This is a genomic window from Streptomyces thermocarboxydovorans, assembly GCF_039524635.1.
Taxonomy (GTDB): Bacteria; Actinomycetota; Actinomycetes; order Streptomycetales; family Streptomycetaceae; genus Streptomyces; species Streptomyces thermocarboxydovorans.
In genome coordinates this window covers 1-92,600 of sequence record NZ_BAAAGU010000020.1, presented here as the reverse complement: position 1 = coordinate 92,600, position 92,600 = coordinate 1, and the positions used below count along the sequence as shown (strand labels likewise).

Genomic DNA, 92,600 nt, shown 5'->3' with positions numbered 1-92,600 from the left:
CTGGTGCCGTCCTGCGCGGGCGGCGCGTCCGCGTGGGTGTGGCCGCCGGCGGGGGGCCGCCCGTCCTCGCCCTGCTGCTGTGCCGCGCCGGGCCGCGCGGGGCCGGTGCCGCGGTCGCGGGGGGCGTCGTTGTCGTCCTGCGGGACTCCGGGCACGCCGGGGCCCCAGGGGCGGCCGATGGACTGGGTGTTGGCCCAGGGCGCGGGGGCGCCGCCGGGAAGGGTGGCCGGAGGGTTGCCGCCCCACTGCTCGACCAGCGAGGACCGGGTGAACTCGCCCGATTCGTCGGGGATGTCGTTCGCCACGGGGATGGACCACTGCCCGGTCACGTCGTGGCCCGGCGCGCCGCCCTCGGGGTTGCCCTCGGGGGTGTTCGCGTTCGCGTCGCCGTAGGACCAGTGACCGGTGGCTCCGGGGTCGTAGCCGTATCCGCCCTGGCCACCGTGGCCGGACGCGCCGGGCTGACCACCCTGGCCGGAAGCGCCGGAAGCGCCGCCCTGCCCGTCCTGGCCGGCCTGCTGCTGACCGCCGTTCGGCTGGTTCACCGCGTTCGACGCGTCGGGGCTGCTCCAATGGGCGCCGTCCACGGGGGCGCCCGCGCCCGGCACGGACCAGGTGCCGGTGGCCGCCGGGTCGGTGCCCGCGGTGATGGCGGGGGCGACCGTTATCGGCGGCGGCACATAGCCGTGGCCCGGCGCGGCGAGCGGGCTGCCGGCGCCGGACAGCAGGGCGTCGATGCCGCCCTCGGGAAGCTGCACGAAGGCCGTGGCACCGTCGTCGTAGTCGCCCTGCGGCAGCGGGTCCCAGCGGCCGCCGCTGCCGGGCGCGCCCTCGCGGTGCCGGTCTCCGTGCTGGTCGTCGGTCACGACAGCGCCCTCCCCAGTGCTCGTCGGGCCAGCGCGGCGACGGTGCGCCGCAGGTGCAGTACGGCGGGCGGAAGCGGCGGGACCGTGCCGTCCTCGCCGGGGGCGGCGTCCGGGATACAGGCCGCGGCGACGTACTCCCCGAACGCGCTCAGCGCCTCCGGCACGATGGCGCGGTTGTTGTCCCAGTCGATCAGCTGGGCCACCCACTGCTCGGCCTCCAGGGGGCGCAGCGGCATGGGGGCGATGGCGCCCACCGCGCAGCGCACCCCGCGCCGGGCCGGGTCGAGGACGAGGGCGACGGAGGCGACCGCGCGGCCGGGTCCGGTGCGGCCGGTGGCCTTGAGGAAGACCTGGGGCGCGTGCAGCAGCGGCACGCGCACGAAGCCGATGAGTTCACCGGCGCGCAGCATGTCCACCCCGGCCAGCAGGTGCGACACCGGGATCTCGCGGCGGGCGCCGCCCGGGCCCGCGATGATCAGGGTGGCCTCCAGGGCGGCCAGCACGGGCAGCGCGTCGCCGGTGGGCGCGGCGGAGGCGATGTTGCCGCCGAGGGTGCCCGCGTTGCGGATGTGCGGCGGGCCCGCGGCGCGGGCGGCGGCGGCGAGCGCGGGGATGAGGGCGGCGAAGTCGGGGCGGCCCATCCGGGCGTGGGTGAGTCCGGCGCCGAGCAGCGCGTGGCCGTCGAGGTACTGCCAGCCGCGGATCTCGCTGATCTTGTTGAGGCCGACCAGCGCGGCGGGCCTGAGCTGCCCGGAGTTGACGGCGGCCATCAGATCGGTGCCGCCCGCGACGGGCACGGCGGCGGGCATGGCCGCGAGCGCCGCCACGGCCTCGTCCAGAGTCGTGGGCAGGGTGACGGCCTGCGCCGCCTGCGGTGCGTGCGTGCTCAAAGCCGGCTGCCCCTTCCCGCTTCCCACCTGGTGTCGCCTGGACCCGCCTGTGTTGCCGTACGGTACGTGCTGACAGGGCGGACGTGGCAACTCTGGCACATCTTGGCAAGCGCCGAAGACGGGGGTCCGCTAGGAGGCGTTCGCCCATCTCGCCACGGACATGGGAGCATTCCGGCAAGAGGGCACAGAAGTGCGAAGAGTGCCCGAATTGACACTCTTTGGCGATGTGCGGGGCGTTTCGCCACCGCAAGGGGTTCCTACCCAAGGGGTTCCTACCGCAAGGGGCGCCTAGCGCAGGGGCGGTGGCCCGTCGACGGGGCGGCCCAGCACTCCGGGGCGCCGCTGCCAGGGCCGGGGGCCGGTGGGCGGGCGGTAGGCGACGCCGAGGGCGTCGAGCCGCCGGTAGTGGGCGGTCATCCGCCGCTCGAAGCCGGCGAAGTCCCGCTCCTCCGGGGCGGGCAGGCTGCTCCAGGCGACCTCCGCGAAGGCGACGAGCCGGGGAAAGACCTGGTAGTCGACGCGCTGCTGGTCCTCCATCACCTCCGTCCACACATTGGCCTGGGTGCCCAGCACATGCCGGGCCTCCTCCGGCGTGAGCTCCGGCGGAACCGGTTCAAACCGGTAGACGTCCTCCAGGGTGCGCACGTACCCGATGGGCACGGGCTCGTCGGGGCCCGCGTCCTGACGGTGGTCCAGATACACCTGCTGCTCGGGGCACATCACCACGTCGTGCCCGGCACGCGCGGCGGCGATCCCGCCCCGGTATCCCCGCCAGGACGACACCGCGGCGCCTTTCGCAAGGCCGCCCTCGAGGATCTCGTCCCAGCCGATGAGCCGGCGCCCGCGCGCGGAGAGCCACTCGTCGAAGTGACCGATGAACCACGCCTGGAGTTCGTCCTCACCGGCGAGTCCCAGTTCCCGGATACGGGCCTGCGCGGCCGGAGAGCGGCGCCACTGGTCCTTGGGGCATTCGTCGCCGCCGACATGAATGAACTCGGAGGGGAACAGCTCCAGCACTTCCTCGAACACGCCCTCGTAGAACCGCAGGGTGTGGTCGGTGGGGGCGAGGACGTTCGGATTGACGCCCCAGGTGTCCCAGACCTTCAGGGCGGCGGTGTCGACGACATCGGTGTTGCCGAGTTCCGGATATGCGGCGATGGCGGCCTGCGAGTGCCCCGGTACGTCGATCTCGGGGACCACCTCGATATGCCGTTCGGCGGCGTAGGCGACGATCTCCCGGATGTCGTCCTGGGTGTAGTAGCCGCCGTGCGGCCGTTCGTCCCACAGGGGTGAGGCCCGGTGCCCGATTTTCGTACGGGCACGCCAGGAACCCACCTCGGTGAGTCTCGGGTGGCGCCGGATCTCGATGCGCCAGCCCTGGTCGTCCGTCAGATGCAGATGCAGCACATTGAGTTTGTGGGCGGCCATCAGATCGAGCTGGCGCAGCACTCCGTCCTTGGGCATGAAGTGCCGGGCCACGTCGAGCATCAGACCGCGCCAGCGGAAGCGGGGCGCGTCCTCGATCCTGACGTGCGGTACGGTCCACTGCCGGTCACGCCGGAGCGGCGCCCTGCGGAAGGCGTCGGGGCCGAGGAGCTGCCGCAGCGTCTGGGCGCCGCGGAAGACCCCGGCCGCGGTGCCGCCCTCGATCAGCACGCCGTGCGGGTCGCTGACGAGGCGGTACTCCTCGTCACCGAGCGCCCCGTCGAGCCGCAGGGCGATGCCGTCGCCCGAGGCACCGGCGGCCTCCCGCTCCTGTGGCAGCGGCAGTCCGGTGGCCTGGCGGAGCACGCCCGTCAGCCAGCGTCCGACGGCCTCGGCGCCGGGGGCGGCGTACAGTCCCGAGCGCTCGGTCAGCCGCACGTCACCCCGGGAAGGGACAACGGTGCGGGGAGCGGGAACGAGTTCCATGGGAGAACTCTGGGACATCGGGGAAGTCGGTGAGGTCACATCAGTCCTTTACCGCGCCGCCGAGTCCGGAGACCAGCCGCCGCTGTACGAGTACGAAGAAGACGAGCACCGGAATGGTCATCACCGTCGACGCCGCCATCACTCCGCCCCAGTCGGGCTCGTCCGGCTTGTAGAAGACCAGCAGCGCCATCGGCAGCGTCGACTGGGAGATGTCACTGATGATGAACGACTTGGCGAACAGGAAGTCGTTCCAGGTGGAGATGAAGGAGAACACGCTCGTGGCGACCAGCCCCGGCAGGACGAGCGGGAAGAGAATCTGCCAGAGAAATCTGGCCCGGCTCGCCCCGTCGATGCGGGCGGCCTCTTCCAGCGCCGTCGGAACGGCCTTCACGAACCCCCGCAGCATCCAGATCGCGAACGGCAGCGAGAAGGCGATGTGCGGCAGGATCAGCGACCACAGCGTGTTCAGCTGCCCGAGATCCCGCATCACGAAGAACAGCGGGATGGTCAGCGCCTCCACGGGCACCATCTGGGCCACCAGAAACATGATCAGCAACGTGGTGCGCATCCGGAACCGGAAACGCGTCACGGCGGTCGCGGCGAGAAAGGCGATCAGCGCGGAGGCGATCACCACGGCCACCGCCACGACGACACTGTTGAGGAAGTAGCGGCCGAATTCCTGCTGTCCGAACACCCGCCGGAACGAGTCCAGGGTGGGCGACACCGTCCACGGCCGCGGCTCGGCCGACTCGATCTCCCCGGCCGGTTTGAAGGCGCCGAGCACCATCCAGTACAGCGGGAAGGCCACCACCGCGGCGATCACCAGCGCCGAGGCCTCCGCCGCGAGCCGCCACGGACGGCGCACCCGCGCACTCGGAAGATTCACAGTTCCTCCCCCTGGCGGCGCAGCAGCCGCAGATAGACCAGCGTCACGGCGAGCAGGATCAGCAGCATCACCACGCCGATCGCCGCGCCCAGGCTGTACTGCGAGGACGCGAACGCCAAGAGGTGGACCAGAGGTCTCAACCACTCTGTGACCGGCCGAGGCATCCTGTGCAACGCAGGACCGGCGCCCACCAAGCCCCCGGACCGGGGCCGTCACGAAGAGCACCCGCACAGCACACGCCGGCCTGCAGAGCCCCGGACGCACGAAGGCCCCCGGGGGCGCGCATCAGCGCACCCTCGGGGGGCCTCGAAGGCCTGAACGGCCCGGCGGCGCGGCGGCTACTTGTCGCCCTTGCCGCCTTTGCCGCCCTTGCCGCCCTTGCCGTTGTCGTCCCCGGAACCCATGGAGTCGTAGATCTCCTTGCACATGGGACAGACGGGGTACTTCTTCGGATCGCGGCCGGGCACCCAGACCTTGCCGCACAGCGCCACGACGGGCGTGCCGTCGAGGGCGCTCGCCATGATCTTGTCCTTCTGGACGTAGTGGGCGAAGCGCTCGTGGTCACCGTCGCCGTGGGAGGTCTGCGGCGTCGGCTCGACGAGGGTCCCCGTACCAGTCCCGCGCTCGGGCTCAAGAGTGCTCATAGAGCCCAGGGTACTGAAGCGCACCCGCTTCAGTTGAGCGTCGGGTCGTCCGGATAGGTCGCGACCATGGCGAGTTCGCTGCGCTGGCGGCGCAGCACCTCGCGCCACAGCCGCTCCGGGGACGGGGAGGACACGTCGCCGGGCTCCGACTCGACGACGTACCAGGCGCCGTCGGCCAGTTCCTCCTCCAGCTGACCGGGGCCCCATCCGGCGTACCCGGCGAAGATGCGCAGGGAGCCGAGCGCGGAGGCGAACAGCTCCGGCGGGGCCTCCAGGTCGACCAGTCCGATCGCGCCGTGCACCCGGCGCCAGCCGAGCGGTGCCGCCTCGGCGTCCGCGTCGCCGGGTACCACGGCGACGCCGAGGGCCGAGTCGAGGGACACCGGCCCGCCCTGGAAGACGACTCCGGGTTCGCCCGTCAGGTCGGCCCAGCCCTCCAGGATGTCCCCCACGTCGACGGGGGTCGGGCGGTTGAGGACGACACCGAGCGAGCCCTCCTCGTCGTGGTCGAGGAGAAGCACCACCGCGCGGTCGAAGTTCGGGTCCGCCAGGGCGGGGGTGGCCACGAGCAGCCGCCCTGTGAGCGAGGACACCTCGGTCATGCCAGACATGATCCCGCATCTTCGCCGCGAGTGGGGAGGCAATGCGGGTACGGGAGTGAACGCAGCTCAGGGGGGACGGAAGCACCCCCGGCGCACGAGGCCGGCCGGTGACCGCTCGCACACGCCGGAGAACGGTTCGTGTTGTGACAGATCCATGACGTGGCTGGTCCGTACTCGGGCTTACAGAAGGGGGGTGGAGGGCGATTAGTCTTTCCCTCCTGGCCCCCCGACCTACTCCACGGAACGCGAGATTCATGACCGTCAACGGCGCTGATGACGTACTGCTTGTCCACGGCGGAACCCCGCTGGAGGGCGAGCTCCGTGTCCGCGGTGCGAAGAACCTCGTACCGAAGGCCATGGTGGCCGCGCTGCTCGGCAGCGCTCCGAGCCGGCTGCGCAATGTTCCGGACATTCGTGATGTCCGCGTCGTACGGGGGCTGCTGCAGCTGCACGGGGTGACGGTCCGTCCCGGGGACGAGCCGGGCGAGCTGGTGATGGACCCGACGTCCGTGGAGAGCGCGAACGTCGCCGACATCGATGCCCACGCCGGCTCCTCGCGCATCCCGATCCTCTTCTGCGGCCCGCTGCTGCACCGGCTGGGGCACGCCTTCATCCCGGGTCTGGGCGGCTGCGACATCGGCGGCCGGCCGATCGACTTCCACTTCGACGTGCTGCGCCAGTTCGGCGCCACCATCGAGAAGCGCGCCGACGGCCAGTACCTGGAGGCCCCGCAGCGGCTGCGCGGCACGAAGATCCGGCTGCCGTACCCGTCCGTCGGCGCCACCGAGCAGGTGCTGCTGACGGCCGTCCTCGCCGAGGGCGTCACCGAGCTGTCCAACGCGGCGGTGGAGCCGGAGATCGAGGACCTGATCTGCGTGCTGCAGAAGATGGGCGCCATCATCGCGATGGACACCGACCGCACCATCCGGGTCACCGGTGTGGAGAAGCTCGGCGGCTACACCCACCGCGCCATTCCCGACCGCCTGGAGGCCGCCTCCTGGGCGTCCGCGGCGCTGGCGACCGAGGGCAACATCTACGTCCGCGGCGCCCAGCAGCGCTCGATGATGACGTTCCTGAACACCTACCGGAAGGTCGGCGGCGCCTTCGAGATCGACGACGAGGGCATCCGCTTCTGGCACCCGGGCGGCCGGCTGAAGTCCATCGCGCTGGAGACGGACGTGCACCCCGGCTTCCAGACCGACTGGCAGCAGCCGCTGGTGGTCGCCCTGACCCAGGCCACGGGCCTGTCCATCATCCACGAGACGGTCTACGAGTCCCGGCTGGGCTTCACCAGCGCGCTCAACCAGATGGGCGCCCACATCCAGCTCTACCGCGAGTGCCTGGGCGGCTCGGACTGCCGCTTCGGCCAGCGCAACTTCCTGCACTCGGCGGTGGTCTCGGGCCCGACCCCGCTGCAGGCCGCCGACCTCGTCATCCCGGACCTGCGGGGCGGCTTCTCGTATCTCATCGCCGCCCTCGCCGCCCAGGGCTCCAGCCGGGTGCACGGCATCGGGCTGATCAACCGGGGCTACGAGAACTTCATGGAGAAGCTGGTGGAGCTCGGCGCGAAGGTGGAGCTGCCGGGCAAGGCGCTCGGCTGACACCCGCGTACACGAACGCCGATGGGGCGGTCACCCGGACTCGGGTGACCGCCCCATCGGCGTTTGCTGAAGCACCCTGACGGGGCGCCGGATGCGCGCCGCCGGTCACGTGGACCGGCGGCCGCCCGGGGCGCCCGGGGCGCCCGGCCAGACTCTGCTCGGGTGCCCTTACTTGCCCTTGGCCGCGTCCTTCAGCTTGGAGCCCGCCGAAACCTTCACGCTGTACCCGGCCGGGATCTGGATCGGCTCACCCGTCTGCGGGTTGCGAGCCGTACGAGCGGCGCGGTGGGTCCGCTCGAAGGTCAGAAAGCCGGGGATGGTGACCTTCTCGTCGCCCTTGGAGACGACATCGCCGACGATGTCGGCGAACGCGGCCAGCACAGCGTCGGCGTCCTTGCGGGTCACCTCGGCGCGGTCGGCCAGCGCGGCCACCAGCTCACTGCGGTTCATGTTGTTACTCCCGTGTTCTTCTTGCCGTTGAGGCGTGCCACGCGGCGGGGCCGCATGTCGGGCACGGCCAAGCCGATGCTGCCAGGGTTCTCGGTGAGTCCCCGGACCCGGGTCCGACGTCGAACCCTCGCGCCCAGGGAGGCATCCTGCCTCCACCTGCGGCGGGAAAGCCAATCCGGCACCCGCAGGAGTCGTGAGAACACTCGTGAGTGTCACACGCAGGCCCAGGTCCCCGCCGCCGGGATCAGCCCGCTGACGCGGGGTCACCACCGCCGGTGAGGTGCCGCAGACCTCCTGCGACCTGATCCGAACGGCAGGCCCTGGTCGCCACCCTAGAGGGCGGCCAGGACGCTGAGGTTCCACGACGCGCCGTTTCCGCACGCCGTGGCGCTCCTCACAGCCGGTCAGCACCCCTTTCCGCGCTTTCCCGCGCTTTCCCGCGCTTTCCCGCGCTTTTCCCGCGGTCCGGCACCGTGTTCCCGCGATCCGGCGGGGTACACCCGCGGGTCCGGGCCGGGCGCCGGTGGTCCGCGGTGCTCGTCAGAGGTGGGCGGCGGCGCCGGCCGCCTTGGCGGCGTCCCGCACCGCTCCGGCGACCGCGCCCGCGACCTTGTCGTTGAAGACGCTGGGGATGATGTAGTTCGGGTTCAGCTCGTCCTCGGTGACGACGTCCGCCAGCGCCTTGGCGGCGGCCAGCATCATCTCCGTGTTGACGGTGCGGGACTGCGCGTCCAGCAGGCCGCGGAACACACCCGGGAACACCAGCACGTTGTTGATCTGGTTCGGGAAGTCCGAGCGTCCGGTGGCCACAACGGCCGCCGTCTGACGGGCGATTGCCGGGTCGACCTCGGGGTCCGGGTTCGCGAGCGCGAACACGATGGCGTCGTCGGCCATGGCGGCGACGTCGGAGGCGTCCAGGAGGTTCGGGGCGGAGACCCCGATGAAGACGTCCGCGCCGCGCACGGCCTCCTTCAGAGAGCCGCTGAGGTTCTCGGGGTTGGTGTTGTCGGCGATCCAGCTCAGCGCCGAGCCGGGGGCGGCGTCGACGAGGTCCTCGCGGCCGGCGTGCACCACGCCCTGGATGTCGGCCACCACGGCGTTCTTGACGCCGGCGGCGAGCAGCAGCTTGAGGATGGCGGTGCCGGCCGCGCCGGCGCCGGACATCACCACGCGGATGCTCTCGATGGACTTCTGAGTGACCCGCAGGGCGTTGGTGAGGGCGGCGAGCACGACGATGGCGGTGCCGTGCTGGTCGTCGTGGAATACGGGGATGTCCAGGGCCTCGCGCAGCCGCGCCTCGATCTCGAAGCAGCGCGGGGCGGAGATGTCCTCGAGGTTGATGCCGGCGAAGCCGGGGGCGATGGCCTTGACGATCTCGACGATCGCGTCGGTGTCCTGGGTGTCCAGGCAGATCGGCCAGGCGTCGATGCCGGCGAAGCGCTTGAACAGGGCGGCCTTGCCCTCCATCACGGGCAGCGCGGCCCTGGGGCCGATGTTGCCCAGGCCCAGCACCGCGGAGCCGTCCGTCACCACCGCGACGGAGTTGCGCTTGATGGTGAGCCGGCGGGCGTCCTCGGGGTTCTCGGCGATCGCCATGCAGACCCGGGCCACGCCGGGCGTGTAGATCATGGAGAGGTCGTCACGGTTGCGGATGGGGTGCTTGGACGCCATCTCGATCTTGCCACCGAGATGCATCAGGAACGTACGGTCGGAGACCTTGCCGAGCGTGACGCCCTCGATCCGGCGGAGCTGCTCGACGATCTGCTCGGCGTGCGCGGTCGAGGTGGCGGCGATGGTGACGTCGATGCGGAGCTTCTCGTGTCCGGACGCGGTGACGTCGAGGCCGGTGACCGAGCCTCCGGAGGACTCCACGGCCGTGGTGAGCTGCGAGACGGCCGTTCCGCTCGCGGGCACCTCCAGCCGAATGGTCATCGAGTAGGAGACGCTGGGCGCCGTTGCCATGGCCGACTTCCTCTGCTTTCACCGTGTCGCTCTGTTGTGCCGTCCGATCGTCGCACCTACCGCTGAGTACGCGGTAACCACCTCGGATTGCGGACGTTTTGTTCACAGGCGTGTGCGACCGCACTTCCTGCTACCGGAAACAGAATTTCACCATACGAGAGGCGCTGGGCCGACGAAAGAGGCCCCCGTCACTCTCGCGACGTGGGCCTCTCGGACGTTCACGACACCGACCCGCCATGCTCGCCTCGCGGCAAGTGGTCGCTCGAAGCGACGAAGGTTGGGCCCGGGGGCTTGGATCGAGCCGGTGTCACACCCAGGCTAACAAACGGATCGCGCCGGGCCATTCCCGCGCGGGGCGGCGGTCCCCCAGTTGCTTCCGTGCGCCCCCGCTGCGGCCCCGGAACTGATCCCCGGTTCAGTCCCGCGGCGGAGCCCCCGGGTCAAGTCCCGCGGCAGATCCTCTGTTCAGTCCCGCAGCAGGTCGGGCACGCCCGCCGCGTCCGGCTCGTCGCGCCCGTCCGACACCACCGTCAGCTGCTGCGTGGCACGGGTCAGCGCGACGTACAGCACGCGCAGGCCGGCCGGGGACTCGTCGGCGATCTCGGCCGGGGAGACGACGACCGTGGCGTCGTACTCCAGGCCCTTGGCCTCCAGGCTGCCGAGCGCCACCACCCGGTCGCCGAGTCCCTCGAGCCAGCGCCGGGCCTCGGCGCGGCGCTGCATGGCGACGACCACGCCGACCGTGCCGTCCACCCGCTCCAGCAGCCGGGCGGCCTCCGCGCGCACGGTGGCGCCCAGATCGCCGGCCGTCACGGTGAACCGCGGCTGCACGCCGGTGGAGCGCACCGCGCGCGGTGCCTGTGAGCCGGGCATGGCGAGGGCGAGCACCTTCGACGCCAGATCGGCGATCTCGGCCGGGTTGCGGTAGTTCACCGTGAGCTCGAAGCGGCGGCGCGGGCGGCTGCCGAGCGCCTCGTCGCGGGCGTGCGCGGCCTCGTCCGGGTCGGACCAGGAGGACTGGGCCGGGTCCCCGACGATCGTCCAGGTGGCGTGCCGGCCGCGGCGGCCGACCATCCGCCACTGCATGGGCGTGAGGTCCTGCGCCTCGTCGACGATGACATGGGCGTACTCGACGCGCTCCTGGGCCAGCCGTTCGGCCCGCTCGCGCTGGGTCTCCTCGCGCACCGGCATCAGCTCCTCCAGGCCGGTGAGCTGGTCCAGCGGGTCGATCTCCCGCTTCTTGCGGGGCCGGGGCGGGGTGCCGAGGATCGCCTGCAGCTCGTCCAGCAGGGCGATGTCGTGCACCGACCAGCCGTCCCGGCGCAGCGAGCGGGCCACCCTGCGGGCCTCGCCCTGGTCGAGGATGCGCCGCGACCAGCGGACCAGGCGCCGCTCGTCCGCCATGGCGTCCAGCACGGCCGCCGGGGTCAGCTCGGGCCACCAGGCGTCGAGGAAGGCGATGAACTCGTCCTCCGAGGTGACGTCCTCGTCGAAGGAGGAGCGCAGTTCGGCGGTGAGCTCGGGGTCGGTGTGCCGGTTCGCGGCGCCGGAGCGCTCCCACAGGGCGTCCAGGAGCAGCCTGCGGGCGCGCGGGCGCAGCAGGTTCACCGGTGCGGTGCCGCCGAGTGCGGTACGCCGGATCCGCTCCAGCTCCCCGGCCTGAAGCTCCAGGCGGCGGCCGAAGGCGACGACCCGCAGCCGCGCCGGCGAATCGTTCAGCTCCAGCGCTCCGCGGGCGGCCTTCCGCAGCACCTTCAGCATGCGGTACGAGCCCTTGACCCGGGCCACCGACGGGGAGTCGTAGACAGTGGCCTCGGCGCCGTCGACGAGGGAGCCGAGGGCCCGGATCGCCACCTGGCCCTCCTCGCCCAGGGAGGGCAGCACGCCCTCGGTGTAGGCGACGAGCAGGGGCGTGGGCGAGACGATCAGGATGCCGCCCGCGTACCGGCGCCGGTCCTGGTAGAGCAGGTAGGCGGCCCGGTGCAGGGCGACGGCGGTCTTGCCGGTGCCGGGGCCGCCCTCGACGTAGGTGACCGAGGCGGCGGGGGCGCGGATCACCTGGTCCTGCTCGGCCTGGATGGACGCCACGATGTCCCGCATGGTGTGGGTGCGGGCCTGGCCGAGCGCGGCCATCAGGGCGCCGTCGCCGATGACGGGCAGCTCCCGGCCGTCCAGGGACGCCTTCAGCTCGGGGCGCATCAGGTCGTCCTCGACCCCGAGGACGCGGCGGCCCTTGGAGCGGATGACCCGGCGGCGCACCACCCGGCCGGGGTCGACCGGGGTGGAGCGGTAGAAGGGCGCGGCGGCCGGGGCGCGCCAGTCGATGACCAGCGGGGCGTAGTTCTCGTCGAGGACGCCGATGCGGCCGATGTGCAGGGTCTCGGCGATGTCGGCGGTGTTGTCGGGGCGGACGGCGCCCTCGGCGGGCTCCACGGCGGTGTAGGCGCCGTCCGGGCCCTTCTTGCCGTCCTTGCCGCGCAGCAGGTCGATCCGGCCGAAGAGGAAGTCCTCGTACTCGTTGTTCAGCCGGTTCAGGTGGAGGCCCGCGCGGAAGACCTGGGCGTCACGCTCGGCGAGCGCGCCGGGCGTGCCGACCTGGCCGCGCTGGGCGGCGTCGCGCATGAGGAACTCGGCCTCGTGGATCTTCTCCTCGAGGCGTCGGTACACCCGGTCCAGGTGTTCCTGTTCGACGCGGATCTCGCGGTCGCGTACGGAGTCGTGAACGACCGCGGTTTCCTGCTGAGCCTGAGCGGCCACCGGGCCCCCTTCTGACGTGCTGGGCAGCCGTCAACCGTACGCGAAGGGGGCCACGCGAGGCTACGGCGGCTACGCGTCGATCTCCACGATCTTCTCCCCGCCGAAGGTCATGATCTCGAAGTGGTCGATCTGGTTCGGATCGAAGGAGGCGCCGCCCTGGACGTACAGCGGCTGCTTGGCCTTGTCGGTCTTGGCGTCGGGCAGGCCGTAGCCCCAGTCCGGGACGGACCAGGAGGTGACGGTCTCCCGCTCGCCGTTCTTGCCGACGGCGATCAGCGAGCACTTCTCCGGACCCTTGACGTTCTTGATCTCCACGACCGCGGCGGTGCCCCAGTCCTTCTTCTGCAGGGCGACGGTCGCGGCGACCTTGGTGGAGGGGTCGGTGGCCGTGATCTTGTCGGGGATCAGGTCGAAGGCTTCCTTGGCCGGGTTCGCCGAGAGCGTGGTGCTGGTGCCCCCGCCGCCCGGGCCGGAGTCGCCGCCGTTGCTGGTGGCGACGGCCACGAACGGGCCGCTGACGATCAGGGCGCCCGCGGCGGCGACCATGTAGAAGTTGCGGCGGCGCTTCTTGGCGCGGCGCTCGGCGACCTCGTCGATCAGCTTCTCCACCACGCGCGGGGACGGCTTGGCGGAGAGCGACTCGCCGATGGAGGGGGTGCCCGCCCCGGGCAGGTCCCCGAGCGCGGCCAGCATCGGTTCCATACCGGCGAGTTCGTCGAGCTGCTGGGCGCACCATTCGCAGCCCGCGAGATGCATCTCGAAAGCGCTTGCTTCGGCGTCGTCGAGGATACCGAGGGCGTAGGCGCCGACGGTCTCATGCTCGTTCGGCACCGGTGTCCCCTTCACGGGACCAGACATACCCGCACCACCCGCGCCGAATCCCTGGTTTCCCCCGTACACACTCATCACGCCGTCACCCCCCGCTCCTCCAGTGCCAGCTTCATCGAACGCAGGGCGTAGAACACCCTGAAGCGGACGGTGCCGCTGGGTATGCCGAGCGTCTCTGCCGCCTCGTTGACGGTACGCCCTTTGAAGTACGTCTCGACGAGCACCTCCCGGTGAGCCGGGGTCAGGTCGTCGAGCGCGTCCGACAGCGTCATCAGCCACAGCGCCTTGTCGATCTCGTCCTCCGCGGGGATGACCTCCAGCGGCGACGGATCGACCTCCTGCGGCCGGGCCTGCCGGCTGCGGTGGCCGTCGATGACGATGCGCCGGGCGACCGTCACCAGCCAGGGGCGTACCGAACCGGTCGCCCGATTGAGCTGACCGGCGTTCTTCCAGGCACGGATGAGCGTTTCCTGCACGACGTCCTCGGCGCGTTGCCGGTCTCCGGCGACCAGCCGCAGCACATAGGCGAGCAGGGGGCCGGCGTGCTCACGGTACAGAGCACGCATCAGCTCCTCGTCAGGTTCCGAGGGCTGTGAGGACATGCGATGTCGGGCCCTCGATCCACGTTCATTGGCCACGGCCGCATCCTTGCGCACGCCCACCTCCGGTGTCCGGGGGATCCCCCAGTCGGTCGCTCGACAAGCGGTACGTGCGCGGGGCGTTGGATGTTCAACGCGAGGTGACAGTTTTCTCAGGGGTGACGTGACGAGCAGGACATGCGGCCACATTCCCCCCGTTCTCTCTTTACATTTCCGGCACAACAGGGGGATGGGCGGGCTTACCCGTATCCCAAGGCAACCAAACTTCGTGTAACCGAAATCACCTGCGGAATTTGCCGGAAGGCCTGCTGCAGAAGGAACATAACGGCCATTCAGGTCCGGGTGAGCGCCGCGCGGCGCCGGTGCCGGGCCACGCGTTCCCGGTTCCCGCAGACCTCACTGGAGCACCAGCGCCTCCTGCGTCCCCGTGAGGTGTCGACGTACACGATGGGGCAGTTGTCGCCCTCGCACTGCCGCAGACTCGCCCGCGCCACGGGGTCGGTGAGCAGGTCTACCGCGTCTCTCGCGACCGCCGCCAGCAGTGCGGCCAGCCCCGGCGGTGCGTCCAGGCACCGCACCAGGGCGCCGTCGTCGCCGGGCACCGCGCACGGGGCGGGCGGCGCCGCACGGGCCAGGTCGTTGACGCGGGAGAGCGCACGGTCCCACGAGGGGCTGCCGGGCGCCGGCCGGCTGCGGACCAACGGGCCAAGGCAGCCGCGCAGTTCACGGAAGGCGGCCGGCCAGGAGAGATCGGCGTGCGCCAGCGAGGTACCCGGCGGCACCAGACCGGACCCGGTGATCCAGGCGCGCAGCACCTCCAGCGAGCCCAGCCGCTCCACCGGATGCGTGGTGGCGAGGAGGTCCAGACAGATCCGCCCGGTGTCGAACCGCAACTCGTACGCCTGCGCCGCCGTGGAGGTTCCCAGCGCCATGTTCCCGTCACCGCCTAGGTGCACCCCGGTCGTGTGAGGGCCGGTGGGATGCGAGGAGGAGCCCAGAGCAACCGTTCTCCCTACAGTGCCCGCCCGCCGCCGCGCCCGGAACCCCTCCGGCCGCTTCGCCTGCACGCGACCCGCTCCCCCGGGCGGCCGCGTACTTGGCCCAGCGCCCGCGTAGTACGCCTGGACGTCCGCGTACTTGGCCTGGCCGTCCGCGTACTTGGCCTGGCCGTCCGCGTACTTGGCCTAGCCGTCCGCGTACTTGGCCTAGCCGTCCGCGTACTTGGCCTCCGCGTGCGGGTCCAGGGCCAGGCGGTAGCCGCGCTTGACGACCGTCTGGATGAGTTTGGGGGTGCCGAGGGCGTTGCGCAGCCGGGCCATGGCGGTCTCCACGGCGTGCTCGTCGCGGCCCGCGCCGGGCAGGGTGCGCAGCAGGTCCGCGCGGGAGACGACCCAGCCGGGGCGGCGGGCCAGGGCGCGCAGCAGCGACATCCCGGCCGGCGGCACGGGCCGCAGATCGCCGTCCACCAGGGCCGCGTGGCCGCGGATCTCCAGCCGGTGCCCGGCGACCGGCAACGAGCGGGCGCGGGCGGGGAGTTCCTGGCAGAGCAGCTGCACCAGAGGGCCGAGCCGGAAGCGGTCCGGCTGCACGGTGTCCAGGCCGCGCGCCTGCAGCGGCAGCGCGGTGACCGGGCCGACGCAGGCGGGCAGCACGTCGTGGGAGAGCGCGGCGAGCACCTCGTCCAGCAGGCCGCGGTGCTCCGCCCGGGACAGCAGGGACGCGGCGGCGGGTGCGCTGGTGAACGTCACCGCGTCCAGGGTGCGGGCCACGGTCGCGTCCAGCAGGCGGTCGACCGGCCCGAGGTCCTCCGGCGGCAGCCAGCGGTAGACCGGCACGCCCACCACCTCCGCTCCCCCGGCCCGCAGCGCCTCCACGAAGCCGGGCAGGGGCTCGCCGTGCAGCTGGACCGCGACCCGCAGCCCGTCGACGCCCTCCTCGTGCAGCCGGTCGAGCACCTCGGCCATCGACTCGGAGGCCGGCGACCACTCCTCGGTCAGCCCGGCCGCCCGGATCGCGCCCTTCACCTTCGGGCCGCGGGCGAGGATCCGCACCCCGCGCAGCCGCGCCAGCAGATCCTCGCCGAGCCCCCAGCCGTCGGCGGCCGCCACCCAGCCGCGGAAGCCGATCGCCGTGGTGGCCACGGCGATGTCCGGCGCCTGCTGGATGATCTCCTTGGTGGCGGCCAGCAGTTCGCTGTCGTCGGCCAGCGGCACGATGCGCAGGGCGGGGGCGTGCAGCACCGCGGCCCCGCGGCGCTGCAGCAGCGCCCCGAGCTCGTCGGCGCGGCGCGCGGCGGTCACGCCCACGGTGAAGCCCGCGAGGGGCCCGTGGTCCGGTCGCTGTGGTTCGTCGTACATGGCTCTCGTCCCGCACTCGAGTCGGCGTGCTGCGTGAGGCGCGGCTCCGCCTCCATGCCGAACGAGCCTGTCAATGATCCGTGACAGGCTCGGTTCGGCTCGATGTCACCCGTGTTACGTCACACCTCGGCGTAGCTGAGCTGCGGCTTCTCCTCGGTGGCCGGGCTGGTGGTGATCGTCCGGGCCGGTCGGCGGCGAAGGTATACGGACCAGGTGACCACGAAGCAGACCGCGTAACAGGCGAGGAAGACGACGAAGGCACCGGTGCCGGAGCCGTAGGAGAGGAAGGACTGGCGGAAGGCCAGGTTGATGCCGACCCCGCCGAGCGCGCCCACCGCTCCGATCAGGCCCATGGACGCCCCCGACAGCCGCCGCCCGTAGGCCGCGGCCTCCTCGCCGCGCAGGCCCTTGGCCGGTGCCTTGGCCTGGAAGATGCCGGGGATCATCTTGTACGTCGAGCCGTTGCCGAGGCCGGTCAGCACGAACAGCACCACGAAGGCGACGGTGAACAGCGCCAGTGACTTCTGCATGGACGCCGCGATCAGCACCGCGGTGGCCGTGCCCATGGCGACGAAGGTGTACAGGGTGATCCGGGCGCCGCCGTACCGGTCGGCGAGCCGCCCGCCGACGGGGCGGATCAGCGAGCCGAGGAGCGGGCCGATAAAAGTGACGTACGCGGCCTGCAGCGGGGTGCGGCCGAACTGGGTGGTCAGCACCTGCCCGAAGGCGAAGCTGTAGCCGATGAACGAGCCGAAGGTGCCGATGTAGAGGAAGGACATGATCCAGGTGTGCGCGTCCTTCGAGGCCTCCTTGGCGGCCCCGGTGTCGTTCCTCACCGAGGCGATGTTGTCCATGTGGCGCGCGGCGAGCACGGCGGCGACGACGATCAGCGGGATGTAGATGCCGAGCAGCACCCGCGGTCCGCCGCTCGCCCCGATGATGGCCAGCGCGGCGATCTGGATGACCGGGACGCCGATGTTGCCGCCGCCCGCGTTCAGACCGAGCGCCCAGCCCTTCTTCCGCAGCGGGAAGAAGGCGTTGATGTTGGTCATGGAGGAGGCGAAGTTGCCGCCGCCGATGCCGGCCAGCAGGCCGACCAGCATGAAGGTGGAGAAGGAGGTGCCCGGCTCCATCACGGCGAACGCGGCGACGGTGGGCACCAGCAGCGCGGCGGCGGAGACGACGGTCCAGTTCCGGCCGCCGAAGACCGCCACGGCGAAGGTGTAGGGGATGCGGACCACCGCGCCGACCAGCGTCACCATCGACGTCAGCAGGAACTTGTCGGCCGGGCTCAGTCCGTACTCGGGGCCCATGAAGAGCACCAGCACGGACCACATGGTCCACACCGAGAAGCCGATGTGCTCGGACAGCACGGAGAAGCAGAGGTTGCGGCGGGCCACCTTCTCGCCGGTGGTCCTCCAGAAGGTCTCGTCCTCCGGATCCCAGTGCTGGATCCAGCGGCCTGGTGCTGTCATGACGCCTCCACGTTCTCCGGGGTGCGGACGATGCCGCTCGGGGCTGGTCCCGCGTCCCGAAGGTAGGGAGGTGGCGTTTCCGGTCTGTGGCACCCGGTGACCGGGAGGGAACTTTGCTCTCACCCTGGTAAGGGGCGGGATGAGAGGTTTCCGCCACCGGGCGCCGGCGCCCGGTGAAGGCCGGCCGGTGCGTCAGCCCTGCGGGGGCTGCCAGTGGGGGTTCTGCTGGGGCGGCTGGGGCTGCGGCTGCCCGCCGTACCGGGGCTGGGCGTACGGCTGCGGCGGCGGAGCCTGCTGCGGGTACTGGGGGTACGCGGGAGCGGCGGCCGGCGCGGGCATCTGCGGCTGCTGGGGCCGGGGGTACGGAGGCTGCTGGCCGTACGGGGTCTGCTGCCCGTACGAGGGCTGCGGCGCCTGGCCGTACTGCGGCTGCTGCTGGGGGAACGGGGGCTGCTGCCCGCCGTACTGCGGCTGCTGCTGGGGGAACGGGGGCTGCTGCCCGCCGTACTGCGGCTGCTGCTGGCCGTACTGCTGCTGCGGGTACGGCTGCTGCTGGGCGAACGGGTTGCCGTGACCCGGCTGCTGCTGGGCGAACGGGTTGCCGTGGCCGGGGAGTTGTCCGCCCGGCGGCAGATAGCGCAGGCGCCCGGTCTCGTCGGTGACCTGGACGAACCCGGCGGCCTGGAGCCGGGCCGCGAACCTCGCGTTGCGGCGCCGGTTCACCACGAACCCGACGGCGAGGATGCTCATGAGGAAGGCCCAGAACAGAGCGCCCCAGAACAGCCCGTCACCCCCGGTCTTGAGGGCGACGGCCACCGCACCGGCGGTGGTGCCGATCGCCCCGAAGAGCATCCGCTTCTCGGCGCTCTTGCCGGTGAGGTCGAAGTTGATGCGGGCCTTGAGCAGCTCCAGCGCGTCCGGCACGACGGGCGGCAGCGACACCCCGTCGCCGGCGTTCGGGTACTGCGCCCAGTTCTGCGCGGCCCGTGCCCGCGCCTGCGGCGAGGGGTCCGGCACGATCAGCATCACCAGCGAGGAGTTGTTGTACCCGCCCTGGCGGACATCGGCGTACTCGTACCCGAACTGCTGGGCGATGAAGGCGAGCCTGGCCAGCGTCTTCACGGAGGCCATGGGGCTGGTGACCTCCACCGGCTCCCCGCTCGCCATCAGGCGCAGCATGTTCTGCGTCCGCCGCTTGCTCATCTCCACCCGCCCCCGTTTCATCTTGAGCCGCTCGCGCCGCTTCCACAGCGCGGTGCAGTGTTCCACACGCCCCGCACCGGGGACACCTCGGCCCTACGGGGTGTCCGGGTTGCCGTAGTCGGGCAGCGGCTGCGCCAGGTGCTCGGCCACCTGGGCCAGCCAGGCGGCGGGGGTGTACGGCTCCGGCGGGTCGACCTCCATGCCCAGTTCGGCGACGGCCAGGGCGTAGTCGGACTCGTCGAGGCCGAGGGCGAGCAGTTCGTGCAGCTCGCCGACGAGCCGGGCGACGAGCCGCGGGTCCGTGGTGGCGCGGTAGTCGGCGACGGCCGCCTCGTGGTCCGCGAACTCGTCCGGCATGTCCTGCGAGAACCAGCCGCCGAGGAACTGGCCCAGCTCGGGGAAGCGGGCGTGCCACTCCCAGTGGGTGGCCGGTGTGGCGGGCGGCGGCACCTCGCCGTTGTCGATGCTGTGCCTGATGTGGTCGGCCAGATGGAACAGCCACTGCTGCACCTGCCCCTCTGGCAGGCCCACGTCGGGGATGGCGTAGAACTCCCCCAGTCGCAGGCGGAGCCGTCCCGGCGGGTTCTCGGCGTACTCCCGCAGCTGCCGTTCCGCCACGGCCAGCGCCCAGGGCCGGGTGTGCCAGGTGTGCCTCAGGTACGCCGTGAGGGCCTGGCCGGGTGCGTCCGCGGTGTCGTCCGCGGTCTGCCCGGTGTAGGCACGCATCACTTGGTCCAGTTCGCCGTAGCGGCGGTCGTGTTCGAGGGGGCTCAGGGGCACTGCGATCGGCCTTACAGGTAGACGGGGAAGGTGGCGTGGACGACGAAGCCGTGCGGGGCGGAGGGCTCCCGCCGGAGCACGACCCGCGAGGCACGCACGTCGACCGGGTCCCGGCCCGCCAGCATCATCCCCTTCAGCAGCACCCGGCCCACCGGTTCGGTCCGCGAGGGCCAGGACGCCTCGATGGTCAGGCGCTGCCGGGTGCCCTGAGCGAGCCAGCGGTGGATGAGCTGCTCATTGGCGGTGACGACCTGCTGGGTGGCCCACTGGGCGGTCTCACGGTCGGGGTAGGTGGCGGACCGGTTCACGGATGGCATGACGGAAGGACCTCGGGGGGCTGGCGGGTCAGGGCTGGGGGACGTGTTCTCGCCGCATGTGCTCGTTCACGGCGTCGAGGAATTCACGAAGGGTTTGCGGGGTCGCCCAGAAAACGACGGAGGAAAGATTCTTCTTCATTTCCTGCTCCCCCGGGAAGAGCACGAGCGCCGTCTGCGCCTCGGCGGCCACGGGGGACAGGAATTCGGCACAGTAGGGGTGCTCGGTGGCGATGCACGCCTCGACGGCGTCGCGGAGGTTTTCGTATTCCCCCTCGTAGAGCCAGTTGTAGCCGAAGCCGTAGAGCTGCGGAAAACGGACCTGGATCTCCCAGCGCGACAGGGGGAGCACGTCATAGTCCTCCCACGGGTCCTGCTCCAGCGCGCGGAGCCTGCTCGCCAGCGCGTGCAGGAACTCCGTGGCGTCCGCTCCGCCTGCGGCCCGCTGCAGAAGCTGCTCGAACTCGCGCGGGATCTCCTCGCCGCCCTCGGCGCAGAGACGTGCCACGTGGTCGAGCATCGCGTTCACCGTGGCGATCGGGCAGATCCAGTCCGTCGCCATGGTCGCGCGCGTGAGCCGGAGGAAGCGCCGCAGCTCCATATCCAGGTCCAGCGCCCCGTCGGACTCACGTACCGAAGCGGCGAGGTCCAGGACCCTTTTGACCGGGCCGTCGACAAAAAGCCGCGCGGTATGCAGAATCAAGCCGTCACCGTCCTCGCCGTCACATCAATGCACCTGGACACCGTCGAAGCCCCAAGCTCTAAGGGCTGACAGGGTACGCGGTCACGACGACGAAGGGCGGATCGAGCCCCCTCTTGTACTTCAGCGCGACCTGCACGGTGTGCACGTTCTGCGCGGTGGCATTCATGCCGTGTGCGTCGTACTGGTCGCGGGTCACGGTACGTCCGACCACGTCGTTCACCGTGAGCTGCAGCGGCGGTTGAATGCTGGAGGCATCGGGGTTGTAGTTGGGCCTCGCCGCCATTCTTCTTTCCACGCCCTGGATCCACTCGTCGACCCGGATCGCGTTGGCGTCGTTGTCGAGCACCTGCTGGGTCAGGCGCTGTGCGGTGGCGAGGTCCTTGAAGGCGGAGGCGGACGGCGCGTTCGGCTGGTCCCTCAGCCGCTGCGTCAACTGCTCGTCGGTGAGTCCGACGTGCTTGTCCACGACATGGCTTCCGTGGATGCCCTCCTGGCCGGCCAGGTCCAGCGGGAAGTAGTGGTCCCTGGGGTCCTCCCCGGGAACCATGTACGTGTGCTCGGCCTTGAACTCGTTGAGCGCCCGCGCGCCGAAGGCCTGGGCCCGCGCCTCCTCCGCGTGGAAGCTCGGCGCGCTGCGGTGGGCCTCGTCCAGCGGACCCATCAGCGCGTCGAGCTTCGGCACCAGCGCGTTGACGCGCCGGTTGTACTCGGTGACGATCGCGTTGAGCCTGGCGGTGTCCATGTTGAGGACGATGCCGGCTCCGAGCTGGCTGGCCCCCTTGGCGACTCCCTTGGCCACGCCCTTGATGAGGCCCTTGACGTCGTCCATGCCGACGCCGTCCTTGAGGTTCACCTCGACCTTGGGGATCGCGTCCTTGACGGCCTCGACGTAGACGTCCCACACCTCGCCGTTGAGGTAGACGGCCGCCTCGGCGAAGTCGTACAGCAGATCGCTGATCTTCTGCGCGGTGTCGAACAGCACCGTCATCACCGGGTGGCTGGCCGTCCCCGACGATCCGGAGTCGTGCCTCCACTCGTAGCCCTCCTGCTGCGTCCCCCACGCCGTGGTCCCCCACAGCGAGCTGCAGAACTTCCGCATGGCGTCGTGCCATTCGCTGTTGCTCTGCTGGGTGATGCTGCTGACGTTGCCGGTCAGCGCGCCTTCGACCGTGGAGAGCGTGACGGTCATCCCCATCCACGCCTTGGACAGCGAGTTGAGGTAGTGCTGCTGCGGATAGGGGTAGACCTCGGCGACCTTCCCCATCCGGAAGGCGTGCTTCACGACGGGGCGCAGCGCCTCCCTGATGGGTTCCGGCACCCACTCCAGCAGACGCCTGATGAAGTCGTCGCCCCCGTCGTCGTCACCCCATTTGAGGTTGGGCACCGGACCGTACGCCGGCGCCTTGTCGATGACCTGCGGGGGCGGCTGGGTGACCGCGCGGGTGTTGCCGGAGGGATCGTTGGCGGCCTCCGCCTTGGCGTAGTTGTTGGCCGTGGTGGTGAAGCCGACCGCCGCGCCGCCGATGCTCACCACGCTGCGCGCCCACACCTCGAGGAAGCGGTTGGCCACCTTGACGTACGCGGCGGCGAACGCCTCGGGTGCGGTTCCGTAGCCGCCGGCGTCCGGGTACTTGCTGAGATCCTCGAGGAGGCTCTTGGCGCCCTTGTCCATGGGGGTCTGCTGGGCGGCGACCCCGGACGAGACCCGGTGCAGATCGGACGGCTTGACGTCGATCGTCCCGCTCTGCCCGCCCGGCCCGGCCGCCGGAGCTCCCGGTCCGGCCATCAGCGCGCTCCCCAGCCCCGCAGCACGGCCTGGTGCGCGGCTATGTAGTTGACGTGGCTGTTGGTGGCACATGCGTGCAGCCACTTCTGCGCGGCCTGCAGGTCCTGCGCCGAGCGGTCCCACTCGTCCAGCTTGTCGACGAAGACCTCCCGGGCCTCGCCCTCCCAGGAGAGCACGACCGGGACGACGCGGTCGTAGAGGTCGTCGAGCCGGTCGTTGAGCTGCTTGAGGATGTCCTCGAGATCGGTGGCGAGCTGGCTGAGCGTGCCGAAGGACACGGTTATGTGATCGTCGTCGGTGCCCCCGTTGGCCACGGTGGTTCCCCCGTTCGTGTCGTAGCCGGACGTGCGTCGGCAGGAGCTTCGGTCGGTGGCAGCCTCAGAAGGAGCTCAGGCTGCTGCGAGGGGTTTGCGGCGCCGCCGCGGTGTCCGTGTTCGGCGTGGACAGCCTGTCGACCTCGCTGTCGATGTCCACCTGGATCTGTCTCATCTGCCGCACCACGTCCAGCTCCTGCTCCGTGAAGCCGTCGCGGCTCATCCGCACGGCCTGCTCCAGGTGGCGCAGGATGTCGCGGATGCGCACGGCGTCCTCGGCGGCGGCCCGGTGGAAACCGCGGTACGCCTTTCCCGCCGGTCCGCGCCAGCCAGCCTCGATGCGGTCGACGATCGCGTCCATGCGCCGGAACTGCTTGTCCAAGTGCGCCTGCATGTCGTGCAGTTCCTTGGCGAGCTTGGTGAGGTTCTGGTCGGACGCCCTCAGATCTGCTCCGCTGTCTCCCCCGGAGGTTCTCTCACGTATGCCCACGCCGTCGTCGCCTCCGCCCCCGTCGCTTCGGCCTCGCCATCAGTGAGGTGATCATAGGGCGTTGGGCGGGGCGCCGCCGTTCCGGGGCCCGTTCACCGGGAGGCGGACGGCCACAGCCGCGGCCTTCGCCGGGCCGCCAGGTCCTCCACCCAGCCGAAGGCCACTACGCAGCCGGCCAGCAGGATCCAGACCAGGAGCAGGACCGGCCAGGAGCTCTCCAGGAGCCAGGGGACGTTCTGCTCCAGTGCGGGGAAGCCCCAGAGGCGGTCGTAGAGGGTGGCGGCGACCAGGATGCAGATGTTGTGCCACAAGTAGACCGTGACCGCACGGGAGTTGAGCAGAGTGATCAGCCAGTCCCAGCGGCGCAGGCGGTGCGGCCACTCGGACCAGGCCGGGCTGAGGTGCAGAAGCAGCAGGACGGTGCCGAAGGACCACAGCGCCTGGGCGAACGGGATGGAGTCCAGGTCGTGGCCGGTGCGGAAGTCCTGGTGAAAGGCGTACCAGAGGCCGGCGCAGGCGATGATCGGCGCGATCGACGGCGCCACGTACTGCGGGATGCGCTTGAGGACGCCCTGCTGGTGAGCCATGCCGAGGATCCAGCAGGCCCCGAAGGTGCTGAAGTCGGTGACCGCCGAGTCGATCCGCTCGAAGGGGATGGTGAGCCAGCCGAACTGCAGGACGGCGGAGGGGACCAGCGGCGCGGCGATGGCGGCCAGGGGCTGGATGCGCAGGGCCCGCAGCAGCAGCGGGGAGAGCAGGACGAACCAGAGGTAGGCGCGGATGTACCAGAGGGGGCCGGCGAGTTCGGCGGCCCAGTCCTCGCCGGCCCAGCCCTGGATCCCGGCGACGCCCTCGGCGTAGGGCGGGTCGCTCAGCGGCAGGATCCAGTAGGTGAGGTGGAGCCACCACCAGGCGGGGTGCTCCTCGTCGGGGCTCCAGCCCTGGGCGAACATGCCGGTGACGCCGATCACGCCGAGCAGCCACAGCGGCGGCAGCATGCGGCGCATCCGGCCGCGTACCACCTGGACGGCGGGCCGCTTCAGGGAGCGGGCCATGAGGTTGCCGGCCAGGGCGAACATCACGCCCATGGACGGGAAGACGACGGGCAGCCAGGCCCAGCCCATCAGGTGGTAGAGCACCACCCGGAACAGGGCGACGGCGCGCAGCAGATCGAAGTAGCGGTCCCGGGCGGGCGGCCGGGTGGCCGCCTCGGCGGTGGCCGGACCGGCGGGTGCTGCGCCGGCGGTGTCCTGGGGGCCTGCCGGGCGGGCGGGTGCGTTCACGTGCGGGTCTTTCTGGTGGTGCGGGGGCCGGGTGGTGTCCGGCCCCCACGGTTGGTGTGAGGTCCTCAGGCCACCGGGCGGCCGTCCACCAGGGGCTGCTGGGCGGCGGCGCCGGGCGGGGCCTGGACGCCGCCCTTGCGGCGCAGCTTCTGCCAGCGCAGCCGGCCGCCGGTGAGCGCGGTGATCCAGGACTGCAGCAGCACCACGTACATCAGCTGCCGGTAGAGGATCTGCTGCAGCGGCAGCGACAGCAGCGGGGTGAGCTTCTCGCGGTCGAGGCGGAACGCGTAGGCCGCGCAGGCCGCCTGGATGGCGAGGACGCCGAACCAGGCGAGGATCGTCTTCCCGGTCGGGCCGAAGACCAGGCCGTAGATGAGGAAGACGTCGATCAGCGGGGCCAGCAGCGGGGCGACGACCATGAACAGGGACACGAACGGCAGGCCGACGCGGCCGAAGCGGCCGGAGGGTCCCCTGTCGACCAGGGCGCGGCGGTGCTTCCAGATGGCCTGCATGGTGCCGTAGGACCAGCGGTAGCGCTGGGACCACAGCTGCTGCACGGTCTCGGGGGCCTCGGTCCAGGCGCGGGCGTTCTCGGCGTAGACCACCTTCCAGCCGTCGCGGTGGATGGCCATGGTGATGTCGGTGTCCTCGGCGAGCGTGTCGTCGCTCATGCCGCCGACCCGCTCCAGCGCCGAGCGGCGGAAGGCGCCCACGGCGCCGGGGATGGTCGGCATGCACTGCAGCACGTCGTACATCCGCCGGTCGAGGTTGAAGCCCATCACGTACTCGATGTGCTGCCAGGAGCCGATCAGCTTGTCCTTGTTGCCGACCTTGGCGTTGCCCGCGACCGCGCCGACGCGCGGGTCGGCGAAGGGCTGCACCAGCTCCCGGACGGTGGTGGGCTCGAAGACGGTGTCGCCGTCCATCATCACGATGATGTCGTAGCGGGCGTTGGCGACACCGCGGTTGAGGGCGGCTGGCTTGCCGGCGTTGAGCTGGCGCACCACGCGCACGTTGGGCAGGCCGAGGGACTCCACGATGCGGGCGGTGCCGTCGGTGGAGCCGTCGTCGATGACGATGACCTCGATGGGGTGGTCGCTCGCCATCAGGGAACGGACCGTGTTCTCGATGCACTTGGCCTCGTTGTAGGCCGGGACCAGCACCGACACCGGCTCGGTGACCGGCGGCCCCCAGGCGAAGCCGCGGCGGCGCACCTTGCGGGCGTGGACGGCGGACAGCACCAGCATCATCACGAACCGCGCGATGACCAGGAAGCCGACGATCGCGAGGCCGACCACCAGCACGCCGGTGATCTTGTCGGAGGCCTGCACCAGGAAGACCCAGGCCTTGCCCTTCCACAGCTCGATGCCGGTGACCGGGCTGTGCGCGCTGGGCGCGTCGAGGGCCTCGGTGAGGTTGTCGAACTCGTAGCCCTTTTCCTTCAGATCGGGCAGCATCCGGTCCAGGGCCTGGACCGTCTGGTGGCGGTCGCCGCCGGAGTCGTGCATCAGCACCACGGCGCCCTTGCCGTCCTTGGGCGTGGAGCGCCGGATGATCTCGGAGACGCCGGGCTTGCGCCAGTCCTCGCTGTCGGCGGTGTTGACGACGGTGATGTAGCCGCGGTCGCCGATGTACTCGGTGACCGGCCAGGACTTGTTGTCCATGGCGGCTGCCTGCGAGGAGTACGGCGGCCGGAACAGCGAGGTGCGCACGCCCGCGGCGCCGGTGAGGGCGAGCTGCGTCTGCGACAGCTCCCAGTCGATGCGGTCCCTGGACTGCAGCGACAGGTCGGGGTGGTTGAAGGTGTGCAGGCCGATCTCGTGCCCCTCCTCGACCATCCGCTCGACCAGGTCGGGGTAGCGGGAGGCCATGGTCCCGGTGACGAAGAAGACGGCGTGCGCGTCGTGCTTCTTCAGCACGTCCAGGACCTTGGGCGTCCACTCCGGGTCGGGGCCGTCGTCGAAGGTGAGCACCACGCGCCCGTCGGGGATGGTGAGGGACTGCGGCTCGTCACCGCGGGTGTCGATGACCGGACCGCCGTCCTTTATCTCGTCCGGCACCTTGTCGGCGGCCGCCTCGGGGCTGATGCGGTGGTCGGCGAGGATCTCGCTGTGCACATAGCCGCGCAGCAGCAGCATCGCCATCAGGGCGATCAGGAACAGCAGCGGCACCAGCAGACGCAGGGGCACGCGGCGACGCCGGGAGCCGCCTCGGGCGGGGGCTTGGGGCCCGGGGCGGGAAGTGCGGATGGCCATCAGAGGATGTGCTCCGGGGACTGTGCGGCGGGGGAGGCGGAATCCGGCTCAGCGGCGGTGCCGTCGGCGGCGACGGGGTCGGCGGCGGGCGCCCCGACGACGTTGTCGGTGCCCGTGCCGTCGCCTCCGCCGGTGGCCGGCGGGGTGGCCTCGTCGGCCGGTTCGTCCGTCGGCGTGGGGTCGGCCGGCGGCTCCACGGGGGTCTCGGCGGGCGGCGTCGAGACGGCACCGCCCCCGGCCGGGGCCTTCTGGGTGGGCTTCTTGCTCGGCGTGGTGTCGGCATCGCCGCCGGTCGCCGCGCCGGCCTGGCCCTCGCTGACGGTCGTACCGGGCGCGAGGACGCTGGTGCCGGGCGAGGGCAGACCCGACGCGCCGGCGGAGGGGACCGAGCCGGGGTCGAGGCTGCTGCCGGATCCGGGCGAGGCGTCGGTCTCGCCGGGCTCGGGCGTGGTCTCCACCTTGCCGGCCGGCTGCTCCTTCTCCTGCCCCTCCACGGGGAGCCAGGGGGCGTCGGAGTTGCCGGACAGCAGGGTGGCGCCGATGACGACGGCGTACCCGGCGCAGGCCAGCCCGACGGCCAGGCCGATGCGCCGGAAGCGCCGGCTGCGGCGACCGGACTCGTCGACGAAGACGGGCCCGTCGGAACCTTCCTGCCCGGGCCCGGTGATCCGCCGCAGCTCGCCGTTGACGAACTGCACGGCGTCCAGCTGCACGGTCACTTCGTGCGGGTCGTGCTGCGCGCCCTCGGCGGCGCCGTCGTCGGCACCCTCCTCCCAGGGGTCGCGCACGGGCAGGTCGAGGGGGGCGGTGGGGGCGGCGGGCGCGCCGGGGGAACGCCTGGCGGCGGGCGCGCCGAGGGCACGGGTGGCCTCGCCGTCCTCCGGCGAGGTGCGCGGCTTGATCAGCAGGGCCGTGGTCCGGTCCTGGTCGTCGGGGGCGGAGGTTGCGCGGGGCAGCATCGCGGTCGCGTCGTCGGCACCGGCCGGCTCGTCGTCGCGCCGCCCGCCCTTGGCGGCGGGCTTCTCCGGCACGGCGTCCGCCGGGGCACCGGCGGTCACGGGCGCCTTGCGGGACGTGGACGCCTGCAGGGCCGCACGCTCCTTGAGCGCACGTGCGGTCACGGCGTCCCAGGGGCTCCTGGGACCGGAGGAACGGTCCGCCGCGGCACCGGCAGCAGCACCGGCGCCCTGCACGGCCTTCGCCCCGGGCTCCTTGCGGATCCCGGACTCCCTGAGAGTCCTGGGCTCCTTGACGGTGATGTCCCGGTCACCGGGCCGCTTCCCGGTGAGGCCGGACGGGGTGCGCAGCACCTGCGTCGCGTCGGCCGGAGGAGCCGTGCCGGGGCGGGCGTCCTCGGGCTCGGCGGCACCGGTGTCCCGCTGCACGGTGGCCGGTTCCCGGTCCCGGTGTCTGCTGCTCTTCGGGAGTTCCTCGGTCGCTTCCGCGGCCTCAGGGCCTTCCGGTTGGGCGTCTTCTCGCCACTTCTCCACGCGTACGCACTTCCCCCCACGGGACATGTACGGGTGCGCATACGACTTGAGCACGCGTCGTCGGACCGGCCCCCACCAGGTCCGAGCGCCCCGTTTATCACACTGTGCTCGGACGTCGAATGTAGCGCACGCGGAGGTTCTGTGTTTGCAGCGTGCCCTTTCGTATCAATCGTGAGACATCATGGGGACGCCATCACGACACGGTCCACGGCCGGAAGCCACCCCTCGCCGGGCGCCTCCAACCAGCCCTCCGCGCAGGCCGGCTCGGCCGCCGCCCGCCGAAGGTCCGCCAGAGCGGGGTGAATCAGCCCCTTTCTCCACACAAGCGGCACAGGGGACAGCGGAACCGGGTCGACGAGCGGACGCAGCACGGTCCCGGGCAGCAGCGGGAAGTCCACCACCGCCAGGATCGGGCACCGCATTCCGGCCATGATCCGCTGAAACTCCTCGTCACCCAGCGCCGGCGGCGCGGGAGCCGGCCCCGCGAACCGTCCGAGGGACGCGGCCGGCCCGCGGGCAACTCCCCCGCCGCCCAGGTCAGCCCGCTCCCGTAGCGGGCCAGCAGCTCGCGCCCGGGGGCGAGTTCACGCGGACGGGATGGCCTGCGGCAGCGCGGTCGGGGGGTGGGCGGTGGAGCGCGCCTCGGCCGCGGCCGGGTACGGGGTCCCGGTGGTCGCGGCCGTGGCGGCCCTGCTCGTCTCCGTCGGGGGCTTCGTCAGGGGAGGTTCCAGGTGACCGCGAGGTGGTGGGCGGCGCACAGGTTCACGTCGAGGAAGTACGGGCCGGCGGTGCCGCACTGGCCGCTCGCCGTGCCCGGGTCGACGGGCTGGCCGTGGCCCATGCCGGTGAGGGCGACGGTCTCCACGACGGTGCGGCCGGAGGCGTCCCGGTACTGGTGACGGGGGTGACCGGCGACGGTGTCGGTGGCGTCCGGGCTCTGGTCGGTGCCGTGCACATCGGTCCACTGCTCGACCAGGTCGGTCATGTTGACCGGCCGCACGGTGTAGTCGGCGGTGCCGTGCAGGACGGAGAGCACCGGCCAGGGTCCGGTGTGCCCGGGGTGGGCGGCGCGCACCCGGTCGCCCCACTGCTTCGGGGTCTGGGTGGCGCCGACGTACATGCACACATACGCCGTTCCGGCGGCCTGGGCGCAGCCGTAGGGCAGCCCGGCGACGATGCCGCCGGCGGCGAATCTGTCGGGGTAGGCGGCCATCATCACGGCGGTCATGCCGCCGCCGGCGGACAGCCCGGTGACGTAGACGCGCCCGGGGTCGCCGGAGACGTCGGCGAGCTGGCGGTCCACCATCTGGGCGATGGAGGCCGCCTCGCCCTGGCCGCGGGCGATGTCGCCGGGCTGGAACCAGTTGAAGCAGTTCGAGGCGTTGTTGGCGGACCGCTGCTGCGGCAGGACCACGGAGAAGCCCCAGCGGTCGGCGAGCTGGGTCCAGCCGGAGCCGGCGGCGTAGCCGGAGGCGTTCTGGGTGCAGCCGTGCAGGGCGACGACGACGGGGCGGCCGGCGGGCAGGCCGTCGGGGACGTAGCGGTACATGGTCAGGGCTCCGGGGTTGGAGCCGAAGCCGGTGACCTCCTCCAGGGAGGCCGCGGCGGCGCGGGTGGGGGTGAGCAGCACGGACAGCAGCGCCACCACAGCGATGAGCACGGCGGTGAGCACGGCGGCCGCTCGGCCCCGGGCCGGTGTGATCTGCGTCATGGGGAGTGTGGGGAGTGTCATGCGCAGGGAAGGTAGGAGCGCGCGGCGCTCCCGGACATGGGGCGGGGCACCACAAACACGACGAGGCCCCGGTGGTGTGACACCACCGGGGCCTCGTCACATGGAGATTGTGGAGATGGCGGGAATCGAACCCGCGTCCAACGGTGCAGAAACAGGGCTTCTCCGTGTGCAGTCGGCTGTGCTTTTCTCGGCCCCGGAGATCACGCCGACAAGTCTCCGACGGGCCCAGTCACTGTTTGATTTCCCTCTTCGCCCCGTGACCGGGCTGGAGGTTTAGTTCCCTAGCTGATGCCAGACACCGGGTCGGGAACATCCCCGGGCTGACACTCCCTTTGAGTAGGGGAGCCGCAGCTCGCTACCTGAAGATCAGGCAGCGAGGGCGAGCTCGCCCTGGGAGATGGATCGCTTGGAATTGGCGATTATTTTTCTCGGCCTGTGGTTTACGAGATCATGGCCGCTTCCTCGACACGCTTCCCCTGTTTCGACAGCCGCTGTCGAAACCGATCATCCCCATGTTGACTTCTCAAACCCTCCGCAGAGGGGTCGCACGCACCCGCTGTGAGGTGCAGAGCCATCCTACGTGACCAACGGCCGACGATGCCAGCCTATTCCCGGCGGTCGCCCGGCCGTGGTACCCGGCGGGAACACACCGCGGTGCCGGTGTGTTCCCGCCAGGGCCCGTCTGCCGGCCTCAGGCCCGCTGCCTGCGGCGGACGGCCGCCATGGCACGCTCGGCCTCGCGCCGGTCCTGCTTCTCGCGCAGCGTCTGCCGCTTGTCGTACTCCTTCTTGCCCTTCGCCAGCGCGATCTCGATCTTGGCGCGGCCGTCCTTGAAGTACAGCGAGAGCGGCACGATGGTGTGGCCCGTCTCCTGGGCCTTGGCCTCCAGCTTGTCGATCTCCTCGCGGTGCAGCAGCAGCTTGCGCTTGCGGCGGGCGCTGTGATTGGTCCAGGTGCCCTGGCTGTATTCGGGCACGTGCACATTGTGCAGCCAGGCCTCGTGGTCGGTGAACTGGACGAAGCCGTCCACCAGCGACGCCCGGCCCTGGCGCAGCGACTTCACCTCGGTGCCGGTCAGCACCAGGCCGGCCTCGTAGGTGTCGATGACGTGGTAGTCGTGCCGCGCCTTCTTGTTCTGCGCGATCAGCTTGCGCCCTTTTTCCTTAGCCATAGTGTGGCCATTTTCGCACTACACGGGGGGTCGGCGGGAAGCCGTTTATCGCGGGGGCGGCGGCCGTGCCGGGGGCCCTGCGCGCCGGGTCCGGGGCGGGCTGCTCTACCTGCCGAGTCCGGTGAGGATCGTCTCGGCCCGCTCCAGGGCCCGCTCGCCGGCCTCCAGGTCGGGGGTGATGCCGTGGCCGTCGACGCCACGGCCGGAGGGGGTGCGGTAGTGGCCGACGGTCAGCTCGGCGACCGATCCGTCGGGCAGCCGGGTCGGCATCTGCACCGAGCCCTTGCCGAAGGTGCGGGAGCCGACGACCACCGCCCGGGAGCGGTCCTGCAGGGCGCCGGTGAGCAGCTCGGCCGCGCTCATCGTCCCGCCGTCGACGAGCGCGACCAGGGGTCTGGTGGTGTCGCCGCCGGCACGGGCGTGCAGGGCACGCTGCTCGCCCTCGACGTCGTAGGTGGCGACCAGGCCGCCGTCGAGGAAGGCGGAGGCGGCGGTGACGGCCTCGGCGACCAGCCCGCCGGAGTTGCCGCGCAGGTCGAGGACGATCCCGGTGCCGGCCGGGCTGTGGCGCACGGCCCGGCGGACCTCCGAGCCGGAGCCCTTGGTGAAGGCGGCCACCTTGATCAGGGTGACCGGTCCGGGCAGCTCGCGGACGGTGACGGAGTCCCGCGACAGCCGGACGCGGCGCAGGGTCTCGGTCCACACCCGGGAGCCGCGCTCCAGGCCGACGCGTACGGAGCTGCCCGCGGGCTCCTCGGTGGTGTCGCCGCGCAGTATGGCGACGACCTCGGTGACCGGGCGTCCGTCCACCTTCCGGCCGTCGACGCTGCGCAGCCGGTCGCCGGGGCGGATGCCGGCCTCCTCGGCGGGAGTGCCGCTGCCCACCCGGGTCACCTCGATGCGGCCGTCGCGCTCGCGGGCCCACAGGCCGACGCCGGTGTACTCGCCGTCGAGGGTCTCCTCGAACTCCTCGTACTCGCCCGGCGAGTAGACGGCGCCCCAGCGGTCCCCGCTGCGGCTGACGGCGCGCTGCGCGGCCTCCATGGGGGAGGTGCCGTCGGCCATCGCCTCCTCGGCCGCCCGTGCGACGTCCGCCCGGTGCGGGGCGCGGGCGCCCGAACGGCCCGCCTCCGCCGCGGTCCTGCGGTTCGCCTCGGGCAGCGAGCCGGTGGCGGCGCCCGCGACCAGCACGCTGGCGAACACCAATGTCAGGGCGGCCCCGCGGCGGATACGGCGGGGCTGACAGAACAGGTCACGGCCTGACATGCCGGTGAGTCTAGGACAACGCGAAGGGGCGTACGGCCGGTTGGCCGCACGCCCCTTCTTGGCACATGTCACACCTTCAGGTACTTGCGCAGCGCGAAGAACGCGGCCAACGCGGGCATCAGGAAGCTCGTGGCGAGGATGAGCGGCAGCTTCGCCAACACCACGTCCCAGCCGATGAAGTTGATCAGCTCCAGCTGGTCGGCCAGCGCGAGTCCGTGGTCGATGAGGAAGTACCGGCCGATCAGCAGGAAGGCACAGGCGAGGGTGCCGCCGATGAGCCCGGCGACCGCGGCCTCCATGATGAACGGCGCCTGGATGTAGAAGCCCGAGGCACCGACCAGGCGCATGATGCCGGTCTCCCGCCTGCGGCTGAACGCGGAGACGCGCACCGTGTTGACGATCAGCATCAGGGCGACCACCAGCATCAGCGCCATCACCGCGCGCGCCGCCCAGTTCATGCCGTTGAGCAGCTCGAAGAGGTTGTCCAGCAGGCCCTTCTGGTCCTGCACGGACTGCACCCCGTCACGCCCGTCGAAGGCGGTCGCGATGACCTGGTACTTCTCCGGGTCCTTGAGCTTGATGCGGTACGACTCCTGCATCTGGTCCGGGGTGAGGGAGCTGGCCAGCGGGGAGTCGCCGAACTGTTCCTTGTAGTGCTTGTACGCCTCGTCCTGCGACTCGTAGGTGACCGTGTCGACCACCGACATCTTCTCCAGATCGGCCTTGATCTGGCTCTTCTGGTCCTCGGTCACCGCGCCCTTGGCGCAGTTGGGGTCGGACTCGGCGTCGTTCTTGTTGCACAGGAAGATCGAGACGTTGACCTTGTCGTACCAGTAGCCCTTCATGGTGTTGACCTGGTCGCTCATCAGGAGCGACCCGCCGAACAGGGCGAGCGACAGGGCTACGGAGACGATGACGGCGAAGGTCATCGTCAGATTGCGGCGGAGACCCACACCGATCTCCGACAGAACGAACTGGGCGCGCATGGCGTCTGGTCAAGCCTTTCCGTGGAGCCGGTCGGTCAGTGCTGGTAGCCGTAGACGCCGCGTGCCTGGTCGCGCACGAGGCGGCCCTTCTCCAGCTCGATGACGCGTTTGCGCATCTGGTCCACGATGTTCTGGTCGTGCGTCGCCATCACCACGGTGGTGCCCGTCCGGTTGATGCGGTCGAGCAGCTTCATGATGCCGACGGACGTCTGCGGGTCGAGGTTGCCGGTGGGTTCATCACAGATGAGCAGTTTGGGCCGGTTGACGAAGGCTCGTGCGATCGCCACGCGCTGCTGCTCACCGCCGGAGAGCTCACCGGGCATGCGGTCCTCCTTGCCGCCGAGCCCGACCAGGTCGAGCACCTGCGGCACGGACTTGCGGATCTCGCCCCGGGACTTGCCGATGACCTCCTGCGCGAAGGCGACGTTCTCGGCGACCGTCTTGTTCGGCAGCAGGCGGAAGTCCTGGAAGACCGTCCCCAGCTGGCGCCTGATCTGCGGCACCTTCCAGTTGGAGATGCGGCCGAGATCCTTGCCCAGGACGTGCACCTGTCCGTGGCTGGCCCGCTCCTCGCGGAGGATCAGCCGCAGGAAGGTGGACTTTCCGGAGCCGGAGGATCCCACGAGAAACACGAACTCGCCCTTCTCCACTTCCAGGGACACATCCCTGAGTGCGGGGCGGGTCTGCTTTGGGTAGACCTTGGAGACATTGTCGAATCGGATCACGGATGCACCACGGGTCGCCGGGGGTAGATGAGCGTGACCATACGCGAAGCGGAACCCGGACCGCAGTCACCGACGGGGGTTGCGCGAGGCTTGTGTGTTTTGTGGGGACTGTCCGGTGTCCGATGCCGCCGCCGGACCTCTGTCAAGCCCCCCTTTGGTGGGCGTCCGGCGCATGCTCCGCGGGAACCTGGCACAGTGGAAGGGGAACGTTCGCACCGCCGCGGGCGTTGACTGCAGGGAACCGGTCTAAGGAGGGCGAGCGCATGACGTACGACCGGCTGGTGTGCGCGAACTGCGCAGCGCCCGTGAACGAGGGCCGGTGCCCGGTGTGCCGCGCCAACCGCGAGCGGCTGCAGCAGGAGAACTTCTTCGCGGGTCTGAACCCGATGACGCTGATCGCGCTCCTCGCGGTCCTGGTGGCGGCGCTGGCGCTGCTCGCCCACCAGACCGTGTGACGTAGCCGACAGCCGCCGCACCGACTCGAAGCAGGCACTCGAACGCCCGAGGGGCTCGGAGCGCCATCTGCGCTCCGAGCCCCTCTGTGCCGCCTGTGCGTACGCTCCGTACGCGGGCCGTCACCGTCAGGCGGCGGCACCGCCGCGGCCGGCCATCACGCGCGGCAGCACGCGGAAGCCGATGCCACCGGCGATCATCGTGGCGGCGCCGATGACCAGGAAGGTCGTCTCGGCGGCACCGGTCTCGGCGAGCTCCTTGCCGTTGCCCTGCGCCGAGGCGGCGGGCGCCTCCTCGCCGGTGTCGGTGAGGGAGGACGAGCCCTCCTCCTGGGCGGACGCGCCGCCGTCGGGGTCGACGCCGTTGCCGCCGGTGCCGTTGCCGTCATCCGGGGTGCCGGGGTCCTCGGTGGGCTCCTGCGGCTCGGTCGGGTCCTGAGTCGGCTCCTCCGGCTCGGTGGGCTCCTCGGTGGGATCCTCCGGCTCCGTCGGCTCCTCGGTGGGATCCTCGGGAATGGTGGTGGGCGGGTCCTCCGGCGCGGTGGGCTCCTCGGTGGGCTCCTCCTCGCCGAGGCCCACGCCGACGCCGACACCCTCCTCGTTGACACCGGCGCTCACGCCGATGTCGAGGGCGGAGGCCGCACCGGCGGCGGTCAGCGAGGCGCCGGCCGCGATCACGGCACCGGCCGCGATCCGTGCGACACGGATCCGCGTCTTCTTGGTCATGTGGTTGCTACCCCCAGTAGCTCATCGTCAGTGAGGCGGCGCTCGGGGGCCGTGATCGACGGAGGTGACAGTGCAGAAACTCCCCCCGGTTCACATGCGCCCCAGAGATACGCATGCCGCGTTTCACCCTTCCCAGTTTTCAAAAGGACGTCAAGGGCGTTGCGTGCGCGATGTCCTGGAACGGGCGCTTTGCCGAACGACGAAGCTGTGAGTGTGATGTAAAACCCAGACATCCGGGGTGCGGGAGCGGCAACGAGAAAGGCAACTGCCGCCCGTCGGGCGGCAGTTGCCTTGTCGACAAAGCGGCGTGCGCGGTGGTCCGCCCGCCGCGGAGCTTACTTGCTCTGCTGCTTGCGCCAGCGAATTCCGGCCTCGAGGAAGCCGTCGATCTCGCCGTTGAACACGGCCTCGGGGTTGCCGACTTCGTACTCCGTGCGCAGGTCCTTGACCATCTGGTACGGGTGCAGGACGTACGAACGCATCTGGTTGCCCCAGGAGTTGCCGCCGTCGCCCTTGAGCGCGTCCATCTTGGCCTGCTCCTCCTGGCGGCGCCGCTCGAGCAGCTTGGCCTGGAGGACGTTCATCGCGGTGGCGCGGTTCTGGATCTGCGAGCGCTCGTTCTGGCAGGAGACCACGATGCCGGTGGGGATGTGCGTGATGCGCACCGCCGAGTCGGTGGTGTTCACGCCCTGGCCGCCGGGGCCGGAGGAGCGGTAGACGTCGATGCGCAGGTCGGACTCGTCGATGTCGACGTGGTCGGACTGCTCGACGACGGGGAGCACCTCGACACCGGCGAAGGACGTCTGGCGGCGGCCCTGGTTGTCGAAGGGCGAGATGCGCACCAGGCGGTGGGTGCCCTGCTCGACGGAGAGGGTGCCGTAGGCGTAGGGGGCACGCACGGCGAAGGTGGTCGACTTGATGCCGGCCTCCTCCGCGTACGAGGTCTCGATGAGCTCCGTCTTGTAGCCGTGCTGCTCGGCCCAGCGCAGGTACATGCGCTGGAGCTTCTCGGCGAAGTCGGCGGCGTCGACGCCGCCGGCCTCGGCGCGGATGTTGACCAGCGCCTCGCGGGCGTCGTACTCGCCGCTGAGGAGGGTGCGGACCTCCATCTCGTCGAGGGCCTTCTTCACCTCGGCGAGCTCGGCCTCGGCCTCGGCGCGGGTGTCCGGGTCGTCCTCCTCCTCGGCCATCTCGAACAGCACGGCGAGGTCGTCGATCCGGCCTCGCAGTGCCTCAGCCTTCCTGACCTCGGACTGGAGGTGGGAGAGCTTGCTGGTGATCTTCTGCGCCTCTTCCGGGTTGTCCCAGAGGGACGGCGCGGCCGCCTGCTCCTCGAGCACGGCGATTTCTGCCCTCATCTTGTCGAGGTCCAGGACGGCCTCGATCGACTCCATGGTCGAGGAGAGGGACTTGAGCTCTTCGGATACGTCGACGACTGCCACACCTCCAGCGTAACGGCTCCCCGCACCCTGCCTCCGCCCACTGTGCACCCGCCCCCGGCTCCCGGTCACCTACTGGTCCCGCCCTTTTCCCACCCACCCGCCCGACTCGGCCCGCTGCACAGCGCACGCCTGAACGTGCACGGTGACCCGTTCCATGTGCACGCGAGCGCGGCGGGTCGCCACGTACTTCGGGTCGCGGGGAAGCCCATCGAGATACCGGGTCGGGCGGTGCGGGTGGGCAAAGGTGGCGGGAGGGCGAGGGGCGGTGCCCGTGCAGGTTACGGGGAGGTGGGGGCGGAGTTTTTGGTGTCCTGTGGGGGTGGGGCGTCCTCGTCGCTGGAGGTGGCCAGCCAGGTGCCTACGCCCACCGCGGTGACAAGGGCCACGGTGCAGGCTGCCAGGGTGAGGCGTCGGCGGCGGGTGGTGGTGCGGTTGCGGGCGGAGCCGGGGCGGGGGGCGCCGGCCGCTCGAGGGGCCCGGGCCGTGCCGTGGGCGCCGCCGGCGAGTTCGTCGGGAGCCGGGACCCGCATGGAGGTGTGGGTGTCCCGGTTGGAGTCGGAGGGCCTGGCACCCGGCACCAGCGGGACGGCTCCCCTGCGCACGGGCCCGGCCGACGGCACCGGTTCCTCCGGCTCGCCGTCCTCCTCCCGCACCGGCTCCACGTCCGGCTCGTCCACGTCCAGCGGCGGCATCCCCGCCAGCAGCGGCAGCAGCTCCCGCAGCCGCGCCGCCAGCTCCGAGGCCCGCAGCCGCGAGGCCGGCGCCTTCGCCAGGCACTGCACCAGCAGCTGCCACAGCTCGTCGGGGATCCCGGGCAGCGGCACCACCGTCTCCGTGACGTGCCGGCGCAGCACCGCCCCGGGGTGTCCGCCGCCGAACGGCGTGAAGCCCGCCAGCAGCTCGTACAGGACCGTGGCCAGCGCGTAGATGTCGACCGAGGCGCGCGGCGGCAGCCCCTCCACGATCTCCGGCGCCAGGTAGTCGGGCGTGCCGATGATCTTCGTCGCGCGGGTCCGGCGCGGGTTGTCGATGAGCTTCGCCACCCCGAAGTCGGTCAGCAGCGCCCGGTGCGAGCCGCCGGGGCCGAGCGGGCCCTGCATGTCCAGCAGGACGTTCTCCGGCTTGACGTCCCGGTGCACCACCCCCGCCGCGTGCGCCGCCGCCAGCCCGTCCGCGACGTCCGCCGCGATGGCCACCGCCGCCTCCGGGGCGAGCCTGCGCTCCCGGTCCAGGCGGGTGCGCAGGTCCGTGCCGCGGACCAGGTCCATCACCAGCGCGAGATCGTTGCCGTCGACCACCAGGTCGCGGACGGAGACGACGTTCGGATGCTCCAGACCGAGCAGCGCGGTGCGCTCCTGCACGAAGCGGCCGACCAGCTCCTGGTCGGAGGAGAGGTCCTCCCGCAGCAGCTTGATCGCGACGGGCCCCTCGGGGCCCTCGCCCAGCCACACCGTGCCGGCGCTGCCCCGCCCGAGGATCTGGTGGGCGGTGTACCGGCTGCCGATCTTCCGTGCCAAGACTGCTCCTACCGACGCGTGTTGTCGCTAAAACTACGCGTCCGGGAAGCCTGGCTTCACCGCAGAGACGGAAATCACCTGCTGGATGTCGACAAATCAGCAAACACGCCGTCGGCGCTCAGGCCGCCGGATCGTTCGTGCCGGAGCCGCCGAGGTCCTCGATCCAGCCGGTCACGGTGCCGACCCAGTCGGTGAGCTGGTCCCAGTAGCCCTTGGTGGTGCCGATCCACTCCTGCAGCGGGCTCAGCTCCCAGATCAGCCAGCCCGCGACGAACAGGATGACCAGCGTGAACAGGCAGCCCTTGAGGCAGCCGAGGCCGGGGATCCGCATCGGGTTGGCGCTGCGCTGCCGCGGCGGCCGGGGTTCGCGCCGGGGCCGCTGGGGCTCCGGCGCAGGCGGCGGCGCGTACCGCTGGGGCTGCGGCTGGGGCGGCGCGGGCGGCTGGGGGGTGGCGTAGCGCTGCGGCTGGGGCGGGTAGCCGTAGCCGGCCGGCGGCTGCTGGGGGCGCCGCTGCGGCGGCTGCTGAGGCCGGGCGACCTGCCGCTGGGGGCGGCGGCGCAGCGGGTCCTGGCTGGGGTCGAGGTACTGGACCTGGGTCTGCTCGTTGCGGTCGCGGGCCGCGCGCAGCTGGGTCTGCCAGGGGTGCGGTTCCTCGGGCCCGGGCGCCTGGCCGCCGGGCGGCCCCGGCGGCACCGGAGGCATGACGGCCGTCGGGTCGGCCGCGCCGGACGGACCGGAGGGGCCGGACGGGTCGCCGGTCTGCGGCAGCACGCTGGTCGCGGCGTTCGGGTCGTAGGAGCCGGCTCCCTGCGGCAGCACCTGCGTCGGATCGGCGTCCCCGGACGAGCCGGGCGTGCCGGGCACCGGCGCGGGGGCCGGGTCGGGCATGAGCAGCGCGCCGACGTTCTCGGCGGCGGCGATCTGCGCGGTGCTCGCGTGCACGCCGATGCCCTCGGCGACGACGCGCAGGCCGCGGGCGAGGTTCTCGGCGCTGGGGCGCTCGTCGGGGTTCTTGCGCAGGCAGCGCTCGATGACCGTCCACAGCGGGTCGGGGACGGTGGAGGGCCGGCGCGGTTCGGCGCTCAGGTGCTGGTGCAGCACCTCGAGCGCGGAGCCGCCGGAGAACGGCGGGCGGCCGGTGATCAGCTCGTACAGCAGGATGCCGGCGCCGTAGATGTCCACGGCGGAGGTCTGCGGGCGGCCCTCGGCCGACTCGGGCGCGACGTACGCGGGCGTGCCGACGAACTCCTGGGTGCGGGTGAGGCCGGGCGAGTCGGCGAGGCGGGCGATGCCGAAGTCGGTGAGCATCGGGTGCAGCCGGTCGCCCTCCTGCTTGAGCAGGACGTTGGCCGGCTTCAGGTCGCGGTGGACCACGCCGTCGGCGTGGCTGGCGGCGAGCGCGTCCGCGATCTGCGCGGTGAGCAGGGCGGCGGCGACCGGCGTGAAGGGGCCGTTCTCGCGCAGGTAGCGGTGCAGGTCGGGACCGTCGATGAGGTCCATGACCAGCGCCAGCAGGTCGCCCTCGACCACCAGGTCGCGGACCCGGACGATGTTGGGATGGGTCAGCCGGAGCAGCACGGAGCGCTCCCGCAGGAAGCGCATCACCACATCGGCGTCGTTCGCGAGCTCCTCCTTGAGGACCTTGATCGCGACGGTCTCGCCGGGCTGTCCGGGCACGGCCGCCTCGGCACCCGCGGTCTCCCGCTGGCGCGCACGCCATACGGTGCCCGTGGCGCCGCGACCGAGCGGCTCCTCGAGGAGGTACTTGCTGCCGACTGGCCGCACGTCACGCGCTCCCTGCTGCTTGCCTTGCCTTCTTGCCGTCCGACCCACTCTAGTGCCGAGGTGCGCGAGACCGGGCAGTCGTCATTCTGTGGGTCTTACGTACACGATCCCGCGTCTGTTCGAAAGAAAGACGCTCACCTCGGTCTCCCGGTTGCCGAAAACGGACGTGACCGATCTCAATCGGGCGCCCAGGCCGCCGTTGCCAGGCACTTTTGCGGGCAGAGCCGACCAATCAAGATCACTTGTTGCGGAGCGGCGGGCGCGTTGTCGGTGTCAGGTGCGAGGATGCGGGGCAGTACTGGCCGACGTGCTCGTGCGGGGTGGGGGGCTTTTCCGCGCCCGCGCAGAAGGGACCGCTGACGGCGATGCAGATCCGGCTGACCGTCGTAGACCCGCTGGGTCCGGCCGCCTCCGCGCGGGACCGGGTCACACGCCGCGACGTGCTGGTCACGGCGCCCGCGGGCACGGCGCTGGCCGCGGTCGCCTCGGCGCTGGCCTCCGCGGTCCCCGGCGGTGAGGGCTCCTCGGGCGCCCCCGTGCTGTACGCGGGCGAGCAGCGGCTGGACGCCCAGCGCTGCACCCTGGGCGAGCCGCCGCTGATCGACGGCGCGGTGCTGGCCGTGGGCGCCCCCGGGGTGCCCGAGCCGCATCCCGAGCTGGACGACGCCCCGACCCGGCTCCATGTGGTCGCCGGTCCCGACGCGGGCGGGGTGCATCTGCTGCACGGCGGCGAGATCCGCATCGGGCGCTCCGCCGATGCCGACGTGGCACTGGACGACCCGGACGTCTCCCGGCTGCACTGCGCGGTCACGGTCGCCCCGGACGGCCGGGTCTCGGTCGCCGACCTGGGCTCGACCAACGGCACCACGCTGGACGGACGGCGCGTGGGGCAGCGCCCGGTCCGTTTCCCTCCGGGCGCCCTGCTGCGCATAGGCGAGTCGGCGCTGCGCCTCACCCCGTCCGAGGGCCCGGCGGCCCGTACGCCCACGACCCCCGACAGCGAGGGCCATGTCCGCGTCGGCGGGCCGCACGGCCCGCACGGCCCGCACGGCCCGCACGGAACCGGGGCCCCCGAGGGCCCCACCCGCCACGCCACCGGCATCCCGGGCGTCCGGTCCGAGGTCCCGCCCCAGGGCGGCGCCCCGGACGTCGAGTCCCGCCCCGAGCCCCCGCGCCCGCCGAAGGGCCGCCGGGTCTCCGGGCGGACGGAGCAGGGCCCGGACGCCGGTACCCCGGTCCCCGGAGGCGCACGGCACGACCGGGCCCCGGAGGGGACGGCCCTGGGCGCCGAGGCTCCGCACGGCTTCGGCGGGCCCGCCGGTCACCCCGCCGACCCGCGGGAGGCCACCGGGAGCGGGACCGGCACGTACACGGGCCGGCCCCATGCCGTCGACGAACACACCGCGGATCCCGGACACCCGCCCGCAGGCGCCCCCGCCACCGGCACCCGGAACGACACCCACTCCGGCAGCCCCGCCGCCCGCACCACCGCGACGACGGGCACGGCCCCGGCCCCGGCCCCCGCCGCCCCGCGCAGGCGCGGCGGCATAACCGCCTGGGCCCGGCGGCTGGCCGGAGGGCGGGCGGCGGCCGGTGAGCCGCAGGCGCCCGAGGAGGCCACCGGCGCCGAGCACGCGCCCGAACCGGCCGGGGAACGAGAGACCTGGCCGGACCCGGCCGCGCTGCTGCTCACCGCGCTGGGCCCCGGACCCCGTCTGTGGGAGCGCGAGCCGGGGCACCCGGAGGCGCTGGCCGTGCGGCTCGGGACGGCGGACCGGGCGGCACCGGGCGGCTCGGGACGGCTGCTGCCCGCCGTGCCGGTGACGGCCGGTCTGCGCGAGGTGGGCGACCTGGGCCTGGCCGGTCCGCGCGAGCGGCTCGCCGGGCTGGCCCGCGCCGTGCTGGCGCAGCTGGCCGCGCTGCACTCCCCCGACACGCTCGAGATCGTGCTGATCGCCGCCGACCGCTCCCGCCCCCTGGCCGAGCGCACCGCCGAGTGGTCCTGGCTGGGCTGGCTGCCGCATCTGCGCCCCGGGCACGGCCAGGACTGCCGGCTGCTCCTCGCGCACGACCGGGAGCAGGCCACGGCCCGCACCGAGGAGCTGCTGCGCCGCCTGGACGACCCCGCGCACGTCCCGCCGCCCTCGGGCACCCCCCGGCGCCCCTCCTGGGCCCGGGACGAGGAAGACGGCCCTCAGGGCTTCTACAGCGTGCTGGTGGTCGACGGCGACCCCGGCGGCGCCGATGTGCGCGAGGCGGTCGCGCGGCTCGCCGTGGAGGGGCCGCGGGCCGGGATCCATGTGGTGTGTCTCGCCGAGACACCTCCCGCCTCCCCCGCCTCGCCGGTGGCCAGGACGTACGAGGCGGCCTGCGCGGTGGCGCCGGCGTTCCGGGAGTGCGGTGCCGTCGCGCTGCTCAGCGGGGACGTGGCGACCGCCCTGCGGCTGCTGCGGGTGGCCCGCACCGGTCCGGGCACGGATCCGGGTCCGGTCGGGCACGGCACGCTCGCCACGGTCGACGCGGTCTCCGCCGCCTGGGCCGAGCGGTTCGCGCGCGCCCTCGCCCCGCTGCGCACCGAGGCCGCGCCCGGCGACCGGCAGCCGCGGGTGACCGCGCCGCTGCCCAGGTCCGCCCGCCTGCTGGACGAGCTGGGCCTGGCCCGCGCCACCCCGGCCTCCCTGATGGCGCGCTGGGCCGACGCCGCCGACGACACCAAGGCACTGGGCGGCCGGGTGACCGCCGTGCTGGGCGCCGGGGAGCGCGGCCCGGTCGCCGCCGACCTGGCCGCCGACGGGCCGCATCTGCTGATCGAGGGCCCGCCCGGCAGCGGCCGTACCGAGCTGCTGCGCGCGGTGGTCGCCTCGCTGGCCGCCGCCGAACGCCCCGACCGGCTCGGCCTGGTGCTGATCGACGGCCGGGGCGCCGGCACCCCGGACGCCGCCGGGCACGGCGAGGGCCTGCGGGTGTGCACGGACGTACCGCACGTCACCACCCACCTCGCCGCCAACGACCCGGTGCGGATGCGGGAGTTCGCCCAGTCGCTGACCGCCGAGCTGAAGCGGCGCGCGGAACTGCTCGGCCGCTCCGACTTCACGGAGTGGCACACCGGACGGGAGCTGTCGGACCGCATGGTCGCCCAGCGCGAGGGCGATCTGGACACCCCGCCGAGCTCCACCCTGCGGCTGCGGCCGGGCGCGGCCCGGCGCAGGGCCGAGGGGGCGCCGCCGCTGCCCCGGCTGGTCGTGGTGGTGGACGACCTGGACGCGCTGGTCTCCCCCGCGCTCGGCTCACCGGGGCGGCCCGCCGCCGGGTCGGTGATGCGGGCGCTGGAGGCCGTGGCGCGCGACGGCGAACGGCTCGGGGTGCACCTGGTGGCGGCCACGGCCCCCTGCCCCCGTACGGCGCAGACGGAGCCGGCGCGGCGGGCCCGGCTGCGGATCACGCTCGAGGCGCCCGCCACCGGCCCGGACGAACCGGCACCGGGACGCGGCCGACTGGCGTGCGCGGACGGCCGGGTGACGGTGTTCCAGGGCGGCCGGGTGACCGGACGCATCCCGCGCACCGCGACGCTGCGCCCCACCGTCGTCCCGCTGGAGTGGCACCGCATGGGCGACCCGCCCACCCGGCGCCCGGTCCGCGAGCTCGGCAACGGGCCGACCGATCTGGCCCTGCTCGCCAGCGCGTTGGAGCGTGCCGCCCGCGAGGTCTCGGCAGCCGAAGTCCCGTCACTTCTGTAACTCCCGTACTGGCCCGCCGCATTGCTGTCACGACACAATCACGATCGCGGACTTGACACCTGACGCACTCTTGCCGACCCGACCCGCCGGGCGTAGACCAGAGCGCACGGGACAGCGCTCGACGTTCGACGAGGAACGAAGAACGGGGCAGTCATGCGCAAGGCGAGCAGGATCATCCGGATACGCAGGTCGCCTGAGAACCCCACGGCGGCCCCCCGCACGCGCAGAGCCACACGGACGGCCGCCGCCCTCGCGGCGGGTGTGCTGGCGGTCTCGCTCACCGCGTGCGGAGGCGGCGACGACGGCGGCGGCAAGAACGAGGGCGGCGACAAGGCCCGGACCAACGTCACCCTCCCCAAGCTGGACGGCGAGACCCTCGAGGTGGCCGCCGTGTGGACCGGCGCCGAGCAGGACAACTTCAAGAAGGTCCTGGCGGAGTTCGAGAAGCGCACCGGCGCCAAGGTGTCCTTCGTGCCGGCGCAGGACCCGATCATCAACTTCCTCGGTTCGAAGGTGGCCGGCGGCGCCCCGCCGGACGTCGCGATGCTGCCGCAGCCCGGCGCCATCAAGCAGGCCGTGGACAAGGGCTGGGCCAAGCCGCTGGGCGACGCGGCGATGAAGGAGCTGGGCGAGAACTACTCGCAGGGCTGGCAGGACATCGGCAAGGTCGGCGGCAAGCAGTACGGCGTCTACTACAAGGCCGCCAACAAGTCGCTGATCTGGTACAACGCCAAGGTCTTCGAGAACGCGGGCGCTTCGGAGCCCAAGACCTGGGACGAGCTGCTCACCGCCGCGCAGACGGTGTACGACTCGGGTGTCACCCCGTTCTCCGTCGGCGGCGCCGAGGGCTGGACGCTGACCGACTGGTTCGAGAACGTCTACCTCTCCCAGGCCGGCCCGGAGAAGTACGACCAGCTGGCCAAGCACGAGATCAAGTGGACCGACCCCTCGGTGAAGCAGGCCCTGACCACGCTGGCCGAGATCTGGGGCAAGAAGGACTACGTGGCGCGCGGCGCCCTGCAGACCGACTTCCCGAACTCGGTCACCCAGACCTTCACCGGCGGCGACCAGCCCAAGGCGGCCATGGTCTACGAGGGCGACTTCGCCCAGGTCAACATCACCGAGGCGGGCGCGAAGATCGGCACGGACGCGAAGGTGTTCCCCTTCCCGGCGGTCGGCGACACCCCGCCGGTGGTGTCCGGCGGTGACGCCGCGGTGATCCTGAAGGACTCCAAGGCGGCGCAGGCGCTGGTGACGTTCCTCGCCTCGCCGGACGCGGCCCAGATCCAGGCGAAGCTCGGCGGCTACCTGTCGCCGAACAAGAACGTGCCCAACTCGGCGTATCCCAACGAGGTCCAGCAGAAGATGGCCAAGGCGCTCGTCGACGCGGGCGACGACTTCCGCTTCGACATGTCCGACCAGGCCCCGCAGGCCTTCGGCGGCACGCCCGGCAAGGGCGAGTGGAAGGCGCTGCAGGACTTCCTGAAGAACCCGAAGGACGTCGCGGGCACCCAGCAGCGGCTGGAGGCCGACGCGGCGGCGGCGTACGGGAACTGATCCGGCGATGGCGTCGGACACGGCGGCAGGGGTCAAGGCACCGGCCCCTGCCTCTCCCAAGTCGCGCAAGAGCGTCACCGGCACCCGCAGAACGGTCGCGGCGCTGTTCCTGCTGCCCGCCCTGGTGCTGCTCGGTGCGCTCGTGGTCTACCCGATCGGGTACTCCGTCATCCGCAGCTTCTACGACCAGTCCGGCGACGGTTTCGCCGGGTTCGACAACTACCAGCAGCTGTTCACCGACGACGGCATCCGCACGGCGCTGAAGAACAACGTCATCTGGGTGGTGTTCGCGCCGACGATCGCGACCGCGCTCGGTCTGATCTTCGCGGTGCTGACCGAGAAGGTGCGCTGGGGCACGGCGTTCAAGCTGGTCGTCTTCATGCCGATGGCGATCTCCATGCTGGCCGCGGGCATCATCTTCCGGCTGGTGTACGACCAGGATCCGGACAAGGGCGTGGCGAACGCGGTGTGGGTGGGGGTGCACGACACCTTCGCCCAGTCCTCCGCGTTCCCGAAGGCGCATCCGGGTCGTGAGTCGCCGCTGCAGCCGGCGGGCGGCGGCGCCTTCATCACCAAAGGCACGGTCAGCGTGGGCGAGACGGTGTCGCTGCCGATGGTCGGGGTGGCCCCCGATCTGATGCCGGACGACGCCGAGCGGGCGGCGGCGCCGGAGCCGGAGGAGGGCCGGATCACCGGCACGACCTGGCAGGACTTCACCCGCGGCAAGGGCGTCGGCACGCTCAACGGCATCGACGCCTCCGAGCTGGGCTACGCCGGGATGAAGATCGAGGCCGTGAAGGACGGCAAGGTGGTGGAGACGGCCACCGCCGGCGACGACGGCACCTTCTCCCTGTCCGCGAAGGCCGACGGGGCGCAACTCAGGCTGCCCGCCGAGAACTTCAAGGAGCCGTACAACGGCCTCGACTGGCTCGGCCCGTCGCTGGTCACACCGGCCATCATCGGCTCCTACATCTGGATGTGGGCCGGATTCGCGATGGTGCTGATCGCGGCCGGACTGGCGGGCATGCCGCGGGACCTGCTGGAGGCCGCGCGGGTGGACGGCGCCAACGAGTGGCAGGTGTTCCGGCGGATCACCGTGCCGCTGCTGGCACCGGTCCTCGCGGTGGTCACCGTCACCCTGATGATCAATGTGCTGAAGGTGTTCGACCTGGTCTTCATCATCGCGCCCGGCTCCTCGCAGGACGACGCCAACGTCCTCGCGCTGGAGCTGTACCGGCAGGGCTTCGCCGCCGACCAGCCGGGCATCGCCAGCGCCATCGCGGTGTTCCTGCTGCTGCTGGTGATCCCGGTGATGTGGTTCAACATCCGACGGCTGAGGCGGGAGGTGCGGCGATGAGTGCCGGCGCCGGGAGTGTCACCAAGGCGGCCGCGCCGCCCGTGCAGGCGGTCAGGGCCGAGCAGTCGCTGGGGTCCCGGATCGCCGGCTGGGTCAGCGGCGGGTTCGTCCGGGTGTTCCTGATCGTGGTCGGGCTGTTCTGGCTGGTCCCGACGATCGGCCTGCTGCTGGCGAGTCTGCGCGCGCCCGAGGAGATGGCCGCCAGCGGCTGGTGGAACGTGTTCACCGAGCCCTCGCAGCTCACCTTCGGCGCCTATGAGGCCCTGCTGAGGAACGACGACATCACCGACTCGCTGCTCAACACGGTGTACATCACCGTGCCGGCGACCGTCCTGGTGGTGGTGATCGGCGCCCTCGCCGGGTACGCCTTCGCCTGGATGGAGTTCCCCGGCCGGGACTGGTGGTTCCTGGGCGTGGTGGCGCTGCTGGTCGTCCCCGTGCAGGTGGCCCTGCTGCCGGTCGCCGAACTCTTCGGCAATCTTGGCATCTTCGGCTCGCTGACCGGCGTGATCCTCTTCCACGTCGGCTTCGGTCTGCCGTTCGCGGTGTTCCTGCTGCGGAACTTCTTCGCGGAGATCCCGCGGGAGCTGCTGGAGGCGGCCCGTCTGGACGGCGCCGGTGAACTGCGGCTGTTCGTACGGGTCGTGATGCCGCTCGCGGGGCCGGCGATCGCCGCGCTCGGCATCTTCCAGTTCCTGTGGGTGTGGAACGACATGCTGGTCGCGCTGATCTTCACCGACTCGGACAGCCAGCCGATCACGGTGGCGCTGACCTCGCAGGTGCGGCAGTTCGGCAGCAACATCGAGGTGCTGGCGCCGGGCGCGTTCATCTCGATGGTGATCCCGCTGATCGTGTTCTTCGGGTTCCAGCGGCAGTTCGTCTCCGGCGTGATGGCGGGCGCCGTGAAGTGAGCCGGGGGACCGGCAGAGCCGAACGAGGCATCAACAGGGCGGAAGGGGCGGACGATCCTCCAAGTCCGCCCCTTCCGGGTGACCGAATTCCCCCGGATGCCGCAGCCGGCGTAACCAGGACGGCCCAGTGAGCGTTCCGACAGCGCCGAACGCCCGCGCCGACCCATGGATGCCCGTTGCCCAGGTTCAGTGTCATCGTCCCCGCGTACCAGGTTCAGGCGTATCTGCCCGCATGCCTGGAATCGGTGCTGTCCCAGTCCTGCCCCGACCTCGAACTGATCGCCGTCGACGACGGATCACCGGACGCCTGCGGCGCGCTGATCGAGGAGTTCGCCGCCCGCGACCCCCGCGTACGGCCCGTGCACCTGCCGGAGAACACCGGCCCCGGCCCGGCCCGCAACGCCGGCCTGGACCGGGCGGCCGGCGACTATGTGCTGTTCCTGGACGGCGACGACACCCTCGCCCCCGACGCCCTCCTGGCGATCGCCGACCGGCTGAAGGAGACCGACGAGCCGGACGTGCTGGTCTTCGACCACGCCCGCGTCCACTGGTCCGGCCGGGCCGTGCGCAACCGGGCCCTGTCCGCCCCGCTCACCGAGCACGGCCCGGCCCCGTTCCGGGCCGAGGACCGGCCGGGCCTGCTGACCCTGCCCGCGGTGGCCTGGAACAAGGCCTGCCGGCGGGAGTTCCTCGAGGGCGAGGGCTTCCGCTTCCCGCCCGGCTGCCACGAGGACGTGCCCTGGGCGTACTCCGTGCCGATGGCCGCGCGGACGGTGGCGACCCTGGACCGGGTGTGCGTGCACATCCGGCACCGGCGGGTGGGCAGCTTGCTGTGCACCGCCGGCGAGCGGCACTTCGACGTGTTCGGCCAGTACGACCGGGTCTTCGCGTACGTGGAGCAGCGGCCGGAGCTGGCGCACTGGCGGCCGCTGCTGTTCCGCCGCATGGTGGGCCATCTGACGGCGGTGTACTCCCGGCGTGAGCGGCTGCCGCACGGCTCGCGCGCCCTGTTCCTGCGCCGGGCTCGCGCCCACTACCGCCGCTACCGCGCCCCCGGTGTGCCCCTGCCGCCGCGTGAGCGGATCGACCACGCCGTGGTCCGCTTCGGCCTGCACCGCACCCACCGGATGCTGCGCCTGGCCCGCGCCCTCGGCCGCGGCACGGCCCGGCTCACCGGCCGGCTGCTCGGCGCCCTGCGCTCCGCCGCCCTCCGGCTGCACTACCACGTCCAGCGCCTGCTCCCGCTGCGCGCCGACCGGGCGGTGTTCGCCTCCCGCGAGGGCCACGGCGGCGACCCGGGGGCGCTGGAGTGCGCGTTCCGCGAGTACGCCCCGCACATCCGCACCGCCTGGGTGGTCGAGCCCGAAAGCCCGCACGCCGTCCCGCCCGGCCCGCGCCGTCTGGCCCCCGGCACCGCCGCCTACTGGACCGCGCTCGCCCGCTCCGCGTACCTGGTGAGCGACACCCGCTTCGAGCCCGGTCTGCGCAAGCGCCGGGGCCAGGTGCTGGTGCAGACCGGGACCGGCACCCCGCTGCTGCACCGGGGCCTGGACCTCCTCGACCGCCCGGCCGTCTCCCCCGGCGCCGACGCCGCGCGCATCCTGAAGGACGCCGGCCGCTGGGACTTCGTCGTCTCCGCCAACCGCCACTCCACGCTGACCTGGGAACGGGTCCACCCCGGCCGCTACACCGTGCTGGAGTACGGCCGCCCGTGCACCGACCGGCTGTACACCGCGACCGAGGCGGACGTGGCCCGGCTGCGCGAGTCGCTGGGCATCCCCGCGGGCGCGGTGGCGATCCTCTACGCGCCGGCCCGCCGCGAGCACCGCCGCACCCAGCCCCGCCTGCTGGACCTGGAGCGCGTGGTGCACCGCCTGGGCCCGCGCTTCGTGATCCTGGCCCGGATCCCCGGCCCGGCCGGCCCGCCGCGCCCGGCGGCCTCGGGCCGGGTCCTGGACGTCAGCACACACCCGAACGTGGCCTCCCTCTGCCTCGCCTCGGACGCGCTGATCACCGACTACTCCTCGCTGATGGCCGACTATGCGGGTCTGGACCGGCCGATCGTGCTGCACACCCCCGACCGGGAGGCGTACGAGGAGATCCACGGCAGCTACCTGGACGTGACCGCGTTCCCGCCGGGGGCGGTCACGCACAGCGAGGACGAGCTGATCGACGTCTTCACCAGCGGCCACTGGCGCGGCTCGCGCTCGGCGCAGCTGCGGGCGGCGTTCCGCGCCCGGTTCTGCCCGCACGACGACGGCCGGGTCGCCGAACGCGTGGTGCGCCGGGTGGTGTTCGGCGAGAGCGAGCAGCCGCCCGCGATCCCGCTGCCGGAGCGCCGGCCGGCGCCCTCGGCGGCCGCCGCGCACGACCGTCCGCGCCTGACCACGGTGCCGCCGCAGCACGCCGCCGCCCCGCGGCCCGTCGCCGAGCACGTCTGACCCTCCACTCCGCCCCCCTGTTCCCCCGTTCCCCCGTTCCCCCACCGATCACCCTCGATCGCCTTGTCCTGTCCGGGAGTTCTCATGCCCTCCGGCTCGTCGCGGCCCACCCCGTCCCGGCCGTCCACCTGGCGTCCGGCGGGGCGGCCGGGTGCCCGTCCCGGCACAGGGCGCCCCGGTCGAGCCGGCCCGCTGAGCGGGGCACCTCCAGCGCCGGTCCCTCTCGCCCTGCGACGCACCACCACCCATCACCCGATCAGGTGAGCCGACGTCATCGCTGTTGACCTGCGCGGGAACATACGGCAAATGCCCCGCACACCCCGACTCCCCACCGCCCGATGAGCTCCGGCACCCAGCTCCGGCGGCGTACCGCGAGCGGCGCCACGGCGCTGCGCGGCGGCGGTTCCTGGCGGCCCACCCCCTACCAGGCCGCCGGGTTCGTCTTCTGGCTCGTGGTGTCGCTGGCGTCCTGGCGGGTGCCGCTGTGCTGCGACGCCGGACTGCAGGCGGCGGCCGTCGAGCGGCTGAGGGCGGATCTGCTGCATCCGCGGCATCCGTCGGCGGACCTGCCGGGCGCGGGCAGCCTCGCCTACTCGCCGTTGGCGCTGGCGCAGGGTGCCGGCGCACGGCTGACGGGCCTGGGCGGCTGGGAGCTGGTCCGGCTCACCGGGCCGCTGAACCTGCTGGTGCTGCTCACCGGAACCGGCCGCCTGATGCGGGTGCTGAGCCCCCGTCCGTGGGCGCCTGTGCTGGCGCTGGCCGCGCTGACCCTGCTGTGGGGCACCGGGCCGGCCCCGGGGTCCGCCGGGCTCGGCCTGCTGCAGCTGACGGCGGACCTCTCGCACCCGGCGGTGTGCGCGGCCGGGCTCACCCTCTGGGCCTGGGCGCTCACCGGCGAACGGGCCCGTGACGACGCGGCGGTGCGCTATGTGGGGCCGAGCGGGCTGCGCGGACTGCCGGGGTACGCGGCCCTCGGCGTGCTGTACGGGCTGATCGCGCTGGTCCACCCAATCACGGGCGCGGCGGCGGCGCTGGGCGCGGTCGCGTTCGTCGCCGGATGGCAGCGGGGCCGGTCCGGCGCGGTCGTGGGGCGGTGGCTGCTCGCAGGCGTGACGGGGGCGCTGGTCGCGGTGTCCTGGCCGTACTTCGACATCCTGTCGGCGGCGCCCTCCGGCGGGCCGTACGAGACTCCGCGCGCGGAGCTGTGGGGCCGGTTCTGGCCGGGGCTGCTGCTCGGGCTGCCCGCGCTGTGGCTGCGGGCCCGGCGCGGCTCCTGGCGCGATCCGCTGGTGCTGCTCCTCGGGTCGGCCTGTGCACTGGCGGCGTACGGCTGGTTCAGCGGTGCCGACGTCCCGGCCGGCGTGCTCGGGCTGCTGCTGGTGGCGCTGCCGTGCGCGCTCGCGGCGGAGCTGGCGGCCGCCCGGCCGTGGCCGGTGTGGCGGCGGGTGCTCGGCGGTGCCGCGGTGGCGGGGGCCTGTGCGGGGTTCCTGACCGTGCAGGGCGGGGCGGTGGTGCCGCGGGCCCTGGACCCGGTGGGATCCGACCGGCCGCCGGGCTGGCCCGACTACGCGTGGGCCGCACGGCACATCGGGCCCGGCGAGGTGGTGCTCACCGACGGCCGTGACGCCGGGCGGATCATCGCCGGGTACGGAGCCGATCTGGCCGCCCCCGTCGTGCCGGACGCGGCCCTGGACGAACGGGAGCGGCAGCGGCGGCTGTCCGACGTCCGCGCGTATCTCTCGGCCGGCTCGACCCGCGCCGGGCGCGCGGCCGTCGTCCGCCGCTACCGGGTGCGCTGGCTGCTGCTGACGCCCCGGCAGCCGGTGCCGGAGGAGGCCGTGGTGGTGGCCTGGAGCGAACGCACCGGGGAGGTGCTGGCCCGGCTGGGGTGACCCTCGCCTGTGGAGTGCACCGGCCGCCGGTTCCGGGCCGGACCCGAGGAGTGTTTGGATACCGGGGCGGACGCCGTCAGGAAGGAAGCCCCCATCGTGATCCTCCCGAAGGTCAGGGACCCCCGCTTCGTGACGATCCGCCGTGGCGGGACCCTCACCGACGAGGACCACCATCTGCTCGCCCTCTGGGCGGCGGACTGCGCGGAGCACGTGCTCGGCCTGTTCGAGGCCGCCCGGCCCGAGGACCCGCGGCCGCGCGAGGCGATCGAGGCCGCCCGCGCCTGGGTGCGCGGCGAGGTCAGGATGATGCAGGCGCGCGCCGCGGGCGGTCATGCCATGGGCGCCGCCCGGGATCTGCGGGGCGCGCCCCGGTTCGCCGCGTACGCCGCCGGCCAGGCAGCGGTGGTGGCGCATGTCGCCGCGCACGAGCTGGGCGCGGCCGCCTATGCGATCAAGGCGGTGCGGGCCTCGGTGCCGAAGGAGGAGAGCGAGGCCGCGGGGCGGCGCGAGTGCCGGTGGCAGCGCGACCGACTCCCGGAGGCGATCCGCGAGCTGGTGCTCGACGACCAGCGGCTGCGCAACGACATCTGCTGGTCGGTGTTCGACTGCTGAGCCCTTTCCCGCAGCGCTCGGCGGCACACGGCGGCGCCCCGCCCGGTCGGTGACCGGCGGGGCGCCGTCGTCGTGCGCGTCCGTACGTCCGTGGCTCCGTGGCGGCCGCCCGACCGCCCGTACGCCGCCGGCGACTACTCGATGACGAGGTCGACCGGGATGTTGCCGCGGGTGGCGTTGGAGTAGGGGCAGACCTGGTGGGCCTGCTCGACGAGCTTGCGGCCGGTCGCCTCGTCCACGCTCTCCGGCAGCTCCACGCGCAGCGTCACCGCGAGCCCGAAGCCCTCGCCCTGCTTGCCGATGCCGACCTCGGCGGTCACCGCGGCGTCGCTGACGTCGATCTTCGCGGCCCGGCCGACCAGGCCGAGGGCGCTGGCGAAACAGGCGGAGTACCCGGCGGCGAACAGCTGCTCGGGGTTGGTGCCCTCACCGGAGCCGCCCATCTCCTTCGGGATGCCCAGCTGGAGGTCGAGCCTGCCGTCGGAGGAGACGGCGCGGCCCTCGCGGCCGTGGGTGGCGGTGGCGACGGCGGTGTAGAGCGCGTCCATGGGTGAACCCATCCTCTCGTCGGGGCGCGTCGCATCGGCGACAGCAGGTGGCCTTCGTCGTGCCGCTTCCGGCGCGACGTCCTCGAGTAGAGCACACAATTAAGTTTGGTGCAATTGGATTGCGCACAACTGAATAGCCCGCAGGGAGCTACCCTGGAGGCATGACACCGAGCTCCGCCGACGACTGGCTCCGTCTGGACCAGCAGATCTGCTTCTCCCTGAACGCGGCCTCCCGCGCCTTCAACGGCGTCTACCGCGTGATCCTGAAGGATCTCGGGCTCACCTACCCGCAGTACCTGGTGATGCTGGTGCTCTGGGAGCACGGCACCCTGCCGGTGAAGAAGCTCGGGGAGCATCTGCGGCTGGACTCCGGCACGCTCTCGCCGCTGCTCAAGCGGCTGGAGGGGGCCGGCCTGGTATGCCGGGAGCGCAGCGCGCACGACGAGCGGTCGGTGGAGGTGCGGCCCACCGAGGAGGGGCTCGCGCTGCGCGAGCGCGCCCGTGAGGTGCCCCGCCGGATCGCCGCCGCGACCGGTTTCGACCCGGCCAGGATCCAGTCGCTGCGCGCCGACCTCGACCGGCTCACCGAGGCCCTGGACGCGGCGGCGGCTACGGCCGTGACCGCCGAAGCGTGATGAAACATCCCGGAAGGGGCAAAAGTCCCATGACCGGCCCGCCACCCCCAGGGACGCCAGGGACGCCATGGAAGACCACCACGCCGCCCAGGTGGCCGTCGTCGTCATCGGGTACGACGACGCCGCCCATGTGACCGACGCCGTGCGCTCGGCGCTCGGCCAGGGACCGGCCGTGCGCGAGGTGATCGCCGTGGACGACTGCTCCTCGGACGGCAGCGCCGGCCTGCTCGCCCGGCTCGCCGAGCACGAGCCGCGTCTGCGGATGATCCGGCTCCCGGTCAACAGCGGCGGCTGCGGCACGCCCCGCAACACCGGCCTGGACGCAGTCACCGCGCCCTACGTCATGTTCCTGGACAGCGACGACGTCCTCCCGCCCGGCGCGGTGGACGCCCTGCTGGCGGCGGCGGCCCGGGCGGGCGCGGACGTCGCGGCCGGGCTGTGCGTGCGGCGGGAGCTGCCGTCGGGCCGCGAGGTGCCCTGGGAGCCGGAGCTGTACGCCACCCCCTCCGTCGTCGAACGCCCGGCGCAGCTCCAGCGGCTGGTCCGCGACACCCTCTGCGTCAACAAGCTCTGCTCCACCGCGTTCCTGCGCGAGCACGCCGTCCGCTTCCCCGAGGGCCGCTTCCCCTACGAGGACATCGTCTTCACCGCCCGCCTGTGGGCCGCCGCCCCGCGCGTCGCCCTCGTCCCCGACCGGGTCTACATCTGGCACGTACGCCGCGCCGCACGCCGGCTGTCCATCTCGCTGGACCGCGCCGGCCTCGCCAACTGGCAGGCCCGCACCCGCGCCTGCCGCATGGCCTACGACATCCTGCTGGGCGCCGGCCACAAGCGGCTCGCCCGGGAGGCGCGGGCCAAGTTCCTCGACCACGAGCTGCGCATGTACGTACGCGAGCTGGGGCTGCACGAGGAGGAGTACCGCCGGCAGTGGTGGGCGCACACGCGTGACGTCCTCGCCGAGTACGACGCGGCCGACTGGGCCCGGGACCCGGTCGCGCCCGGCCGTCTGATCGGACGGGTGATCCTGATGTCGCCCGAGCCGCGCGACCTGCCCCGGCTGGCGGAGCTGGCCGCCCGCCCGGCCCGCCTGTGCCCGCCGTACGCGCGCGCCGCGGACGGCTCGCCCTGCTGGTCGCCGGATCTGCCCGCGGTCGGTCTGGAGGGGCTGCTGACCCGCCCGGTGCGGCTGCTCCCGGTGGCCGTCGACGCGGAGCTCCGGCCCACCGTGCGCGGCACCCGGATGCGGCTGCGCCTGCACGAGCTGTACGGGCGGGTGGCGCGTGCGGAGCCGGAGGAGGTGGAGGTGGAGTGGCGCCACCGGGAGGTGGCCGGCGCGGTGGTGCGCCGCACCGTCCCGCTGCGGCCGTCCGGCCGGGGCACCTGGGTCGCCCAGACGGCCCTGCGCCCGGCCCGGCTGGCCCGCCTCGGCACCGGCACCTGGGACCTGCATCTGCGGCTGCGCTTCCGTGACGGGGCGGCCCGCGCCACCACGGCCCACGCCCTCACCGGCCCCGGCCTGCTGCGGCGGGGCGCGGTGCCGAGCCTCCGGCACGGCCTGGTCCTGCTCCGCCCCTACGCCACCACCTCGGGCTCCCTGGCCCTGCGGGCGGCGCCCGGACTGTCCGGCGCCGCCTCGGTGCTGCGCACCCGGCTGCGGCGGCTGACCGGTTCTGCCTGACGGGTTCCCGCCTGGCCGGTTCCCGCGTGACCGGCTCCCGCCTGGCCGGTCCCGCATGACCGGCTCCGCTCGACCCGTCCCGCCTGACCGCCTCTGCTCGACCCGTCCCGCCTGACCGGCTCCGCCCGACCCGTCCCGCCTGACCGGCTCCGCTCGACCCGTCCCGCCTGACCGGTTGTTCCGCTACAGCGCCTTGAGCGCCGCGGTGGTGGCGCGGGCCAGGGACGCCAGGTAGTCCTTCGGCAGCTCGGGGGCGCGGATGACCACCGAACGCCAGTAGAGGGGGCCGGAGATCAGATCCAGGGCGAGGTCCTCGTCGAGGCCGGGGCGCAGATCGCCGCGGGCGGCCGCCGCGGTGACGATGCCCCGGGCCACCGAGTTCTGGCCCTCGCGCAGCGCCTTCTGCAGGGCCTGCGCGATGTCGGGATTGCGGGCCGCCTCGGCCTGGAGGTCGGGGATGATCTGCGAGGCCAGCGGGTGGCGCAGGGCACGGGCGGAGACCTCGTAGAGCAGGCGCAGATCCTCCTCCAGGGAGCCCGTGTCGGGCACGGGCAGGCCCTGGACGGCGAGGGCGGAGACCAGGTCGAGGACCAGGTGCAGCTTGGAGCGCCAGCGGCGGTAGACCGCCGTCTTGCCGACGCCCGCGCGGCGCGCGATCCCCTCGATGGACATGCGGGCGTAGCCGACCGCCGCGAGTTCCTCGAAGACGGCCGCGCGGATCGCCTGGGTCACGTCCTCGCGCAGCACCGCCGCCCCCGCTGGTGCCCGGCGGCGCGGACGGGGGCGCGGCTGCGGCTCGTCGGCGTTGGTCGTCATGCGCGCCAAGCATAGGGCCGGGGGCGTTACGACGATACGGTTGCGTTCCGACGCTTACCAGACTTACGCTCGCGTTGCGACGATACGGTCCCGTCCCGACGTGGCGTGACCGTCACCTCATGCCCCTCCTCCAGCGAAGCCCAGCGAGAAGCCCCCAGCGAAAGCAGCGGACGTGAGTCAGGTCCTCCACACACCACCCCCCGCACCGGCCGCCCCCGCGCCGGCCCCCGCCGCCGAGCACGACCTCGCGGCGCTCGCCGCCCGTCACGGCCTGAGCGTCAGCGGCGCCCGCCCCTCGCTGCCCGGCTATGTCCGCCAGTTGTGGGCGCGCCGGCACTTCATCACCGCGTTCGCCACGGCCAAGCTCACCGCCCAGTACAGCCAGGCCAAGCTGGGCCAGCTCTGGCAGGTGATGACCCCGCTGCTGAACGCGGCGGTCTACTACTTCATCTTCGGCGTGCTGATGCAGACCCGGGACGGCGTCCCGGATTACGTGCCGTTCCTGGTCACCGGCGTGTTCGTGTGGACGTTCACGCAGAGCTCGCTGCTGGCCGGCACCCGCGCCATATCCGGCAACCTGGGCCTGGTCCGCGCCCTGCACTTCCCGCGCGCCGCGCTGCCGCTGTCGTTCTGCCTCCAGCAGCTGCAGCAGCTGCTGTTCTCGATGGCGGCGCTGGCGGTGATCCTGCTGGCCTTCGGCGTGCCGCCAGCCGCCTCCTGGCTGCTGGCGATCCCGGCGCTGGTGCTGCAGTTCACCTTCAACGCGGGCGTGTCCATGATCCTCGCCCGGATCGGCGCCAAGACCCCCGACATCGCCCAGCTGATGCCGTTCGTGCTGCGCACCTGGATGTACGCCTCCGGCGTGATGTTCAGCATCGACCACATCATCGCCAAGCACGGCGACGGACTGCCGTCCTGGGTGGGCCCGGTGCTGCAGGCCAACCCGGCCGCCGTCTACATCGACCTGATGCGCTTCGCCCTGATCGACAGCTTCCGGGCGCACCAGCTCCCCGACCACGTCTGGCTGATCGCGACCGGCTGGGCGCTGCTCGCCGGCATCGGCGGCTTCATCTACTTCTGGAAGGCTGAGGAGACCTACGGCCGTGGCTGACACCGCACCGGACACCGTACGCGAGCGGATCCCCACCGTCATCGCCGACGGCGTCGACATCGTCTACCGGGTCAACGGCACCGGCGCGGGGCGCGGCTCCGCCACCGCCGCCCTCAACCGCATCCTGCGCCGCAAGCAGGCCGAGAAGGCGGCCGGGGTGCGCCGGGTGCACGCTGTGCGCAATGTGTCCTTCGTGGCGTACCGGGGCGAGGCGATCGGGCTGATCGGCACCAACGGCTCCGGCAAGTCCACCCTGCTCAAGGCCGTCGCCGGTCTGCTCCCGGTGGAGCGGGGCCGCATCTACACCGACGGCCAGCCCTCCCTGCTCGGCGTCAACGCCGCCCTGATGAAGGACCTCACCGGCGAGCGCAATGTCATCCTCGGCGGGCTCGCCATGGGCATGTCCCGCGAGGAGATCAAGGCGCGCTACCAGGAGATCGTCGACTTCTCCGGCATCAACGAGAAGGGCGACTTCATCACCCTGCCGATGCGCACCTACTCCTCCGGCATGGCGGCCCGCCTGCGCTTCTCCATCGCCGCCGCCAAGGACCACGACGTGCTGCTCATCGACGAGGCGCTGGCCACCGGCGACCGCAAGTTCCAGAAGCGGTCCGAGGCCCGCATCCGCGAGCTGCGCAAGCAGGCCGGCACGGTGTTCCTGGTCAGCCACAACAACAAGTCCATCCGGGACACCTGCGACCGGGTGCTGTGGCTGGAGCGCGGCGAGCTGCGCATGGACGGGCCGACCGACGAGGTGCTCCGGGAGTACGAGAAGTTCACCGGCGACGGCGTCACCAAGAAGCCCGCGAAGGCCCCCAAGCCCTCGGCGGCCTCCGGGAGTGCGGGAACCTCGGGCACGGCCAAACCCGCGCAGGCCGCCGTTCCCTCCTGAGGCCCACCCGCGTTCCCCCGCGGGGCGCCCACCGGGCAGCCCATTCGTCGCATTGATGCCAATATGACCCGTATCACCCAAAGGGGGAGTCCCCCGCAGTGTGGCGGCGAGACGGAGGAGCGCCCGATGCCCGAGCTCAGCGTCATCGTCCACGGCCCGAACACCCAGGACCACCTCACCGGTCTGCTGGACACCCTCGCCGCCCAGCCCCTCGCCGGCGTCGAGGTCGTCGTGGCCGCCGTCGGCGACTGGGCACAGGAGACCGCCGCGCGGCACGCGCCCGAGCTGCGGGTGCTGCCCCTGCCCGACGGCACTGGTGACGCGGCCTCCCGGGCGGCCGGGGCCCGGCTCGCCACCGGCCGCCGGCTGCTCTTCGTGCACTCCAAGGACGGGCTGCCGCCCGGCAGCGTCCGCACCATCGCCGAACGCGCCGCCGAGCTGCCGGACACCGTGGACGTGCTGCTCCTGGACCATGTCCGCAGCTCCTGGCGCACCTCGTCGCTGCCCTCCCCGGACGGGCCGCTGCTGGTCCGCGGGGGCCGTGCCGGTCTCGCCCTCGACGACAACGCCTTCCTGCTCCGGCTCACCCCGCTGCTCGGCACCCGTGTGCTGCGCACCGACTTCTGGCGCACCCACGAGACACGGCTCAACACCGACGACGAGGCCTACGCCGCGCTCGCCGCGCTGCTGCTCGCCGACCGCCTGGCCTGCCTGCCGCACCCCGCCTACGAGGACCGCAGGCTCCGCCCGGCCAGCCTCCCGCCGCCCACCCCCGAGCAGCGCTACGCCCTGATCCGGCGCTACGAGTCGCTGCACGGCCTCGCCCGCGAGCGCCCGGCCGCCCGGTCCGTGCTCTACGAGGTGATGGTCCGGGACCTGCTGCGCACCTTCGCCCGCGGCGGCATGCCCGAGGAGGTGGCCCGCGAGTTCTTCCGGCGCGCCTCCCGCGCCGCCGTCCGGCTGCGCCCCGGGGACTACCACCGCCCCGCCGGGCCGGAGGGCGTGCGCCGCGCCCTGCTGGAGGAGGGCGCCTACCGCCGGTACCGCGCCTTCCAGGCCGCCAACCGGGCCCGGCGCACCGTCCGCTCCGCGGTGCGCACCCGCGGCCGGCGCCTGGGCACCCGGCTGCGCGAGGAGCAGTACCGCCGCGCCCTGCACCGCCCCGTCGACGAGCACCTGGCGGTGTTCGCCGCCTACTGGAACCGCGGGGTCGCCTGCAATCCGGCCGCCATCGCGGCCAGGCTCGCCGACCTCGCCCCGCACATCCACCCGGTGTGGGTGGTCACCGCCGAGAACGCGGCGCTGCTGCCGCCCGGCACCGACCACGTCGTCCCCGGCACCCGCCGCTACTGGGAGACCCTGGCCACCGCCAAGTACCTGGTCAACAACGTCAACTTCCCCAACGCGGTGGTCAAACGCCCCGACGCGGTCCACGTCCAGACCCATCACGGCACCCCGCTCAAACGCATGGGCCTGGACCAGATGCCCTACCCGGCCGCCGCGCAGGGCCTGGACTTCCAGGCGCTGCTGGAGCGCGTCGACAAGTGGGACTACAGCATCTCCAGCAACAGCCACACCACCCGGATGTGGGAGCGCGCCTACCCGTCCCGGTACGTCTCCCTGGACTGCGGCTATCCGCGCAACGACGTCTACTACACCGCAGGCGCCGACGAGATCCGCGCGGTGCGCGAACGGCTCGGCATCGCACCGGGCCGCCGCGCCGTCCTCTACGCGCCCACCCACCGCGACTACGAGGCCGGCTGGACCCCCCGCCTGGACCTCGCCGCGCTCGCCGACCGGCTCGGCGAGGACACCGTGCTGCTGGTGCGCGCCCACTACTTCTACGCCGGCACCGCCTCCCCGCTGACCGGCCTGCGCCGCTCGGGCCGCATCATCGACGTCTCCTCCTACGACCCGGTCGAGGAGCTGTGCCTGGCGGCCGACGCGCTGGTCACGGACTACTCGTCGATCATGTTCGACTACGCCAACCTGGACCGCCCCATCGTCATCCACGCCGACGACTGGGAGACCTACCGCACCACCCGCGGCGTCTACTTCGACCTGATGGCCGACGCGCCGGGCCCGGTCGCCCGCACGCAGGGGCAGCTCGCCGAGATCCTCACCACGGACGCCTGGCGGGACGAGAGCGCCGCCAAGGCACGCGCGGTCTTCCGGCGCAGATTCTGCGAGTACGACGACGGCCGCGCCGCCGAACGCGTGGTGCGCCGGGTCTTCCTCGGCCAGGACGGCAGCGAGCTGCCGCCGGTGCTGCCCCTGGAGGAACGCACCCCCGCGCCGGCCCCCGAGGAGGTGGACGCGTGACGCCCCCGCCCGATGTGACGGTGACGGTCATCGTGCACAACGACGCCGAGCGCCTGCCCCGCGCCGTGGCGTCCGTGCGCCGCCAGAGCCACCGCGATCTGGAGATCGTGATCAGCGACGACCACTCCACCGACGCCACCCCCGAGGTCGCCCGGCGACTGGCCGCCCAGGACCCCCGCATCCGCTATCTGCGCCTGCCGGAGAACAGCGGCGGCTGCAGCGCCCCGCGCAACCGTGCCCTGGAGATCGCCCGGGCGCCGTATCTGATGTTCCTCGACAGCGACGACGAGCTCCCGCCGGACGCCGTCGCCTCCCTGCTCGCCGCGCACCGCGAACGGGACATCGACTTCGCGATGGGCGCGGTGCAGCGGATCCGCGTCGACACCGGGCGCCGCTCCACCTGGATGCCGCACCTGGTGCAGGAGCGCCGCACCCTGGACGGCATCGAGGCCGACCCGCGGCTGTTCTTCGAGCACCTGGCCACAGGCAAGATGTACGCCCGCGCCTTCCTGGACCGGCACCGGCTGCGCTTCCCGGAGGGCATCCACTACGAGGACCAGCTGTTCTCGGCGCAGGCCTACTGCCTGGCGAAACGGTTCACGATCATCCCCGAGCCGGTCTACGTCTGGTACGTCGCCCCGTACGCGTCCTCCGGCACGGCGTCCATCTCCAACCAGCGCCACCGCATCGCCAACGTCCGGGACCGTATCCACGTCCAGCGGCTCATCGACGCCTTCCTCGCCGACAGCGGGCACGAGGCGCTGCGCGAGGACAAGGACCACAAGTTCCTCAAGCACGACTTCCGCATGTACGCCGGTGACCTGCCCTACCGGGACGACGCCTGGCTGGAGGCCTTCGCCGACGTGATGAACCCGTACCTGGACACCCTCTCCCCCGGCGCCTGTGCCCGGCTGCCGCGCGCCGAGCGGGTGGTGCTCCAGCTGGTGCGCGACCGCCGGCTGGACGAGGCCCGGCTCGCCGCCCGGGGCCTGGGCCGCGGGGTCGCCCCGCGCCGGGTGGTCACCGACGCGGACGGCCGCACCTACTGGGGCGAGCGCATCCCCGAGACCGACGAGGCCCGCCCCGAGCTGGACCTCACCGACCTGGACCTGGACACCCGCCCGTTCTTCAGCGCCCAGTTCCGCCACGAGATCACCGAGATCGTCCGGGGCCCCGGCGCCTCCGTCGACCTGACGGTGCGCACCTACGACCCCGCACTGCGGCTCCCGGTCGGCCCCCAGCGCGCGGCCCTGCTCATCGCCCCCGGCCCGCGCCGCCTGACGGTGCCCTTCCGGATGGACCCGGTCCGCCCGGGCATCTTCGAGGGCCAGGTCCACTTCGACGTGGCGGCCGCCCCCGTCTCCCCCGCCGGCTTCGCCGGCACCCGCCACCCCCTCCTCCGCCTCACCCACCAGGGCCAGGTCAACACGGGCCTCCTCCTGGCCCCCCTCGACTTCCCCCCACTCACCACCCGCGTCCCCTACCACTCGGGCGCCACCCCCCACCGCGTCACCATCGAGCCGGAGGGCCACGGCGCCGGCCGCCTCCAGATCCGGTGGGAGCCGGTGGGAGTGACGGCCCGGGTACTGCGCCCGGTCGTACGCAGGGTCGCCCGCCCCGGGGTGAAGCGCGCGGTCCGGCTGGTGGCGAGCGCGGTGCGGTGAGGGACGGGCAGGCGCGCGCGGCACACGTTGTGCCAGGCCGCGGCGAGCGTCGTCTTGCGGCGCCGGCTCGGCCAGGGGCCCGGCAGGGCCGTCGTAGCGGCAAGCCGCCCCCGCAGGACCAGCAGCCACTGAAGCGCGGGAGCGGCTCGCTCAGGCTGACCCACCGGGGCGCGGCCCCGACCCGCCGGGGCACGGTCAGGGCCCGCCAGGGGCCGCGAGGAAGCCCTCAAGGTCCCGGCGCCCGGTAGAGCACCTGGCCGTCCGGGCCGGTGGCCACTCGGCGCAGGCCGGTGTCGTCCAGGACGCGGTAGGCGTCGACCACCCAGCGGACCCCGTAGGTCCGCTCGATACCCCGGCGTACCGCCGCGGGCGTTCCCGGGGTGAAGTACCGTTCGACGGCCGCCGTGCGGCGGTCCGCGTCGGGCAGGAAGACGTCCGGGTAGCCGGGGGCGACCGTGTAGGGGCCGTAGGCGGGGATGCGGCGGGCCGGATGTTTCTCCGCCAGGACCACGTCTCCGTAGCGGACCCACGGAGTGATCCAGTGGTAGCCGTTCCACGGCTCGCGGTACCGGGCCTCGGCCGGCGCGGGCAGCGCCTCGCGCGGCAGCACGTAGCCGAGCGTCCCGGACTGCACCCAGGCTCCGGTCACCAGCACGCCGGTGAGGAGCACGGCCCACAGAAGCCTCAGCCACCGCCGGCCCGCCTCGAGCGCCTCCACGGCAAGCGCGAGCTGGGCCGGGATCAGGGCGGCGGGCAGGGCGCGGCCCCATGAGTAGCAGGCGGTCAGCCACCCCGCGGCCACGAACAGCAGGCCCAGGGCGAAGAACAGCACCAGCGGGTCCCGGCGGTCGCGCCGGAGCCGCGCGGCCAGCGCCGCCACTCCGGCCGCCACCAGGCCGTACCGCACGGCCCAGTCCCGGTAGAGCCCCCGGTGGGTGTCCGCCAGGTCGTCCCCGGTGCCGACCAGCGCGAAGAAGTCGTAGTACGGCCAGGCCGCCAGGACCGCCGCTCCCAGCAGCAGTCCCGCCGCGAGCCTCGGCCAGGGCACCCTGCGGGGGCGGCGCACCGCGAGCAGGGCGGCGAGGGCGCCGATGCTGGCCACGACGCCGGTGAACTGGTGGCAGAGGAGGATGACCGCCCACACCGCCCCGAGCCCGAGCCACCTCGCCCACCCTCCTCCCGGTTCCCGGAGCGCGGTGGTGAGCCAGGCCCAGAGGTGGAAGGCGAGGCCGAGCGCGAAGGTGCTCGGATACGACACCGTCAGCGCCAGCGAGCCGAGCCCGGGGAAGCCGCTCCAGGTGTACGCGGTGGTGCCCCACACCAGCAGCAGGCTCAGCAGCCCCAGCGCGGGCGCCGCCCGGTGCGCGCTCAGCGTCCGTACGTATCGCCACACGCCGGTCACCAGCAGCGCCAGGCCGGCCACGGCGGCGATGCGCAGCACGACGAAGACCGACCATCCGCTCGCTCTGGCGAGCAGCCCGAGCAGCAGCATCCAGGGCGAGTAGTACGGGCTCGGGGTGTCCGCGTCGACCAGGGGGTTGCCCGGGTGGAGGGGGTCGTGCCGCAGCCGCTGCAGGGTGGCCGCGTGCATCCCCAGGTCACCGGCCCAGGGCAGCCGGACGATCACCGCGAGCAGCAGGACGACCACGAGCCCCGCGGCCGTCCAGGACACTGCGGCCGTCCAGGGCACTGCGGACCGGGAGCGGATCCGGATGCTGACGGACACCTCGCAGGCATGCCCGCAAACCGGACATGTCCACCGCTTCAGGGCGTGAAGCCCCACCGAAGGCAGCACAACGTGAGGGTGCCCCGGGCCGACAGGACCCGGGGCACCCTCACATCGACTCAGCTTTTGCCTACCTGTGCGCCCGCAGCAGGGTGCGCATCGTCCGCATGGCCACCGACAGGTTGGCCAGGTCGAAGCTGTCCGAGTTGTGGATCTCGTCGAGCGTGGCGCGGGCCCGGGCGAGCAGCGCCGCGTTCTTCTGCTCCCACAGCTTGAACCGCTGCTCCGGGGTGTCGGAGCCGTTGCCGACGGCCAGCACGTCCGCGGTGACCGCGGCGTGCGCCGCGTACAGGTCCTCGCGGATCGCCGCGCGGGCCATGGACTGCCAGCGGTCCGCGCGGGGCAGCTCGATGATGCGGTCCATCAGCTGGGTGATGCGCAGCCGGTCGGCGAGGTCGTAGTACACCTCGGCGACCTCCAGCGGCTCCTTGCCCATCCGGTCGGCCACCGAGACGATGTCGAGCGTCGGGAAGGCGGAGGAGAACCCGGCGACCCGGGTGGCCAGCTCCTCCGGGACCCCGGCGTCGGTCAGCTCGTCGTGGATCTTCTGGTACCAGTCCAGGTCGGCGCCGCGCAGCAGCTTCGGCAGCTGCGACCACACCTGCTCGACCCGCTCGGAGAAGAAGTCGACGGTCTCCCGCAGCTCGAGCGGCTGCGGCCGGTTGTTCAGCAGCCAGCGCGTGCCGCGCTCGACCAGCCGGCGCGAGTGCAGCCGGATGCGGGTCTGCACCTCGGCCTGCACCTTGTTGTCGAGCTCCTCCACGGCGTCCCACACCATCGAGGAGCGGAAGATGGCACGGGCCGCGGTCTGCGCCCGGACGATCTCCTCCAGCGAGGCCCCGGTCTCCTCGCGCATCCGGTGCAGATAGGTGGTGCCGCCGGTGTTCACCGTGTCGTTGACCAGCACGGTGGTGGTGATCTCCCGGCGCAGCGGGTGGCTGTCGATCCGCTCCGGGAACCGCTCGCGCAGCGCGCTCGGGAAGTACGCGTGCAGCAGGCTCTTCAGATACGGGTCGTCGGGCAGCGAGGTGTGCAGCAGCTCCTCGGCGACCGTGATCTTGGTGTAGGCCAGCAGGACGGCCGTTTCCGGGCCGGTCAGGCCCTGCCCGTTGGCGAGCCGCTCACGGATCTGCCGGTCGGTGGGCAGGAACTCCAGCCCCCGGTCCAGCCGGCCCTCGCGCACCAGGTGCTTCATGAAGCGCGCCTGGGCGTGGACCATGTCCTTGGACTGGGCGAGCGCGTTGGCGATGGCGGTGTTCTGCGCGTAGTTGTTGCGCAGCACCAGCCGGCCGACCTCGTCGGTCATCTCCGCCAGCAGCTTGTTGCGCTGCTTGACGGTCATGTCGCCGTCCGCGACCAGACCGTTGAGCAGGATCTTGATGTTGACCTCGTGGTCGGAGCAGTCGACGCCGGCGCTGTTGTCGATGGCGTCGGTGTTGATCCGGCCGCCGTGCAGCGCGAACTCGATCCGGCCGAGCTGGGTCAGGCCCAGGTTGCCGCCCTCGCCGACGACCCGGACGCGCAGGTCCTTGCCGTCCACGCGGATGGCGTCGTTGGCCTTGTCGCCGACGTCCGCGTGGGACTCGGTGGAGGCCTTGACGTAGGTACCGATGCCGCCGTTCCACAGCAGGTCCACCGGCGCCTTCAGGATCGCCTTCATCAGGTCGGCCGGGGTCATCTTGGTGACGCCCTGCTCGATGCCGAGGGCCTCGCGGATCTGCGAGTTGACCGGGATGGACTTGGCGGAGCGCGGGAACACGCCGCCGCCCGCCGAGATCAGGTCGGTGTTGTAGTCCTCCCAGGAGCTGCGGGGCAGCTCGAACAGCCGGCGGCGCTCGGCGTAGGAGGTGGCCGCGTCCGGGTCGGGGTCGATGAAGATGTGCCGGTGGTCGAAGGCGGCGACCAGGCGGATGTGCTCGCTGAGCAGCATGCCGTTGCCGAACACGTCACCGGACATGTCGCCGATGCCGACCACCGTGAAGTCCTGGGTCTGGGTGTCCAGGCCCAGCTCCCGGAAGTGCCGCTTGACGGACTCCCAGGCGCCGCGGGCGGTGATGCCCATGCCCTTGTGGTCGTATCCGGCGGAGCCGCCGGAGGCGAAGGCGTCGCCGAGCCAGAAGTTGTAGCTCTGGGCGACCTCGTTGGCGATGTCGGAGAAGGTGGCGGTGCCCTTGTCGGCGGCGACCACCAGGTAGGTGTCGTCCCCGTCGTGCCGGACGACGTCCGCCGGGGGCACGACCTCGCCGCCGACCATGTTGTCGGTGATGTCCAGCAGCGCCGAGATGAAGGTCCGGTAGGCCGCGACGCCCTCGGCCATCCAGGCCTCGCGGTCCACGCTCGGGTCGGGCAGCTGCTTGGCGACGAAGCCGCCCTTGGCGCCGACCGGCACGATGACGGTGTTCTTCACCATCTGCGCCTTGACCAGGCCGAGGATCTCGGTCCGGAAGTCCTCACGCCGGTCGGACCAGCGCAGACCACCGCGGGCGACCTTGCCGAACCTGAGGTGCACACCCTCCACCCGCGGCGAGTACACCCAGATCTCGTACGCCGGGCGCGGCGCCGGCAGGTCGGGGACGGCCTGCGGGTCGAACTTCATGGAGACGTAGTCGTGCGGCTTGCCGCCGGACGCCTCCTGGAAGAAGTTGGTGCGCAGCGTCGCCTTGATCACCGTGAGGAAGGAGCGCAGGATGCGGTCCTCGTCGAGGCTGGCGACCTGGTCGAGGGCGGCGTCGAGCTCCTCCAGCAGCGCGTCCACCAGCTCGTACCCGGCGCGCTGCTTGTCCGGCGACATCCGGGCCTCGAAGAGCGAGACCAGCAGCCGGGTGGTGTGCACATTGTTGCGGAGGGTGTCCTCCATGTAGTCCTGGCTGAAGGTGGAGCCGGCCTGCCGCAGGTACTTGGCGTACGCGCGCAGCACCATCGCCTGCCGCCAGGTCAGCCCGGCGGCCAGCACGAGGGAGTTGAAGCCGTCGTTCTCCGCCTTGCCGGTCCAGGTCGCGGCGAAGGCCTCCTGGAACCGCTCGCGGGCGTCGTCGCCCAGGTAGTCGGCACCGGCCGCCTTGGGCATGCGCAGCCCGAAGTCGTAGATCCAGGCCACGCTGCGGTCGGCGCAGCGCAGCTCGTACGGCCGCTCGTCGACGACCTCGACGCCGAGCCGCTGCAGCACGGGCAGCACCGCGGACAGCGAGACCGCCTCGCCCTTGCGGTAGATCTTGAAGCGCCGCTCCTCCGGGGCCGCGCCCACCGGCTCGTAAAGGCTCAGCTCGAAGTCCTTGTCCTTACCGAGCTTCTCCAGACGCACCAGGTCGGCGACCGCGCTGCGCGGCGAGTGGTCGGCCTTGTAGCCCTCGGGGAAGGCGTTGGAGTAACGGCGCAGCAGCTCGGCGGCGTGCTCCTCGCCGAACTCGGCGATCAGGGCCTCGCTGAAGCCGTCGGCCCAGGAGCGGACGGCCTCGACCAGGCGGGCCTCGATCCGCTCCTTGTCCGCGTCGGACAGCTGCGGCAGCTCGGTGCCCTGCGGGACCCGCACCACGAAGTGCAGCCGGGACAGGATCGACTCGGTGTTCCAGGCGGTGAAGTCGACGCTGGTGCCGCCGAGCTCCTCCTTGAGGATGTCGATGATCCGCAGCCGGACGGCGGTGGTGTAGCGGTCGCGGGGCAGGTAGACGAGGGCGGAGTAGTAGCGCCCGTACTCGTCCTGGCGCAGGTAGAGCCGCAGCCGGCGGCGCTCCTGCAGGTAGAGCACCGACGTGACGATGGACCTCAGCTCGTCGACCGGGGTCTGGAACAGCTCGTCGCGCGGGTAGGTCTCCAGGATCTGCAGCAGGTCGCGCCCGTCGTGGCTGTGCGGGGAGAAGCCGGCCTGCTCCAGCACCTGCTCGACCTTGCGCCGGATGACCGGGACCCGGCGGACGGACTCGGTGTAGGCGGCGGAGGAGAACAGCCCGAGGAAGCGGCGCTCGCCGATCACGTTGCCGTCGGCGTCGAACTTCTTGACGCCGATGTAGTCCAGGTACGACGGGCGGTGCACGGTCGCCCGGCTGTTGGCCTTGGTCAGGATGAGCAGCTTGTGCTCGCGCGCCTTGGCGCGGGCGTCGGCGGGCAGCCGCTCGAAGGAGGGGCTGACGGGGTGGCCCTCCTCGGTGGCGTGTTGCGGGTCGGAGCGCAGGATGCCGAGACCGGTACCGGGGATGGCCGCGAGGGAGTCGTCCTCGCGCAGCTCGTACTCTCGGTAGCCGAGGAAGGTGAAGTGGTCGTCGGCGAGCCAGTGCAGCAGCTCGCGGGCCTCCTCCACCTCCTGCCGGGGCACGTCGTCCGGGATGGGCTCGTCGGGCAGGGAGTCGGCCAGCGCGGTCGCGGTCTGCCGCATCTTGCCCCAGTCCTCGACGGCCTCACGGACGTCGGAGAGCACGCGCAGCAGATCGGCGGTGATCTGCTTCAGGTCGCTGCGGTCGGTCTCGCGGTCGATCTCGACGTGGATCCAGGACTCGACGTGAGCGTCGTGCGGAAGGCTGTCGGCGGCGGGCGGGTCGGTGAGGATCTCGACGAGCTTGCCGGTGAGGTCGCGGCGCACCACGATCTGCGGGTGGATCACCACATGGATGCCGCGGCCCTGGCGGGTCAGCTCATTGGTGACGGAGTCGACAAGGAAGGGCATGTCGTCGGTGACGACCTCGACCACGGAGTGGCTGCAGGTCCAGCCGTTCTCCTCGACGGTCGGCGTGTGGACCCGCACATTGGCCGTGCCCTGCGGACGGTTCTCGGCCAGCCGGAGGTGCGAGACAGCGGCTCCGAAGATGTCGACCGGGTCGCGGTCGACGAGGTCCTCCGGGGCGGTGTGCAGGTAGTAGCGCTGGAGGAACGCGAGCACGGATTCCCGGTCGGGGATGCCCTCGTCCGCCGTCCCGGTCGGAAGTTTCCCCCCGGCCGGGCTGCTCTCAGCTACCCGGGCAGCCCGTTCGAGCAGCTCGGCCTTGGCTTCGTCCAGCTTGGTCTGCATTGTCCTCTGGCTCCTGTCGCGCGCCGTTGCGTGACGTAGAAGGAAATACGGTCTCTGCCCTAGCGGTGCGGTGATACGACACGGGGTGTCCGGTCTGTTCCGACGCTATGCCGCGAGGTGAGATGAGCGGGGAGATATGAGCCATATTTGAGCTGCCGGCCGGCCTCGGCCGCGGCGCCGGCAGGTCTGTGGATGGCGTCCCGGGAGTGCTGCGCGCCCCCTCCCGCCCGCGAGGACCAGCGATCGCCGCCCGGGCACGGATGTCGTCCGTGCACGCCGGGCGCAGGGCGGGGACACCGCTGTCCCCGCGAGCTATCGCGCTGATCACGCCACCAGGCTATCGCTCTGTGCAGGGGGCCCGTCATGAGCCGTATGTGTACAAAACCGGGGGGTGAACTTTGACGTTCTGCACAGTGCGGGTCCCTTGCGCGGGGCGTAAGGACAGGGGGCTTGCCCTTGCCGGCGTCGCCTGCAGCGTGCGCTGCGCTGGGCTGTGCTCGGGCGGGCACCCAAGCCGATTTCGCGCCAGACCCAGGACGGATACCACCACCCGGCCCCGACTCACCCACCCACCCTGGGCGCTACGCGCACCCCCACCGGAGCCGCTGTTGCGCCGCAGGCATCAGACGTGTACCCTCACCCAGCCGCACGGAACGCTTCATGCCGCCAGGCGCTCTGCTTCGGCCACGGCCTCGGCCAGGGTGTCCACCACAGGGACGCCAACGGCCTCCAGGCTGGCCCGGCCGTGCGAACCGCCGGTGTACAGCACCGCCCGCGCGCCGACGGCCTGCGCGGCCAGCGCGTCGTCGGCCGCGTCGCCGATCACCACCGTCCGCGCGGGATCGACGCCGCCGAGCGCCGCGACATGGCGCACCATGTGTTCCGTCTTGCTTCCCCCGGAGGGACCCGTCCGCCCGTCGACCCGCACGAAGTGCGGCTCGATCCCGAACGCCCTCACCAGCGGCACCAGGTCCTCGTGCCCGTACATGCTCAGGATGGACTGGCTGCGCCCCGCCGCCGCCCACCCGGTGAGCAGCTCCTTCACGCCCTCGGCGAGCGAGCACAGCGCCCGGTGCTCCGTGTAGTGCCGGTGGAAGGTCGCATCCATGACCTCCCACTCCTCATAGCTGGGCAACCGCCCGAGCAGCCGCTCGTAGAACTTCGGCACCGGCACGCAGTACAGCTCCCGGTACTGCTCCAGCGTGATCGGCTCCAGCCCGAGCTCCGCGAAGGCCGCGTTCGTCGCCCCGATGATCGCGTCGACGTCGTGGAACAGGGTCCCGTTCCAGTCCCAGACGATGTGCGCGTTCGCCTGCATCCCCATGAACGCAACCTACCCGCCCTCACTGACAATCAAGAGAACAGCAGGTCAGCAGCACATTGCGCTCAGCCGGCCCCGCCCGAACCGGCCCCGCCGGAACCAACAATGTTCGGGATCTCCTGCGTGGCGTACCAGAGCAGCTCGTGATCCTCCGCACCGTCGACGACGAACTGCGCGTCGTCGTCCCCGGCGTCCGCCGCCGGCAGCGCCTGCGCGGCCGCGCTCACATCCGCCTCCGCGTCCTCCGCGTCCACATGCACCGCGGCCGCCTTGGACAGCGCGACGTTTCCGTCCACCCGCACCTCGCCCAGCGTGTCCGGGTCGAGGCCCGGCTCGGCCGACACCGCCTTGTCGGGCACGTCGACGGCCACCACGACCCGCCGCCTGGGCGCCTCGGGGTCCGCCGCCAGCAGCCTGAGCGAGGCCAGCGCGGCCCGGCTCAGCGCGGCGTACTCCAGCTCCTCGAGGTCCTCGGAGACGTACCACTCGCGCAGCGCGGGCGTGACGGCGTACGCGGGGAACGGCCCCTTCGCCAGCTGCCCCGTCCGGTACGCCTCGGCAAGCCCGGGGAGGGTCAGGGGGACGTAGACGCGCATGGAGGCCGCTTTCGTGATCGGAACCGTTGACGGGCCTTCAGGATACGCGCGGGCCGTCCCCCTTCGAGTTGCCCTCCACACCCCCGGCCCCGTCCACCGGCGTCCGGCCCTTCACCCACCTCGACCGCTCCCTGTCGCAGCCTCACCCACCCCCAACCACCCGGATAGGTGAATCTCCGGACCCTCCCCAGCCGGCCCACCCCCTCCTTGCCGCCACCACCGCCCGCCCCGTACAAGATCACCGACCACGAAAGTTACCGCCCGGTACCGCCCGGCCTCCCCGGCCGGTCACCACCCCCGGGCCGTCGAACGGGGACCCCCATGAACAAGGTCATGACCAGGGCCCAGTCCAGGGCAGCCGCAACCACTCACCCCACTGGCACCACCGCCGCTGCAGCCCGCCCCACAGGCACGACACCGCCCCGCGTCCCCACCGGCCGGCCTCCGGCCACCGCCCCCGCCGGCGGCCGCGGACGTCCCGGCGCGATGGCCGGCTCCACCCGCCCCGGCGACAACCGACCGCCGTCCTACCGCACCCGGACCCCCGCCCAGCGCACCCGCCGCTCGACCGCACGAGTCCCGGCCCCCCGCATCGGAACGGCCACGCTCACCACACCGGCCGGCACTGCCCCGCGCGTCCCCCAGCTCCGCCCCACCGATCACTTCGCCGAGCTCCTCCTCGCCGTGCTCAGCGGCCAGCGCCCCGTGCACGCCATGCTGCGGCACACCGCAGGTCAGGCCTACGACGAGCTGGCACGCCTCGCCGAGCGAGGCCCGCTGCGCACCCGGGGCACGCGGCCCGTCGTGCGGGACATCGGCTGGTTCGTGCCCCGCGAGGGCGCCCTGGAGGTCTTCGCCCGGATCGCCGCGGGCGACAGGCTGCGCGCGCTGGCCTTCCGACTGGAGCAGGGCCGCGACCTGCGCTGGCGCTGCACGGCGGTAGAGGTCGGCGCCTGACCTCCCCTGACTCAACTGAACGGCCCCGAACCCCCGACGGCCTGCCCCCCCTCGGCGCAAACCCGAGGGCCGGGCACCCACACTCGGATGCCCGGCCCTGGGCCTACTGCTCGACACACTCCCCTGACCGGGAAGCCGCGCTCACTTCTTGCGCCGACGCCCACCCCGCGCCTGCTTGCGCCGCTCGGCGCGAGTAAGCCCGTCGGCAGGCGAACGCACCGGCTCCCCGTCCGTCGGGAAGTCGCCCTCGATCGTGCCGCCCTCGCCGTCCACCGTCGGCGCGACGAAGTGCAGGTTCCGCCGCTGCGGCGCCTCCAGGCCCTTGGCCCGGATCTCGGGGCGCGCCCCGGCCTGCGCGGGCACCGCGTCCTGCTTCTCCAGCGACGGCGCGGCCTCCTCGACGGGGACCTCCTCGACCTGCTGCTCGACCTGGACCTCCAGGTTGAACAGGTAGCCGACGGACTCCTCCTTGATGCCTTCCATCATGGCGGTGAACATGTCGAAGCCCTCGCGCTGGTACTCGACCAGCGGGTCCTTCTGCGCCATGGCGCGCAGGCCGATGCCCTCCTGGAGGTAGTCCATCTCGTAGAGGTGCTCGCGCCACTTGCGGTCCAGCACCGACAGCACGACCCGGCGCTCCAGCTCACGCATGATCTCGGAACCGAGCTGCTCCTCGCGCTTGGCGTACTGCTCCCGGATGTCGTCCTTGATGGACTCGGCGATGTACTCGGCGGTCAGCCCGGCCCGGTCGCCGGCGGCCTCCTCCAGCTCCTCGATGGTGACCTGGCACGGGTAGAGCTGCTTGAAGGCCTTCCACAGCCGGTCCAGGTCCCAGTCCTCGGGGAAGCCCTCGGCGGTCTCGGCCTGCACATAGGCGTCGATGGTGTCGTCCATGAAGTGCTGGATCTGCTCGTGCAGGTCCTCGCCCTCCAGGACGCGGCGCCGCTCGCCGTAGATGACCTCGCGCTGCCGGTTGAGCACCTCGTCGTACTTCAGGACGTTTTTCCGCGTCTCGAAGTTCTGCTGCTCGACCTGCGACTGGGCCGAGGCGATGGCGCGGGTGACCATCTTGTTCTCGATCGGCACGTCGTCCGGGACGTTCGCCATGGACATCACGCGCTCGACCATCTGCGCCTTGAACAGCCGCATCAGGTCGTCGCCGAGCGAGAGGTAGAAGCGGGACTCGCCCGGGTCGCCCTGACGGCCGGAACGACCGCGCAGCTGGTTGTCGATGCGCCGCGACTCGTGCCGTTCGGTGCCCAGCACGTAGAGGCCGCCGAGCCGCTCGACCTCCTCCTTCTCGGCCTTGACCGCCGCCTCGGCCCGCTTGAGCGCCTCGGGCAGGGCCGCCGCCCACTCCTCGATGTGCTCCTCGGGGTCGAGGCCGCGCTGCCGCAGCTCCGCCTCGGCGAGGTCCTCGGGGTTGCCGCCGAGCTTGATGTCCGTACCACGCCCGGCCATGTTGGTGGCCACCGTCACGGCACCCTTGCGGCCGGCCTGGGCGACGATCTGCGCCTCACGGTCGTGCTGCTTGGCGTTGAGCACCTCGTGCTGGATGCCGCGCTTGCTGAGCTGCTGGGAGAGGTACTCGGACTTCTCCACCGAGGTGGTGCCGACGAGGATCGGCTGGCCCTTGCGGTGCTTCTCCTCGATGTCGTCGACGACCGCCTCGAACTTGGCGACCTCGGTGCGGTAGATCAGGTCCGGCTGGTCCTTGCGGATCATCGGCCGGTTGGTCGGGATGGGCACCACGCCGAGCTTGTAGATCTGGTGGAACTCGGCCGCCTCGGTCATAGCCGTACCGGTCATGCCGCACAGACCCGGCAGCTCCTTGCCGTCGTGGTCGTGCCGCTTGTAGAGGCGGAAGAAGTTCTGCAGCGTGATCGTGGCGAGCGTCTGGTTCTCGTCCTTGATCGGCACGCCTTCCTTCGCCTCGATGGCCTGGTGCATGCCCTCGTTGTAGCGGCGGCCGGCGAGGATACGGCCGGTGTGCTCGTCGACGATCATGACTTCGTCGTCGATGATGACGTAGTCCTTGTCGCGCTTGAAGAGCTCCTTGGCCTTGATGGCGTTGTTCAGGTAGCCCACGAGCGGGGTGTTCACCGACTCGTAGAGGTTGTCGATGCCCAGCCAGTCCTCGACCTTCTGGACACCGGACTCGTGGATGGCGACGGTGCGCTTCTTCTCGTCGACGTCGTAGTCGCCGGTCTCCTCGATGCCCTTGAGCGGCTGACCGGGCTCACCGCGCTTGAGGCGCTTGACCAGCTTGGCGAAGTCCGCGTACCACTTGGTGGCCTGGTCGGCCGGGCCGGAGATGATCAGCGGCGTACGGGCCTCGTCGATGAGGATGGAGTCGACCTCGTCGACGATGGCGAAGTTGTGCCCGCGCTGGACGAGTTCCTCCTTGGACCACGCCATGTTGTCGCGCAGGTAGTCGAAGCCGAACTCGTTGTTGGTGCCGTAGGTGATGTCGCAGGCGTACTGCTCGCGGCGCTGGGCCGGCGTCATGTTGGCCAGGATGCAGCCGACGTTCAGACCCAGGAACTTGTGGACGCGGCCCATCATCTCGGAGTCGCGCTCGGCCAGGTAGTCGTTGACCGTGACGATGTGGACGCCCTCGCCGGACAGGGCGTTGAGATACGCGGGCAGGGTGCCGACCAGCGTCTTGCCCTCACCGGTCTTCATCTCGGCCACGTACCCCATGTGCAGCGCGGCGCCGCCCATCATCTGCACGTCGTAGTGACGCTGGCCGAGGACGCGCTTGGCGGCCTCGCGGACGGTGGCGAACGCCTCGGGCAGCAGGTCGTCCAAGCTCTCACCGTCGGCGTAGCGCTGCTTGTACTCATCGGTGAGGGCCCGCAGCTCGGCGTCGGAGAGGTCGACGAAGTCCTCTTCGATGGAGTTGACCTGGTCCGCGATGCGGTGCAGCTTGCGCAGGATCTTGCCTTCGCCTGCACGCATGATCTTCGAGAGGACGGACACGGGGGTTGGTCTCCTTGCCGGTCGGGCCTGGGACGGTCGGTTTCCGTTTCAGTGACTGAGCAACGGCCATCGTATGCGAGGACCCCGCCACGCCGGGAGGCCTGCCGCGTCGGCGGTCCTCGGTGCTCGTCACATGTAGGTCATTGGTCGGACGGTGTAGGTCATTGGTCGGACGGCTGCTTCACGGTGGACAACGTCCGAGCGTCCCGGAAAGTGCCGCACCGCCCCCATGAATGACGCGAAGGGTGACGCGCGCCTCACCCAGGGCGAACGTTCCCCGTGGCGGACTCCGCCCATGGCGAACGCGCCTTGGGAACTCTGCCCACGGCGAACATCTCCCAAGGGGCTCCCCCGGCGAAAGGAATGGCGGCGCTCACCGGCCGGGGAGGAGAATCGGCCGATGGAACCCGTCACGCTCACCACGGACCGTCTGGTGCTGCGCACCGTGGGCCCGCAGGACACCGACGCCGTCTACGCGGCTTGTCAGGACCCCGACATCCAGCGCTGGACCACGATCCCCTCCCCGTACCTGCCCGAGCACGCGCGGGGCTTCACCGAGCAGCTGGCCCCGGACGGCTGGGCGAACGGATCGATGTTCACCTTCGGTGTCTTCCTGACCACGGGGGAGCTGGCCGGCATGCTCGGCATCACCTCGCGCTTCCTCGGGGTGGGCGAGATCGGCTTCTGGGCCGCCAAGGAGCACCGCGGCAACGGCTACATCACCGAGGCCGCCGTCGCCGCCGCCCGCTGGGCCTTCACCCGGATCTCCATGGACCGGCTGGAGTGGCGCGCCGAGGTCGGCAACCTGGCCTCCCGCGCGGTGGCCGAACGCGCGGGCTTCACCATCGAGGGCACCCTGCGCTCGGCGCTCAACAACAAGGGCGTGCTGCGGGACTGCTGGATCGGCTCCCTGCTGCCCTCCGACCTGGGGCTCACCTCCAGCACCCCCTACGTGCCGGCGCCCCGGTGAGGTACGGGATGCCTGCCCGGTGAAGTACGGGATGCCTGCCCGGTGAGGTCCGGGCCGGGGCCGGTTGTCAGTGGCTAGCTCTATCGTGCGGACGTATGACTCTCGTGCGTCCCACCACGGAACTCTCGGCGGACGAAGCCCGCCGCATCGCCCTGCGGGCCCAGGGACTGCTCGGCGCCCCCGACCGCCGCGCGGGCGTCCGCGGGGTGCTGCGCTCGCTGGGCGCGGTGCAGCTCGACACCATCTCCGTCCTGGCCCGCTCCCACGAGCTGATCCCCTACGCCCGCCTGGGCGCCGTGGGCCGCAGGACGGTGGAGGAGGCGTACTGGGCGTCCGGCTCCGAGCCGCCGCACGCCTTCGAGTACTGGTCGCACGCCGCGTGCATCCTGCCCGTGGAGGAGTGGCCGCACTTCGCCTTCCGCCGCCGCGCCTACCGCAGCCGCCCGCACTGGAACCACGAGCTGCCGGACGGCACCTACGAGCAGGTGATCAAGCAGCTGCGCGCGGAAGGCCCGCTGACCGCCACGGAGTTGGGCGGCGCCAAGCGCACCAGCGAGTGGTGGGACTGGTCCGGCGCCAAGGTCGCCGTGGAGCGGGCGCTGATGTACGGGGAGGTGGTGTGCGTCGAGCGCCGCGGCTGGAAGCGGGTCTACGACCTGGCCGAGCGGGCCATCCCGGACGCGCTGCTGCACGACGAGCTGGACGACACCGAGTGCCTGCGCCGCCTGGTCCGGCTGGCCGGAAGGTCCCTGGGCGTGGGCACCCGCGCGGACATCGCCGACTACCACCGCCTCAAGGGCGAGCAGGTCGACGCGGTGATCGCCGACTCGGGTCTGGTGCCGGTGACGGTCGAGGGCTGGGGCAAGCCGGCCTGGGCCGATCCGGAGGCCCTGGCGACCCCGCCGCGGGGGCGTCACCGTACGACGCTGCTGTCGCCGTTCGACTCGCTGATCTGGGACCGGGCGCGCACCGAGCGGATCTTCGGCTTCACCCACCGCCTGGAGGCCTATGTGCCCAAGCCGAAGCGGGTGTACGGCTACTTCGCGATGCCGGTGCTCGCCGGCGGTCGTCTGGTCGGCCGGGTCGATCCGGCCCGCGAGGGCCGCACGCTGGTGGCCCGGCAGGTGAGCCTGGAGAACCGCAAGACGGTCCCGGCGGTGGCGCAGGCGCTGGTGGAGGCGGCGAGCTGGGTGGACTGCACCCATGTGCGGGTGGAGCGCGTCGAGGCGCCGGAGCTGCGCGAGCCCCTGGTGCTCGAACTGGCCCGCGCGCTCGGCTGACCCGGCGCCCGGCAGTGACCGGGCTCGCCAGAGCTGGGCTCGGCAGAGGCTGGGCCCGGCAGAGGCTGGGCCCGGCCGGTGCCTCAGCGGATCTCGAGGATCTTCTCCCGCATCGCGTAGACCACGGCCTCCATCCGGGAGTGCAGCTGCAGCTTCTCCAGGATGTTGCGGACGTGGTTCTTCACGGTGTTCTCGGAGATGAACAACTCCTTGGCGATGTCCCGGTTGTTCATTCCGGTGGCGACGAGCTTGAGCACTTCCAGTTCCCGGTCGGTCAGCCGGGGCGCCGGCACCAGCCTGCGCTCGTCGGTGCGCTGGATCATCGACTTGAACTCGGTGAGGAGTTTGGAGGCCATCGAGGGGCTGATCTGCGACTGGCCGTCGGCGACCGCGCGAATGGCGGTGGCCACCTCGTCGGTGGAGATCTCCTTGAGCAGATAGCCGGTCGCGCCCGCCTTGATGGCGTCGTAGAGGTCGGCTTCCTCGTCGCTTATCGTCAGCATGATGATCTTGGCGCTGGGCGCGACCTCCTTGATGGAGGTGCAGGCCTCGATCCCGCCCCGCTTCGGCATCCGCACGTCCATGAGGATGATGTCGGGCAGCAGATCGGCGGCCTTCTCCACGGCCTCCGCGCCGTCACCGGCCTCGCCGACGACCTGGATGTCCTCTTCGGCGGCGAGCACGATCTCGAGGCCGCGGCGGAACAGCGCGTGGTCGTCGACCACCAGGACTCTGATCGGCTCCTTGCGTGGTGAGCCCGCGTCGGGGCCCGTGCCGACGACGCCGTCGCCGGCGTCCTCGTCACGCATCGGTCCGAAGCTGTCCGCCATCGTTCCTCCCCCTGACGGCTTGGCCTGTGGTGCTGAGCCATCGCCAACCCAAGGCAACGGCCCACCGTTTGAGCCGTTGCAGCCATGATTCCATGCCCGGAGGACACCGGGCGCCGGCATGCGGTGCGAAGGGGTCGCACACCGGTGCCCCTGGGGGCGCACACGCGCACCAGGGGCACCGCTCACCTGTCGCCCCGGCAGGTCAGCCGCCGAGAGTTCCGCCCGCCTCGGGGGAATGGGACTCGGTGACCATCGTGTCGGTCCTGAGGTGGATCACGCCGTAGTCGTAGGCGTGGCGCCGGTAGACGACGGAGGGTTCCTTCGTCTCGGAGTCGACGAAGAGGTAGAAGTCGTGCCCGACCAGCTCCATCTCGTAGAGAGCCTGGTCGAGGGTCATGGGGGCGGCGACGTGGGTCTTCTCGCGGACGACGAGGGGGCCGTCTCCCTGCACCTCCAGCGAGCCGATCTTCTTCGTGGGAACGGCCTCGGGTTCCTCCTTGGGGGCGGTCGCGCCCGTGCCGTTGAGTGTCGCCGCGTCCGGGACGTGGGCGGGGACCTCCGCTGCCGAGATCCTGCGCGCCCCGCGCCGCGAGAATCGCTTGTCGTGCTGCTTGCGCAGCCGGGCGTCCAGCTTTTCCGCTGCCAGGTCGAGCGCCGCGTACGGGTCGCTCGCCGCCGCCTCCGCCCGGATCACCGGACCGCGGGAGCGGAGGGTGATCTCCACTCGGTCGCAGCGGTCGGCCTGTCGGGGGTTGGGCTCCTTGGACACCTCGACGTCGAGGCTGATCACCTTGCCATCGAGCCTCTGGATCTTGTCCAGCTTCAGCTTCTCGGCCACGTGCTTCCGGAACCGCTCGGGCACCTCGGTCTTGCGGCCCTTGACGACGATGTCCACGCAGAACTCCGTTCCCGGATCGCTCCGCTCCGCTGCGGAGCGTCTCCCTTTTGCACCAGATTCCGGTCGCCCCGGAACCTCGGACTGGGTGACTTCCACCTCCTCCCCCGCGGGCGGGATCTCCACTCCCCCAGCGCGGGTGATTACCGAAAACCCGCGACACGGCATTGGGATTCGTAAGGTGTGGCCTGCGCCTTTCCTTACAACTGAACATATCTCGCCCGGACGGATGTCGTCACCCTCTACTGCGGCGTACCTCCGTTCAGGTGAATTGCCCCTCTCACAACCTGCAACGACGAAAGATCTCAGTCAGTTCCGGTTTAATTCGAAAGCGTCTGGCGAGGCCGCCACGACGGCTGCGCACACCCGTTCGTCGACCATCCGCCGGCTCACCCTCTCCTGAGCTGTCCGGTGGGGTTGTTCTCCTCTCCTTTCCCGTCTCCCACCCCTGTACACGAACGCGGGCGCCGAAATACTCGATCTCTTCCGGACATCCGGCGCCGCCCTGTGCAGCGCCGTCCGCACCGCCCGCGCCGACTCCGCCAGGGACGCCCCCGTGGTCATGACGTCGTCCACCAGCACGACCGGTCCCCCGCCGATCAGCAACAGCTCTCCGCCGGGGGCCACCGTGAGCGCACCCGTGAGATTGGCCAGCCGCTGCGAGGCCGTGAGCCCCGCCTGGTCGGCCACGCCAGGCCGCTGCCGCAGCACGGGCGCCACCCGCGCGGGCAGCCCGTCCCTCCGCAGCACGCCCGCCGCGGCCAGCGCGATGCGCCGCTCGGCGAGGTGCCCGCGCGCCCGCACGGCCCGCCCGGACGACGGCACCGGCACCAGCAGCGGGCCCACCACCGGGCCGCCGGCAACCGGCTGGGCCTGCCGCCGCGTCCGTGCCCGCAACGCGGCCCGCACCGCACCCGCCAGCGCCTCGCCCAGGGGCCGGGCGAGCGCCAGGGCGCCGCGCTCCTTGTGAGCGAGCAGCGTCGCCCGCACCTCGTCGGCGTAGGGCGCCGAGGCGTGCACGACGGGCAGCCCGGGTGGCTCCGGTTCCGGGCGCACCCGGCGGGGAGGCGACCCGCCCAGCGCGGCGCGGCACCGGTCACAGAGCACCGCGCGGGCCCTGCCGCAACCGCCGCACTCGGTCGGGAGCACCAGGTCGGTGAGGTCCTGCCACCAGCCCCGCATGGCCCCACTGTGCCAACGCCCACCGCACCCGGCCACCCCTGTGGAAAACTCCGCCCGGCCCACGCCGAGACGGACGGGCGGGCGCCGCCGGGCAGCGGGCATCACCCGCCGGCAGGCGGACGCGTCCCCCCGTCAGACGGGCATCGCCCCGGACGGGCAGATGGCCACCGGTCAGGCCGGCATCACCCCGCGGACAGGCAGACGCACCCAGTTGGACGGGCATCACCCCGGACCGGCCGGCGCCCCCGTCAGGCAGGCCTCACCCCGGATAGGCCGGCGCGGAGCCCTGGGTCACCTTCTGCCACTGGGCCCCCGACGGGAGCCGCACGATCCCGTCGACCGAGTGGGCCACCAGGGGTACCTGGTCGTCCGCGGAGGCGGTGACGTCCTTGACGCCGGTGAGGGCGGCGGGGGGCGGGATGTCCGGGGTGGAGCCGTCGGCGTCCACATAGCGCATCTGCTCGACGCCGCCCTCCTCGCGTCCGACCACCACCAGCCGGCTGTCGCCGGTCCACGACATCGCGGTGACCTGCTCCAACTCGGGCGCCGGGGAGCGCAGTTCCAGCACCGTGACCGTGGGCCGCTCGTCGGTCCGCTCCTGCGGCCTGCTGCGTTCGATCCGTCCGATCAGCAGGGAGCGCTGGTCGCCCTTCTCCACCACCAGCGCGATCCGCACCCCGTCGGCGGCCACCCGGACGGACTGGATGCGACCGTCGAGGCCCGGCGTGCGCACCTCGAGCGGCTCGCCGCGGCCCTTCTCCAGCACGTACAGGCCCGGCCGCTCCGGGTCCCGGTCGGCCACCCACAGCCCGCCCTGGGCGTCCCAGCTCGGCGTGGTCAGCCGGTCCTTCTCCGACTTGCCCCGGCTGCGCAGCACGGGCTCGCCGAGCGAACCGCCCGACACCATCGCCCCCACATACAGCGACCGGCCGTCGATGGTGACCCCGGCCGCGGTGCGCTCGTCACGGGCGACCGCCACCGACCGCAGCGCCCGCTCGCCCTCGCCCAGCGCGCCGGGCACCGGCTCGGGGTCGGCCTCGGGGTCGCTGGCTGATATCCGCGCCAGCTTGCGGTCCTTGTCGAGGTAGTACAGGTACTCGGGGGGCCGCTGCGAGCCGCGCACGGCGACGCTCTCCGCGCCGTCCTGGGTGAGCGAGCACAGCTGCTTGTTGCCGGCCCGCAGATCGACCTCCTCCACGACCGGGCTGAGGTTGCGCAGCGTGAACAGCAGCTGGGCGGCCATCTCCTCGCAGCGGTTGAGGCCGGCCCCAGCCGCCCGGTCGTTGAGCGGCACGGTCAGCTTGCCCCGCTCGTCCGGGGTGAGCGCGCCGGCGTCCTTCGCCAGCGCCGTCCCCGTCGGGAAGCCCGACCTGACCACGTGCTTCAGCCAGGTGCTGGGCCCCTCCAGCAGCGAGCGCACCATCTGGGTGGTCGGGTCGACGTGGCTGCGGACGTAGACGGGGTCGGCTACGGCCATCGGGGGCGTGCCGGGCGCGGGGTCCGCGGTGTTCGAGGCGAAGTAGTACTTGTTGACGGACATGAAGTTGCGCTCGAAGTCCGACTTGCCCATCACGATGCCCTGCGGCACCCCGTCGATGCGCCACTGGCGGTTCTCGGTGTCCCGGGTGAGGTGCAGCAGCTGGTCGTACCCCCCGGTGGTGGGCGCGTAGGCGCGCTGGGCGTCAACCGTGGCGACCCGGGTGCCGGTGAGCCGGAAGGACCGCACATCGGAGGCGGAGTCGTCGCGCACGGGGCGGTCCTCCCGGGCGTCCGGTCCGTCGGCGAGCACCGTGGTGGACTGCTCCGGCCGCCAGGTCCTGGCGGCGTCCGCGGTCAGATACTGGCGAGCGGTCTTGTACTGCGGGTCGTCGCTGGTGAGCGCCTCCAGGAAGCCCTGCACGATCTGTGTGGGCGTGGCGTCCTCGCTCGGCGGGTTGGGGAACACCCGCACCTGGGTGTCCTGGCGGGGGGTGGACTCGACCTCCTGCAGGTCCCCGCTGTCGGGCATGGAGTAGCACCCGGCCAGCAGCATGGCTCCGAGGGCGGCGCCCACCGCTCGCCGCACCGGCCTGGCCCGGCCGGCCCGGATCCGGCTACCGCCCACGTGTCGCCTCCCCTTGCCTGTCCTGTCCGTCGTGCCTGTCCTGTGCCCCGGCGGGTCCCGCCGCGCCGGCCGTGGGTGTCTCGTCCCGGCCGGCTGCGGTCTCCGGGCCGGGGCGGGCTGCGTCCTCCGCGTCCTCCGCCGGCGGCACGGGCACCGGGGGCGTCCCGTCCGCTGTGACGGGTCCCGCCGGCGGCACGGGCACCGGGGGCGTCCCGTCCGCTGTGACGGGTCCCGCGACGGCCGCCACGGTCGGGGCCTGGCTGCGCTGCCGCTCCGCGGTCGCCTGCCGGGCCACCACACGGGTGCCGTTGCCGGGCAGGGCGGTCGGGTCGGCGGTGGGTGCCGCCGTGGCCGGCCGCTGGGCGAGCGGGTCGCGGGAGGAGCGTGCGGTGACGCCCGTGGCCGACTGCTGCGCCGGCACCGTGGCCCGCTTGCCGCCGTCGCCGCCGCCACTGGGCAGCCCGGCGTCGTCGAGGCCGCGGTTGCGGCGGGAGTCCTTGGGCTCCAGGGGTATCGGGGATCCGCGCAGCGGCTCGTCCGCCGTCCTCGGCAGCGTCAGCCGGAACTGCGAGCCGCCGCCCGGCTCGCCCCAGGCCTGCAGCCAGCCGCCGTGCAGCCGGGCGTCCTCCAGGGCGATGGACAGGCCGAGGCCGGTGCCGCCGGTGGTGCGGGCCCGGGCCGGGTCGGCCCGCCAGAAGCGGCTGAAGACCCGCGTCGCCTCGCCCGGCTTGAGTCCCACGCCGTAGTCGCGGACGGCGACCGCCACGGCGCCGCCCGCCGCGGCGAGCTTGACGACGACGTCCTTGCCCTCGCCGTGCTCGACCGCGTTGACGACGAGGTTGCGCAGTATGCGCTCCACGCGCCGCGCGTCCGCCTCCGCCACCACCGGCTGGTGGTCGCCGACGATCTTTATCTGCGTGCCCTTGCGCTCGGCGAGCGGCTCGGCCCCGGTGACCACCCGGCGCACCACGTCGCGCAGGTCTATCGGCTCCGCCTCCAGCGCCGCCGCGCCCGCGTCGAAGCGGCTGATCTCCAGCAGGTCGGCGAGCAGCGACTCGAACCGGTCCAGCTGGTCGGCGAGCAGTTCGGCCGAGCGGGCGGTGACCGGGTCGAAGTTCTCGCGCGCCTCGTGGATGACGTCCGCGGCCATCCGCACCGTGGTCAGCGGGGTGCGCAGCTCGTGCGAGACGTCGGAGACGAAGCGGCGCTGCATCCGCGACAGGTCCTCGAGCTGGCTGATCTTCAGCTGGAGGTTCTGCGCCATCTTGTTGAAGGCCTCGCCGAGCCGTGCGATGTCGTCCTCGCCGGTGACCTTCATCCGTTCCTGCAGCCGCCCGGCGGACAGCCGCTCGGCGATCCCGGCCGCCATCCGCACCGGCGTGACGACCTGCCGCACCACCAGCCAGGCGATGGCCCCGAGCAGCACGACCACGAACAGCCCGGCGGTCGCCAGGGTGCCCTTGACCAGGCTCAGCGTCTTCTCCTCCTGCGTCAGCGGGAAGAGGTAGTAGAGCTGGTAGGGGTTGTTGTGGGGGTCGTTGATCTGCTTGCCGATGACCAGTCCCGGCTGGGACTCGGCCTTCTCGTAGATGATGCGGGTGTAGCTCTGCACGGCCGTGGAGCTGGAGTTGACCCGTTCGCGAAGCTCCTCGGGCACGCTGGCCACGGCGATGACCTGCCCGGTGGCGCGCGGGCCGCGCCCGCCGCCGCTGCCGTCGCCGGCGGGCAGCGTGACCACGTGGAAGGCGCCCTGGCCGCCGCTGGCGAGCGACTCGACGAGGTCGCTCATCCACTGGATGACGCTGGTCGACGGTTTGCCGTCCACGGGCGCGGCGCCGTCGTCGCCGGTGACGCCGGAGGCCTGGTCGGCCTTCTGCTCGGCCACGGCGAACCCGCCGACGGCCTGGCTCTGGGCGGCCTTCACCTTGGCGTCCAGCAGGCCGTTGCGCACCTGCCCGATCACCACGAAGCCGAGCAGCAGCACCACACCCAGCGACATCAGCAGCGTGGTCACGACGACCTTGAGCTGGATGTTGCGCCGCCACAGCCGCATCACGGGCAGCAGCGGCCTGCGCACCCAGCGCATGAACAGCCGGATCACCGGACTGCCCTGGACTCCGCCCTGCAGCAGCCCGCCGTCGAGCAGGGCTGCCCAGCGGGAGCGCGCCGGCTTCCGGCCGACAGGCCGCTCCGGACGGCCCCCGGACCGCCCGGGCGCCGAAGCGGCACTGTCCCGGGACATGTCAGCTCGGTCCTGCCTTGTACCCGACACCACGGACGGTCACCACGATCTCCGGCTTCTCCGGGTCCTTCTCGACCTTGGAGCGCAGCCGCTGCACATGCACGTTCACCAGGCGGGTGTCGGCCGCGTGACGGTAGCCCCAGACCTGCTCGAGCAGCACCTCACGGGTGAACACCTGCCACGGCTTGCGGGCCAGCGCGACCAGCAGGTCGAACTCCAGCGGCGTCAGGGCGATCGACTGCCCGTCCCGCTTCACCGAGTGGCCGGCCACGTCGATCACCAGGTCACCGATGGCGAGCTGCTCCGGTGCCGGCTCCTCCGACCTGCGCAGACGCGCCCGGATGCGGGCGACCAGCTCCTTCGGCTTGAACGGCTTCACGATGTAGTCGTCGGCGCCGGACTCCAGACCCACCACGACGTCGACGGTGTCGCTCTTCGCCGTGAGCATCACGATGGGCACCCCGGACTCGGCCCTGATCAGACGGCACACCTCGATGCCGTCCCGGCCGGGCAGCATCAGGTCCAGCAGCACCAGATCGGGCTTGGTCTCGCGGAAAGCCGCCAGCGCCTTGTCGCCGTCGGCCACGAAAGACGGCTCAAAACCCTCACCACGCAGCACAATGCCGAGCATCTCGGCCAGTGCGGTGTCGTCGTCGACGACGAGGACTCGTCCCTTCATAAACGACATCATCCCATTCTCATAACGGTGGCGAAGGTGCTGGTGAGGCACGTCACTGCACCGTGACGATAGTCGTACGCCACGGTCACTGTCTGCCCCCGGCCGCCGGAGGCCGCCGCCGGCCGGCGAAAACTTCCGGCCGCCGCTCAGCCGGCGGTGGCCGAGCGCGCCTTCGCGCACAGCTCCGCGAGCCCCTCGGCGGTCACGGGCGAGACCACGCCCTCCTCGGTGACGATCGCCGTCACCAGCTCCGGCGGCGTCACGTCGAACGCCGGGTTGTAGGCCTGCGTGCCCAGCGGGGCCACGGGGATCCCGCCGCCCGCCTCCGTGCCGGCCACCGGCACCTGGGGCGCCGTGATCTCGGTGATCTCGTGCCCGGGCCGCTGCTCGACCTCGATGGCCGACCCGTCCGGGGTGTCCGGGTCCACGGTCGTCACCGGCGCCACCACGATGAACGGCACATGGTGGTAGCGGGCCAGCACCGCCAGCGGGTAGCTGCCGACCTTGTTCGCCACCGACCCGTCGGCCGCGATCCGGTCCGCCCCGACCAGCACCGCATCCACCTCGTCCGCCGCGAACAGCGATCCCGCCGCGTTGTCCGTGAGCAGCGTGTACGCCATCCCGCTGCGGGCCGCCTCGTACGCCGTCAGCCGGGCGCCCTGCAGCAGCGGACGCGTCTCGTCCACCCACAGCCGCCGCAGCTGACCCGCCCGGTGCGCGGCCAGCGCCACCGCGAACGCGGTGCCCTCCCCGCCCGACACCAGCGAACCGGTGTTGCAGTGGGTCAGGATGCGGTGCCCGCCGCCGGGAAGCAGCTCGCTGAGCAGCGCCAGGCCGTGCTCGGCCATCCGGGCGCTGGCCTCGGCGTCCTCCTGGTGCAGCCGGCGTGCCGCGGCCAGCGCGGCCCCGGCCGCGGCCCGGGGGTCGCCGGTGCGGGCCAGCTCCTCCTGGTAGGCCGAGTGGGCCCGCCGGACCCCCACCGCCAGGTTCACCGCGGTCGGCCGGGCGCTCTCCAGCGCCGCCGCCGCGTCGTCCACCTCGAAGCCGCGCACGGCGGCGAGCGCCACCCCGTACGCCCCGGCGATGCCGAGCAGGGGTGCCCCGCGCACGGCGAGCGAGCGGATCGCCTCCACCAGCGCCGACGCGTCCGTGCAGACCAGCTCGACCTCCTCGGCCGGCAGCCTGGTCTGGTCGAGGAGGACCAGCACGGGGCCCTCGGGTGGTTCCTCCCAGCGGATCGCCGGGATCTCGGTCGGCCGCTTGGTGTCGCCGCTGTGCGCGTACTGATCAGCCATGCGGCCAGTCTGCCCCCTGAAGGGCGGACAATTGAAGCGGAGCAGCCACTACCTCGCCCGGTCACCCGATGACCACCCCATGGCACGATGGCTGCCAACCTGCCGCCGCGACCGCGGACGGGCACCGTGAAGGAGCGACGATGAACGACACTCCGGGCTGGGCCTCGCCCGGATCCGCCCCGTCCGAGGGGCAGGAGCCCGGCACGTCCGGCCCTGCCGAGCCCGCCGACCGCAACGGCCCCGGTCCCGCCGACCACCGGGACGCCGGCGAGGCCCCCGCCGACCGGCCCGAAGCGCAGCAGCAGCCCGCCGACGGGCCCCAGGCGCAGCAGCAGCCCACCGGCCGGCCCCAGGCGCAGCAGCCCGGCGAGTGGCCGCAGCAGCCGGGAGGGTCCCCGCAGGACGCCCAGCCGGGGCAGACGCCCCAGGGCCCGGGCGTGAAGTGGTCCAAGGAGCAGCCGCCGCCGAGCCAGTGGTCCGCGCCCACCGGCGCACCCGGCCCCCAGGCCGGCCCCGGACAGGCGCCCCCGCCGCCCGCCCCGCACGCTCACCCCGGCTGGGGCGGGGGCTGGGGAGCCGGCTGGGGCGGCCCTCCGCCCGCGGCCAAGCCCGGCATCATCCCGCTCCGCCCGCTCGGCGTGGGCGAGATCCTCGACGGCGCCGTCGCCACCATGCGCACCTACTGGCGCACGGTCCTCGGCATCGCGCTGACCCTCGCGGTGATCACCGAGATCGTGATCCTCCCCGTCCAGCGCCTGGTTCTGGACACCTCCGGCAGCGAGGTGCTGAACGACCCGAGCCCCTCGCCCGGCGAGGCCACCCGCGCCCTGGGCGACCTGCTGCTCGCCAACGGCCTGATCTTCCTGATCACCCTGGTCGGCGTCGTCGCCGCCACCGGCCTGCTCGCCACGGTCACCAGCCGCGCCGTGCTCGGCCGGCCCGTCACCACCGGCGAGGCCTGGCGCGACGCCCGCCCGCAGGTCCTGAGACTGCTCGGCCTGATCGGCGTGCTGCTGCTCATCCCCGCCGTGATCGTCGGCGCCGGCTCGCTGCCCGGCATCCTGGCGGCCGCCGCGGGCGCCACCGGCCCCGGTGTCGCCCTGAGCATCCTGGGCATCATCGGCACCGGCGTCATCGCCCTGTGGCTGATGGTCCGGCTCTCGCTTGCCGCGCCCGCGCTGATGCTGGAGAAGCAGGGCATCACCCGCGCGTTGAAGCGCTCCGCCCGGCTGGTCCACGGCTCCTGGTGGCGGATCTTCGGCATACAGCTGCTCGCCTGGGTCATCGCGAACGTCGTCGCCTCCGTCATCGGCATCCCGTTCACGTTCCTCGCCGCGGCCCTCGGCACCGGCAGCGTCACCGGGTTCCTCGACAACCCCGGCGAGGTCGGCTTGACGTTCCTCGTCATCAACGGCATCGGCGCGGTCATCGGCACCCTGATCATGTTCCCGATCGTGGCCGGCGTCATCGTGCTGCTCTACATCGACCAGCGCATCCGCCGCGAGGCCCTCGACCTCGAACTGGCCCGCGCCGCGGGCGTACCGGGCTACGACTCCGGCGCCACTCCCGGGAGCTGATGCGGTGTTCACCACGGGGGGAGTCGCATCACTGCCGGCCGTGCCCGCCGCCGTCGGGACGGCCCTCGGCTCCGTGCTGCGCGGAGACGAGGAGCCGCCGCTCACCGTCCCGCGCGACCCCGCGCGGGACGCGGCCCGGCGCGAGCTGTCCAAGCGCATGTACCACGAGAACGACCCCAGTTGGTTCCAGCGCGCCCTGGACGCCTTCTGGGAGTGGCTCGACGACCTGCTCTCCAGCGCCTCCTCCGGCACACCCGGCGGCACCTTCGGCCTGATCGTCGTCGTCGTGGCCGTCGTCGCCCTGCTGGCCGCCCTCTGGTGGCGCCTGGGCACGCCCCGCCGCGAACCGGCCTCCGCGCCCGCGCTGTTCGACGACCGCCCCCGCAGCGCCGCCGAGCACCGCGCGGCCGCCGAGGCCCACGCCGCCCAAGGCCACTGGAACCAGGCCGTGCAGGAACGCATGCGGGCCATCGTCCGCTCCCTCGAGGAGCGCGCCCTGCTCGACATCCGCCCCGGCCGCACCGCCGACGAGGCCGCCGCCGAGGCGGGCCGCGCCCTGCCCGCCCACGCCGACGCGCTGCGCACCGCCGCACGGACCTTCGACGACGTGACATACGGCGGCCGCACCGCCACCGAGGACGCGTACCGGCGCATCGCCGCACTCGACCGCGACCTCGAACGCACCAGACCCCTGGCCGGCAGCACGGCCGGCACCACCGACACCCAGGACCGCAACACCCGCCAGGGAGCCGCCGGATGACGACCGAGGTCACGCTCCCGTCCACCTCGGCCTCGCCCGGCGCCCGCCAGGTGTGGACCCGCACGCGCGGCATCGTGCTCGCGCTGGTGGTGCTGCTCGCGGCGGCCGTCGCCATCGCCGTGGTCCGCTCCGACAGCCAGCACGGCGAACTCGACCCGCGCTCCGCCGACCCCAACGGCAGCCGGGCCGTCGCCGAACTTCTCGCCGACCGCGGCGTGGACACCCGCGTGGTCACCACCCTGGACGAGGCAGCCGCGGCGGCCGGCCCCGACACCACCCTCCTGGTCGCCGTCCCCGACCTGCTGACCCCCCGTCAGCAGACCCGGCTGCGCCAGGCGTTGGCCGGATCCGGCGGCCGCACCGTGCTGGTCGCCTCCGGCAGCGCCTCCGTCGAACGGCTCGCCCCCGGCGTCACCGCCGCCCCCGCGACCAGTCTCGACACCACCCTCGAGCCCCGCTGCTCGCTGCCCGCCGCCCGCCGCGCCGGCAGCGCCGACACCGGCGGCGTCCGCTACACCACCTCCCACGTCGGCGCCGACGAGTGCTACCCCAGCGAGCGCCTGGCCACCCTGCTGCGCATCCCCGCCTCCTCCGGCGACGGCGACACCGTCCTCATCGGCGCACCCGACATCCTGCTCAACGACCACCTCGACAAGGGGGGCAACGCCTCCCTCGCCCTCCAACTCCTCGGCTCCCGCCCGCATCTGGTCTGGTACCTCCCCTCGCTCGCCGACAGCTCCGCCACCGAGGAGGAGGAACGCGACTTCTTCGAACTCCTCCCCTCCGGCTGGCTCTGGGGCACCCTGCAGCTGTTCATCGCCGCAGCCCTGGCCGCCCTGTGGCGGGCACGCCGGCTCGGCCCCCTGGTCCCCGAGAAACTCCCCGTCGCGATCCGCGCCTCCGAGACCGTCGAAGGCCGCGCCCGCCTCTACCGCAAGGCGAACGCCCGCGACCGCGCCGCCACCGCTCTTCGCTCCGCCACCCGCACGCGCCTCGCCCCCCTCGTCGGCGTCCCCGTCACCCGGGCGCACACGCCCGAGGCCCTGCTCCCCGCACTGTCCGCCCGCCTCCGCGGCGACGGACAGCAGTCCCTGCACGCCCTCCTCTTCGGCCCGCCACCCGGCGACGACGCAAGCCTGATCCAGCTCGCCGACCGACTCGACGCCCTCGAAAGTGAGGTACGCCGTCCATGATGGACCCGACCACTGACAACGCCGCGCACACCGGGGACCCGGCCGCCGCCCGCGCCTCCCTGGAAGCCCTGCGCGCCGAGATCGGCAAAGCCGTGGTCGGCCAGGACCCCGCCGTCACCGGCCTCGTCGTCGCCCTGCTCTGCCGCGGCCACGTGCTCCTCGAAGGCGTCCCCGGCGTGGCCAAGACCCTGCTGATCCGCGCCCTCGCCGCCACCCTCGAACTCGACACCAAGCGCGTCCAGTTCACCCCCGACCTGATGCCCAGCGACGTCACCGGCTCCCTGGTCTACGACGCCCGCACCGCCGAGTTCTCCTTCCAGCCCGGCCCGGTCTTCACCAACCTGCTCCTCGCCGACGAGATCAACCGCACGCCCCCCAAGACCCAGTCGTCCCTCCTCGAGGCCATGGAGGAACGCCAGGTCACCGTCGACGGCACCCCGCGCCCCCTCCCCGAGCCCTTCCTGGTGGCGGCCACCCAGAACCCCGTCGAGTACGAGGGCACCTACCCCCTGCCCGAGGCCCAGCTGGACCGCTTCCTCCTCAAGCTCACCCTCCCCCTGCCCTCCCGGCAGGAGGAGATCGACGTCCTCACCCGCCACGCCCACGGCTTCAACCCGCGCGACCTGCGCGCCGCCGGCGTGCGCCCCGTCGCGAACGCCGCCGACCTGGAGGCCGCCCGCACCGCCGTCGCCAAGACGACCGTCTCTCCGGAGATCACCGCCTACGTCGTCGACATCTGCCGCGCCACCCGCGAGTCGCCCTCGCTCTCCCTCGGCGTCTCCCCCCGAGGAGCCACCGCTCTCCTCGCCACCGCCCGCGCCTGGGCCTGGCTGACCGGCCGCGACTACGTCATCCCCGACGACGTGAAGGCCCTCGCCCTGCCCACCCTGCGCCACCGGGTCCAGCTCCGCCCCGAGGCCGACATGGAGGGCGTGACCGCCGACGCGGTCATCAACGCCGTCCTGGCCCACGTCCCCGTCCCCCGCTGATGGCACTCACCGGACGCGCCGCCCTCCTCGCGGCCCTCGGCTCCCTCCCCGTCGGCATCTGGGAACCCAGCTGGACGGGCATCCTCGCCGTCAACGGCCCCCTGGCACTTGCCTGCGCCTGCGACTACGCCCTGGCCGCCCCCGTGCGCCGCCTCGGCCTCACCCGCTCCGGCGACACCTCCGCACGCCTGGGCGACCCGGCCGACGTCACCCTCACCATCACCAACCCGTCCCGCCGCCCGCTGCGCGCCCGCGTCCGCGACGCCTGGCCCCCGAGCAGCTGGCAGCCCGGCACGGAACTCACGGCCTCCCGCCACCGCGTGGTCGTCCCGCCCGGCGAACGCCGGCGCATCACCACCCGCCTGCGCCCCACCCGGCGAGGCGACCGCCACGCCGACCGCGTCACCATCCGCTCCTACGGCCCCCTCGGCCTCCTCGCCCGCCAGGGCACCCACAAGGTCCCCTGGACGGTCCGGGTCCTCCCCCCGTTCACCAGCCGCAAGCACCTGCCCAGCAAACTGGCCCGCCTGCGCGAACTCGACGGCCGCACCAGCGTCCTCACCCGAGGCGAGGGCACCGAGTTCGACAGCCTGCGCGACTACGTGCCCGGCGACGACACCCGCTCCATCGACTGGCGCGCCACCGCCCGCCAGACCACCGTCGCCGTCCGCACCTGGCGCCCCGAACGCGACCGCCACATCCTGCTGGTCCTCGACACCGGCCGCACCAGCGCCGGACGGGTCGGCGACATCCCCCGCCTGGACGCCTCCATGGACGCGGCCCTGCTCCTGGCCGCCCTGGCGTCCCGCGCCGGCGACCGCGTCGACCTCCTCGCCTACGACCGCCGTCTGCGCACCCTGGTCCAGGGCCGCACGGCCGGCGATCTCCTCCCGTCCCTGGTCAACGCCATGGCCACGCTCGAGCCCGAACTGGTGGAGACCGACGCCCGCGGCCTCACGGCCACGGCCCTGCGGACCGCGCCCCACCGCTCCCTGATCGTGCTGCTGACCACCCTGGACGCGGCCCCCATCGAGGAGGGCCTGCTCCCTGTACTCGCTCAGCTCACCCAGCGGCACACGGTGCTGCTGGCCTCCGTCGCCGACCCGCACATCGCCGACATGGCCCGGGCACGGGGAACCACCGACGCCGTGTACCAGGCCGCTGCGGCGGCCCACTCCCACGAGGAACGCAACCGCACAGCGGACCATCTCCGCCGACTCGGCGTCACAGTCGTGGATGCGACCCCGGACGAGCTGGCACCGAAGCTGGCGGACGCGTACCTGGCCCTGAAGACGGCCGGCCGGCTGTAGGAACGCTGTAGGAAGAGGGGGCCGGCAGCCGGCCCCCTTGCATCTGTCTGTCGTCTTGCTTCGCTGAACGTACCCTGAAACGCAGAAAACCCCGCACCAGAAGGTGCGGGGTTTCCCGGAAAAATCGTCCGGCGGCGTCCTACTCTCCCACAGAGTCCCCCCTGCAGTACCATCGGCGCTGTAAGGCTTAGCTTCCGGGTTCGGAATGTAACCGGGCGTTTCCCCTACGCT

Annotated in this window: 69 protein-coding genes, 1 rRNA gene, 1 other RNA gene and 3 pseudogenes; 23 read left to right on the top strand and 51 right to left on the bottom strand. The window is 72.4% G+C overall.

What is annotated here, in order from left to right:
- The 7 genes and pseudogenes from ABD198_RS11890 to ABD198_RS11860 all read right to left on the bottom strand — a co-directional run.
- A pseudogene (locus ABD198_RS11890) lies at positions 1-866 on the bottom strand (hypothetical protein); the annotation flags it as partial.
- A complete protein-coding gene (locus ABD198_RS11885; RefSeq protein WP_344000154.1) occupies positions 863-1,756 on the bottom strand; it encodes an FAD binding domain-containing protein in 894 nt (297 codons plus the stop codon). The pseudogene ABD198_RS11890 and the gene ABD198_RS11885, both read right to left, overlap by 4 nt.
- 288 nt (positions 1,757-2,044) lie before the next feature.
- Positions 2,045-3,667 (bottom strand): beta-N-acetylhexosaminidase, encoded by a 1,623-nt coding sequence (locus tag ABD198_RS11880; protein WP_344000152.1) that lies wholly within the window; start codon positions 3,665-3,667, stop codon positions 2,045-2,047.
- A 40-nt stretch (positions 3,668-3,707) separates the two neighbouring features.
- Positions 3,708-4,553 (bottom strand): carbohydrate ABC transporter permease, encoded by an 846-nt coding sequence (locus ABD198_RS11875; protein WP_344000150.1) that lies wholly within the window; start codon positions 4,551-4,553, stop codon positions 3,708-3,710.
- Positions 4,550-4,669 (bottom strand): annotated as a pseudogene (locus ABD198_RS11870) (sugar ABC transporter permease); the annotation flags it as partial. The pseudogene ABD198_RS11870 and the gene ABD198_RS11875, both read right to left, overlap by 4 nt.
- A gap of 222 nt (positions 4,670-4,891) precedes the next feature.
- On the bottom strand, positions 4,892-5,197 hold the full coding sequence (locus tag ABD198_RS11865; protein WP_344000148.1) for a DUF3039 domain-containing protein: 306 nt from the start codon (positions 5,195-5,197) through the stop codon (positions 4,892-4,894).
- Positions 5,198-5,226: 29 nt separating this feature from the next.
- Entirely contained in the window at positions 5,227-5,799 is a 573-nt protein-coding gene (locus ABD198_RS11860; protein WP_167998243.1) for a YqgE/AlgH family protein, read from the bottom strand.
- Between the two features lie 254 nt (positions 5,800-6,053).
- Between ABD198_RS11860 and murA the strand changes: the two genes are divergently transcribed.
- Positions 6,054-7,400 carry a UDP-N-acetylglucosamine 1-carboxyvinyltransferase gene (gene murA, locus ABD198_RS11855; protein WP_344000145.1) on the top strand — a complete coding sequence of 449 codons (1,347 nt, stop codon included), beginning with the start codon at positions 6,054-6,056 and terminating at the stop codon, positions 7,398-7,400.
- A gap of 168 nt (positions 7,401-7,568) precedes the next feature.
- Here the strand turns inward: murA and ABD198_RS11850 are convergent, their stop codons facing one another.
- From ABD198_RS11850 to ftsE, 25 genes and pseudogenes are all read right to left on the bottom strand, one after another.
- Positions 7,569-7,850, bottom strand: coding sequence for an HU family DNA-binding protein (locus ABD198_RS11850; RefSeq protein ID WP_167998245.1), 282 nt, complete (start codon positions 7,848-7,850; stop codon positions 7,569-7,571).
- 540 nt (positions 7,851-8,390) lie between these two features.
- A complete protein-coding gene (locus tag ABD198_RS11845; RefSeq protein WP_344000143.1) occupies positions 8,391-9,812 on the bottom strand; it encodes an NAD-dependent malic enzyme in 1,422 nt (473 codons plus the stop codon).
- 465 nt (positions 9,813-10,277) lie between these two features.
- The gene (locus ABD198_RS11840; RefSeq protein WP_344000141.1) at positions 10,278-12,569 is read right to left on the bottom strand and encodes a HelD family protein; all 2,292 of its coding nucleotides are present in this window, start codon (positions 12,567-12,569) and stop codon (positions 10,278-10,280) included.
- A 69-nt stretch (positions 12,570-12,638) separates the two neighbouring features.
- Positions 12,639-13,475 (bottom strand): anti-sigma factor family protein, encoded by an 837-nt coding sequence (locus ABD198_RS11835; protein ID WP_344000139.1) that lies wholly within the window; start codon positions 13,473-13,475, stop codon positions 12,639-12,641.
- On the bottom strand, positions 13,475-14,059 hold the full coding sequence (locus tag ABD198_RS11830; RefSeq protein ID WP_344000137.1) for a sigma-70 family RNA polymerase sigma factor: 585 nt from the start codon (positions 14,057-14,059) through the stop codon (positions 13,475-13,477). The genes ABD198_RS11835 and ABD198_RS11830 overlap by 1 nt, the downstream gene beginning before the upstream one ends.
- A 269-nt stretch (positions 14,060-14,328) precedes the next feature.
- Positions 14,329-14,928 (bottom strand): CGNR zinc finger domain-containing protein, encoded by a 600-nt coding sequence (locus ABD198_RS11825; RefSeq protein WP_344000135.1) that lies wholly within the window; start codon positions 14,926-14,928, stop codon positions 14,329-14,331.
- Between the two features lie 273 nt (positions 14,929-15,201).
- Positions 15,202-16,353, bottom strand: coding sequence for a uroporphyrinogen-III synthase (locus tag ABD198_RS11820; RefSeq protein ID WP_344000134.1), 1,152 nt, complete (start codon positions 16,351-16,353; stop codon positions 15,202-15,204).
- A 119-nt stretch (positions 16,354-16,472) separates the two neighbouring features.
- Positions 16,473-17,828, bottom strand: coding sequence for a nitrate/nitrite transporter (locus ABD198_RS11815; protein WP_344000132.1), 1,356 nt, complete (start codon positions 17,826-17,828; stop codon positions 16,473-16,475).
- A gap of 192 nt (positions 17,829-18,020) precedes the next feature.
- A complete protein-coding gene (locus ABD198_RS11810) occupies positions 18,021-19,031 on the bottom strand; it encodes a hypothetical protein (protein ID WP_344000164.1) in 1,011 nt (336 codons plus the stop codon).
- 93 nt (positions 19,032-19,124) lie between these two features.
- The gene (locus ABD198_RS11805; RefSeq protein WP_344000130.1) at positions 19,125-19,811 is read right to left on the bottom strand and encodes a contact-dependent growth inhibition system immunity protein; all 687 of its coding nucleotides are present in this window, start codon (positions 19,809-19,811) and stop codon (positions 19,125-19,127) included.
- Between the two features lie 11 nt (positions 19,812-19,822).
- Entirely contained in the window at positions 19,823-20,128 is a 306-nt protein-coding gene (locus ABD198_RS11800; RefSeq protein ID WP_344000128.1) for an RNase A-like domain-containing protein, read from the bottom strand.
- 28 nt (positions 20,129-20,156) lie between these two features.
- The gene (locus tag ABD198_RS11795; RefSeq protein WP_344000126.1) at positions 20,157-20,828 is read right to left on the bottom strand and encodes a hypothetical protein; all 672 of its coding nucleotides are present in this window, start codon (positions 20,826-20,828) and stop codon (positions 20,157-20,159) included.
- Between the two features lie 58 nt (positions 20,829-20,886).
- Positions 20,887-22,614 (bottom strand): RNase A-like domain-containing protein, encoded by a 1,728-nt coding sequence (locus tag ABD198_RS11790; protein ID WP_344000124.1) that lies wholly within the window; start codon positions 22,612-22,614, stop codon positions 20,887-20,889.
- Positions 22,614-22,928 carry a WXG100 family type VII secretion target gene (locus ABD198_RS11785; RefSeq protein ID WP_344000123.1) on the bottom strand — a complete coding sequence of 105 codons (315 nt, stop codon included), beginning with the start codon at positions 22,926-22,928 and terminating at the stop codon, positions 22,614-22,616. Before ABD198_RS11785 ends, ABD198_RS11790 begins: the two co-directional genes overlap by 1 nt.
- Before the next feature lie 64 nt (positions 22,929-22,992).
- The gene (locus tag ABD198_RS11780; RefSeq protein ID WP_425580457.1) at positions 22,993-23,418 is read right to left on the bottom strand and encodes a WXG100 family type VII secretion target; all 426 of its coding nucleotides are present in this window, start codon (positions 23,416-23,418) and stop codon (positions 22,993-22,995) included.
- Positions 23,419-23,510: 92 nt separating this feature from the next.
- The gene (locus ABD198_RS11775; protein WP_344000121.1) at positions 23,511-24,701 is read right to left on the bottom strand and encodes an acyltransferase family protein; all 1,191 of its coding nucleotides are present in this window, start codon (positions 24,699-24,701) and stop codon (positions 23,511-23,513) included.
- Between the two features lie 65 nt (positions 24,702-24,766).
- Positions 24,767-26,956 (bottom strand): bifunctional polysaccharide deacetylase/glycosyltransferase family 2 protein, encoded by a 2,190-nt coding sequence (locus ABD198_RS11770; RefSeq protein ID WP_344000119.1) that lies wholly within the window; start codon positions 26,954-26,956, stop codon positions 24,767-24,769.
- Positions 26,956-28,446: a hypothetical protein gene (locus tag ABD198_RS11765; protein WP_344000117.1), complete on the bottom strand. Its 1,491-nt coding sequence runs from the start codon at positions 28,444-28,446 to the stop codon at positions 26,956-26,958. Before ABD198_RS11765 ends, ABD198_RS11770 begins: the two co-directional genes overlap by 1 nt.
- A gap of 179 nt (positions 28,447-28,625) precedes the next feature.
- Positions 28,626-29,041, bottom strand: a pseudogene (locus ABD198_RS11760) (LysR family transcriptional regulator); the annotation flags it as partial.
- A 120-nt stretch (positions 29,042-29,161) separates the two neighbouring features.
- Complete coding sequence (locus ABD198_RS11750) at positions 29,162-30,157, bottom strand: extracellular catalytic domain type 1 short-chain-length polyhydroxyalkanoate depolymerase (protein WP_344000160.1); 996 nt, start codon at positions 30,155-30,157, stop codon at positions 29,162-29,164.
- A gap of 128 nt (positions 30,158-30,285) precedes the next feature.
- Positions 30,286-30,690: a transfer-messenger RNA gene (gene ssrA, locus ABD198_RS11745) on the bottom strand.
- Positions 30,691-30,869: 179 nt separating this feature from the next.
- Positions 30,870-31,349: an SsrA-binding protein SmpB gene (smpB, locus tag ABD198_RS11740; RefSeq protein ID WP_344000116.1), complete on the bottom strand. Its 480-nt coding sequence runs from the start codon at positions 31,347-31,349 to the stop codon at positions 30,870-30,872.
- 105 nt (positions 31,350-31,454) lie between these two features.
- Positions 31,455-32,615 carry a S41 family peptidase gene (locus ABD198_RS11735; protein ID WP_344000115.1) on the bottom strand — a complete coding sequence of 387 codons (1,161 nt, stop codon included), beginning with the start codon at positions 32,613-32,615 and terminating at the stop codon, positions 31,455-31,457.
- Positions 32,616-32,683: 68 nt separating this feature from the next.
- Positions 32,684-33,601 (bottom strand): permease-like cell division protein FtsX, encoded by a 918-nt coding sequence (gene ftsX / locus ABD198_RS11730; protein ID WP_167998260.1) that lies wholly within the window; start codon positions 33,599-33,601, stop codon positions 32,684-32,686.
- 35 nt (positions 33,602-33,636) lie between these two features.
- Positions 33,637-34,326: a cell division ATP-binding protein FtsE gene (gene ftsE / locus ABD198_RS11725; RefSeq protein ID WP_167998261.1), complete on the bottom strand. Its 690-nt coding sequence runs from the start codon at positions 34,324-34,326 to the stop codon at positions 33,637-33,639.
- A 263-nt stretch (positions 34,327-34,589) separates the two neighbouring features.
- Here ftsE and ABD198_RS11720 point away from each other — a divergent pair, with 263 nt between their 5' ends.
- Positions 34,590-34,781 (top strand): hypothetical protein, encoded by a 192-nt coding sequence (locus ABD198_RS11720; RefSeq protein ID WP_167998262.1) that lies wholly within the window; start codon positions 34,590-34,592, stop codon positions 34,779-34,781.
- A gap of 126 nt (positions 34,782-34,907) precedes the next feature.
- On the opposite strand, the gene ABD198_RS11715 is transcribed toward ABD198_RS11720, so the two are convergent.
- The 4 genes from ABD198_RS11715 to ABD198_RS11700 form a co-directional block, all read right to left on the bottom strand.
- Complete coding sequence (locus ABD198_RS11715) at positions 34,908-35,504, bottom strand: LPXTG cell wall anchor domain-containing protein (protein ID WP_344000110.1); 597 nt, start codon at positions 35,502-35,504, stop codon at positions 34,908-34,910.
- A gap of 335 nt (positions 35,505-35,839) precedes the next feature.
- Positions 35,840-36,946: a peptide chain release factor 2 gene (gene prfB, locus ABD198_RS11710; protein ID WP_344000107.1), complete on the bottom strand. Its 1,107-nt coding sequence runs from the start codon at positions 36,944-36,946 to the stop codon at positions 35,840-35,842.
- A gap of 278 nt (positions 36,947-37,224) precedes the next feature.
- Entirely contained in the window at positions 37,225-38,463 is a 1,239-nt protein-coding gene (locus tag ABD198_RS11705) for a serine/threonine-protein kinase (RefSeq protein WP_344000105.1), read from the bottom strand.
- A 118-nt stretch (positions 38,464-38,581) separates the two neighbouring features.
- Positions 38,582-40,249, bottom strand: coding sequence for a serine/threonine-protein kinase (locus tag ABD198_RS11700; RefSeq protein WP_344000103.1), 1,668 nt, complete (start codon positions 40,247-40,249; stop codon positions 38,582-38,584).
- A gap of 365 nt (positions 40,250-40,614) precedes the next feature.
- On the opposite strand from ABD198_RS11700, the gene ABD198_RS11695 reads away from it, so the two are divergent.
- The 7 genes from ABD198_RS11695 to ABD198_RS11665 all read left to right on the top strand — a co-directional run bounded on the left by ABD198_RS11695 (position 40,615) and on the right by ABD198_RS11665 (position 52,756).
- The gene (locus tag ABD198_RS11695) at positions 40,615-43,986 is read left to right on the top strand and encodes an FtsK/SpoIIIE domain-containing protein (RefSeq protein ID WP_344000101.1); all 3,372 of its coding nucleotides are present in this window, start codon (positions 40,615-40,617) and stop codon (positions 43,984-43,986) included.
- Positions 43,987-44,139: 153 nt separating this feature from the next.
- Complete coding sequence (locus ABD198_RS11690) at positions 44,140-45,543, top strand: ABC transporter substrate-binding protein (RefSeq protein WP_344000099.1); 1,404 nt, start codon at positions 44,140-44,142, stop codon at positions 45,541-45,543.
- Between the two features lie 7 nt (positions 45,544-45,550).
- Positions 45,551-46,900, top strand: coding sequence for a carbohydrate ABC transporter permease (locus ABD198_RS11685; protein ID WP_344000097.1), 1,350 nt, complete (start codon positions 45,551-45,553; stop codon positions 46,898-46,900).
- Entirely contained in the window at positions 46,897-47,811 is a 915-nt protein-coding gene (locus ABD198_RS11680; RefSeq protein ID WP_344000095.1) for a carbohydrate ABC transporter permease, read from the top strand. Before ABD198_RS11685 ends, ABD198_RS11680 begins: the two co-directional genes overlap by 4 nt.
- 176 nt (positions 47,812-47,987) lie before the next feature.
- Positions 47,988-50,252: a bifunctional glycosyltransferase/CDP-glycerol:glycerophosphate glycerophosphotransferase gene (locus ABD198_RS11675; RefSeq protein ID WP_344000093.1), complete on the top strand. Its 2,265-nt coding sequence runs from the start codon at positions 47,988-47,990 to the stop codon at positions 50,250-50,252.
- Between the two features lie 338 nt (positions 50,253-50,590).
- On the top strand, positions 50,591-52,144 hold the full coding sequence (locus ABD198_RS11670; protein WP_344000091.1) for a hypothetical protein: 1,554 nt from the start codon (positions 50,591-50,593) through the stop codon (positions 52,142-52,144).
- A gap of 96 nt (positions 52,145-52,240) precedes the next feature.
- Positions 52,241-52,756, top strand: coding sequence for a putative immunity protein (locus ABD198_RS11665; protein WP_344000089.1), 516 nt, complete (start codon positions 52,241-52,243; stop codon positions 52,754-52,756).
- 134 nt (positions 52,757-52,890) lie between these two features.
- On the opposite strand, the gene ABD198_RS11660 is transcribed toward ABD198_RS11665, so the two are convergent.
- On the bottom strand, positions 52,891-53,304 hold the full coding sequence (locus ABD198_RS11660) for an organic hydroperoxide resistance protein (protein ID WP_344000087.1): 414 nt from the start codon (positions 53,302-53,304) through the stop codon (positions 52,891-52,893).
- A gap of 161 nt (positions 53,305-53,465) precedes the next feature.
- Between ABD198_RS11660 and ABD198_RS11655 the strand changes: the two genes are divergently transcribed.
- Together ABD198_RS11655 and ABD198_RS11650 are read left to right on the top strand one after the other, a co-directional pair.
- Entirely contained in the window at positions 53,466-53,939 is a 474-nt protein-coding gene (locus ABD198_RS11655) for a MarR family winged helix-turn-helix transcriptional regulator (RefSeq protein ID WP_344000085.1), read from the top strand.
- A gap of 67 nt (positions 53,940-54,006) precedes the next feature.
- Positions 54,007-55,617 (top strand): glycosyltransferase, encoded by a 1,611-nt coding sequence (locus ABD198_RS11650; RefSeq protein ID WP_344000083.1) that lies wholly within the window; start codon positions 54,007-54,009, stop codon positions 55,615-55,617.
- Between the two features lie 183 nt (positions 55,618-55,800).
- Here ABD198_RS11650 and ABD198_RS11645 read toward each other — a convergent pair whose 3' ends face one another.
- Complete coding sequence (locus tag ABD198_RS11645) at positions 55,801-56,433, bottom strand: TetR/AcrR family transcriptional regulator (RefSeq protein ID WP_344000081.1); 633 nt, start codon at positions 56,431-56,433, stop codon at positions 55,801-55,803.
- 172 nt (positions 56,434-56,605) lie between these two features.
- On the opposite strand from ABD198_RS11645, the gene ABD198_RS11640 reads away from it, so the two are divergent.
- The 4 genes from ABD198_RS11640 to ABD198_RS11625 all read left to right on the top strand — a co-directional run bounded on the left by ABD198_RS11640 (position 56,606) and on the right by ABD198_RS11625 (position 62,422).
- Entirely contained in the window at positions 56,606-57,544 is a 939-nt protein-coding gene (locus ABD198_RS11640) for an ABC transporter permease (protein WP_344000079.1), read from the top strand.
- Positions 57,537-58,436: an ABC transporter ATP-binding protein gene (locus ABD198_RS11635; protein WP_344000077.1), complete on the top strand. Its 900-nt coding sequence runs from the start codon at positions 57,537-57,539 to the stop codon at positions 58,434-58,436. The genes ABD198_RS11640 and ABD198_RS11635 overlap by 8 nt, the downstream gene beginning before the upstream one ends.
- A gap of 126 nt (positions 58,437-58,562) precedes the next feature.
- Positions 58,563-60,758, top strand: coding sequence for a CDP-glycerol glycerophosphotransferase family protein (locus ABD198_RS11630; protein ID WP_344000076.1), 2,196 nt, complete (start codon positions 58,563-58,565; stop codon positions 60,756-60,758).
- A complete protein-coding gene (locus ABD198_RS11625; protein WP_344000074.1) occupies positions 60,755-62,422 on the top strand; it encodes a glycosyltransferase family 2 protein in 1,668 nt (555 codons plus the stop codon). Before ABD198_RS11630 ends, ABD198_RS11625 begins: the two co-directional genes overlap by 4 nt.
- Positions 62,423-62,648: 226 nt before the next feature.
- Here the strand turns inward: ABD198_RS11625 and ABD198_RS11620 are convergent, their stop codons facing one another.
- The 4 genes from ABD198_RS11620 to ABD198_RS11605 form a co-directional block, all read right to left on the bottom strand.
- Positions 62,649-64,148 (bottom strand): hypothetical protein, encoded by a 1,500-nt coding sequence (locus tag ABD198_RS11620; RefSeq protein WP_425580456.1) that lies wholly within the window; start codon positions 64,146-64,148, stop codon positions 62,649-62,651.
- Between the two features lie 130 nt (positions 64,149-64,278).
- Positions 64,279-69,207, bottom strand: a complete 4,929-nt coding sequence (locus tag ABD198_RS11615) for an NAD-glutamate dehydrogenase (RefSeq protein ID WP_344000072.1) — start codon at positions 69,205-69,207, stop codon at positions 64,279-64,281.
- A gap of 658 nt (positions 69,208-69,865) precedes the next feature.
- Positions 69,866-70,531 carry an HAD family hydrolase gene (locus ABD198_RS11610; protein WP_344000070.1) on the bottom strand — a complete coding sequence of 222 codons (666 nt, stop codon included), beginning with the start codon at positions 70,529-70,531 and terminating at the stop codon, positions 69,866-69,868.
- Positions 70,532-70,593: 62 nt separating this feature from the next.
- A complete protein-coding gene (locus ABD198_RS11605) occupies positions 70,594-71,124 on the bottom strand; it encodes a DUF6912 family protein (protein WP_344000068.1) in 531 nt (176 codons plus the stop codon).
- A gap of 486 nt (positions 71,125-71,610) precedes the next feature.
- Between ABD198_RS11605 and ABD198_RS11600 the strand changes: the two genes are divergently transcribed.
- Positions 71,611-72,081 carry an Rv3235 family protein gene (locus ABD198_RS11600; protein ID WP_425580455.1) on the top strand — a complete coding sequence of 157 codons (471 nt, stop codon included), beginning with the start codon at positions 71,611-71,613 and terminating at the stop codon, positions 72,079-72,081.
- Between the two features lie 141 nt (positions 72,082-72,222).
- Here ABD198_RS11600 and secA read toward each other — a convergent pair whose 3' ends face one another.
- Positions 72,223-75,063, bottom strand: a complete 2,841-nt coding sequence (gene secA, locus ABD198_RS11595) for a preprotein translocase subunit SecA (RefSeq protein ID WP_344000065.1) — start codon at positions 75,061-75,063, stop codon at positions 72,223-72,225.
- A 400-nt stretch (positions 75,064-75,463) separates the two neighbouring features.
- Between secA and ABD198_RS11590 the strand changes: the two genes are divergently transcribed.
- Both ABD198_RS11590 and ABD198_RS11585 read left to right on the top strand, forming a co-directional pair.
- Positions 75,464-76,033, top strand: coding sequence for a GNAT family N-acetyltransferase (locus ABD198_RS11590; RefSeq protein WP_344000063.1), 570 nt, complete (start codon positions 75,464-75,466; stop codon positions 76,031-76,033).
- Positions 76,034-76,128: 95 nt separating this feature from the next.
- Positions 76,129-77,313, top strand: a complete 1,185-nt coding sequence (locus tag ABD198_RS11585) for a winged helix-turn-helix domain-containing protein (protein WP_344000060.1) — start codon at positions 76,129-76,131, stop codon at positions 77,311-77,313.
- Positions 77,314-77,396: 83 nt separating this feature from the next.
- Here ABD198_RS11585 and ABD198_RS11580 read toward each other — a convergent pair whose 3' ends face one another.
- From ABD198_RS11580 to mtnA, 7 genes are all read right to left on the bottom strand, one after another.
- A complete protein-coding gene (locus ABD198_RS11580; protein WP_167998561.1) occupies positions 77,397-78,143 on the bottom strand; it encodes a response regulator in 747 nt (248 codons plus the stop codon).
- A 202-nt stretch (positions 78,144-78,345) separates the two neighbouring features.
- On the bottom strand, positions 78,346-79,038 hold the full coding sequence (gene hpf / locus ABD198_RS11575; protein ID WP_344000058.1) for a ribosome hibernation-promoting factor, HPF/YfiA family: 693 nt from the start codon (positions 79,036-79,038) through the stop codon (positions 78,346-78,348).
- Positions 79,039-79,347: 309 nt separating this feature from the next.
- A complete protein-coding gene (locus ABD198_RS11570; RefSeq protein ID WP_344000056.1) occupies positions 79,348-80,220 on the bottom strand; it encodes a ComF family protein in 873 nt (290 codons plus the stop codon).
- Between the two features lie 259 nt (positions 80,221-80,479).
- Positions 80,480-82,324 carry an LpqB family beta-propeller domain-containing protein gene (locus ABD198_RS11565; protein WP_425580454.1) on the bottom strand — a complete coding sequence of 615 codons (1,845 nt, stop codon included), beginning with the start codon at positions 82,322-82,324 and terminating at the stop codon, positions 80,480-80,482.
- Complete coding sequence (gene mtrB / locus ABD198_RS11560) at positions 82,314-84,566, bottom strand: MtrAB system histidine kinase MtrB (protein ID WP_344000055.1); 2,253 nt, start codon at positions 84,564-84,566, stop codon at positions 82,314-82,316. Before mtrB ends, ABD198_RS11565 begins: the two co-directional genes overlap by 11 nt.
- 1 nt (position 84,567) lies before the next feature.
- Positions 84,568-85,257, bottom strand: coding sequence for a two-component system response regulator MtrA (gene mtrA, locus ABD198_RS11555; protein ID WP_003975799.1), 690 nt, complete (start codon positions 85,255-85,257; stop codon positions 84,568-84,570).
- A 134-nt stretch (positions 85,258-85,391) separates the two neighbouring features.
- A complete protein-coding gene (gene mtnA / locus ABD198_RS11550) occupies positions 85,392-86,540 on the bottom strand; it encodes an S-methyl-5-thioribose-1-phosphate isomerase (protein ID WP_344000052.1) in 1,149 nt (382 codons plus the stop codon).
- Positions 86,541-86,680: 140 nt separating this feature from the next.
- Between mtnA and ABD198_RS11545 the strand changes: the two genes are divergently transcribed.
- The 5 genes from ABD198_RS11545 to ABD198_RS11525 are packed head-to-tail and all read left to right on the top strand — an operon-like array spanning position 86,681 to position 92,369.
- Positions 86,681-88,117 (top strand): glycerophosphoryl diester phosphodiesterase membrane domain-containing protein, encoded by a 1,437-nt coding sequence (locus tag ABD198_RS11545; protein WP_344000050.1) that lies wholly within the window; start codon positions 86,681-86,683, stop codon positions 88,115-88,117.
- Positions 88,118-88,157: 40 nt separating this feature from the next.
- The gene (locus tag ABD198_RS11540) at positions 88,158-88,877 is read left to right on the top strand and encodes a DUF4129 domain-containing protein (protein ID WP_344000048.1); all 720 of its coding nucleotides are present in this window, start codon (positions 88,158-88,160) and stop codon (positions 88,875-88,877) included.
- Positions 88,874-90,070 (top strand): DUF4350 domain-containing protein, encoded by a 1,197-nt coding sequence (locus ABD198_RS11535; RefSeq protein ID WP_344000046.1) that lies wholly within the window; start codon positions 88,874-88,876, stop codon positions 90,068-90,070. The genes ABD198_RS11540 and ABD198_RS11535 overlap by 4 nt, the downstream gene beginning before the upstream one ends.
- On the top strand, positions 90,070-91,059 hold the full coding sequence (locus ABD198_RS11530) for an AAA family ATPase (RefSeq protein WP_344000044.1): 990 nt from the start codon (positions 90,070-90,072) through the stop codon (positions 91,057-91,059). The genes ABD198_RS11535 and ABD198_RS11530 overlap by 1 nt, the downstream gene beginning before the upstream one ends.
- Positions 91,059-92,369 carry a DUF58 domain-containing protein gene (locus tag ABD198_RS11525; RefSeq protein ID WP_344000043.1) on the top strand — a complete coding sequence of 437 codons (1,311 nt, stop codon included), beginning with the start codon at positions 91,059-91,061 and terminating at the stop codon, positions 92,367-92,369. Before ABD198_RS11530 ends, ABD198_RS11525 begins: the two co-directional genes overlap by 1 nt.
- Before the next feature lie 126 nt (positions 92,370-92,495).
- Here ABD198_RS11525 and rrf read toward each other — a convergent pair.
- A 5S ribosomal RNA gene (gene rrf, locus ABD198_RS11520) occupies positions 92,496-92,600 on the bottom strand; the annotation flags it as partial.

Excerpts from the sequence above, each read along its gene's own strand:
- smpB (WP_344000116.1), bottom strand. The coding sequence starts at position 31,349 with ATGGCTAAGGAAAAAGGGCGCAAGCTGATCGCGCAGAACAAGAAGGCG.
- ABD198_RS11660 (WP_344000087.1), bottom strand. The coding sequence starts at position 53,304 with ATGGACGCGCTCTACACCGCCGTCGCCACCGCCACCCACGGCCGCGAG.
- ABD198_RS11690 (WP_344000099.1), top strand. The coding sequence starts at position 44,140 with ATGCGCAAGGCGAGCAGGATCATCCGGATACGCAGGTCGCCTGAGAAC.
- ABD198_RS11545 (WP_344000050.1), top strand. The coding sequence starts at position 86,681 with ATGAACGACACTCCGGGCTGGGCCTCGCCCGGATCCGCCCCGTCCGAG.
- ABD198_RS11790 (WP_344000124.1), bottom strand. The coding sequence starts at position 22,614 with ATGGCCGGACCGGGAGCTCCGGCGGCCGGGCCGGGCGGGCAGAGCGGG.
- ABD198_RS11605 (WP_344000068.1), bottom strand. The coding sequence starts at position 71,124 with ATGCGCGTCTACGTCCCCCTGACCCTCCCCGGGCTTGCCGAGGCGTAC.
- ABD198_RS11680 (WP_344000095.1), top strand. The coding sequence starts at position 46,897 with ATGAGTGCCGGCGCCGGGAGTGTCACCAAGGCGGCCGCGCCGCCCGTG.
- ABD198_RS11535 (WP_344000046.1), top strand. The coding sequence starts at position 88,874 with ATGACGACCGAGGTCACGCTCCCGTCCACCTCGGCCTCGCCCGGCGCC.
- ABD198_RS11685 (WP_344000097.1), top strand. The coding sequence starts at position 45,551 with ATGGCGTCGGACACGGCGGCAGGGGTCAAGGCACCGGCCCCTGCCTCT.
- mtrA (WP_003975799.1), bottom strand. The coding sequence starts at position 85,257 with ATGATGTCGTTTATGAAGGGACGAGTCCTCGTCGTCGACGACGACACC.
- ABD198_RS11650 (WP_344000083.1), top strand. The coding sequence starts at position 54,007 with ATGGAAGACCACCACGCCGCCCAGGTGGCCGTCGTCGTCATCGGGTAC.
- ABD198_RS11590 (WP_344000063.1), top strand. The coding sequence starts at position 75,464 with ATGGAACCCGTCACGCTCACCACGGACCGTCTGGTGCTGCGCACCGTG.
- ABD198_RS11615 (WP_344000072.1), bottom strand. The coding sequence starts at position 69,207 with ATGCAGACCAAGCTGGACGAAGCCAAGGCCGAGCTGCTCGAACGGGCT.
- ABD198_RS11800 (WP_344000128.1), bottom strand. The coding sequence starts at position 20,128 with ATGCCATCCGTGAACCGGTCCGCCACCTACCCCGACCGTGAGACCGCC.
- ABD198_RS11845 (WP_344000143.1), bottom strand. The coding sequence starts at position 9,812 with ATGGCAACGGCGCCCAGCGTCTCCTACTCGATGACCATTCGGCTGGAG.
- ABD198_RS11825 (WP_344000135.1), bottom strand. The coding sequence starts at position 14,928 with ATGGCGCTGGGAACCTCCACGGCGGCGCAGGCGTACGAGTTGCGGTTC.
- ABD198_RS11835 (WP_344000139.1), bottom strand. The coding sequence starts at position 13,475 with ATGAGTGTGTACGGGGGAAACCAGGGATTCGGCGCGGGTGGTGCGGGT.
- mtrB (WP_344000055.1), bottom strand. The coding sequence starts at position 84,566 with ATGTCCCGGGACAGTGCCGCTTCGGCGCCCGGGCGGTCCGGGGGCCGT.
- ABD198_RS11645 (WP_344000081.1), bottom strand. The coding sequence starts at position 56,433 with ATGACGACCAACGCCGACGAGCCGCAGCCGCGCCCCCGTCCGCGCCGC.
- ABD198_RS11530 (WP_344000044.1), top strand. The coding sequence starts at position 90,070 with ATGGACCCGACCACTGACAACGCCGCGCACACCGGGGACCCGGCCGCC.
- ABD198_RS11815 (WP_344000132.1), bottom strand. The coding sequence starts at position 17,828 with ATGACAGCACCAGGCCGCTGGATCCAGCACTGGGATCCGGAGGACGAG.
- ABD198_RS11735 (WP_344000115.1), bottom strand. The coding sequence starts at position 32,615 with ATGTCAGGCCGTGACCTGTTCTGTCAGCCCCGCCGTATCCGCCGCGGG.
- ABD198_RS11860 (WP_167998243.1), bottom strand. The coding sequence starts at position 5,799 with ATGACCGAGGTGTCCTCGCTCACAGGGCGGCTGCTCGTGGCCACCCCC.
- ABD198_RS11820 (WP_344000134.1), bottom strand. The coding sequence starts at position 16,353 with ATGTACGACGAACCACAGCGACCGGACCACGGGCCCCTCGCGGGCTTC.
- ABD198_RS11715 (WP_344000110.1), bottom strand. The coding sequence starts at position 35,504 with ATGACCAAGAAGACGCGGATCCGTGTCGCACGGATCGCGGCCGGTGCC.
- ABD198_RS11720 (WP_167998262.1), top strand. The coding sequence starts at position 34,590 with ATGACGTACGACCGGCTGGTGTGCGCGAACTGCGCAGCGCCCGTGAAC.
- ABD198_RS11585 (WP_344000060.1), top strand. The coding sequence starts at position 76,129 with ATGACTCTCGTGCGTCCCACCACGGAACTCTCGGCGGACGAAGCCCGC.
- murA (WP_344000145.1), top strand. The coding sequence starts at position 6,054 with ATGACCGTCAACGGCGCTGATGACGTACTGCTTGTCCACGGCGGAACC.
- ABD198_RS11810 (WP_344000164.1), bottom strand. The coding sequence starts at position 19,031 with ATGAGCAAGCGGCGGACGCAGAACATGCTGCGCCTGATGGCGAGCGGG.
- ABD198_RS11525 (WP_344000043.1), top strand. The coding sequence starts at position 91,059 with ATGGCACTCACCGGACGCGCCGCCCTCCTCGCGGCCCTCGGCTCCCTC.
- ABD198_RS11865 (WP_344000148.1), bottom strand. The coding sequence starts at position 5,197 with ATGAGCACTCTTGAGCCCGAGCGCGGGACTGGTACGGGGACCCTCGTC.
- ABD198_RS11850 (WP_167998245.1), bottom strand. The coding sequence starts at position 7,850 with ATGAACCGCAGTGAGCTGGTGGCCGCGCTGGCCGACCGCGCCGAGGTG.
- ABD198_RS11670 (WP_344000091.1), top strand. The coding sequence starts at position 50,591 with ATGAGCTCCGGCACCCAGCTCCGGCGGCGTACCGCGAGCGGCGCCACG.
- ABD198_RS11580 (WP_167998561.1), bottom strand. The coding sequence starts at position 78,143 with ATGGCGGACAGCTTCGGACCGATGCGTGACGAGGACGCCGGCGACGGC.
- ABD198_RS11610 (WP_344000070.1), bottom strand. The coding sequence starts at position 70,531 with ATGGGGATGCAGGCGAACGCGCACATCGTCTGGGACTGGAACGGGACC.
- ABD198_RS11630 (WP_344000076.1), top strand. The coding sequence starts at position 58,563 with ATGCCCGAGCTCAGCGTCATCGTCCACGGCCCGAACACCCAGGACCAC.
- ABD198_RS11750 (WP_344000160.1), bottom strand. The coding sequence starts at position 30,157 with ATGACGCAGATCACACCGGCCCGGGGCCGAGCGGCCGCCGTGCTCACC.
- ABD198_RS11600 (WP_425580455.1), top strand. The coding sequence starts at position 71,611 with ATGGCCGGCTCCACCCGCCCCGGCGACAACCGACCGCCGTCCTACCGC.
- ABD198_RS11570 (WP_344000056.1), bottom strand. The coding sequence starts at position 80,220 with ATGCGGGGCTGGTGGCAGGACCTCACCGACCTGGTGCTCCCGACCGAG.
- mtnA (WP_344000052.1), bottom strand. The coding sequence starts at position 86,540 with ATGGCTGATCAGTACGCGCACAGCGGCGACACCAAGCGGCCGACCGAG.
- ftsX (WP_167998260.1), bottom strand. The coding sequence starts at position 33,601 with ATGCGCGCCCAGTTCGTTCTGTCGGAGATCGGTGTGGGTCTCCGCCGC.
- ABD198_RS11655 (WP_344000085.1), top strand. The coding sequence starts at position 53,466 with ATGACACCGAGCTCCGCCGACGACTGGCTCCGTCTGGACCAGCAGATC.
- ABD198_RS11770 (WP_344000119.1), bottom strand. The coding sequence starts at position 26,956 with ATGGCCATCCGCACTTCCCGCCCCGGGCCCCAAGCCCCCGCCCGAGGC.
- ABD198_RS11695 (WP_344000101.1), top strand. The coding sequence starts at position 40,615 with ATGCAGATCCGGCTGACCGTCGTAGACCCGCTGGGTCCGGCCGCCTCC.
- ABD198_RS11880 (WP_344000152.1), bottom strand. The coding sequence starts at position 3,667 with ATGGAACTCGTTCCCGCTCCCCGCACCGTTGTCCCTTCCCGGGGTGAC.